This is a genomic window from Acinetobacter sp. ACIN00229 (assembly GCF_016106645.1).
GTDB lineage: Bacteria > Pseudomonadota > Gammaproteobacteria > Pseudomonadales > Moraxellaceae > Acinetobacter > Acinetobacter oleivorans.
The window spans coordinates 1-115,343 of sequence record NZ_JADWOM010000014.1 but is presented as its reverse complement, the minus strand read 5'-3'; the positions used below and the strand labels follow the sequence as shown (position 1 = coordinate 115,343).

The following is a 115,343-nucleotide window of genomic DNA, read 5'->3' as shown; positions in this document are numbered from 1 at the left end:
ATTTTATCCCTAGAAGACTTCTTTCACTTTAAAAGTATGATACGGTTTTAGAAACAAAAACATGATAATTGTATGTTTAAAAATATGATTTAAACATACATAGTAATTGTTAGCTTATTTTGTTTTAGATGAAAATGTGTAATATTTGTGATGTATTTCATGTTTTTAAAGAGGAATTAACTAATGCGAATCTATGGTTATATTAGAGTTGAATCTAGTGATGTTAATAATTCTAATATTAATTTTGATTTTTTTAGTAAATATGGATATGAAATTCCTTCTAATAGAATAATACTAGAAGAAGTAGCTGTTGATACACCTATTTTATATAGGGATAAAATTATTAATCTAATTAATTATGGTTTAGAAGAGGGAGATTTACTAATTGTAAAAGGAATAGATTCATTGGGAAGTAATTTTGAAGAGATTCTATATTTAGTAGGTATTATAGATAGGAAGAATATAAAATTTATTTGTTTAGATTATGCTAAAGTAGAGATTTCTGGTGATCTGAAAGCACTTTTTCATCATTTTTTAAAAATATGTTTAGATTATGAGATGAAATTAAAACAGCCTAGAAAGCATATGGCTAATAATTTAACTAAACGTGTAGGAAGACCTGAGTTATTAAATGCATCTCAAAAGGAAGAGGTCATAAATAAATTTAAAAAAGGTTATAGTGTTTATGCACTTGCTAAAGAATACTCTGTTACAAGAACAGTTATACAGCGTATTCTAGATAAGGAAAAATGGTCTAAATAATAATTTGTGAATATAGATTTGATTTTTTGCGTGGGATTGAACTAGGGAGCTATAAATATAAAAATATTTGTTTGAATTGTTTGAATTGTTTGAATTGTTTGAATTGTTTGAATTGTTTGAATTGTTTGAATTGTTTGAATTGGTTTTTTTTTTTTAAATGTTATGTTTTAAATTAATGCATTAATTGTGTTGTTTAATTTAATTCATATTGTCAGTGATAATTATTTGTGTAATTATTGCTTTGAGGATTTAATTTAAAATTCTCTATTTCAGGTTTCAGTGTTTTTACACTAAGTTTATTTTCTTTGAGAAGAGAAAATAAACTTTTTTTTTAATTCAAAAAATAAATAATATTTTATATTTTAGGGAGTTAGCTTTTGTGTTAGTATTAATTATTCTAAATAAATTTTAAATTTAATCGAAAAATTTATATTCTAAGTGGATTCTAGTAAAGTATGCGTGGATTTTTTAATATTTAAGATTAATAATAAATAAACATTTTTCATTATAATTAAGAATAAATCAATTTTTGATTAAAGTTGAGGTGTTTCTTATAAAAATCGTTTGACAAAATTTATATGTATTTTAAGTAATTAATTTTTTTAAATATTTGCAATGGTGTTTTAAAGTATTTTAGCAATGCAAGGTTTTTGATAAATATAGGTAATGACTGGATTTGGAGAGTGTAGCTATTAAATTTAATCAACTCAGTCTAAGTTGAATGTTTAAGATTAAGCCAAAATTCATGCAAGGAGATAAGGTAAATAAGATGTAGAGTGGTGAATTTATAATAATATAGGGCGCTAATTTTTATTAAATTCTGATGTAATATTTTATGGTGGTAGAAATTGTACATTGCTATTTAGAGTTTTTCATTACTGAATATTTATTTGAATGATATTAATACCCTAAAATTTTATAAAGAGAAAACTTATGAAAATTAAATCCATATTGTTAGTCTTATTAACCTTACCTTTAGCTAGTTTTTTCATGGCACAAAAATCTGCCTTGATTAAAACGAACGTTATATATGATGAAAAATCGCAGGCAAAAATTCGCTTATATGGACCTTATGGAAATAAACTCATAAAGCACTTTAATGACAGAACATGTCAAGAATGGCGAAGTACAGCAGGTGCAGCAATCCATCATCGTGTTAATAATGGTCTACCTCGAAAAATTAAAAATATTAGTGTCGGAATACCCGCAACAGAGCGCAGTCTAGCTGCTTTAAACGATACAGGGGTAATGTTCCGGGACTCATTTAAAGAATATGTAATTGAAGCTAATAAACCTCTAGTACTAGATGCTTCTAGCAGTATTGCGATGGATTCATATAGTAAGTCATGTCGAATAGCAGTCTCTTTTACAACAAAGGCAGGCAGAAATTATGAAGCTGCTTATGTGGAACAGGGGAATACTTGCACTATTCACGTTTATGAAATAACTAATCAAATAAATGAGAAAAATTTATCTTCTATTCAGGAGGTTAGTCAGGTAGAGAATTGCTCTATGCCTGGTGACAGATCTATTTAAACTATCAACTACATTTTAAATTGCTTATTGCATAATGTTAACAGGACTTCTGCCTTATTAGGCAGGAGTCTAAAATTATGCAACTTAATTTGTTAGGCATTACAGAAATTAGCCCAATCACTCATTAAGTCTTTACGTTTTTCAAGATAGGCTCCACGTAAATAAGCAGCTTCTACTTCATCTGGAAGCTTATGTGCTAATACATGTTCACAGACTTCACGAGGGTAATCTGTTTTATCTGCTGACCAATCACGGAAAGTTGAACGAAAACCATGTGTCGTGATCACTCGATTTTGTTTAGGGTCAATATAGCCAATACCATCTTCTTTTAATTTCTTGTCATGCATTCGTTTAATTAAAGTCGTTAATGACATATCTGATAACATGCCACCGCGTGGAGCAGGGAAAATAAAGTCATCTGGTTGAGGGTGAGTTTCTTGATAAAGTTGTTCAAGTAATCTAATTGCTGCTCCAGATAAAGGAACTCGATGTTCTTTATCTGCTTTCATTCGTTCTTTTGGAATAATCCATATTTTATTTTTAAAGTCGATTTCTTTCCATAAAGCACCAAATACTTCACCTGAACGACAAGCCGTCAATATGGCAAATTCTAATGCTTTGGGAGAAATTCCAATTCTTTGTCTTAAGTCATGAATGAACCCAGCCACTTGCATATATGGTAATGATGGATGAGGTCTAGATTCTTGCTTTAAATTTCCAAGAATGGGCTCAAGATTACCTTTCCATGCTGCTGGATTATCTCCAACAAAATATTCCATAGCCTTAGCATAATCGAAAATAGTTTCTATTCGACCACGAACACGTTTTGCTGTTTCATGTATTTCTATCCAGATAGGCTCAAGTGCTGTAACAATATCTGTTTTAGTAATAGAGCCAATCACGCGATCCCCTATAACAGGATAGATATAGGTTTCTAAAGTAGATGACCACTGCGAGATATGTTTCTCATTTTTAAGCTCAAGAGTTTTTTTATCAATTACAATTTTGGCGCATTCACGGAAAGTCTTTTCACGATGTTGTTGAAGAAGTAAAGCCTCGCGTTGTTCCTGTTTATGTCGGATAGGATCAATCCCGTTTCGGATTTGCAATCGTAACTCAGAAGCTTTTGCCCGTGCTTCAGCTAAAGAAACTTCAGGGTAGGGACCAAGACCAATATCACGGCGATGGGGTTTTAGTTTCCCATCTTTATCTAAGCGTCTGCCTACAACCGCACGTAAAATCCATACACGAGAATTACCTTCTACATTCAAACATAGGCCATCAACACCCCCTACAGAATGTCGCCCAGTCGCTTTAATTTTTGATACACTGAGTGCTGAAAGCTCTTTGGATTTTTTTGGCATATAACTTTTTACCCCACAACTTACCCCTCAAAGAATATTGAAAAGAGTTAGATTGTGCAAGACTAAATTGGATTTGTTTTATTTTAAGTTTTTGAATAGTATAGTTATTGTATATTTTGTTGGACAGTATAAGACAAGTGTTAGACGGACACCGCTTCCGCCAAATTCTTAAAAAGCCCTTGTTAATGACGAGGGCTTTTTTTTTACCTGTAATTTAAAACTGCTCAAGTGAAGAGAAAATACAGTATAGGTGTGATTCAATATGACTATTAAATTGTAGGAATCGTCCCACCATCAATCACATATTCAGTACCTGTAATTGCAGACGCACGGGATGATGCCAAAAAGGCGATAAGATTTGCTATTTCATCAGGTTTAGCTGGTCGTCCAATAGGAATTCCTCCGATTGAATCCATAACTATCTTTTTACCACCCTCGTAATCTGTGCCAGCTTGTAAAGCCAGTCGCTCTGCAAGAGCAATAGATGCCTCTGTTTCAATCCATCCTGGCGAGACTTGAACAACCCGAATACCTTTGGGGGATATTTCTTTTGACAGGCTTTTACTATAAGTCGCTAGCGCTGCTTTTGCAGCAGCATAAGCTGTCGTAGCTTCTGGTAACGGAAGTGAGCGTTGTATTGACGTAACGTGGATTACAACACCTTGGCCTTGCTGAATCATATCGGGAATTAATTGACGATCAATACGTATTGCAGGCATCAGATTTAGGTGAAGTTCTTTATACCACTCTTCATCGGTTAATGCTGCGAATCCACCTGCTGGTGCAGATGAACCACCAAGCATGTGTATAATTATGTCCACACCACCTAATGTCTCTTGTACTGCTTGGACGATAGCTTCACAACCTTCTCGAGTTGTGAGATCAGCAGAAACAAAATGTGCATTATTCGGTAAATAATCTGGTTGAGTTCTAGCAGTAGTTAGTACTGTTGCGCCGAGTTCATGGAATAATTGAACTGTGGCAGCGCCAGTACCTTTTGTACCCGCAGTGATTAAGGCACGTTTTCCTTTTAAAGTAATAAAATCTTCCATTAATAAATCCTCAATTTAACAACTTTGCCATTTTCAAGTGTGAACTGAAACTTAAGTTTCACAGGGCTATTTGGAAAGTTGCCACTCCCTTGTGTTAAAACCGTGCTGATATGGTCTGTATTGGAAACCTCAATAATTTCAAGTGAGTACTGGTATTTTTCTTTCATTGCCAGCAACCATGTACGAATTTCCACAATTCCTCTGTATAGACTGCCATCGTCTTCAACAATGGCAGAGTCAGAAAAAATTTGGTTTAAAGCATCTACGTCGTTCGCTTGATCAGCATCAAAGTATGCGCTAACAACTTCTGGTATATCTTTCATGAGTCGCTCTTTTTGAATGATCTAAATTGATGTTTTAAATTTTATAATTTGACGATTGTTCTAACAATCCGTATAAAATGGGATGTTTAGTTGAATAAATCAGGATAATGGAACGAGCAAATTTAAATGATCTAAAAGCAGTAATGGCAATCGCTAAGCGAGGAACTTTTCGTGGCGCTGCGATTGAACTTGGGATGTCTACAACAGCTTTAAGTCATGCAATTAGTAAATTAGAGGAAAATTTGGGTGTACGTCTGTTTAATCGGACAACACGTAGTGTCTCATTGACAGAGGCAGGCAGACTTTTTGTAGAACAAGTTGGGCCTGCTCTTCAGGATATTCATAGTGCCTTAGATATTGTACGTTCGCAGAGAGAAATACCCTCAGGTACATTAAGAATCAATGCGGCCGCATTTGCAGCGAGAGAAATTATTTCTCCTGTGATTATCGAATTTCTTCGACGTTACCCAGAAATGAATATTGATTTGGTGACTGAGGGTAAACTTGTTGACATTATTGCTGATGGTTTTGATTTAGGTATTCGAGTTGCCCATCTTGTTCCAAGTGACATGATTGCAGTGTCTCTTGGTAAACTTCAAAGATATGTTGTTGTTGGTTCACCTGAGTATTTGGAGCGTTACGGAAAGCCAAAAATACCAACAGATCTTTTTAGACATAAATGTATTCGAGTACGTCTTCCTGATGGTGCACTATTTAGCTGGAAGTTTGAAAAAAATGGAGAAATTATTCAAATTGATGTGCAAGGACCGATTACCCTTGATGAAGCAAGCTTATCAAGAGCTACAGTATTAGAGAACATTGGCTTAGGATACTTTATGGAACAGGATGTTCGTGCTGAAATTGAGTCAGGTCAACTTATTTCTGTTTTGGACGATTGGATGCCTTGTATGTCTGGTCTCTGTTTATATTATTCAGGAAGACGCAACCAATCTGCTGGTTTGAAAGCCTTCCTTGCCCTAGTTCGTGAAGTAGCGTTGTGCAATGAGTAATTCGTTATATATCAATTTTGAATAACGCTATTTAATTTTTATAAAAATATGTGCTTATATTTTTCCTTATTGTCATCTTAGTTTGATTTATAAGTAATAAAAATCGTTTGTTCTTCTCATTTAATAGTTCACTCTCCATTCTTAAAATAAAAACTTTAATCTTCATTTAAGTTCAACTCTTTAATTTATTACATAGCAATTGATTTCTTTAATAGGTCAGAAAAACTCAAACATGACTTTATTTTAGCTAAATCAAAAAATTAAAGTGAGTTATAAAAAATGAACCAATTCGTAACAAGTTCGAAGAATATTATTCGTGGTAAATTTCACCCCGAATTTTTGCAAGATGAAGTACTCGCCGATATTTTTATTCAAACTGCTCAAAATCTCTCAGATAAAACAGCTTTAATTGAAGCAAATAAAACGCTGACGTATGGGGAGTTATATCAGCAAGCCTTAATTATGGCTCAACATTTGACGATAAGAGGGGTAAAGCCAGGTCATATTGTTGGGTTATGGGTACCTCGTGGTATTGAGCTTTTAAAAGCCCAATTGGCGATTTGTTTGAGTGGCGCAGCTTGGCTTCCTTTTGATATGGATACGCCAGCCGACCGTATTGCGGTTTGTCTTGAAGATGCCGAAGCTGTGGGGATGATTACTACCGATGAATGGTATGAACACTTAGCTGAAGTGCCACAAACAAAATGGACAAATACTGAACTTCAAAAGCCACTCAGTGAAAATATTCCTTTAGCTAGAACGACCTCCGATCAACCTGCGTATATTATTTATACTTCAGGCTCAACGGGTAAGCCGAAAGGGATTGTGATTACTCAAAAAAATATTTGTCACTTTCTACGTAGTGAAAATAATATTTTAGATATTCAAGAGCAAGATAAAGTCTATCAAGGCTTTTCTGTCGCTTTTGATATGTCATTTGAAGAAATCTGGCTGTCTTATTTGGTTGGTGCAACTTTGTGGATTGCACCTAAGTCGCTTGTCAGTGACCCTGAACGTTTATGCCAAACATTAAAGCAGGAACAAATTACTGTTTTACATGCAGTTCCAACTTTACTGGCTTTGTTCCCTGAAGATGTACCTAACCTAAGAATTATTAACTTAGGTGGGGAGATGTGCCCAGACTCACTGGTGGACCGTTGGGCATTACCTCACCATCAAATGTTTAATACCTATGGCCCCACTGAGACTACGGTTACTGCAAGCCTTGAGTCGTTAGAACGTGGTAAACTCGTCACGATTGGTAAACCTTTACCAAACTATGGCATGTTGGTGATTAACGCTGAAAGAGAATTACTGCCTCAAGGTGAAACAGGTGAGCTGTGTATTTTCGGTCCAAGTGTAGCACCAGGCTATTTAGGCAGACCTGATTTAACGGCTGATAAGTTTATTGAAAACCCTTGGGCAATGAGTGCGGATGAAGAGTTACTTTACCGTACTGGTGATTTGGCAAAAATTGATGAATTTGGTCAAGTTCACTGCTTAGGCCGTGCCGATGATCAGGTGAAAATCCGAGGTTTCCGTGTTGAACTCGGTGAAATTGAAGCGGCACTTTGTGACATTGATGGTATTGGTACCGCAGCAGTAATTTTACGTCAAGAAGACGGAATTGATCAGCTTATTGCTTTTATTGCAGCTGAGCTTGATGCCAAACAGCGGATAGAAATTAAGCAACTTCGTCATACTCTAGCTCAACGTTTACCACCTTATATGGTGCCGAATCGTTTTGAGATTATTGAAGAAGTACCGCGTTTATTATCTGGAAAAATTGACCGTAAAGCGTTAAAAGTAAGACCGCTTACGAGTGTGATTGACCGCAGTGAATCTGATCAGCCGCAAAATCCAGCCGAAGAAATTTTATTTGAAATTTTGAACCGTCTGTTTCCTAACATGCCTATTAAATTAGATTCAGATTTTTTTGATGATTTAGGTGGGCATTCGCTTTTAGCAGCCGTTTTAATTTCAAACTTGCGTGAGCATCAAGAATATAGCCATCTTACAATTCAAAGCTTATATCAAGCGAGAAGAGTGGGGGCAATTGCTGCTTTAATGTTGGAACAGCCAGAACCAACATTATTTGATAGTCAGATTGGGCAAGACAACCCGCGTAATCAAACTTATAAATGGTTATGTGGTATTGCGCAGCTTGCGACCATTCCAGTTTTAATTTCGATTAATATTTTGCAGTGGTTGGCACCATTCTTTACCTATCACTATTTTACAGGTGGAACCCGAGACAGCATTCCATATGCAATCGCGTTGTCTCTATTGGTTTATATCAGCGTTATTATTAGTAGTTTTGTACTTTCAATTACGGTGAAACGATTATTAATGCTGGGCATTGGTGCAGGACGTTATCCACTTTGGGGAATGACGTATTTCCGTTGGTGGTTAGCAGACCGTATTAGCAATATTTCACCAGTTTATTTATTGTCAGGTTCAACTTTACTTAACCTCTATTTAAAAGCACTGGGTGCAAAAATTGGACATGATGTCACCATTAGTTCAGTTCATATTCGCATGCCATCTTTATTAACTGTTGAAGATGGTGTGAGTATTGGCTCTCAAGTGAATTTGGAAAATGCCAAAGTTGAACACGGTCATTTAGTGTTGGGTTCAATTCATCTTAAAGAAGATAGTTATGTGGGTTCATATGCTGTATTAGAAGAAAATACAGTGTTAGAAAAACAAGCTCATGTAAATGCCTTAACTTCAATTGAATATGACACGGTTGTACCGGCGGGAGAAATTTGGGATGGTACGCCAGCTAAGAAAATAGGGCATGTAGATGAACACGCTAAAATGCCAGAACGTCCTAAATTATCGTTCATTCGTAAAATTGCTGAATATGGATATTATGGTGTTAGTGCGTTAATCATTGCTTGTCTGTTCTTTATTCCAATTTTCCCAAGCTTCCTTTTGGTCGATTGGTTAGATGTAAACGTATTTAATATTAATCCGAATAACCACCTGCAAATCGCACTTTATTATTTTGCTTTAGCAATTCCAGCGAGTGCAATGATGATGATGATTACTGCTGTTATTTCTTCAGCAATACGCAAAATTGCATTGCCTCGTCTTGAGACTGGAACCTACGCTGTTCATGGCAGCACCTATTATCGTAAATGGTTTGCATCTCAAATTTTAGAAACAAGCTTACAAACATTGCACGGCCTGTTTGCTACGATTTATGCGCCTACATGGTTTCGTATGTTAGGAGCGAAAGTTGGTAAAAATACTGAAATTTCTACCGCAAATGGTGTTATTCCTGAAATGCTGACTTTGGGTGAAGAAAGCTTTATTGCCGATGCTGTAATGTTGGGTGATGAAGAGATCAAAGGCGGCTGGATGACATTAAAATCGACCAAAATCGGTAACCGTAGCTTTGTCGGAAACAGTGCTTATATTGCTGATGGAACTGTTTTACCAGATAACGTTTTAATTGGCGTACAGTCAAAAACACCAGATAACCTTGAAATGTATGATGGTCAAACTTGGTTTGGTTCGCCACCATTATTATTGCCTGCACGTGAAGCTGCCGAAAAATATCCTGACCACTTAACGTTTAAACCAAGCTTCAAGCGCCGTTTCATGCGTGGTTTTATTGAAGGCCTTCGTGTTGTATTACCAGCCGCACTTGCAATTGGGGTGGGTTATATGATTGTGCTTGAGATTATTGATGTTATTAATAAGTATAACATTATGACTGGTTTATTGGCTTTAACGCTTGCTGGTTTGCTCTATGGTGTTGGCTGTTTCATTATTGTTGCATTGATGAAGTGGACTTTAATTGGTCGTTATCAACCGCGTTCAGCGCCAATGTGGACCATGTTTGTATGGTTAAGTGAAGGGATTACCAGCTTATATGAATCAGTTGCGATTCCAAACTTCTTAAATTACTTAAGAGGAACGCCAATGTTGCCATTCTTCTTGCGTATTTTGGGTGTTCGAATTGGTAAAGATGTCTATATGGATACGGCTGATATTACTGAGTTTGACTGTGTAAGCATTGGTGACCGTGCTGAATTTAATAGCTTTTCAGGTCCACAAACTCACTTGTTTGAAGATCGTATTATGAAAATTGGACAAGTGAATATTGGAAATGATGTAGTCGTAAATTCACGTAGTATTATTTTATATAACGCCAATGTTAGCCACCATGCAGTGTTAGGACCATTAACTTTGGTGATGAAAGGTGAAAATATTCCTGCCAAATCTGCGTGGATTGGTTCACCAGCCGTGCCTTGGGTTCATAAGTAATTGAAACTGAGCTTAACTCACTAATTTAAAAAGCCTTTGTGAAAACAGGGGCTTTTTTTATGCATACGGCATAAATTACAGTCATAGTTAGCTTAAATATTGCTAACAAATCCTGAAAATTTCATATAAATCAAAAAAGTACATATTTTAATCAAAACTGTTTTATTTATATAATATGTTTTCTATTATCAGTACCTTACCAAGAGCACCTCTATATATCAAAATCGAACAAGTTATTTGTAGAATATTCACTTATTGATATATGATGATCCAATATTTAGAAACTGATTCAAAACATAATTCTGTTGTTCAGCGAGCAAGATCAAGGAAGAAATAAGGCTGAATTCAGGCTTCTAAACCCTTATATATCTGGAATTACTTCCAGCCAAATATTGCATTTCGACCCAATGGTTGGGAATGCCTCGCTCTTTTGTAGAGTAGGCGTTTCCTATTTTAGGATGTATCTATGAAAAAATTATTTAGTGTCCTGTTCAGTGCATCTGTACTCACACTGACTGCATGTAATAAACAACCTGCACAAACTGAAAATACAGCACCAGCTAAAGACAAAACTGAGTCAGTACGCACAATTAAACTTGTTTCAACAGGTTCAGACACTGACGTATGGAAATATGTTGCAACGCTTCCTGAAACTAAAGAAGCGGGTATTAAACTCGAAGTAACTAACCTGACTGACTACGTTGTGTTGAATACATCTGTAGCAAGTGGCGAACAAGACGTAAATGCGTTCCAGTCATTTAACTATTTAGCAGCTTACAACGCTTCAAATACAGCTAAAGTTGCGGCTGTTGCGACGACTTACTTGGAACCAATGGGTCTTTACGCAAATAAAGTTAAAACTGTTGATGAGTTCCCACAAGGCGCTACAATCGCGATTCCAAACGATACTGCTAACGAAGCGCGTGCATTAACATTATTACAGTCTGCTAAACTTATTAAACTTAAACCAGACTTTGACCCTGTAAAAGGGACAACGAATGACATCGCTGAAAACCCTAAAGGTTTAAAATTAAAACCAATTCAAATGACGACAGCAGTTCGTGTTAAAAACGACGTAGATGCAATTGTATTGGGTAATACATTAGCACTTGAAGGCGGCTTAAACGTACTGAAAGATTCTATCTTCCGTGAACCTATTGACCAGTCTACAAAGCTTTATGTGAACTTATTAGGTGTGGCTGAAGCGAATAAAAATGACCCGATCTATACGAAGTTAGGTGAACTTTACCACTTACCTAAAGTACAAAAGTTTGTGAGCGAAAAATTTGCTGGTACAAAAGTTGAAGTGAACAAACCTGTTTCTGAGTTTACTGACATCAAATAAGTAATTTTAATTTAAAATTATTTTAAAGCTAAGCCTCGGTAATCGGGGCTTAGCTTTTTTTCTTAAGATGCTGTATTTAAATTAACTTCTACGTGGAATTATAAATGATTTTATTTTTCTATTACTTCATAGTTTAAATATCCAATTATTCCACCACCACCATCTTTAGGGTGATTAATGCCATCCATAATAGGAATTTTGGGGAAATCAAATGGGGAAATATTTAGAATACATGCAACATTAACACCGAATTGTTCAGGGTTAGATCTTCTTTGATGAAATGTATAGATGCCACAAATAGAACAAAAATAGTGAATTGCCTGTTTTGTATTAAATTTATATTCTGTTAATTTTTCTTTCCCTTCATATACATTGATGCCAGATAGCGGTGCAGAAACAGCTACAGCTCCTCTCATTCTACAAAAAGAGCAGTTACATCTACGTATTGAATTAAATCCATCACTTAATTGAACTGTAAATTTAATAGAACCGCAGTGACATTGAGCTAATTTTATGTCAGACATGACCTTCTATTCCTTGTAATTAATTTTAAAGCCAAGATGCCTAGTCTTTTTTAACTTCGCATAACGACCATTATAATAAATAGGCTTTCACTACATTACAATTTTTCAGAGTTCTTATAAGCAGCTTATGCTAAATTATGTCGTATTACATTTTAAAATATAAAAACATGTTAAACGTTGAAATTAAAATTTTAAGTGTAAATCAGGTTGAAGATTTCAGAACTATCAGGCTTTCAGCTTTAAAAAAATCACCCAAGACGTTTGGATCTACCTATGCAGCAGAGGTTGAGAAGCCCTTAAAATTTTTTGAAGCTCGTTTATCAAATTCAACAATATTTGGTGCGTATTATAAAGATGAAATAATAGGTTTAGCTGTATTAACCCAAGAAAGTGGAATAAAAGATTCTCATAAAGCATTTCTAACCAGTGTATTTATTGAACCAGAATTTCATCAAAAAGGTGTTGCAAGGCGACTAATTAGTGAAGTTATAGAATTTAGCAAAAAGCATGTGGAACAAATTTTACTGACTGTTACTAATGATAATAAGCCAGCAATTCATCTTTATAAAAAATTGGGTTTTCAAATTTATGGAGTCGATGAAAAAGCATTGAAAGATAATGATGAATATATTGATGAAATTTTGATGAAGATTTTTTTAGTCTAGTATTTTACTATTTTGATAAAAATAATTTAACTTCATGGTTTATTAGTTTGATCTTCTCGAATTGCTTTAAAACTTAAATGGATGAGGACTATAATACTTAGAGCAAAAAAGAAAATTTTATAATTTAATACTCTTAAATCGTATTCACGTTCAGATAGTAGATCATTAATCAAATTTGAGGTGTAAGCCATACCCCGCAGATTCGTGATCTTAATGGGATAAAAATTTCCGTGTCCATTCTCTAATATGAAACCATATACGATAACTGTTTCATTAGCATGCTCCTTTATGAAGTGATATATCGAAGAGCCAGTAACACTTAATTCTTCTCGTTTGTAAAATATATATGGCACATTATCATAAGTTATAGCTGTATTTGGATATATCACGTCCCCTGAAAGTTTAATATGCGTTATTCCTTTTGAGCTATGTGTCGTGAAAATTCCTCTTATTCCAATTATTGGGCGATGAGGAGGGAGATCTCCTGAGATTGCCTTATAGTCAAGATAACCATCTAATGAAATAAAACCTGATAGAAAACAAATGAGCATTGCAAATTGAACATATTTTCGTTTTTTTGTATTACTTTCATCTTTTGTCCATAAGAAAAATAGCTTTTTTATTATATTCAACATAGGTTTTAGCAAGTTTCATTTCTATTTTTAAAGATCGGATTATGGCATGTGTCATAACTGTATAAAAGAACTAACATCAATCAAATGTTTATAGAAAAAATTCATCGAAAATTTAGCTTATATCTAAAATTCTTTCCCTTTATAAACCCTCATTTAACAATAACTCTCCTATTATTTATCCTTACTTTTTAATGATCTAAATTAAAGCAAATGTCATTTTGTGTGCTTGACTGCAATAGGGCGGAGCACTATCCTTTGCCTGCTGGCCACATTGCCAGTCGGTTTTAGCAGACCGTACTCAAGAGCATTGAAAAAACTCGTTTTTTTAATGTGAACTCGTTCGTCTCCCTTTTGTTGCGGTAGGACGGAAGGGGGACACCTTCGGGTGTGCTGGGTCTTGAGCCAGTCTGCTAACCCCCTTTCGTTCTGCCACCATAATTCCTATTCATGTCTGGCGGAACTCCCAATAAAAAGGAGTTGGCTTTGCACATTCTTAATTTCTTGGCAGCCTTTGCCAAAGTCTATATCGACACAACTTAAACTTTTAAAGCAGTTTGATGGCCATTGGGCTTTTCAGGCTTTAAATCGTCACGATCAAAAAACTTAATCAACAATAAAACTTGAGATGTGCCAAGCACAGTCTTTACGGCTTTGCTGTGCCTTTTTTTCTCCCAAAAAAGTATCTCGTTTACATACAACAAGAATTTTATAACGGTAAAACTATGCGACATTTAGTGATCTCACCACGTGCCATACAAGTCGTAAATAAATCAATTGATCTGTTTCACCACCACGGGTTTCATACGGTTGGAATCGATAGAATCGTGAAAGAATCTCAAATTCCCAAAGCGACTTTTTATCATTATTTTCATTCTAAAGAGCGGTTTATCGAAATCTGTTTGAACGTTCAAAAAGAGCGCTTAAAAGAAAAAGTAGTATCAATTGCTGACTACGACCAAGGTGCAGATGTGATGGATAAACTTAAAACACTTTATCTTTTACATACCGATTTAGAAGGGCTGTACTACTTATTATTTAAAGCCATTTTTGAAACGAAACTGACCTATCCCAAAGCCTATCAAATCGCAGTGAAGTATAGAACGTGGCTACTTAATGAAATCTATAGCCAACTTATAAAACTAAAAAACGATGCGACTTTTCAGGATGCCAAACTATTTTTATATATGATTGAAGGCGCGATTATTCAGCTTTTAAGCTCAGATAAAACAGGGGAGCGAGAGATGATATTGGAATGTTTTTTGAAGCAGTTTAAATTTGGCGAGCCTATGTAATCTCTATACATTTTTAAAGAGAATCAAGTCTGAAAAAGCCCTCAGATGAGGGCTTTATATATTGCTTTTCTAGCTTAGAGACTCTTTCAAAAAACCTTGTTGGCCAAATAGCTTTTCTCGAAATTCGGCTTCTAATTGCTCGGTTTGCATGTGTAAAGGATCAAAACTTTCTTCTCTGACATCAAGCATATCGACAAATGCTTTAGATAAAATTCCTAAGCGATTGATTCCGCCAAATCCTAAATAAATACCATCTTTCAACTGTTTTAAGGTGAATCTAATATCTTTTCTTTTCAAAATTTTTATCCAATATTCAAACATAATTGGCATGATAAGTTTTGCAACTCTAGCTAAAGCAGCTTTTCTGTTTTTGCTATAATTTCCTCCTATTGCATTTAATACATCAAATGCGACCGATTTATGTTCAAGTTCTTCGAGTGCATGCCACTCCCAAAGATTTCTGCTCTCTTGCGTGGTTTTTTCTTTAATTAACTGGTCTGTGAGTAATAGGCGAGCGAGTGTAGCTGTATAGTGTTCCATTACTACCGTCGCAGCTACTTGTTCGACTGTTGAAAGTTTACGTAATTTATCCAATCGTGCTTTGGTTTTGGCCTCAATCTCTATCACTTCAGGATAATTAGAATGGATGAGATGATTGTTTAGTGTTTTATGTTCACGGCTATGAAAGGCTTCTTGAGCAATAAAGGCTCTGATATCTTCTAAAAGTTTTTCATCTTTAATTTGATTTCGAACGTTTCTGATACTTTCAATAAAGAACATTTCACCCGGAGGAAACATGGCGGAAAGCACAACGAATAAAGACGTAACGACAGGATTTTCTTCGTAATAAAAAGAGTAACTTTTATTCGCATCGTAAGAAAGTTCAACATTACGACGAACAATTTTTTGATGTGTAGCGAGAGCTGTATTCATTTTTTTAACTCATCTTTAAAAAATAATTGATCAAATTTTGATTTCCATTAGAATTTATCAATGAATTTATACGGAAAAAAGACGGATTTTTATAAGGATAAAAAGCAATGGTAACTATAAGAAAACCAAAACAAAATAGATCTAAAAATACATTTGATTCTATAGTGAGTGCAGGATTTATATCTGTTATGAAGAATGGCTTAGACCACACAACTGTACTTAAAGTGTGTGAGATAGCAGGTGTAGGATCGGGGAGTTTTTATGAATATTTCAAAAATAAAGAAGCACTTTTTATTGAAATGCAGCAGCACTTTATTATGGAAATATCAAAAGTCATTTATGACGTAATTCCTGAAATTTTAGACTTAGAGATTCCTGAAGCAATCAGAAGAATTTTTTTAAAAATCGGTGAGTTTTTGGCGAAGGATAATAATAAATATTTTTATTGGCTCAGTGTTTCTTCTAAATATAGTACTGAAGCAAGTCATGTAAAAGCTGTAAAAGCGATTAATGTATTGGCGATTGAATATGCCATGAAGCATCCTGAAGTATTAAAAATCAAAAACTTAAAAATGATGGTTTATATTTTGATTCATTCAAGCATTGCTTTAACGATGAACTTTTTTGCTTCACAAAATATGGGTTTCACTTTTGAAGAGTTAGTTGACTGCTTAATTAATATTACGATGTCATACATAGAGGATGATAGAAATAAGGTGGTTTAATTTTCTGTTTGAAAATTTGTGTTTTTTAGCCCCCTAAATGCATTTCAAATTAAAGGCTTCCAACGATTCATATTGAAAAAATAGAATTGTATGGAAGCCTAAAAATTTAAAACTTAGAATGTATTTTGAATAATGACATCGTCGTAAGGAAGTTTATTTATTTCTAATCTTGAGTTGAAATGAAAAGTTAAGAAACAATAAAAGTAAGAAAAACTAAGTAGTTATTTCCATTCAACTGAAATCCTTATTAGCTGTCCAAGCAAAACCACCTTAATGAATTAAGTTGAAATCAAAAAAAATAATTTCAATTATAGAATCATTAAAATTAGTTTCTTAGAGCTTTTAAAGCTACTTCTACACTTTCGTATAGGTTTTGAATAGGCACATTATCTTTTGCTTGAATCGTAATGCCAAACAGTATCATGCCAAAGTAATCTGCTAATACATCCGAGTTTAAGCTTTCAGCTACATCGCCATCTTTTTGACCTTGCTCAAGTCTCGCTTTGATGAGAGCAACAGTCTTTCTCCGCTCATTACTTAAGATCTCTTGCACATTTTTACTTTCAGATGAACCTGATAATGCTGCGGATACGACTAAACAACCGGTTTTATCAGGCTTGCTATAAAATTGGTCAATCGTTCTGATTAACAAATTTTTAATGCCTTCTTGAGCTGTTAAAGACTCTTGAAGTGCCTCAATTCGATAATTACCAAAGCTTTTTACATAATAATCAACAGCTTCAATAAACAACTTTTCTTTATTTCCAAAAGAAGCATAGAGACTTGGCGGATTGATTTCCATCTCTTTTGTCAGGTCATTAATCGATGTTGCTTCATAACCATTTCGCCAAAATAGATTCATCGCTTTGTCTAATGCAGCATCTCGATCGAAATTACGAGGGCGACCACGACCTGCGGTTTTGTTCATTATACTCTCCATTTTATATCGATCACTACAAAAAACGTTGACTGTATTTTAGCATGATTATATAGTGATCACTACATAAATAATCTTATCCATATTTTAAGGGCTAAAAAATGAATCACAAATTATTTAATCCAGTGATTGTGGGCGATGTTAAACTCAATAATCGTATTGTTATGGCACCAATGACCAGATCAAGAGCAGCACAGCCTAACGATGTGCCGACCGAACTCAATGCACTTTATTATGGTCAACGTGCAAGTGCAGGTTTAATCATTACTGAAGGCACACAAGTTTCTGACGTAGGTAAAGGCTATTCTTTTACACCTGGTATTTATTCAGAAGAACAAATCAAAGGCTGGGCATTAGCGACTCAAGCTGTACATGAAAAAGGCGGAAAAATTGCTGCTCAGTTATGGCATGTAGGGCGTATGTCGCACTCTTCATTGCATATTAATCACGAGCAACCGATTGCACCATCTGCAATTCAGGCCAAAGCATCTGTATTTATTGCCAATGAAAAAGGTGAAGGGGCAATGGTACCTGCCGAGATGCCAAGAGCAATGGATTTAGATGATATTCAAAACGTTAAACAGGAATTTATTCAAGCTGCTCAAAATGCCGTGAAAGCCAACTTTGACCTAGTTGAAGTTCATGCTGCAAATGGTTATTTGTTTGACCAGTTCTTATCTACAGATGCGAACCAGCGTACTGATAACTATGGTGGTTCTGTCGAAAATCGTGCACGTTTCTTATTAGAAACAGTCGATGCATTGATTGAGGCAATTGGTGCTGGCCGAGTAGGTGTGCGTTTATCACCTTGGGGAACGATTAATGGCATGACAGACCAACAACCCGAAGAAATTACGCTTTATTTAGCTGAACAATTACAAAGAAGAAATATCGCTTATATCCATTTGGCTGAGTGGGACATGCTTCCACATGGTGATACTTATCCAGAGGGTTTCAGAGAAAAACTACGTTCTTTGTTCACTAATACATTAATTGTTTGTGGAAATTACTCACTCGAAAGAGCCGAATCTATTCTTGGTAAAGGATTAGTAGATGCGGTGGCATTTGGTCGTCCTTTTATTTCTAACCCAGATTTAGTAGAGCGTTTACAGTCAGGTCATTCTTTAGCACCAGCAAAATCTGAATATTTCTATGGTGGCGATGCAACGGGTTATACCGACTATCCGACTGCTCAATAAGCTCACTCTATAAATCAAGGCTAAGAAAATGAATAAATTTTTTAAAGTAATGACTTTGTCCGCAGCAATTGGTGTATTGGGATTAAGTCAAGCAAATGCAGAATATGACCCAAACTTAAAGTCGATAGATACGCCACCAGCCGTTTCACAGCAAATGTTTAATAAAGTGAAATCTGAGGGGCTAGGCCAATATGCTTATGCAAAAGGTTTATCTAGTAAGTTTATCGAGTCTGAAGGTGTAAAACTTCATTACGTTGAAGGTGGATCTAAAGGCACACCGATTGTATTTATTCATGGTTTTGGTTCGACATGGAAAATGTGGGAACCAGTCATGCTTTCTTATATGAAAGACCATAAAGTGATTGCAATTGATTTACCGGGTTTGGGGCAATCATCTCCCATACTTAACGATGATTATTCGGCAGAAAATACCTCAAAAATCTTGATTGGTGCGATTAAAAAAATTGCTGGTAAAGGGCCAATCTATTATGTCAGTCACGATTTAGGTAATTCGGCTTCTTATCCACTGGTTGCCAATAATCAGGGCTATATCAAAAAAGTAGTATTTATGGACTCGCCAATTCCAGATCGTGCGATGTTTGGATATCCGGGATACACACTTGATGGTCCAGGTCTGGGTTGGCACTTTGGTTATTTCAGCTTTGGTGATATTGCTGAAAAGCAAATTGCACATGATCCAGATTTATTTTTCTCGTACTTTATTAAAACTTATGCAGGTAAAAAAGACATTTTTACGCCTGACCTCCTTGCTGAGTTGATTGAGCCATATTCGACTCGAGATAAATTAAAAGCAGCTTTTGGTTATTACCATTCTCATGCTGATTCAGTTCGTCAAAATGAAGCATTACTTGCTAATGGTAAAAAGTTAACCATACCTTCTATGGCGCTTACCGGCCAAAAAGGCGTAAATGATGTTTTGGTTAAAGAGATGCGAGCAAGATTTGTAGCTGATCCAGCCCAATACACAGCCATTATCTTGCCAGATACAGGACACTGGATGGTGGAAGAAAACGCTGAAGGTGTCGAGAAAAGTTTATCCAAATTTCTATTTAAATAATCCGTAAAACTTTTACATTCGAATCGATCTTGAACTCGGATGTAACTCAGCTAAAACATCCTTATTCCTATTTGTTCGAGAGAAATGAAAGATGAAAAATAAACTGCCATTCTTGTCTTTATTTTTTGCTTGTCTTACTGCATCAACAGTCAGTTCTGCAAATAATGTGTATGGAGAGCATTTAGAAGGATTTAAATATCCTTATCCGCTCCAATATTTTAACTTCTCATCCCAACAGCAAAATTTAAAAATGGGATATATGGATGTTCAACCCCAAAAACCTAATGGGCAAACAGTGGTGGTTTTGCATGGCAAAAACTTTTGTGGTGCAACTTGGGAAGAAACCATTAGTTTTCTAACACAAAATGGCTATCGGGTGATTGCTCCCGATCAAATCGGTTTCTGTACTTCTAGCAAACCAGATCATTATCAATATAGCTTCCAACAGCTTGCGCAAAATACACATGCTTTATTGGATAGGTTAAAGATTAATAATCCTATTTTGTTAGCACATTCCACAGGGGGAATGTTGGCTACTCGCTATGCGTTGATGTATCCCAAACAAACAAAATTATTAGCAATGATTAATCCGATTGGACTAGAGGATTGGAAAGCAAAAGGAGTTCCATATCGTAGTGTTGATCAATGGTATCAGCGCGAATTGAATTTAAGTGCTGAGTCAATTAAGGCTTATGAGTCAAAAACGTATTATGGAGGGGAATGGAAGCCAGAATATGGTAAATGGGTTGATATGCTGGCTGGATTAAATGCAGGTAAAGGACATGAGAAAGTCGCTTGGAATTCAGCACTTATTTACGACATGATTTTTACCCAACCTGTCTATTATGAGTTTCCTAACATTAAAGTACCTACTGTGCTTTATATTGGGACTGATGATACCACTGCTATTGGAAGTGATATTGCCCCACCTGAAGTTAAACAAAAAATTGGTCAATACAGTGTTCTTGGTAAAGAAGCTGCCAAAAGGATTCCAAATGCTGAATTAATAGAATTTGCCAATATGGGGCATGCTCCACAAATGCAAAATCCCAAAAAATTTCATGAGGCTTTGATTAAAACCTTACAGAAATATAATTAATTTTCTCTTTAATATTATTTTATTACAGGCTTATTCATTAATTTAAGTTTAAGGAATAAGCTCTGAAATATCTATTCTTTATATTGCCATGCTTTTAAAAAGGTTTGGCAAACCTCTTCATTTAACTGCTGTAGCTCTTGAGGAGTCGGAATGTTTCCGCTAATCAGCGTAGCTGGATAAGCATATCCCATTACAGCACCGAGGAATGCTTTTGTTGCTTCCTCTGGCTGATCAATTTTAACAATGCCTGCATTGTGTGCTGTTGCAAGAATATCGGTTAACGATCTTTTAATATTTCCTTGAGTACGCTGTTGAATTTTTGGAAGAATTTCCTTCATTTCAACTAATGCAATAATCAGCAATCTTTGCAGACGAATGACGTCAATATTATAAAAATGATTTTGTACAGCCTGCCCAATTTCTAAGAGTAATTGATCTAGGCGCTTATTTTTTAATTCATGTTGTTCAACAAAAGGCACTTCCATTTCTGTTTTTAAATGATCAAAAACTTCAATAAGTAGAGCTGTCTTAGTTGGGAAATGGTTATATAAAGTTTGTCGATTTGTTCCGGCTTTAGCTGCGATAGCTTCTAAACGAACTTCTAATCCATGCTCAAGAAATAGTGCACGCGCTGCTGCAAGGATAGTAGGGCGAATTCGAGAAGGACGACCTGGAGATTTTTTTAACATATGAGGATTTCTTGCACATCTTATTTATTTACTTTACAGTAAAGTAAATAAATTGTCTATAAGTCTGGGGTCCCAGATATGTTTGTTTTTAATTTTTTACATCGTAATGCTTTGTGTTTATTGCCTTTGCTACTTTTTTTGAATGGCTGTGATTCTGATCAGCCTGTGACTAAAAATATTCAACAGGTGGGCATTATCACTATAAAACCAGAAACAATTGAATCTACCTATCAATTGGCTGGAAGAACAGTTGCCTCTGAGATTTCTCAAGTGCGGCCACAAGTGAATGGAGTGGTTGTTGAGCAATTGTTTAAAGAAGGCTCTCAGGTAAGTAAAGGCCAACCCCTTTATAAAATTGATTCTTCACTTTATCGGGATAGCGTTGATGAGGCCGTGGGCAATCTTGCTCTCGCTAAAGCAACAGTCAATTCGACTCGTTTGCAAGCCGAGCGTTATAAAGAATTAATTAAGGTAAATGGCGTGAGTCAGCAAGAGCTTGATAATGCTCAAAGTGCATACCAACAAGCAAAAGCCACCGTGACAGTAAATGAAGCCCTACTGAAAACGGCACGAACTAATTTACGTTATACGCAAGTTACTGCGCCTATTTCAGGACGGATAGGGCGCTCTTCGATTACACGTGGAGCTTTAGTCACGTCTGCTCAAACAGATCCTTTAGCAACGATTCAAAAACTGGACCCCATGTATGTCGATTTGACCCAGTCGAGTGACGAATACATGGCGCTGCGCAAACAGCTTACTGAAAATGGAATAAAACCGAATGAACTTTCAGTACGTTTACAGCTCGAAAATGGCACGAACTATGCGGAACAAGGAACGTTTAAGTTTAGTGATATTGCAGTAGATGAAGCCACAGGAAGTATCACGTTACGTGCTGCGTTTTCCAATCCAAATAATGCTTTATTACCGGGAATATATGTTCGTGCGGAACTTGGAACGGGCACACGTCCTAACAGCATCTTAATTCCTCAAGGTGCGCTGTTCCGAGATACCGAGGGAAATCCTCTTGTTTGGGTTGTTGGAAAAGATAATAAAGCCGAACAACGAAAAATTACTTTAGGGAGTGCGATTGATAATCGTTGGTTAGTGACCTCTGGCTTGAAAGCGGGAGATCAAGTCATTGTTGATGGTCTGCAAGGTTTAAGTGCCGGCATGACGATTGAACCTACCCCCATGAGCTGAGGATGCCCTATGTTGTCGAGTTTTTTTATTGCACGACCTATTTTTGCTTGGGTCCTCTCTATTTGTATTATGGCATTGGGGACGATTTCGATTTTAACGTTACCTATTGAGCAATATCCTGACATTGCACCACCGGGTGTAAATGTCACTGCAAATTATCCGGGCGCATCGGCCAAAACTGTTGAAGACAGTGTTACCCAGATTTTGGAGCAACAAATTAAGGGTATTGATGGTCTCCTTTATTTTTCATCGAGTAGTAGTTCAGCGGGTCAAGCACGCATAAGTCTTAGTTTCGATCAAAATACCAATCCAGATACTGCTCAGGTGCAGGTGCAAAATGCTGTGAATCAGGCGCTGAGTCGATTGCCTCAAGAAGTTCAGCAGCAAGGGATCACTGTGACAAAGTCACAGGGTGATAGTTTATTAGTCTTTGCGCTTTACGATGAAAATGGTACGAGATCTTCTGTCGATATATCTGACTATATGGTGAGTACACTGCAAGACCCATTAAGTCGGGTCGATGGAGTAGGTGAAATCACTGTATTTGGTGCTCAATATGCAATGCGTATCTGGCTTGATCCTCATAAATTAAACAGTTATGGATTAATGCCGTCAGATGTTAGAACCGCCATTGAAGCACAAAATACGCAAATTACTGCGGGAGAATTGGGCGCATTACCCACGCGTGATGGGCAGGCTCTAAATGCAACAGTAACAGCATTATCTCGGCTACAAACCGTGAGCCAATTTGAAAATATTATTTTGCGGACAGAAACAAATGGTGCGGTTGTATTACTTAAAGATGTTGCCCGAGTCGAGCGGGGTGCAGAGAGTTATCAGACGTCTACACGTCTGAATGGAAAGCCAGCTTCGGGTATGTCTATTCAGCTTGCATCTGGTGCCAATGCATTAGAAACCGCTGAGCGAGTTAAAGCTGAGGTCGCACGATTAACTGCCTCTATGCCAGCGGGTTTAAAAGTTGCATACCCACGCGACAGTACGCCATTTGTAGAAGCTTCGGTAAATGGAGTGATTAAAACTTTAGCTGAAGCAATTGTTCTCGTCATTATTGTCATGTTCTTATTTTTGCAGAGCTGGCGTGCGACTTTAATTCCGGCAATTGCAGTCCCAGTTGTATTGTTAGGAACATTTGGTGTGTTGAGCGTACTTGGCTATAGCATTAATACACTGACTTTGTTTGCGATGGTACTCGCAATTGGTTTACTGGTAGATGACGCGATTGTCGTTGTAGAAAATGTCGAGCGGGTTATGCATGAGCAAAATCTTGATGCTCGGCAAGCTACCTTAATTTCAATGCAAGAAATATCTGGTGCGCTCGTGGGTATTGCAATGGTACTCGCAGCAGTATTTTTACCTATGGCATTTTTTGGTGGCTCAGTCGGGATTATTTATCGGCAGTTCTCGGTAACGCTCGTATCGGCTATGGTACTTTCTGCAATTGTTGCTTTAACACTTTCACCTGCGCTATGCGCAACATTACTCAAACCTGCAAATGAAAAACATAAGCAGAGAAAATTTTTTACTTGGTTCAACCGTAAAGTAGAGCAAGGTCAATCAGGCTACCGTACAAAGCTGCTTGCTGTTTTAGGCAAGCCCAAAATATTTATGATCATATTCGTGGGTATTACAGCTTTGTTAGGTTGGCAATATACGCGTATGAATACGGGGTTTTTACCCCAAGAAGACCAAGGCTCGGTTATGGTTCAATTTAGTACGCCTGTAGGCACGACATTAGCTGAAACAGAAAGGGTTGGTAATCAGATCGCAGATTATTTCTTGACGAAAGAAAAGAATAATCTCAATGTGATTTTCATGGTGATGGGTAGAAATAACGCAGGCAGTGGGCAAAATGTGGGAATGGCATTTGCTGGACTCAAACATTGGGATGACCGAGAAGGTAGTGAAAATACAGCCGAAGCTGTGATTGCTCGCGCAAATGCACATTTTAAGTCACTGCGTAACGCACGTGTTCAGGTACTTTCACCCGCTGCTGTAAGAGGCCTTGGGCAATCAAGTGGTTTTGAACTTTGGTTGCAAGATGCTGAAAATAAAGGACGAGATGCTTTGATTGCTGCACAAAATAATGTGTTAAAAGCAGCAAATGCTGATTCTGGCCTAGCAGCAGTACGTTTGAATAGCTTAGAAGATAAAGCCCAGTTACAAGTCGATATCGATCAAAGAAAAGCCAGCGCTCTTGGTTTAGCCCAAGCTGATATCAGTAATACCTTATCTTCTGCTTGGGGCGGATCTTATATTAATGACTTTATTGATAGGGGACGTGTTAAGCGAGTTTATTTACAAGGCGAAGCGAACTATCGTTCTTTACCTCAAGATATTGGGCAGTGGTATGTTCGTGGCGCTACTGGTCAAATGACACCATTTTCTAGTTTCTCTTCTGTGAAATGGCAAATGGGGCCTCAAATGTTGCAACGCTTTAATGGTCTTTCAGCCGTCCAACTTCAAGGCTCTGCTGCAACAGGTGAAAGTTCTGGCGGGGCTATGGATAAAATGCAGCAGTTAGTTGACCAGCAACAAGGCTTTAATCTTCAGTGGAGTGGATTGTCTTATCAAGAGAAGTTAGCGGGTGGCCAAACGATCTGGTTATATTTGGCTTCAATCATCTTTATCTTTTTATGTTTGGCAGCACTTTATGAAAGCTGGTCTATTCCTGTCTCTGTCATGTTGGTTATTCCTTTAGGTCTTATTGGCGCTGTAGTTGCTGCAAGTCTGGCAGGTTTTGTTAACGATATTTACTTTCAGGTCGCCATGCTTACCACCATTGGACTTTCTGCCAAAAATGCTATTTTGATTGTTGAATTTGCAGCAGCCAAATTGGAGGCTGGTCAGGCATTAATGGACGCCATTATTGAAGGTGCGGGTCAGCGATTACGGCCAATTATTATGACATCTCTGGCTTTTGTTGCAGGTGTTCTACCATTGGCTGTATCTACAGGAGCAGGAGCTGTGAGCCGAAAAGAAATTGGTATAGCCGTAACGGGCGGTATGATTTCGGGAACTCTACTTTCTATTTTCTTTGTGCCTTTATTTTTTCTTTTAGTTCGTCGTTTAACCAATAAGTTAAATGCCCAAAAGGCAAAATGATTTTACAAAACAGAATGTCTTTAACAATTAGACCCTCATGCTATAAGAAGCATGAGGGCCTAACTCCACTAAAAACTTAGAATGTATTTTGAATAATGACATCATCGTAAGGAAGTTTGCCCACACGTGGGTAAGGCTGAGAGGCTGACTTACCAACTGCAATCATTAAACACACCACATGGTCTTCAGGTAAGTTAATCAGCTTAGCCATTGCGTCAAAGTCAAAACCATCCATAGGGCAACTGTCTAAACCATGCTCTTGAGCAAGTAACATTAAAGTTTGAGCAAAAATACCAGCACTACGCATAACTTCGTCACGTTGGGTTTGTGGACGGTCACGGTAATATTGATCAATCGCACCTACCATAATATTTTGCACTTCTGGAGTCGCGCCATCCCACACGCGTTTAGCGTCGGCTTCCCACGAGCTTACTTTTGCGCATAACACAATGAGTAAAGAAGCCTCGGTAACTTGTGGTTGATCCCATGCAATGGTGCGAATTTTTTGTCTTAACTCAGCATCTTCAATCACAACAGGGCGCCAGTGCTGCAAATTAAACGCACTTGGAGTATTTGCTAAAACTTCTTGTAATAACTGTTTTTTATTATCGTCAGAAAGTTGAAATGCAGGGTCAAAGCGTTTAACTGCACGGCGGTTACGGATGGCATCAATAACATTCATAAGATTTTCCTACTTGAGAATTGGGTAGCGGTACTCGTTAGTTTTTATAACGTTGGGCTACATCAGCCGAAGAAAAGTTTGGTAGTAATGTGATACGTGATTTTTCAAAATTATTCCATTGATTTTCGTCTTTCAGCACAGGAATTGTGATCGTTTCTTTACGGTCAAAACCAATCAGAGCCGCATCGACCAAATCATTCACTTCCATTAATGGTGGGACTTGGCTTAAGTCGATGCCTGAACGTTCCCAAATTTCGGTTTTAGTTGCAGATGGCAATACGGCTTGAACATGCACGCCATGATCTTTTAACTCTAAATATAAGCCTTGGCTAAAAAATTGGATGAAAGATTTACTTGCGCCATAAATGGTCGAACCAAGTTCAGGAGCTAATCCAAGCACTGAACCTAAATTAATAATGGCGCCTTTACCTTTGCGTAGAAGGGGTTGCGAAATTGCATGAGACAACCGAACAACTGCTGTCATGTTTAAAGTTATAAGTTTTTCAATGTCTTTAATATCTTGAGTCAAAAAGTTTCCGTTCAGTGCAATCCCAGCGTTATTGACCAAAATTTCAATATCAGCATCGTTTTTAAGTACATCTTCAATTTTAGTGATGTCTTCATCTTTTGATAGATCGGCTTGAATGAACTCGACCTGTACACCGTATTTTTCTTGAAGGTCTTTTGAGATTTTATCTAAGCGGTTGGTGTCTCGTGCAACCAAGATTAAGTTATGGCCACGTTGAGCAAATCGGTCTGCATAGACAGAACCAATTCCTGACGAAGCTCCTGTAATAAGTACTTTTGATTGAGCTGACATGTGATGTCTCCACGCTTTAATTTTTAGATGATGACTATAATCTAAAATATACAAGTTTTGATGTCAACCATAATCAATGTATAATTATGACCAGTCGGGTGAATAAAAGTGGGTGCGCCAAAATGAAAGTCAGTAAAATTCAGGTAAAAGAAAACCGAGATAAAATTGTTGAAAAGGCGACTCAACTGTTTCGTAGCAAAGGCTATGACGGAGTTGGCATTGCCGAATTAATGTCTAGCGCAGGCTTTACTCACGGCGGCTTTTATAAACATTTCACTTCGAAGACAGACCTTGTCTCAATTACCGTTAAACATGGACTTGAGCAGGTTTTAAAAAGAATAGAAGGTTTAAACTTAACTCAATTTATTCAGCTTTATGTGTCCCGCACTCATCGAGATAACCGAGATTTGGGCTGCACGCTAACAGCATTATCTTGTGATGCCGCAAGACAGCCAGACGAAGTAAAAGTCGAGTTTGAAGAGGGTATTGAGCAACTTATTCAGTTCATTATGAATGAACGAGCAAAACAGGTTTCTTTGGAAGCGCCAGAGTTGAGAAAGCAAGCTATTAATATTCTTGCTCAATCTGTAGGGGCAATTGCTTTGTCTCGCGCATGCCCAGACCAATCAAACCTTAGCGATGAAATATTGGAAAGCTGTAAAGAAAGCCTTTTAAAGTTAGCCGATTAAACTTTTTTATCTCTCAAACTGGTTTGGCTAAACTGAATTAACCTCGCAATATCCACTGTTCTCTCATAAATAAGTTTTGCTGCATGTTCGCAGGCTTGTTCTAATGTGATGGGACCATTTGTTAGCGAAAAAGCAGCCGTAACCCCATGTTCATAAAGCGCTTGGTAGCCTTCGCCTAATGTTCCTGCAATGACAATGACAGAAACATTGTATGTTTTGGCAATTTGACTCACCCCGAAAACTGTTTTACCACTTAAGGTTTGTTGGTCAAATTTACCTTCACCCGTAATGACCCAATCTGCATTAGAGATTTTTTGGGTAAGCTGATTGAGTTCGGCCACAACCTTAACTCCAGCCTTAAACTCAGCATTTAAGTAACTTTTGGCTGTAAAGCCTAAACCTCCCGCAGCACCAGAACCCGCTTCATTTCGTTTATCGAAACCTAAAAGCTTAAGTGAGACATCGGCAAAATGGGCAAGTGCTTGGTCGAGTAACTCTACTTGAGCAGGGGAAGCACCTTTTTGTGGACCAAAAATATGAGATGCGCCGTTTGGACCACAGAGTGGATTGGTCACATCGGCAGCCAGTAAAAACCGAGTTTGCTGAATACGTGGGTCGAAATGTGTTAAATCAATTTTTGATAGGTTTTTGAGCGCGAGTCCACCAAGGGGTAAAACGTTGTGGTTAGCATCGAGTAAAACTGCGCCCAAAGCACTGAGTAATCCTGTACCTCCATCATTGGTTGCACTACCACCCACGGTTAAAATAATGTCTTTTGCACCTGCGTCTAAAGCATCCAAAATGAGCTGACCTGTGCCAAATGTTGTGCTGTGGCAAGCATCACGCTCTGACGGTGGGACTAACTGTATACCGCTCGCTTGAGCCATTTCAATGATGGCGATTTTCTGATGTTCTAACCATCCCCATTTTGCTTGAACAGACTGACCTAATGGCCCCATTACGGTTTTTTCACGCCATTCACCTTCACAGACCTCTAACACAGCTTCTATGGTTCCTTCACCGCCGTCTGCCATTGGACATATCAGCGTTTCAGCATTTGGAAAAACCTCGTGCCATCCTTTGGCAATGGCTTGAGCGACGCCCAAAGCCGATAGGCTATCTTTAAAAGAGTCTGGCGCAATTACAACCTTCATAAGTTCTCTGAATCTGTTTTTTTCAATTAATTTATACTGCTTAAACCCATAAAAACCTACTTAAAATGACGTAAATTTCAGCTCATTACATCATTTCTATTTTTTAAAAATATAAAGTGAATTATGTTTTTATCTGTAAAAAATAGGTCGTTGTGTTTTTAAGATATTGTTTTTATTTAATTTAAATAATTTTTTGGTTTTGGCTGAATGATTGTAATTATAAAAAATATGGCACATATTATAACTAGCGTTGAGGCTGCCTCTAAATATCATGAGTAAGATAAAAGTGGATTTTTACTTATTAAGATAAACAGCAAATAGCGTAGATATAACCATAATTAAGTTGTGATTTATTGCACCTATAGAATGTGTAAAAAGTAATAAGAGGATGACAAAGTGGATAATTCAGAAGAACAAAAGCATATTCAGGAAAATAACGGCTTTGCACGAATTGAACCCTATACTCATCCTGCGGGCGGATGGGGAGCATTACTCAGTGTCGCTCGAAACTTAAAGCGGCAAGATATTTTAAAAAAAGGTTCGATTACCTTACTCAATATTAACCAGCCTACCGGGTTCGACTGTCCTGGTTGTGCATGGCCAGAAAAGAAAAATGCTCATGCCTTTAACTTCTGTGAAAATGGCGCAAAAGCAGTTGCATTTGAAGCAACCAGTAAAACAGTGACTCCCGAATATTTTGCTGGTCACACGGTGAGTTGGTTATCAGAACAAAGTGATTTCTTTCTAGAAGACTTAGGTCGCTTAACTGACCCAGTTCGCTACGATGCTGCAACAGATAAATATGTCGCAATTTCATGGGATGAAGCATTTCAGATTATTGCCAAGCATTTACATGCCTTAGATAACCCAGATCAAGCTGCGTTTTATACCTCTGGCCGTGCAAGTAATGAAGCGGCATTTTTATATCAATTGTTTGTGCGAAGCTTTGGTACAAATAACTTCCCAGACTGTTCGAACATGTGTCATGAAACCACAAGCGTTGGGTTACTTGATTCGATTGGTTTAGGAAAAGGCACAGTCACCCTAGAAGACTTTGATTTAGCCGATGCAATTTTTAGTTTTGGGCATAATCCCGGAACTAACCATCCACGTATGTTAGGTACTTTGCGTGAAGTGTCTAAACGTGGCGGTAACATTATTGCGATTAACCCGATTAAAGAGCGGGGCCTAGAACGTTTTCAAGACCCACAAGCACCACTTGAAATGATGACTAACGGCAGTACCCCAATTAGTCGTTATTATTTCCAACCTAAAATTGGTGGTGACTATGCACTGATGCTAGGAATTTTAAAGCACCTAAATGAGTGGGATAAAAAAGCACTTACTTCAGGCAAACCAAGCGTTTTTGACCGAAATTTTATTGAGGTGAATACAATCGGTTTCGACGAGATGATTGCCGAGGTCGAAAAAACTGAGTGGGAAGATATTTATAAACACTCGGGGCTATCACCAGAGCATTTAGAAAAATTAGCCAAGCTCTTTTTAGAGTCTGAGCGCTCAATTTTCTGTTGGGGAATGGGCATTACTCAACACCGCCACGGAACAGCCAATGTACATATGTTGGCGAATTTATTATTGGCTCGTGGGCAAATTGGTCGTCCGGGTGCGGGGCTTTGTCCAGTTCGTGGACACAGTAATGTGCAAGGCGACCGAACCATGGGCATTAATGAATTACCTAGCCCTAAATTACTCGACAACATTGACCGCGTGTTTGGAATTAAATCTCCAAGAAAAAATGGGCATGGTGTCGTTGAAACCATTAAAGCTATGGCTGAAGGTGAGGTTAAAGTCTTTATTGGTCTAGGCGGAAACTTTGCAGTTGCAACGCCAGATACGCCGTATACCCAAGAAGCACTTAGAAAGTGTAATTTAACCGTTCATGTTGCCACCAAATTAAACCGTAGCCATTTGGTGTGTGGTAAAGAGGCGCTGATTTTACCTTGTTTAGGCCGTACCGAAATTGATGAGCAGCTTCATGGCCCGCAGGCAATTTCAGTCGAAGATTCGATGAGTAATATTCATTTGTCGGCTGGGCGTAATACCCCAATTTCTGAAAATATTTTATCTGAACCAGACATCGTGGCAAGAATGGCTGAAGCGGTTCTACCAGACAGCAAGATTAAATGGAAATGGTACATTGAAAGTTATGACCGTATTCGTGACTCAATTGCTGAGGTCTTTGATGAGTTCCATGATTTTAATTTACGTGTCTATAACCCGGGTGGTTTCCATCTAGAGCATCCGGCCAATCAGCACATCTGGAACACAAAAAGTGGTAAAGCTCAGTTTATGATTACACCACTGAGTGAAGTCTATGGCGATAAAGAAAATCAATATGCTGCCGCTTATACTGAGAGTAAAGTTTATACCTTAATGACCACTCGCTCTCACGATCAATACAACACGACGCTATATGGCCTCGATGACCGTTACCGTGGAGTTTTTGGGCAACGCCGTGTTTTGTTTATGAACCAAGCAGACATTGATGAAGCTGGCTTTGAAGCAAATCAGTGGGTTGATATTGAAAGTGTTTTCTCAGATGGGGTTAAGCGGATTGTGCATAGTTTCCGTATTGTGCCGTACAACATTCCACGTGGCAGTTTAGCTGCGTATTATCCAGAGACCAATCCTTTGGTGGCGTTAAGCAGTCATGATAAATATGCCAAAATTCCAGCTTCAAAAAGTGTTCCTGTGATTTTGCATCCTGGTGATGCGCCTGCACACTTTAATTTGGCAACGGCAGTTGACCCTGAAGATGCAGATAAGAAAGTAAGTAACCTTTAAATTAACAGCGATATTAAAAATGTAATTCAAACAAATGGCGCTCTAATCAAGCGCCATTTCAAGATAAAGGAAATTATTTTGACACCACATTATTATGGGGTTGAAACATTACAAGTAAAGCGGTTTAAGAAAACCGAATCTGAAAGTGTTTTAGATAATATTGTTCAAGAGCATCCGATTGCTTTGGTATATAACGGCATTTCTCATGCAGTGATGATGGCAACACCTACTGATGTGAGTGTGTTCGCTAAAGGTTTTAGTCTGTCCGAAGGAATTTTAATGAGCTTAAAAGAGTTGTATGCCATTGAGGTTCATGAAAGTGAATTGGGAATTGAAGTGAATATGACCATTTCATCTAGAGCATTTGCTGCGTTAAAAGAAAGGCGACGTATGTTGGTGGGGCGTACAGGTTGTGGTTTATGTGGCATTGAAAGTTTAGAGCAGCTTCAGCTCGATATTTCTAAAATTACCATCGAACCTTCCAAAGAATGGCTTGAACAAATTCCAGTCGCGATTTCTCAATTAAAAGATCAACAAAAAATTACTGCCTTGACGGGTGGCGCTCATGCCGCTGCTTGGGTGGTTCAAGGCAAAATCATGGCTTTATTTGAAGATGTGGGACGTCATAATGCCTTAGATAAATTGTTGGGTTATTTAGCTCAAGAAAACTACGACACCAGTTTGGGTTTTGTTGTTATGACCAGTCGTGCAAGCTACGAATTAATCCGTAAATGTGCTCAGCGTAATATTGGTTTATTGGCTTCAATTTCTGCTCCAACCAGTATGGCCATTCGGCTCGCAAAAATATCTGGCCTAACTTTAGCAAGCTTTTGTCGTGGAGATGATTTTGTTTTATATACATAAAGATCATGCATTGAAATATTGATCAGATCAGTTCAAATGCTAAGAATGATCAAACATAATGGAAATATACATTTCTATTTTGCCTAATTTTAAGTTAAGCACGAACTTTATACTTTATGATCAAAGTTATGTAGTTCAGAGTCTGTCCAAATGTCTTGGTTACAATCACTAAAAGAATGGGCAAAACGTCTAAAAAAACAAATTATTATGCTTTGGTTTGCATCAAAGCATCCTCAAATGCCATGGTTCCCAAAAGTTATTGCTGTGGTGGCTGTGGCTTATGCCTTTAGTCCAATCGATTTAATTCCAGATTTTATTCCTATTTTAGGCCTTTTAGATGAGGCCATCATTTTACCGATACTCATTTGGTTAGCGCTTCGATTTACGCCTCAACAAGTTATTTTCGATGCAGAACAGCAAGCTAATGAATGGCTAGAAGAACATGAAAAAGGGCCACGAAATTATTTGGTTGCTGTACTTATTATTTTAATGTGGCTCACTCTAGCGGTGATGGCTTATTTTTATTTCGGCGGTGGTTTGTAGGTGAATTACGCTTAGAAACCTTATCGTAATTTAACGCCCTGAACATTGTGCTTTGCTACAACTCAAAGGATAATAACGTTTTTATAAGCTTTGAGTTGCAGATAATGAAAATCGTCGCAGATGAAAACTTGGCATTTACCGATTACTTTTTTTCAGAATTTGGCGATATTCAACACCATGCAGGACGCACCTTAACGCACGCAGATGTAAAAGATGCTGAAGCTTTATTGGTTCGCTCAGTCACCGCAGTAAACGAAAGTTTAATTCAAAACACCGCTTTAAAATATGTGGGTAGTGCCACAATCGGCACCGATCATTTAGATATTTCTGCTTTAGAAAAACAAGGAATTACATGGGCGAATGCAGCAGGTTGTAATGCGCAGGCAGTTGCTGAATATGTCATTACTGCTTTACTTCATTTAGATGCCAACCTTTTAGAACAACAAGAAAAATTTACCCTAGGCATTGTGGGGCTTGGAAACGTCGGTAAGCGTTTGGCATACATGGCCCAGTTGCTTGGCTGGAATGTGATTGGTTTTGACCCATTTGTGCAGTTAGATTCAATTAAAAATGTAAGTTTAGAAACCCTTTTGCAACAAGCGAATGCAATTTCAATTCATGTGCCTTTAACCAAAAATGGTGAACATGCGACGTATCATCTTTTTGATGAGCAAGCGTTTGCTGCACTTCAACCGAACACGATTTTAATTAATAGTGCGCGTGGTCCGGTCGTGAAAGAAGCTGCTTTAATCGAAGATATTCAGCGTACTCAGCGTAAAGTTGTGCTCGATGTATTTGAACATGAACCCGTCATATCTGAAGAACTTATAGACATGTTAGCGTTGGCGACACCGCATATTGCAGGTTATAGCCTTGAAGGGAAGGCACGCGGTACACAAATGATTTATGAAGCATTCTGCCAAAAGTTTGGGTTTGATATAAATAAACGTTTCGAGACTCAGTTGCCTGCATGTGACGACTATTTTTCAGGAAATGATTTAAAAGCGGTCTTAAAGCAAAAATTAGCTCAGATTTATGATATTGCTCAAGATGATGCCAACATCCGTGCCTGCATTAAAGAGGGCAAAGTAGAGCAAAAAGCATTTGATTTATTACGTAAGAATTATCCGCTGCGCCGTGAATGGGCAGCACATGGAGGGCCGCAGGCATGAGCTTGAGTTATCAACCAACTTGTTCAATTGATGCCTTAAAAGCACGTGCCAAGCTCTATAACCAGATTCGTCAATTTTTTGCTGAACGTGATGTCATGGAAGTCGAAACACCGATTGTTTCACAAGCAGGTGTCACCGATGTGCATTTAGCTTCTGTTCAGACTTTACGTCATATTAATGGCAAATTGCAGACTCAATATTTACAGACATCTCCAGAGTTTGCCATGAAGCGTTTACTAGCGAGTGGTAGCGGGCCGATTTACCAAATCTGTAAGGTTTTTCGAGACGATGAACACGGACGTAAACACAATAGTGAATTTACCATGCTCGAATGGTACCGCCCGGGTCTAGACTTAAAAGCATTAATGCATGAAACTGCCGATTTATTGCAGACTTGTTTGCAACATCGTTTTGGGGAAGTTCGTCCGTTTATTTTAAGTTATAAACATGCCTTTCAAGATCGTCTTGATATTAACCCATTGCAAGCAACGTTGAAGCAACTCAAAGATACTGCAAATCGTGTGGGATTAAATCTTGATTTAGGCGATGATCGTCTAGCTTACATGGATTTATTATTTTCTCATTTTGTTGAACCAAGTTTAGGATTTGATGCGCCAGTCTTTTTAACTGATTTTCCACCAGAAATGGCGTCTTTGGCAAAAGTGAAAGTGGATGAAGATGGGGAAGAGGTCGCAGCACGTTTTGAGGTTTATATTGAAGGTTTAGAGCTTGCCAATGCTTACGATGAATTGCTCGACGCAGAGGTGTTACGTTCACGTTTTGAAGCAGACAATGCAGAGCGTGCTAAGCAAGGTCTTCATGTTATGCCTTTAGATGAGCATCTTTTAGCAGCGTTGCCTCATATGCCAGAATGTTCAGGAATTGCTTTAGGTATAGACCGCTTACTCATGGTTGCAATGGATCAGGTCAAAATTGAAAAAGTCATTACATTCCCAGCTGAAATTGCTTAAAAACTGACAAATAAAAAAGCCACAATATTGTGGCTTTTTTATTGAGGGTTTATTTAGCTTACGCTTGTTGAATACCTGCAACAACCCAGTCTTGCTGAGAACCAGCAGGTTTAACAAAGTGCCAGATTTCAGTAAATGGTTGTGGCAAGCTGTTTAAATCTTCACTCACAGTACCAGTGAAGCGTACGCTTACAACATATTGACCATTTTCAGTCGCACTATCTACAACCATCGCATTAAGATTGCTAAATTCAGCAACGTCTTGATCTTGGTTTTCCATGATGTCGTTATACATAGAACTATAAAGTTCTGGTGTTAAGTAACGGCGAATTTCTTCAATGTTACTTGCAGTATTCATCGATTGGATGTGATTAAAACGTTGACGTGCAATACGTAAGAAAGCAGCAGGTTCACTACCATCTGGAAGTTGATTGCCATTGCTCGTTGTTGCACCGCCAAAAGGAGCTTGGGTTGCTGCACCGCCACCAACAGATTGACCAAAGATATTTGTATTATCTCCAGCATTACGTGGTGTCGCTTGTGGTGCAGCAGAACGACCAAATGGGTTTTGACCGTCGTTATTTGGTGCGTAAGGATTATTAGCTGCTAATTTTTTTTTTGCGCCCAATTTGCGGAAAACAAAAAAGGCTAAAGCTGCTGCAAGTAATACCCAAAGCCAGCTAGGAATTCCACCTTTTTTCTCTTCTTGTTGCGCTTGAGCAGCTTGTTCTGTTCCAGCTTGAGTTGCTTGATGTTCAGTTGATGTTGGTTTGTCATCAGCTAAAGCATTTGCTGCAACAGCACCTACGGCAGCACCAGCCACACCAGCTGCAACCATTGAACCAACACCCGGACCTGATCGTTGAGGTGCAGTAGCAGGTTGTTGAGCAGGAGTCACTTGACGAGGTTGTTGATAAGACTGGCTTGAAGTAGTAGAGCGTGCCATACCGTGGCTTTTACCACCACCTGCACGTTTAGCTTCAGCAAGAGGCGAAATTGCTAAAGCAGCCATTAAAATACCGGTAATCAAGCCACGCTGGTGTACTTCCATAGGAAATTCCTGTCTAAAATTAAATTGTAATAGTATTTATGAAGGTATTTACGCTAAATTTCAACCATAAAAGTATGTTTTTTTATGTCAATTCATCACTGAGTTGCATTGCCTCAGTTAATGCTTCATGCAGACGGGCAACCGCAATGACTTGTACGCCAGGAATTGCTTTTTGCGGCGCATTACCTCTTGGCAAAATGACATACTTAAAGCCATGTTTTGCAGCTTCTTTTAAACGCTCTTGGCCATTTGGTACAGGACGAATTTCACCAGAAAGGCCAACTTCTCCAAAAACGGCAAGTTGTTGAGGTAAAGCTTTAGTTCGTAAACTTGAAGCACATGCTAATAAAACTGCTAAGTCTGAACCTGTTTCAGTAATTTTTAAGCCACCGACAATGTTGACATAGACGTCTTGTCCGGTGGTTTGAACACCACCATGACGGTGCATTACAGCAAGCAGCATGTTTAAACGGTTTTGTTCAAGACCCAATGCTACGCGACGAGGTTGTCCTTGAGCATCATCAACTAAAGCTTGAACTTCAACCAAAAGAGGGCGAGTCCCTTCACGGCTAATCATCACAATTGAACCCGGAATCGCTTCATCATAACGGCTTAAGAAAATGGCAGAAGGGTTAGCAACTTCACGTAAGCCTTTATCTGTCATGCCAAATACGCCAAGCTCGTTCACCGCACCAAAACGGTTTTTAACAGCACGAATCATTCGATAACGTGAGTCTGATTGGCCTTCAAAGTAAAGTACACAATCCACCATGTGTTCTAAAACACGTGGACCTGCCAGTGCACCTTCTTTGGTCACGTGGCCAACAATGAAGAGTGCAGTGCCACTATTTTTTGCATAACGAGTTAATAAAGCAGCAGATTCACGAATTTGTGAAACACCACCTGGTGCCGATTGAAGTGTTTCTGTATATAGCGTTTGAATCGAATCTAAGATCGCCACGACAGGTTTTTCTTGTTCTAAGACTTCGCAAATACGTTCAACACAGGTTTCTGCCATGACTTTTAACTGGTCAGTAGGTAAGTCAAGACGTTGAGCACGAAGTGCAACCTGAGATAAAGATTCTTCACCGGTAATATAAAGTGCAGAGCTTTTTGCACTTGCCATATAGGTTGCTGTTTGCAAAAGAATAGTCGATTTACCAATACCCGGGTCGCCACCAATCAATACGACTGAACCCGTAACTAAGCCTCCGCCAAGTACGCGATCAAATTCGCTGATGCCTGTCGGTAAGCGTGTTTCATGGGAAAAAGTGACTTTATTTAGAGTTGTAATATTGGCAGCTTGACCAGCATAGCCCCCAACTTTTGGACGTGCGCGGTGAGCGGTGGTTGGCTCAAGTTTGACTTCAGTCAAAGAATTCCATTCACCACACTCTGAACATTGACCTGCCCATTTAAGATGATCGGCACCACATTGTTCGCAACGGTAAACAGTTTTGACTTTGCTCATATTCGACTTCAGTTAAAAACTTCTTAATTAATAGTAGAAACGGAGTATAACAAAACCAAAATAGAGAATCAGTTTTGAAGTGGAATACATTTTGCTTAATTTAAAACAACGAGAATATTAGGTCATTGTCATGTGTTAGTTAATTTAAAAGATTAAGGTCGAGCAGGGGTGTTTTTAATAAACAGATGAAGGACTGAAATGAAATTGAAGATTAGAAAATGGTCAATTGAGTCGTCTTTTTAATTTAAAAATCAGACAAGTTCAAGTCATGTTTTTAGACCGTAAAGTGCGTTGTATTGCTATGGGCTTGTGCGTATTATCAGATTTAATTGTATGTAGCTTGAAATCATCAGCAATACAGATAAAAATCGGTTAGCTGAAAAATTATCAAAAAATATACATTTAAAAGATACCTGCAAATGGTGCGATATCGTCTTTTTGATTTTAGCTAACGGACTAAAAAAAATTACTGGAGTGTATTGATAAGATGTCGAATCAAAATCTGAATGAGCCTCATGAACAAGGTGAGCTCCATCGTAGCCTTTCAAATCGGCATTTACAGCTGATCGCGATTGGTGGTGCAATTGGTACGGGATTGTTTATGGGATCAGGCAAAACGATTAGTCTTGCTGGCCCTTCAATCTTATTTATTTACCTGATTATTGGTGTGATGGTGTTTTTTGTCATGCGTGCGCTTGGCGAATTACTTCTTTCAAATCTTGCCTATAAATCATTTATTGATTTCACAACAGATTTAATTGGCCCATGGGCAGGTTATTTTGTAGGTTGGACCTATTGGCTGTGTTGGATCACCATTGGTATTGCCGATCTTTCTGCAATTATCTATTACTTACAATTCTTCAATAATGGTCTACCTTTCTCGCCAGTCGAAGGTGCCATGATCAGTGTTGCAGCCATCGTATTCATTATGGGTTTGAACTTGTTAACAGTTCGCCTGTTTGGTGAGTTGGAGTTTTGGTTTGCGCTTATCAAAATCCTAGCAATTATTATTTTAATTGCTGTGGGTCTATGGATGATCTTTACAGGCTTCACCTCGACTACTGGTGAAGTGGCATCCTTTACTCATTTGTGGGCAAATGGTGGCTTCTTCCCGACGGGTGTGCATGGCTTCTTGGCAGGATTCCAGATTGCGATTTTTGCTTTCGTTGGTGTAGAGCTTGTCGGAACAACGGCTGCGGAAACTAAAGATCCTGAACGTAATTTACCTAAAGCAATTAACTCAATTCCAATTCGTATCATTATTTTCTATGTGTTCGCATTAATTATTGTAATGTCAGTAACACCATGGAATAAAATTGATCCAGCGATCAGCCCGTTTGTAAACTTGTTTAGTCAAGCAGGCGTTGCGGCAGCAGCAATCTTAATGAACTTGGTTGTGTTGTCATCAGTGATGTCATCAATGAACAGTGGCGTGTTTTCAACAAGCCGTATGTTGTTTGGTCTATCTCGTGAAGATCAGGGACCAAAAGCTTTTGGTAAATTGAACAGACGTGCAGTACCTGCAAATGCATTGTATTTCTCTGCTGCGTGTTTATTGTTAGGTGCAGCATTACAGTATTTTGTACCAAATACCGTTGAGGCGTTTACGCTTGCAACAACACTTTCAACGATTCTGTTCATTTGCGTGTGGTTACTCATTATCTGGAGTTATATCCGTTACTACACTACACGTCCTGAGCTGCATGCAAAATCAACATTTAAATTGCCGGGTGGCCTATTTACATGTTGGATCACGATTATTTTCTTTATTGGTATGATTTACGTGTTGTCTTTAGAGCCAGATACGTTTAAAGCGCTTAAAGTCAGCCCAATCTGGTTTATTATCTTGATCATTGGTTATTTCTTCTTCTATAAACCGCGTCATAAAAAGTAATTAAATTTATTTAGTTATGATCAAACGCTGGCTGAAAAGCTGGCGTTTTTTATGCATATTGTTTTTCTCTTTAAGTTTACTCTTTAGCCGCCTGCATGATCACGGTATACTGCATCGAATTGTTTAAATCAGGTGCTCAGATGCGTCGTGTCATTTGCCTCATCAGTTTATTGAGCAGCAGTATTTTGCTAAGCGCTTGCGGTCAGTCAGGAGCATTACAGCTACCTTCTGATCCGAATTATGACAAACGCGCGAAATACTTGCTCTATCGTAATAAAGAACAGAAACAAGTTGTGCAACAGGATGAACAAGCTGATCAGCCAGTTGAATCATCAGCCCCAACCCAAACAACTTCACCTTAAGCTTTGAAATAAGGACACATTCATGAGTTTCACTCGCATTAATGGAGTATTGCATGCAGAGCAATGTTCTATGGAGCAGCTTGCACAGCAATTTGGCACACCTTTGTATGTTTATTCAAAAGCAGCTTTTGAAAAACATTACTTAGATATGGATCGTGCTTTTGATTTTATTGATCATCAAATCTGTTTTGCGGTGAAATCTAACTCAAATTTAGCTGTTCTTAATGTATTGGCAAAACTTGGTGCTGGTTTTGATATCGTATCAGGTGGTGAGCTTGCACGTGTTTTAAAAGCGGGTGGAGATGCATCTAAAGTTGTTTTTTCTGGCTTAGGTAAAACCGAAGCTGATATTGAAACATCGTTAAATGTAGGCATTGCTTGCTTTAATGTAGAGTCGTATGCCGAACTAGATCGTCTTCAAAAAGTTGCAGCTCGTCTAGGCAAAAAAGCGCCGATTTCTTTACGTGTAAACCCAGACGTAGATGCAAAAACACATCCTTATATTTCAACAGGCCTTAAAGAAAATAAATTTGGTATTCCAAGTGATACCGTTTATGAAACCTATCAATATGCTGCATCTTTACCAAACCTTGAGATTATTGGAATTGACTGCCACATTGGTTCACAATTAACCGAGACTAAACCATTCGTTGATGCTTTAGATCGTGTCATGGTAATGATTGAGGAACTAAAAAAACTTGGTATTACTCTTAAACACATCGATATCGGTGGTGGTTTGGGTGTTTGTTATAAAGATGAAACACCACCAAGTGTTGAAGAATATGCTAACTCAATGAAACCTGCTTTAGAAAAGCTGGGTCTTAAGGTTTATATGGAGCCGGGTCGTAGCATTAGTGCAAATGCAGGTGTGCTTTTAACCAAAGTTGATTTGCTCAAGCCAACGAGCCATCGTAACTTTGCCATTATTGATGCAGCAATGAATGATTTAATTCGCCCTGCATTATATGAAGCTTGGATGGATATCCAACCTGTGGTGCCAAGTTCTGATACTGAAGAAAAAACTTGGGATCTCGTGGGTGCAATCTGTGAGACAGGTGATTTTATTGGTAAAGATCGCTCATTAGCGTTAAAAGAAAATGACTTGTTAGCTGTTCTTGGCGCTGGCGCTTATGGTTTTGTAATGAGTTCAAATTACAATACACGTGGACGTGCCGCAGAAGTGATGGTGTCTGGCGACAAAGCCCATTTGATTCGTGAGCGTGAAACAGTTGAATCCCTTTGGGAAAAAGAAAGTTTATTGCCTGAGGAGTAAATGAAATGTTATTAGAATTTACTAAAATGCATGGCCTAGGCAATGACTTTATGGTGGTTGATCTGATCAGCCAACGTGCCTATTTGGATACAGAAACAATTCAACGCTTAGCCGACCGCCATTTCGGTATTGGTTTTGATCAACTTTTGATTGTTGAACCACCTGATTTACCGGAAGCAGATTTTAAATACCGTATTTTTAATGCTGATGGTTCTGAAGTTGAACAATGTGGTAACGGTGTGCGCTGTTTTGCTCGCTTTGTACATGAGCGTCATTTAACAACGAAAACTAGTATTACTGTTCAAACCAAAGCAGGGATTGTCAAACCTGAACTGGGTCAAAATGGTTGGGTTCGCGTGAATATGGGCTACCCGAAATTTTTGCCGAATGAAATTCCATTCATTGCTGAACAACCTGAAGCTTTATATACACTTGAGTTAGCTAATGACCAAAACATTAGTATTGATGTGGTCAATATGGGCAATCCTCATGCTGTCACTATTGTTCCAGATGTATTAACTGCAGATGTTGCTGGCATTGGCCCACAAGTTGAATCACATAAACGTTTCCCTGAACGTGTGAATGCTGGCTTTATGCAAATCATTGATGAAAAGCATGTGCGTTTACGTGTATTTGAACGTGGTGTAGGTGAAACTCTTGCATGTGGTACAGGAGCTTGTGCGGCTGCTGTAAGTGGTATGCGCCGTGGCTTACTGGGTAATTCAGTTGAAGTTGAACTTGCTGGTGGTAAGCTACAAATCGAATGGCAAGAAGGTGATGTGGTCTGGATGACGGGTCCAACAACTCATGTATATGATGGGCGTTTGGATTTACGTTATTTCCAAGGCTAATAGCATTACCTAAATAGAGGCCTCTTTTATTAACTAAAATGATAAAAGAGGCTTTCTTTTATATACAATAATTTTTTAATTTTATTACTTTATAAAAATATGAATAATCTAATTTTCTTACCTGGCGCATCAGGCAGTACAAAATTTTGGCATCCATTAATTGAAAAATTACCTCAACATTACCAGACAAAAATTATTGGTTACCCCGGTTTTGGGGATACACCAGAATCTCCTCAGGTCAAAAGTTTTGAAGACCTAAAAAATTATGTGGTCGATCAAATTAATGAAGAATCTGTAATTATTGCGCAATCTATGGGTGGCATTTTTGCTGTTGCGGCAGCGTTGCAAAAACCTCAACTGATAAAAGGGTTAGTCTTGATTGCAACTTCGGGTGGAATTAATCTTGAAAGATTTAATGTGCAAGACTGGCGAGAAGCATACCGTCAAGCATTTTTAAGATATCCAGATTGGTTTGTTACCACTAATGCCAACTATGAAGATTTTTTATCAGATATAAATATTGAAACTTTATTAATCTGGGGCGATAGCGATCCAGTGAGCCCCGTTCAAGTGGGTCAATATTTAAATCAAAAGTTTGAAAATTCGACGTTATATGTTGTGAAAGGTGGGGACCATCAATTAGCAGAAAAACATGCCGATGAAGTTTCAGTCCAAATAGAAAACTACTTAAAAAAATAATGTAAATCTTTAACTATTATTTAGCGTGCTATGCGTTAGCACGCTTTTTAAAATTTATCTTTTACTCAAAGCCAATTTTAAAGCAAACAACACAAAAATACTGCCTGTAATCCGGTCCATATATTTCACAAATTTGGGTTGCTTCAGATAACGTGATAGTGGTTGCATAGCCAAAATTAATAAAATTGACCATAAGGTTCCAATCACCACATGAATCATCACAAGCCCCATAATCCAAGTGACAGCCGACGCTTGTGGTGGAATAAATTGTGGAAGAAATGAAATATAAAAAATACCGACTTTGGGATTAAGTAAGTTACCCAAAAAACCTTTAATAAACCAATTCTGTGAAGCAGGGACATTGGAGTTGGTTTCTTGCATGTCTGCAAGTTGGCTACGCGGTTTTAAAATCATATTCAAACCTAGCCAAGCTAAATAAGCAGCCCCCATCCATTTCAGAATATTAAAGGCTAGATCAGAAGCCATGAGTAAAGCCCCTAGACCACAAGCAACCACAATTCCCCATGCAATACAGCCAAGGCTAATACCTACAGCTGCTTGAAATGCTTTCGACTTGCCTTCAAGAGTAGCGGTACGAATAATTAAAGTCGTATCCAGACCAGGTGTAAGCGTAAGTAAAGTAATGGCAATTAAGTAGGGAATGAGTATGGTAGTCATGACAGCAGGATTCCGACGAATACTTAAAATGAAGTGTAATATATAAGGTAGTGAGTTGTTATGCTGTACGATCTTAAATTTCCTGAACAACTACTTTTTGATACACTGAAAAAATAAAATGAGCAAATAAATGGAGAGCAATTTGGATTTTGCATTACAGCTGCTCTCAATGTGGTTAAAAGAAAGAAAAATTCAGAACCAGTCTGAGCACACGATTACAGCTTATGAAAGAGATGTTAAAAGCTTTCTTGAGTTCTGCGAGCTCAAACAAATTGATTTAAGAAATATTGAAGCTTCAGATTTACGTGAATATTTGGCCCAGCGTGTTGAGCAAGACCAGTTAAGTTCAAGCAGTATGCAGCGTCATCTCACGTCAATTCGCCAGTTTATGAAATGGGCTGAGCAAGGGAAATATTTAGAAATTAATCCTACTGATGATTTTAAGTTAAAACGTCAACCTAGACCCTTGCCGGGTATGATCGACATAGAAACGGTTAATCAAATTTTAGATCAGCCAATGCCTGAAAAACCAGTTGATCAGCAATTATGGTTAAGAGATAAAGCCATGCTCGAGTTACTTTACTCAAGCGGTTTGCGTCTGGCTGAACTGCAAGGCTTAACAATTAAAGATATAGATTTTAACCGTCAACTCGTACGTATTACGGGTAAAGGAAATAAAACCCGAATTGTACCATTTGGGAAAAAGGCGAAAGAAAGCTTATTGAATTGGCTGAAAATTTATAAAATCTGGAAAGGCCATTTTGATCAAAATGCTTTTGTTTTTATTTCTCAAAGAGGCGGTGTGTTAACCCCACGGCAAATTGAAAAGCGTGTAAAGCTTCAAGCGCAAAGAGCAGGTGTGAATGTAGATTTGCATCCTCATTTATTACGGCATTGTTTTGCTAGCCATATGTTATCAAGCAGTGGTGATTTGCGATCAGTACAAGAAATGTTAGGCCACAGTAATTTATCTACGACACAAATTTATACACATATTGATTTTGATCATTTGGCACAAGTCTATGATCGAGCTCATCCGAGAGCACAAAAGAATGAATAGATTTAAGAACGATCTTAATAAAAAAGTTGATTAAAATGGCTAGTCTTATACGAATGTAGACATCATTTGTATTTTTTTAGAAATTTGTTTAAGAGAAATAGGGGAAATAGTCAAATTGACCATTTTGATCTTGGGATATTTTGTCGGTACCCCTGAGTCAAAAACATCTCATCTCGATTATTTTAAGGCGATCTTATGTTTCTGACTAATAAGCTAAATAAGATAAAAAGATAATAAAAATCAATATATAAAATAGAGTGTAAAAAGAACGAAATAGCGCCTAATAAGGCATAATATTTTTTTTATGAACTGATGGTTTCATTTTTTTTGTGCTGTTCTGGAAAATTGTGACTTGACCGAAATGCCAAACACATTGCAAGATAGGGTACCTAAAAAATTTTAATTGAAGAGTTAATATACTTTTCTCAACATTTACTTTTGCTAGAACAGCCGAGGATTACATGAAGGCTCTTGTTGCTGTAAAACGCGTGGTTGATGCCAACGTCAAAGTTCGTGTTAAGCCGGACAATAGTGGGGTTGACCTAACTAACGTTAAAATGTCAATTAACCCATTTTGTGAAATCGCAGTGGAAGAAGCGGTTCGCTTAAAAGAAAAAGGAACAGTAACAGAAATCGTTGTTGTTTCTGTGGGTCCTAAAGAAGCTCAAGAACAAATCCGTTCTGCAATGGCTTTGGGTGCAGACCGCGGTATTTTAGTTGAAACCACTGATGAAATTGGCGCTTTAGAAGTTGCTAAAATTTTAAAAGGTGTTGTTGACGCTGAAAAACCAGAACTTATCCTTCTTGGTAAACAAGCAATTGATGATGACTCTAACCAAGTAGGACAAATGCTTGGCGCATTATTAGGTGCGGGCCAAGGTACATTCGCTTCTGAAGTGAAAGTTGATGGTGGCAAAGTACAAGTAACTCGTGAAGTTGACGGTGGTTTACAAACTGTTGAACTGGCACTTCCAGCAATCATTACAACTGACTTGCGTTTGAATGAGCCACGTTATGCAGCATTGCCTAACATCATGAAAGCTCGTAAGAAGCCACTTGATACTAAATCTCCTGCTGATTATGGCGTTGCAGCTGGTACTAAGCTTAAAACTGTTAAAGTTGAAGCTCCAGCAGAACGTAAAGCTGGCGTACAAGTGAAATCTGTAGATGAGCTTGTTGAAAAATTGAAAAATGAAGCGAAAGTGATCTAATACGGAAGGATAAAATCATGAGTATTTTAGTTATCGCTGATCACAACAACCAAGTACTTAACGGTGCTACTTTAAACGTTGTTGCTGCAGCACAAAAAATCGGTGGTGATATTACTGTATTAGTTGCTGGTTCTGGTGCTCAGGCAGTTGCTGATGCTGCTGCTAAAGTTGCTGGTGTAAGCAAGGTTTTACTTGCTGACAATGCTGCTTATGCAAACCAGTTAGCTGAAAACGTAGCTGCTTTAGTTGCTGATTTAGCTAAAGGTTACAAATACGTATTAGCTGCTTCTACAACAACTGGTAAGAACATTCTTCCACGTGTTGCTGCTCTTCTTGATGTAAGCATGATCACAGACATTATTTCTGTTGAATCTGCGAACACATTCAAGCGTCCGATTTATGCAGGTAATGCGATTGCGACTGTTCAATCTGACGAAGCAATCATTGTGGGTACAGTTCGTGGTACAGCATTTGATCCAGTAGCTGCTGAAGGTGGTTCTGCTGCGGTTGAAGCGGTAAGTGATGCGAAAGATGCAGGTATTTCTCATTTTGTATCTGAAGAAATCGTTAAGCTTGATCGTCCAGAATTAACTGCGGCTCGCATCGTAGTTTCTGGTGGTCGTGGTGTAGGTTCTGGTGAGAACTACCATAAAGTACTTGATCCATTAGCTGACAAGCTTGGTGCAGCACAAGGTGCTTCACGTGCGGCAGTTGATGCGGGCTTTGTACCTAACGACTTCCAAGTGGGTCAAACTGGTAAAATCGTTGCGCCTGACCTTTACGTTGCTGTAGGTATTTCTGGTGCGATCCAGCATTTAGCTGGTATGAAAGATTCTAAAGTTATTGTTGCAATCAACAAAGACGAAGAAGCGCCAATCAACAGTGTTGCTGACTACTGGTTAGTTGGTGATTTGAACACTGTAGTACCAGAGTTAGTAAGCAAGTTGTAATTTACAGCTTGTCACTTATTCGAAAAACGCCCTTGTGCTATAAATAGCCAAGGGCGTTTTTTTATTTAGATCATCATTATGAATATCAATTATTCCGCCTCCATAGAGGCCTACCAATTGCATCAATCACTTGTGAGATTGGCACGGGCAGATATGGCACGAGATTATTTATGTATTCGTTCGAAAGATCAGCATGGCCTTTCCAATATTAAAGTTAGTCAGTTGCACATGGGATTTATTTTATATGGGCAACAACAATTAAATCTTCAAACAAAACAAATCAATTTTAGTGCCGGCGATCTCTATATTATAAAACCCGATACGGTTATCGATGCAGTTAATCTGCCTGACCCTATAACGGGTGAATATCTCACTATTCTTGTGCCTATGTGTGACGAAGTCATTCAAGCTGCACAAATGATTTGGGCTAAGCCAGTTGTAGACAGAACTGAAGTAATATTAAAGTTTTCAATTGATGATTTCGCTACATCTTTAGCTGAGTGGCAAGCGGCTTTATTTAATCATGATGTGGTGAAAGCACGTTTATGTATTACCGCTATACTTGTACAGTTATGCCAACAGCATTGTTCTGATGTGCTAATTCTACCACCACCTAAATTGACAAAAATCATTCATGATTGGGTAATAGAGAATCCACAGCACCATTGGCAGTCTAGTGAGTTTGAAATGAGGCTAGGTTTGAGCAGTGCCACACTTCGCCGTAAGCTTAGCCATGAAGAAACAACCTTAAGAGAAACGATTACGCATGCACGGCTTACTTGTGCACTTGAGCTGTTGTATTCGAAAAAGTTACCTATGAAAACTATTGCAGCAAAATCTGGGTACCAGTCTGTTGCTATTTTTCGTGATCGCTTTGTAGAGCGTTATGGTATAGATCCTGCTGTGCTAGCTGCCGAATAAGTCAATTTGAGCGTTTCTTATCGCTTATTGAGCGATTTAAATAGATCAAAACCAATAGAGTTAAAGTATGAAAATACGAAGGACTCTATGATGAATTCATTAAAATCACTTATGATATTATTACTGCTGAGTGCCAGTACAGTTATACATGCAGAACAAACGCCAAGTGTACATCAAGTCGATGGTTACTTTTTACAACCAGTAGGAAACCTTAAGGTAACAGCATTGTTTGATGGCGAGTTGGGATTACCTCGTAGTGATTTATTGGGTATTTCTACTGAAAAAGCCAATCGATTGTTTGCAGAAAACTTTGTTCCTATAGATGAGCATAATCAGATTGTCACAGACTTCTCTGCCTATCTTGTTCAAACACCCACACAAAATATTTTAATTGATGCTGGCACAGCAAAATGTTTTGGTCCAACCTTGGGCCATGTACGTGAAAATTTAAAGAAAGCAGGCGTACAGCCTGAACAAATAGATACCATCTTGATTACACATGCCCATCCTGATCATTTATGCGGTATTACACTTGATGGCAAAATGGCTTATCCGAATGCGAAAGTTTATCTGGCTAAAGAAGATGTAGATTTCTGGACATCGCCAGCGAATGAAGCAAAAGCTACCAATTTTTTTAAGCCAATATTTAAAATGACGCGTGATGCATTACAGCCATATCAAAAGGCAGGGCAACTCGTCGCTTTTACCAAAACGTCTTTTAACGTACCGAATGTTCAACTCATCGTTACTCATGGTCATACTGAAGGTCATTCTTCATATTTAATAGATGGACAAAACGGTCAAAACTTTTTAGGTCTTGGTGATGTTGTACACTATGGTGCAGTACAATTTCCTTATCCTGAAGCAAGCTATAAACCTGATACTGACTCAAATCGTGCTATAGCAGTTCGTAAAAGTATTTTTGAACAAGCCTATAAAAGCCAATGCTGGGTGGGTGCTGCGCATGTTGCTTTTCCTGGCATTGGGCATATTAGTAAAGATTCAAAAGGATATCAGTGGATTCCTGCTCAATATCGGCCTACAAAATGACATTTCAAACTCATTATTTAAGGAAATGAAAAGAATAATGGGTTTACAACAAGGCAAGTATATTTAAGCTAAATATTATTTATTTTGGCTAATAAACTAAGTTTTGTTTTTAAGATTAGATGAAAAGTGCTCTAAAGAGAGCACTTTTGTGTTGTCTATATTTTGGTCGAACTGTTGAGTTTTAAGAAATACATTTAAAACTAGAATTCTCTAATTTTAACTTATTAATTCTAATGAAATTTTTATTGTAAAAAAATGCTATTTTCAGATTGCTAAACTCCCAGTTAACGAGCAGTTTGTGCTATACTATACAGCTATATTTTTTTCGATTTTAGTTCAGTTTTCAGAACTAAATTTTTTGCAAGATCAAGACATATTAGCAGATGGAAATTTCTATCTGTAAGAAGGAGTATGCATGAGCGTATCGGAAATCCGACCGATTGCCATTGAGGATGAACTCAAGCATTCATATTTAGATTACGCAATGAGTGTAATCGTATCTCGTGCATTGCCGGATGTGAGAGACGGTCTGAAACCTGTTCACCGTCGTGTGCTATTTGCCATGCACGAATTGGGCAATGACTATAACAAAGCCTACAAGAAATCTGCACGTGTTGTTGGGGACGTAATCGGTAAATATCACCCTCATGGTGACTCAGCTGTTTATGAAACTATTGTACGTATGGCTCAAGATTTTAGCTTACGTTATTTATTGGTAGATGGTCAGGGTAACTTCGGTTCGATCGATGGTGATAGCGCGGCTGCAATGCGTTATACCGAAGTCCGTATGACTAAGTTAGCGCACGAGCTTCTTGCAGATCTAGAAAAAGACACAGTTGACTGGGAAGATAACTACGACGGATCTGAGCGTATTCCTCAGGTGCTTCCAACACGTGTTCCTAACTTGTTAATTAATGGCGCTGCTGGTATTGCCGTAGGTATGGCAACTAACATGGCACCGCATAACATGACAGAAGTTGTGAATGCATGCTTAGCTTATGCTGACAATCCGAATATCTCGATTGAAGGATTGATGGAATATATTACTGGTCCTGATTTTCCTACAGGCGGTATTATTTACGGTAAATCAGGCATTGTTGATGCTTACCGTACAGGTAAAGGCCGACTACACATTCGTGGTAAGTACCATTTCGAAGAAGATGAAAAGACAGGCCGTACAACCATCGTCTTTACTGAAATTCCATATCAAGTTAACAAAGCAAGAGTTATTGAACGTATTGCCGAGTTAGTTAAAGAGAAAAAACTTGAAGGTATTTCAGAGCTTCGTGATGAGTCTGACAAAGACGGTATGCGTATTGCGATTGACTTGAAACGTGGTGAAAACGCAGAAGTCGTTGTAAATAACTTATTCTTAAATACACAGCTTGAAAACTCATTCAGCATCAACATGGTTTGTCTTGATAACGGACAACCAAAATTGATGAATCTGAAAGATATTATTGCGGCATTTATTCGTCACCGCCAAGAAGTAGTGACACGCCGTACCATGTTCGAATTGCGTAAAGCACGTGAACGTGGTCATATCTTAGAAGGCTTAACTGTTGCTTTAGCCAATATTGATGAAATTATTGAAACCATCAAAACTTCTGCTAACCCAGCTGAAGCGCGCGAGCGTTTACTAGCAGGTGAGTGGGCTGGTGGTGGCGTTATTTCTTTACTTGAAAAAGCTGGCGCTATTTCTGTTCGCCCAGATGAAATCGAAGGTGAAAACCCAGATCGTCCATTTGGTCTAACTGAATCAATTTACCGTTTATCACCAACGCAAGTGGGTGCAATTTTAGAATTGCGTTTACATCGTTTAACTGGTCTTGAGCAAGACAAATTACATGCAGAATATACTGAAATTTTAGGTCAAATTGCTGAACTTACGGCAATTCTTAATGATTTCAATTTATTGATGGCTGTAATTCGTGAAGAATTAGCGCAAGTACTACAACAGTATGGTGATGGTCGTCGTACAGAAATTATTGAATCACGTATTGATTTTAGCCGTGAAGATTTAATTCCTGAAGAACAAGTTGTATTAACGGTTTCACAAACAGGTTATGCAAAAACTCAACCACTTTCAGACTATCAGGCTCAGCGCCGTGGTGGACGTGGTAAGTCAGCAACCTCAATGAAAGATGATGACTTTATTCAACATCTGATTGTGGCTTCAAACCATGCGACTGTACTCTGCTTTACTAACGTAGGTAAAGTGTATCGTCTTCGCGTATTTGAAGTGCCTCAAGCATCACGTGGTGCTAAAGGCCGTCCGATTGTAAACTTGTTACCTTTAGATGCGAATGAAACAGTTACAGCTATCTTGCCGTTAACTGAGTTCCCAGAAAACCATTATGTATTTATGGCGACAGCATCTGGTACAGTTAAACGTGTTGATTTGGAGCAGTTTGCTAACATTCGTTCAAATGGCTTACGTGCAATTGAACTGAATGAAGAAGATACCTTGATTGGTGTTGCGATTACTGATGGTAATCAGCAAATCATGTTGTTCTCGAATGAAGGTAAGGCAATTCGTTTTGCAGAAACTGACGTGCGTTCAATGGGTCGTACTGCTAAAGGCGTCCGTGGTATGCGTGTTAGCTTTGCAAGTAGCACTTTAAGTGAAGAAGATGCAGAAGTTGAAAATGATGAATCTGATGACAACGAAGATTCAGCAGATTTAAATGTCGTAAGTCGCATTGTATCGCTTGTTGTTGTTCCTGAAACGGGTGAAGTGCTGTGTGCGAGTGCCAATGGTTATGGTAAACGTACTCCTGTAAATGACTTCCCAACCAAAAAACGTGGTGGTAAGGGTGTTATTGCGATTAAGACAAGTGAACGTAATGGTGAGCTTGTAGGTGCAGTATCTATTGATGAAAGCAAAGAACTGTTGCTTATTTCTGATGGTGGTACATTAGTTCGTACTCGTGCTGCTGAAGTTGCAATGACTGGTCGTAATGCACAAGGTGTTCGTCTGATTCGTTTAAGCGAAGAAGAAACTTTAGTAGGTGTTGTGTCTATTGAAGCTGTCGAAGATGAAGAAGAGTTTCTCGAAGGAGAAGTTGATACTTCAGAAGTAGATGGCGAAGATGCAGTTTCTACGAATGACGATGTGTCAGAAGAGTAAGTCTTAATTAAATAAAAAAGGAAGCGTAAGCTTCCTTTTTTATTTATGGTTTATTTGGAGTTATTAAAAATAAACACATCATAATTTCGATAATGTAGTGTTTTAACAGATGGATCTTTAGTTGCAAAATTATGAGGTTGACTTACGACAATCAAATCTTGCTTTTGCGTTAAAGCATCTTGAAGCTGTTGTTCACTCCATAAGTATTTTTTGCGTTGTGATTCAAACAATAAACCATCTTTAATTTCTAAAGATGCACTATCTGAATGCACTGTATCCCATTGATTTACAATATATACAGGCTGTTTTAGCTGTAAAAGGAAAGGCACATCATAGAAATAGTAATTGTAGAAAACTATTTTTGTTGATGGTGTCATATATTCAGAAAAACTTGTTTGTCCCACATTATTTTTAGTATCTAAAATACGAACGGAAAATGGGACTGAACTACACAGAACAATTAAACTGATAAAAATATAGTTCAAATAGTTTAATTTCTGCTTTTTATATAACCAGACTAAAGCCAGTGGAAGCATAACCAATAGCGCGCCAATGATATAAATAAATATCGCTTGGTTTTGGAAAAAAGGTTGATGTGCACGCATGAAATGCGGTGTGGCAGCAATACCTATTCCGACAAGCATAATAAATATAGGTAAACCCCAAACCTGTAATTTGGTTTTATATTCACTTTCAAGTACTTGGTTGATAACAAGAGCCAAGAAAACAGCGAGTGGAGGCACAGCTGGTAAAATATAGCCAGCTAGCTTAGAAGGCGGAATAGAGAAGAAAACCGTAACAGAAATAAACCACCATATAAGCAGGGCCAGTAAAGCGGACTTCTTGTAATTTTGAAATACGGTTTTAATAGATCCAAATCTACTCGACAGAATCCATGGTAAAAAGCTGAACATTAAAATAATCAGATAGAAACACCACGGTTGTTTATTATTAAACTCTTTTGAGCTAAATCGACTAAATTGTTGGTCGATAAAGAAATAATGCAAAAATTGAGGGTATTTAAGCTGGACTGCATAGAGCCATGGACTAACCAGTAATATAAATAGCAAAATCCCCAAAGGGTTAAGCAATGAAGGGATTTTTTTCCATTGTTTGGTGTAAAGCAACCACGGTAAGAGAATCATACCGGGAATTAACACACCAATCAGGCCTTTACTTAAGAACGCAGCCGCACCTGCAAAATATCCTAAAAATAAAATAGATTTACGCGCTGAAATTGTGAAATCAACAAAACATAAAACACTGACGGTAATCCATGAAGCAAGCAGTAGATCATGGTTAATATATTCACTACTACCAAAAAACAGTAAATTGGTGCCTAAAATAATGGCAGTAAGTTGTGCTACACGTTCTGAAATGTGCTTTCTAACGAATAAGAATAAGCTGACTAACATGAGTGTAGCTGCTAGCACTGGAACTAATCTCAACACCCAAATATGCATACCGAACAGTTCCATAAATATAGAACTTAACCAATGTAATAGAGGAGGTTTATGCATAAATGGCAAGCTATTGATACGGGGAATCAACCAATCTCCCGACTCAAACATAGATCGACTAATATCTCCGTAGCGTCCTTCATCTGGCACAGAGAGGGGTCTTATCCAAGACAGAACAAACAACCAAATCGGTAAAAATATTAATAAGAATTTGGAACTACGAAGCCATTGCTGCATACATAATCCTTAATGTTGAAATGCAAAAAAACGGTTAAGCAAGAAAGTCACAATTGAAGTCAGGACAATAGCTACACAAACCAATGTTGAAACAGGGGCGCTGAAGTAAAGATTAGAAAGCAAGAGAAAACTCTCATTGAATAAAAAACCTAATCCAGCAACTAACGTAAATTTGGGTAGTGTGTGTCGATGAGAAATATGCTGGGCTTTAAAAGTAAAAATACGATGCCCAAAATAGCTCACCCAATAGGCAAGTAGAAAGGCGACTAAATTTGCATACTGCAATGCAATGTTTCGTTTAAACAAGAGCATGACAATACTGTAGTGTGTAAGTGCCGCCGCGGCCCCAGTCGTGGTAAACCGCGCGAGCTGAAAAATATGTGCAAACATTAGAAACTAGAGAACGTATTTTCTGAGTGAGTGATTGGGTGTTCTTGCTTAATACGAGAATGTTCGGTTGAAACAATATATTTTGGTCGATTTTTAACTTCTGCATAAATTCGGCCAATGTATTCACCTAAAATTCCAATGAATAACAATTGAATGCCACCTAATAGCGTCATGCCTGCCGCAAGAGTTGCCCAACCCGGTACAGAAATTCCTTCAATCAGGGTTTTAATAATGATCCAGACACCGTAACTCATAGCGCCTAAAGCCAATAGGGCACCTAGATAAATACAAATGCGTAAAGGTAAATCTGAAAACCCAGTTAAACCAGACATTGCCAGATTGAATAATGACTTTACGTTAAAACTAGAACGACCATGTTGACGATCTTGCTCTGAGAAATTGATTCCGATACTTTTAAAACCGACCCATGCATAAAGGCCTTTCATATAACGATTTTTTTCTGGTAGTTGTTTAATTGCTTCAACAACTTTTGCGTCAAGAAGTCTGAAATCACCTGCATTTTCAGGAATATCAATAGGTGAGCTTAAATTTAAAATACGGTAGTAACCTTGGGTTAGAGTCCGTTTTAGCCATGATTCAGTAGTACGATTACGAATGCCATAAACCATGTCATAACCATTTTTCCAAAGGTTAATCATGGTCGGAATTGCTTCAAAAGGATGTTGAAAGTCAGCATCAATCAGTAGCGCAACTTCACCATTTACATGGTCTAAACCTGCGCTTAAAGCAGCTTCCTTACCAAAATTTCGTGATAATTCCAGCACAACTAAAGGATAATCTTCGATCATCGTTTGTAAGATCGGAATAGTATCGTCTTTGCTGCCATCATCGACCACAATAATTTCATAGCTAAGATTTTGTTGCTTTAGGCTGTTTGCTAAAGCTGGAATAAATGTCTTTAAATTCTCTGCTTCGTTATAAGCGGGAACAACGCAGGATAAAAAAGGTTTTGTGCTCATTGCATTGCCCCTAGTCTGGTAAGTTGGATGCCATTTTTTTGGCAATCAAGAGGGAACTGATCAGAAGAAAAATATTGGTATTCTTGGATACGTGCATGCTGGATTGGATCTTGCTCACTTGGTGTAGAAAGTGAGGGATGGCACATAATAAGTAAGTGGTCTTTTGCTTGAGCAAGCCAATATTGATTCAGTTCGGCATAATCAGTTTGTTTAAAGTCATAGATACCAGCGAAATATTCATTTTGGCTAAACTGGTAGCTTTGGCATGCCTTTGCTAAGGCATTTGAGCCAAGTGCAGAAAGCATATGAGTTTTAAAACGATAATGGGGTAGATAAATTGGATGTTGTAAATTACGTATCCAACCAGTGAAATTTTTCTCTTTTAAAAGCTGTAGCAAAATATCCCGTATAAACGGAAATTGATGAACATGTTGGTGTCCATCAATAAAATCGGGTTGCTTTCCCATGACTGAAACAAAAGCATCCCATTGTTCTTCAATACATTGGGTAATTAATTCACGGTTAAGATTTGATGACCATGCGCGAAACATAAGTGCAGGTAATGAGAAGACTGTATTACCTGAAGTAAACGCATGAGTAAAATTTAAGTGGAGACCAATATCAATTTGATTCGAGAAAGGTTTGAGTTTGGCAGCAGCTGTTTCCCAGAGTTCAGATTGAGTCATACATGAGGTCGCTTGAAGAGCCCCTTTTTCAATTAACTGAATAATTGCATGAGATATCTCTGCATTCATTGCAAAGTCATCTGCGCAATAACATACCTTTGCCATATCAAATTCCGTCATAGAGCAGGGTAGCAGAGTTACCCTTTTAGGCTGCTGAAAAACTAAACAGTTTTACTATGGAGAAATTTTCTTAATTTCAACTTAAAGTTTTTTTAAGGTTTTATGACAATTGTTACCAATTAATAATTTGAATTTATTAGTTTTTTTATATTTTTATGGTCAATGGTTTTTAAGGAATGACTTTTAACTATCAGATTTTATAGTAAATAAAAATATAATTTATGCTCCAAGTTTAGAAAACTCTTCACTTGGAGGTTTTTAAGCGTGAATATGCCCAGATTAAAAAAATAAGACCGATTGTCGCAAGAAAAATCAGTTTTGGTACAACTGTGGCTAAAGGAACACCCATCTGGTTAAGTTGCACAAACATTTGTACCCCATGTGTTGATGGTAAACACCACGCAAACCATTGTAACCATTCGGGCATTGCTTGATGTGGCCATGCCGCACCAGTTAATAAGAATAAGGGTACAGAGCTAAACACAATAATATGTCCGGCACGTTCTGGCATATCTAAAAGTGAGCCAATCAACATGCCTAATCCAATCACACAACTAATGAAAATAGGAACAGCAACGAGTAAACCTGTGAAGTTTCCACCGTGTGGATAGTCGTTGAACCACAACGTAAAACCAAAAAGATAAAAACTACTTAAACAACCAATGGTAAATATACTTGCGAAAATTCCAGCGAAGCGAACAGCTGTAATTTTTTGGTGTTGCTCACGGTAGCTTGCAATCAGCATCGCTAAACCTAACACAATGGTTTGATGGATAATTAAAGATGCAACAGCCGGAAAAATATAACTTCCATAGCCTGAAAGGGGGTTAAATAAAGGAACCTGATGAATAGAAAGCGCGGGTTGGAAATGAGTGCGCTCTCCAAATTTTTCGACATATTCTTTTAAGGTCGCTTCGATGGATGTAGCTAAGCCTAAACCAATTTCTTTAGTTTTTAAAAAGTTGGTTGTACTTAAATATAAGCCAATTCCGCCAGTTTCTCCACGACGTAAGCTTTGCGTTAGGTTACTTGGTAAAAGTAAAATACCATCTGCTTTTTGCTCGCGAACCATTTGTTCTGCTTGTAAGAAATTGCTTGTAACAGTAACAATATGAACATGCGGACTATTTGCACTTTGACCGATTAATTGAGACGTTAGGAGGCTTTGTTCTTCATCAACAATGACAATAGGAATTGATTCTGCCCGCTCAGCTTTATAGGCGGTAGGGTAAAAAAAACTATAAAGAATGACCGATAAAATCAGAGTCGTGAAAACTGAACTATTCCCTACAATATCTTTAAAAGTTTGCAAATATGCATTTAAAAACTCTTTCATTATGCTGCTCCCTGAATTAGTTTTTTAAGAAGCAGACAACTTAAGAAGAAATAAATAAGGCAATAACCCATAAGTATTAAAAAAGGAATCATTGAAATAAAAACTGGACTTCCAATGACCCATTGTTCAGTTTGCAGCTTGGCATAAGGGGTATAGGGAATAATGAGTGACCAAAATTTAGTAAAAATCGGTGCATTATTCAAAGGCAGGGTAACGCCTGCAAAACTTAACGATGACCCACCATAAACAGCGATAAAGCCAAAAGTTTTGCTTAAATTTTTGGTTGCTAAAATCACTGTGCTGCTAATCAAAGCATAGGCAAAATAAAGTAGGAATTGTGCGCATAGCAATAAACTAAGAGAACCCGCTACAAACCAGCCTCGGATTTCGACTAGCCAAAACATCCATAACCATGTCCAGAAACAAAAAATAAGGCTATAGAGCAAATTTTTAGCCAATAAACCTTGAATAAAACTTTCTCGGTTAACCCACTGGGTTAATGTGCCACGTTTCAGTTCTTGTCCAATCGCAAAGGCAACACAACAACAGAGTAATAGATGTAATACGGCTGGAACCATGAAGGGTTCTAAATAAAACTCATAGCTCATGCTTGGGTTATAAAGCGTTGAGATTTTGACATGAGCGGTAGGAACATCTAAATAGGGGATATTATTTGCGAGATAACTCTGGCCTGCGTAGTCTGCTAAAGCATTGAGGGTACTGATCAACATTGCTGAAGAAATTGTATTCCCGACACTAAAAAAAGACTGGTTAAATGCAATGCTGATTTGAGCATCTTGCGCTTTCACAAAGCGTTTTTCAGCGCCGTCTGGAATGAAAACATAGCCCCATATTTGGGTTTCATTGAGTAGTTGTTCCGCTTCTGTGGAGCTTGCCGTAACTGTTTTAATCTCTACCGTATGATTTAACGAAAGATACTTTTCAATATTACGGCTAAGTTCACTTTGGTCCTGATCAATAATCGCAATCGGTAAGTGTTCAGCTTTACCTGCGTAGAACATGCTGCTAAACATAAAAATGATAAAAGCGGGGATGAGTGTCACCATACACAAATCCCATTTGTTGCTTTTTAGATAGTTTAGTTCACGTAATATACTGGCAAACATGCTTTATTTTTCTTCTTTAATTTTAAATAGAACACTCATCCCAACTTTTAAATCTTGCACTGGACGCTCAGGCACAAGATGCAGTTTAAAGCTGCGAATATCATAGCCTCCAGTTTGGCGAGTCGTTTTTATGGTGGCAAATTCACCTTCAGCATCTATATTTTTAATTTTAAAATTCACATTCTGATTAAGTGCTGGAATGAATCCTTCAAGGGTTTTATTTTTATAAACAGAGGCATATTGATTTTCACCCACGTTTAAGCTTACCCATAAATCATCATCTTCTAAAATGCTGACAACAGGTACACCCATAGCGACTAACTCAGAAGGTTTGCCATAAGTTTTTGAAACTGTACCTGAAATAGGGGACAGTAAACGTGTTTCTTCCTCTAGTGCTTTTGCTTCACCTACAGCTGCTTTTGCAATTTCAACCTGTGCATCTGCTGTAGATTTTTGTTGGCTCGTACTGCCACGTTTTGCACGAGCATATTGTTGATAAGAAGCTTCACTTAATTCTTGAGCAGAAGTTTGTGCTGCGAGCATTTCATCTCGTCTTTGACGCGAAATGACACCTTGTCTATATAAATTTTCACCACGTTGGTAAGTGGTTTTTGCAAGGTTTGCTTGTGCTTTTGTGCTTTGCCAGTTGGCATAAAGTGTATCGATATTCTCTTGTTGAGAACCACGATCTACCGTAGATTGAAATGCTAAAGCAGATTGTAAGGTAGCCAAAGCTTGTTGCTTTTTAGCTTCTATTTCCGGGCTAACTAAACGAACAAGTGGCTGGCCTTTGGAAATTTTCTGGCCTTCTTGTACATAAATTTCTTCAATACGACTCGGAACTTTTGTGCTTACGTGAATAGTTTCGGCTTCAACTCGGCCTTGTAGTTCAATAGGCTTTGGCTGATAACTTTTCCACAAACCAAAAATAATTAAACCTAATAGGGCAATAATAATTACACCAATAATCAGTTTAATTTTTGAATTTTTAGGTGGTTTGGAGTCACTTTTATTTGTGCTTGATTCTTGCTGATCACTAACTTGATCATCTTTTTGAACTGGGTTGGTTTCTGCTGTATCCGCAACAGGAGCATCTTGTTCTGAATGAGCTGAGTCTTGATTCATTTTATACTCCCCTTAACGAATATAGTCGGTATGTGGTTGATTAACGTATGCTTTAAACTCATCAATTGAGCCGTGACTTTGTAGTAAAGTCGCGAGTGACATGACATATTTATAAGCATTTAAAGCCATTTCAGTTTTTAACGCGCTTAATGCATTTTGTGCATCAATTACTTGGGTTGCTGTACCCATTCCTTCACGGAAAGAAAGTTCTTGGATACGTAGGTTTTCTTGAGCGGCATTTACGTTTCTTTGTAAGAGCTGATGACTTTGTTGAGCAGAGTTAAGTTCGTTATATGACTTATTCAAAAGAGCTTCAATCTCTTGTTTAGTTCGCTCAGTCATGAGTTCAGAGGCATAGCGCTTCAATTCGGCAGCGTGAATATTCTTATTTTTATCTACACCTGAAAATAGGTTGTATTTTGCCATTACACCGACAATCCAGTTTTCATTTTTATCGAGAGCATATTCACCAAAAGCAAAAAGACTTGGTTTTTTTGCAGCTTCCTGAGCTTGAATATTTACATTAGCCAGTTGAGTATCCATCTGCATTTTTTGTACAAGGCTAGATTTTTGTGAATAACTGCTTAAAAGTGATTCTAGAGACTGGCTTGGGGTGTTATTTACAAATAGTGGCGTACTTAAATCTATATTGTTTTGTTGATGTAAAAGATTATTAAGACTAAAGCGACTGGCATTTAAGTTGGCTTGAGTATTTTGTAAAGTACGTTCTGCATTATTACGCGCGACTTCAAATTGCATGCGTTGCCCTTTACTAATAAATCCCTGTTGTTCGAGTTTTAGGGCATTGCTGTAATGTTTCTGCATCGCATTAAAGTTAAATAAGCTACTTGTGACCAGTTGCTGCTGTAATTGAACATTAAAGTAACTTTGTACCACTTCAAACCGCTGTATATCTTGTTGTTGCTGGCTTGAAAGCTCCGAACGCTGTGCTTGAATATTTGCTAGTTTTTTTGCACTGCTAGTTAAGCCGCCTGTATAGAGTGGCATAACGACCGAAATAGAAGGGCGTACTACCTGATCTTCAATGGTCAGATTCGCATAATCTGGAAATCGGTTTATACCGTCATGTATGGTTTGATTGGCGCCTTCTTGAACTTGTCCCAGCACATCCGATGGAATGACATTGTTCCACTGTGAAAGCTTGTCATTGAGTCCTTGACTTAAATCATTCTCAAGTTTTTGTTTAAAAGAGCCAAGAGGTACATCTGTTTCACTATGAAAAGCATATGCTCTCACATTTAAATCAACTCGAGGTAATCCGAGGCCCTTTACTGCTTCAGCTTCTAATTGAGATGCTTGCTGTAATGCTTGGTTGGCTTGAGTACTATATGAACTTTTCAAAGCTTGTTGTTCTGCTTCTGCATAACTTAAGCTTTGGGCATATAAATGATTAGTGAAAAAAAAGCCTAAAGCCAAAGCAAGATGTTTAGGTTTAAATGAAAAGGGAAAAATAGACTGTCTATATCGATGTGCTGGCATTTTAAATAACAATTTCTGGCATCCCTTATAGTTTAAATTTCTTGTTATTAAATTCAATTATCATATTGTTTATTATACATTTGTATAAAAACATTTTGATTTTAGCTCCTTTAATTATTGAATTTACTAAGCCAATATTTTTTCTAATATCTATCAAGGTATGTGAAATTATAATCACAAGTCAAGTTGATCTTTTTGCTTAAAAATCTTTTTAAACTTGGAAGGCAGTAATTAAAAGTAAGTAAATAACGGCACTAGTAATTGAAAAAATAAACTTAAATACAGTCCAGCATTGAAATATTTACTTGAGAAGCTGCTGCAAGCTTAAGCAATCTGTGGTTAAATGCCATTTTTATTGTGTTTGACTTTATACAAGGGAAAAATCATGCGCGCGTACAATTTCTGTGCTGGTCCTGCTGCATTACCTACTGCCGTTTTAGAAAAAGCTCAACAAGAATTGTTGGATTGGCAAGGTAAAGGTCTATCCATCATGGAAATGAGTCATCGTAGTGCTGACTATGTTGCTGTGGCTGAAAAAGCTGAAGCAGATTTACGCAAGCTAATGAATATTCCAGAAAACTATAAAGTACTGTTTTTACAAGGCGGTGCGTCATTACAATTTTCTGCGATTCCTTTAAACCTTTTAGGTAAGAACAGTAAAGCTGATTATATTGATACGGGCATCTGGTCTGAAAAAGCATTAAAAGAAGCAAAACGTTATGGCGACATTAATGTTGTAAATGCTGGTATTAAAGTAGATGGTAAGTTCGCAATTTCTGAACAAAGCGAATGGAATTTATCTGACGATGCAGCCTATGTACATTATGCGGATAATGAAACGATTGGTGGCTTACAGTTCGCAGGAATTCCTGATGTAAAAGCTCCACTCGTTTGTGACTATTCATCAAGTATTTTATCTGCTCCATTAGATGTGACCAAGTTTGGTTTAATCTATGCTGGCGCACAAAAAAATATTGGTCCTGCTGGTTTAACAATTGTCATTATTCGTGATGACTTACTTGATCAAGCTAAACCAGAAATTCCAAGCATTTTAAAATATGGTGATCAAGCGAAAAATGGTTCTATGGTAAATACGCCATCGACTTACGCTTGGTACTTGTCTGGTTTAGTATTTGAATGGTTACTAGAGCAGGGTGGGGTAGATGCTATCCATAAAGTTAACCTTGAAAAAGCTCAGTTGTTATATGGTTATATCGATTCAAGCGATTTCTACAATAACCCGATTGCAATTCCGAACCGTTCAATTATGAATGTACCTTTTACCTTGGCAGATGAAGCTTTAGACAAGCAATTCTTAAAAGAAGCTGAAGCAAACCATTTGTTGAATTTAGCTGGACACCGTTCTGTAGGTGGTATGCGTGCAAGTATTTATAATGCTGTACCATTAGAAGGCGTACAGGCTTTAATTAGCTTTATGGATGATTTTGCAAAACGTAATGGTTAAGCAAATCAAATAAATAAAGCCCTCAAATGAGGGCTTTATTTTTGAATAAATTTTATAAACTAAAAAGGCACTAAACCAAGTTGGTGCATGAATATGGCAGCTAAAAACATACCCAATACAAAAAAGCAAAACGCACCAGTATCGACCTTTACGCGCAGGCTACTAGATTGAATGAGGCTGGTAGTTTGTTCGGGTATAATCTTCATTCAATAACCTAATTATTAAAATATTAGTGAAATTCAATTAGTTTCACCCTTTTTAGCACAAATAGTCGCCTGAATCCAGATATTACCGCGAATATATTCGCCAATATTAAAGTTTTTATACAAATCGTTTTTGGTCGCAATGCGCACTAATATGGCAGGAAGATCATCTTCTAAAACCAAAGTGACATCATAAAGGGTATATTCTGCCCCCATAAATGTCATAGAAGTTTTGCCAACAATATTACCTTGGAACCATGCTTCATCTTCTTGACCAAGATTTTCGCCATATAAATATGCGACCATTTTAGAAAAATCAACAGTTACAGGTTCTTGATCTTCTGGGGTTTTTGGCTGCCATTCATTAATGAGTTCCTGCAAATTTTCAGGAGCAATACCATTATGTTCAGTCAAAATTGCATTTAATGCACGATGATGTTTAATTGAAGCTGGGTCATCAACAACAATTTTCTCACCTGCTGGAACTGGTTCTAATTCATAAGCCCATGCATTAAATTGAACTTGATAGTTTTGATTTTTGTCATATTGACAAGCGTTAACGCTAAATAAATTATCAAATGCATAAACAGTTGTATTTTTATTTAGTCTTAAACTTAACACGGCTTGCGTTGCAGAGTCACAAGTAATGATACGTTCAATTTTTGCATTATATTGATATGGACTTTCAAAACTCGGAAAAGCTGTTTTGAGTGCTCGAGGCTTTTGGTTTTCAACAGCAATAATCTGGTTGATTGTAACTTTTTGGTTTTGCGGGCCTTGAATCAACCAAAAAGATTGATCCATATCTTCTTCATGTTCACATAAGCCCATTGGCATTACAGGTGCATCAAGTGCTAGTCCTAACCATTTTGGTACATCTGTTTCAGGATGGGACGTCAATAGATTCCAATGTTCGCCATGACTACCAAAATTTTGGTCATTTACTTTAATTACTTCTGGACTGTTTTGATTTTTCATAAGCACGATGCTGTTGGGTTCACATTACTTGTTATATTAAATCGAGGGTGTTTACTATTTTTCAAGTCATCATGTGTAAATTCTCTTGTAAAAGCACATATTTAGTTATTTTAAGAGAAATGCGGCTTCTATTTATAAATTAAAAGTAAGCTTCCTCTATAAAAACTTTAATGTTGAAATTAAAAATAAGTTTAATGTTTATTTCTACTCACCTTCGAAAAGCATCTGTTAGACTTAGATTTTTAGTGGAAATAGAGAATAACGTGCTGCCATTTAAGCTATGGGTAGACGCAGACGCCTTACCAAAAATTTTACGTGAAGTAATTTTGCGTGCATCAGATCGTTATCAATTAGAAGTTATTTTTGTTGCCAATCAAAATGTTGGGATTACACCTTCTGTTCGTATTAAGTCAATACAAGTTTTAAGTGGTGCAGATCAGGCCGATAAAGAAATAGTTGATCGTATGACTGAAAATGACATTGTCATTACGCAAGATATTCCACTGGCAGCTCAAGTGATCGAGAAAGGGGGCGTTGCTATTCATCCACGTGGTGAAGTCTATACAACTGCAAATGTTAAAGCACGGTTACATCTGCGTGATTTCATGGATACGCTTCGTGGTGCGGGTGTGCAAACTGGTGGACCACCGCCTATTTCCGAGCGAGATAAGCGTGAATTTTCAAGTTCATTAGATCAAACAATTTTAAAGCAAAAACGTAAAACAGCTAAGTGAGCATCACATGCCATCGCAAACCAATTTGGCTTTAACTTATGCCTTGTTAGTGTTCATTTGGGCAACCACTCCATTGGCTATTGTTTGGAGTGTGTCTGATTTACATCTGATGTGGGCACTGTTGTTACGCTTTTTTATTGCATTGCCTTTGGCAGTAATCATATTACTGATTTTAAGAACACCTTTTCCGACTCATCGACAAGCAGTTCACAGCTATATTGCTGGATCTTTTAGCTTAATTGGCTCCCAAATTTTTACTTATGCTGCAACCCAATATTTGAGTTCAGGCATGATTGCACTTATGTTTGGCTTAGCACCTATTATGGCAGGGCTTATTGGTCGGTTTGCATTTGGCCAGCAACTTTATAAGCTGCAATGGCTGGGCATGGCAATTGCTGTCAGTGGGTTAGCCATTATTTGTCTGAGCGGTGCAAATCAGCATGTGCATCCGTTTGGTATTGTCCTTATGCTGATCAGTGTGTTTGTTTATTCTTTTTCAATTTTCTGGGTTAAGAAAGTTAATGCGCAGATCCAGCCGATGGCTCAGGCAACAGGTTCTATTTTAGTGTCTTCTATTTTTGCTAGTTGTTTTATTCCATTTATTTGGCAATATGCACCGACACATTTACCAGAAGCTAAATCTTTATTTGCCTTAATTTATACGGTACTGATGGCTTCATTAGTCGCCATGTTTTGTTATTTCAAACTTATACAAAATATTCAGCCAACAACTTTATCTTTAACGACAGTAATTACACCAATGTTAGCGATGATGATTGGAGCTGCTTTAAATCATGAACAACTTTCGATTATGGTTTTTGTAGGAGCTTTAATCATCTTGTCTGGACTCTTTTTATATTTCTATAAAGACATTCAGGCAAACCGGAACTTTGCTCAACATATGAAGTCTAAATAGGAGAAGATTTGGGTAATTTGTTGAGCTTATTCATTAAATTGTTCTAATTCGTAGCGAAATGCATGATCAAATTGATCTCCTAACTTAAGTAGTAGAAAATAGCGCAGCAATATAATATTAGGATTGTTAAGGGAAGATCAGAACTTACTGATTTTTAAACCTTAATACAGCATCTAACGATATGGCCAAATAGTAAATGTGAATGTAATTTGACATTGGCATCTGCTATTTCCCATCAATCACCTTGGATTTAGAAGGTATGTTTAAACCAATCTCACTGTATATAGGGTTGAGATATACTCGCGCAAGACGCAGTAATCATTTTATTTCTTTTATTGCATTGGTTTCGATGGTCGGTTTGACACTAGGTGTCGCAGTGCTGATTACGGTACTTTCTGTAATGAACGGTTTCGATCGCGAATTGAAAAACCGTGTTTTGGGAATGGTGCCGCAAGCGACAGTTTCATCTACACAAATCCTTACGGATTGGCCTGAACTGGTAAAGCGAGTTGAACATCATCCACATGTAACTGGGGTTGCACCTTTTACCCAATTGCAAGGTATGTTAACCGCGCAAGGGCAAGTCGCTGGTATTATGGTGACGGGTATTGACCCAAAATATGAAAAAAATGTGTCTATCATTCAAAATCATATTGTTGCCGGGAGTCTAGATTCACTTAAAAAGGGTGAGTTTGGTATTGTGCTTGGTAAAGATATGGCTGATTCATTAGGCTTACGCCTAAATGACAGTGTGACATTGGTTTTACCTGAAGCAACACCATCTCCAGCCGGTGTTGTACCTCGTTTCAAGCGTTTTAAAGTGGTGGGTATTTTTAGTGTAGGCGCTGAAGTCGACTCTATGGTGGGTTATATCGCCCTATATGATGCGTCAACCTTATTACGCCTACCTGATGGTGCTCAAGGTGTTCGTTTAAAACTAGATGATATTTTTGCCGCGCCACAAGTTGCCGATGACTTGGTAAAAAGTTTACCAAGCAATTTCTATGCAACGAACTGGACCTATACGCATGGCAATCTGTTTAATGCCATTCAAATGGAAAAAACACTAGTTGGTTTATTGCTTGTACTTATCATTGTGGTTGCAGCATTTAATATTGTTTCGTCGTTAGTCATGGTTGTGACTGATAAAAAATCAGATATTGCCATTTTACGTACATTAGGCGCGTCGCCATCAATGATTACTAAAATCTTTATGGTGCAAGGTACCGTGATTGGTGTGATTGGAACAGTTGCTGGTACAGTTTTAGGTGTAATTTTAGCTTTAACCATTAGCGATATCATTTCATGGTTTAACAATGTGTTGGGCTTAAATCTATTCGATGCTTACTTCGTGCATTACCTTCCTTCTTATTTAAGATGGCAAGATGTGACGATTATCGTGATTGTTTCTTTACTTTTAAGCTTCTTGGCGACTATCTATCCGGCGCTTCGTGCTGCCAAAGTTCAACCTGCCGAGGCACTGCGCTATGAGTAAAATTGTTTTAGAAGCGAAAGAAATATATAAACATTTTGATGACGGTAAATCTAAAGTTGAAGTCATTAAAGGTCTTTCTTTACAAGTTGAAGCAGGGCAGTTTGTTTCAATTGTAGGTGCGAGTGGTTCAGGTAAAAGTACTTTGCTTCATGCGTTAGGTGGTCTAGAGCAACCAACACAGGGACAAGTATTTTTAAATGGTCAGCGTTTTGATAATTTAGGTGAAGCCGAACGTGGTTTTCAACGTAACAAATACCTTGGTTTTGTTTATCAATTCCACCACTTATTACCTGAGTTTTCTGCGCTTGAAAATGTGGCAATGCCTTTAATGCTTCGAGCAGACAGTCAATACAAATCGGTAAAAGCGCAAGCTGAATATTTACTAGATCGAGTGGGATTATCTCACCGTATGGATCATAAACCTGGTGAACTTTCAGGTGGTGAGCGCCAACGTGTTGCTTTGGCGCGTGCTTTAGTCACTAAACCTGCTGTAGTTTTAGCGGATGAACCAACCGGAAACCTAGACCGTAAAACAGCTGTTGGTATTTTCGAATTACTGACTGATCTTAAGAAAGAGCTCAATATGGCTATGCTCATTGTGACTCATGATGAGCAGTTGGCTCAGGCAGCAGATTCAATCTTGCATATGGAAGATGGTCTGTGGGTAAGCGGTTCTTAAAAAATTGTCATTAAATCACATTGTTAAAGCCCACTCAGTTGGGCTTTAATTTTGCCCCTAAAAAGATAACGATATGATTTTAAATGTTAAAGCTTATTTTAGTGGGGTGGATTGTAGGTATTGCATTTATGGGAATAGATATTCCTCTCATAACGCAATATGGTTGGATTGGTAAAGTTTTGCTCTTTATCTGCTTAATTTTTTATATTTTTAAGCGGCATCTTGTTGTTAATCGTCCCATATTAAAAGGAGTTTATTATTTAATCTGTGGTCTAAGCCTTTTTATTATAGGCCATCAGTATGCTCAGTATGCCTTAAATGAAAGACTACAACTACGGGAGATGCAACCTGAGTCTTTAGAGATTGTTGTCTATATAGACCGAATAAGTGAAGAAAAAGATAATAAGACACAGCAACTCGCTCAAGTTCTAGGGCGGTCATCTCATGCGGTGAATTGGTTGCTATATTTAAAAAATGAAAATGAGAGTGCATTAATCGAGGAGCCAAAATTACAATTAGGTCATTACTATCGAATTTCGGGTAAAACCAGACCAGCTCATAGTTATGCCGTATCAGGTGCTTTTGATCAAGAACAATGGTTCATTCAACGAAACATAATGTCAGGTTTCAGTGTTCGGCATATTGAACCTTTAAGCTCTAATGAAATTTATCGGTTGGGGTATCAAAATCACTTAAAACAGCAACAAAATTTTTTTACTAGACAACATTTAAATATAGAAAAACTCCGTCTAAAATTTAGATTAATGCTAAAAAAATCTCCATTTCAGAATAAAGGATTGCTATTAGCGCTTTTAACAGGGGATGAAAGTCTTTTAAATGAAGACATTAAAAATCAATTTAAACAGTTAGGAATTTCTCATTTATTGGCCATTTCAGGGCCTCATGTTCTCATTTTTGCAATCTTGTTATCTTGGGGATTACATCAATTAGTACGACGTTATTATCCTCAGCTTTATTTGTGGCAACCTAAGCAAATATGGGCAATGATTCCGTTATGTTTTGGGGTTCTGATTTATACAGCTTTTGTCGGCTTTGAAATTCCAGCCTTAAGAACTTTACTCTCAGTATTTTTATTTACCTTTTTATTGTTGGTCAAACTGCCAGTTAAGCCATTTACACTCTTGGTTTATAGCGCAAGTCTACTTTTACTTTTTGATCCATTTAGTGTTTTATCGGCAGGTTTTTGGCTCTCTTATGGTTCTTGCTTTATTTTATTACGCATTTATCAAACCATAGTACAGGTTCCAAATCTTGCCTCATTGAGTTTGCTATCTAGAATAATTCTTTTAGCTAAAACCCTAATTGAATCTCAGGGCAAAATATTTCTTGCTCTATGTCCTCTAATGTTGATTTTCTTTCAGCAGATTTCATGGGTAGCACCTCTTACAAATATTATTGCTGTTCCTCTGTTAGGAGGAGTTATTGTTCCTTTAAATATTTTCGCTGCTTGTGTGTGGCTTATTTTTAATTCACTTGGAAATGCGCTCTTTCAGCTTAATGATATTTTGCTCAGTATGGTGCTGACATGTTTTAGTCTTTTAGAGAAATTATCTCTGCCGTTGCAAGGTTTTAGTCTGACATCACTGGCTTTGATAGGCTTAAGCTGTGCCATTATTATTTTATTTTTACCGCGTGGTGTTTTACCAAAATCTTGGAGTCTTATATGTTGTTTACCCTTAATCATTCCGAATAAAACCTCACAGCAAATTCAATTAAATATTATAGACGTAGGCCAAGGACAAGCGATTTTTCTACAACATCCAGAGCAGACATGGTTAATTGATACGGGTGGTTCTTATGATGAGAAGGCTTTCAGTATTGGTCAAAATGTAGTAATTCCATATTTACGTCAGAAAGGTATTAAGCAACTAGATCATGTGGTGTTATCTCATCTTGACCAAGATCATAGTGGTGCATTTCCTTTTATCGCTCAGGCTTTTCCTATCAAACAAGTCATATCAAATCAGCTATGGGCAGAGCAGGTGAAAGAACCATTTACCTATTGTCATCAAGGGCAAAAATGGCAATATCCTCAGTTAGATATTGAGATACTTTGGCCTAAAGAAAATGATTTAAATTTAGTTCCTACTAACCAAAATGAATATTCTTGTGTCGTTTATATTCATTTAAAACAAGTACGGGGTTATCAGAATTATTTAATTATGGGGGATGCGGGATGGGAAGCAGAATATCAATTGATAAAAGAATATCCTGATTTAAAAGTAGATGTTTTGGTCTTAGGTCATCATGGTAGTAAGCATAGTTCAGCCTATGACTTCTTAGCGACGTTAAACCCCAAGCTTGTTATTGCTTCTGCCGGCTTTAATAACCGATATGGTCATCCAAGCAAAGAGGTTTTAGCGAGAATACAAGAACTTAATATTCCATTTAAAAGCACAGTTGAGCAAGGAACATTAAGTTTTGTATCTGAGAATCATCAAATGATTTTATACACTCGACGTTTCGAGCGTACTTGGCTTCACAGAAATTTGTGAAGCTTCTGCTTTAAGCTTATCCACAATTTGAAGAGCTTCAGCTGGATCAATATTATAAATATTATCTAAAGCAGGGTTTGCTTTAAAACGTTTATAGCTCCAGTGGTAATGTTCTGGATAACGATGGATGAGTTGTTCAATAGCCTGATGAATGACATAAGTTCCATCATCGGCACTGCCTTCGTAGATTTTCTCATCCATAGGTTCAACGTGCATTGTAAAACCGTCATATTCGTTACGAATCGCGTAAAGGAATAAAGCTTTTGCTTTAGTTTTTTGAATAAGCTTGGTACTTAAATTACTTGAGGCAAGGGGAACACCAAAATAATTGATCATACTGCCGCCGACGTTAGGCGTATGGTCAGGTAAAATTACGGTAGTTTCACCTTGTTTTAAGGCTTTAAAAATTTGTCTTACACCAGTTTCGTCAGTAGGAACCAAGTGAGCTTGTTCACGACTACGTGCTTCTCGAACAAAACGGTCTGCATCTTCATTTTTTACTGGCTTGTATAAAATTGTCATTGAAGTGAATTGTGAGCACCAAGCATTCAGGACTTCCCATGTACCAAAATGTGGAACAATCAAAACCACACCTTTTTTTGCTGCAAGTGCTTCGTGAAAGTAATGTTCACCTTCAATATGATGAATTCTTTCGATATTCTTACTATTTGATGAGCCCCAAATACTTAAAAATTCAAAGTATGAGGTGACTTCATTACGAATAGCTTGCTGCGTAATTTCTATTCGCTGCTGTGGCGTTAAATGTGGGAGGGCGATTTGTAGGTTTAGTTCTATACTTTTTGATGTTTTAGTAATTTTTAAAGTATTAATTAACCCTGCCAACATACGAGCAAGAAAACGTCCAAATTGAATTGGCTGGCGGCTAAAAGTTTTGAGTAGGTAGTAGTTCATGCTTTTTGTATCTAATTTGGTCATCTATCGCGGTAAAAAGGAAGCAATAATTAAAAAAAGATAAAATTATTATAAATGAAATCATATTATTTAGACAGTTTTTATCAAATCAACGTATATAATGACATCATTTTAGATTAATTTGGATTGGAATTTTATGTCCGATTGGCCACCAAAACCACAAAATGAACCTATAATCCCTAAACAAAATGGACCAGAATGGCAAATTCTTGAGAAGGCTGTACTTGCTTCAGTAGAGGAACAGCGCCGTAGTCGCCGTTGGGGAATCTTCTTTAAAACATTAACTTTTATTTATTTATTATTCATTATTGTACTCATGGGTAAAGGCTGTTCAACCAGCAAAGAAGGCTCTGCGGTGAGCAGCAGTAGTGCTCATTTGGCAGTAGTGGATATTATTGGAACTATTGATGCTTCAAGTAATCAATCAGTAAATAGTGAAGATACCAATAAAGCGCTTAAACGTGCTTTTGAAGCTTCAAATAGTAAAGCTATTGCACTTAATATTAACTCACCTGGCGGTTCTCCAGTTCAGTCTGATGAAATCTGGCAGGAAATTCGTTATTTGAAAAAACAGCATCCAGATAAAAAGGTTTACGCTGTGATTGGTGATATGGGCGCATCAGGTGCGTATTATATTGCGTCTGCTGCGGATGAGATTATTGTCAATCCGTCAAGTCTGGTCGGCTCAATTGGTGTGATCATGCCTAACTATGGGATTACTGGTTTAGCTCAGAAACTTGGCATTGAAGATCGGACTTTAACGGCAGGAACGAATAAAGACATTTTAAGTATGACAAAACCGATTGATCCTGTGCAAAAGCAACATATTCAATCTGTTCTTGATAATGTTCACACTCACTTTATCACTGCAGTTAAAGAAGGGCGTGGAAAGCGTTTGAAATCGAACGATCCAGCTATTTTTTCTGGTTTATTCTGGACTGGCGAACAAGCAATTCAGTTAGGTGTTGCTGACCGTTCAGGTAACATTACGAGCTTGATGCGTGAACTAAACCTTGATAATAAAGTTGACTACACAATTGAGCGCAACCCATTACAATCCATTTTAGGTCGTATGGGGGCACAAATTGGGCAAGGGGTAAGTGAATCTATTGCTCAAGAAGTGCAGACTCGTCAAAGCGCAAAATTACAATAAAATCTGTTTTAGGATAGCGGTATGTCAATGAAACCAGTTATACACTTTGCTCATGCGAATGGCGTGCCATCAAAAGTGTATCAAAAACTGTTTGACCAGTTAAAAGGGGAATATGACATTATTTATGTTCCTCTGATTGGTCCTGATAAACGTTATCCTGTGACTAACCATTGGCCTGCTTTGGTTGATCAGGTAGTTGACAGTATTGTGCGACAGGCGAAAGGACGTAAAGTGATTGGACTTGGCCATTCTCTTGGTTCGGTTTTAACGTTGATGGCATCTTTTCAGCGTCCTGAACTCTTTTCTCAAGTCATTATGTTAGATCCGCCTCTTATTTTAGGACGATATTCATTTGCATTTCACATGGCAAAGCTATTTCGTCCTAAATTGGTTGATGCGATGACTCCTGCAGGTCTATCTGCACGCCGTCGTGAACATTGGGACTCGAGAGAGCAGGCTGCTGAGTTACTACGTCCTAAAGGATTTTATAAAGATTTTGATGAAGATTGTTTTCAGGCTTATATTGATTATGCTTTGAAAGAAGATTCAGTCCGTGGCGGAGTTACTTTAACGATTTCTCGTGAGGATGAAGTTGCAATTTTCCGTAAGAATCCTTCTTGGTGGTGGCTGCCTATGCCAAAACCTAAGATGCCTGTGCATTTAGTTGTAGGTAAAGGAAGTGATTTCTTAAAAAGAGGCTTTCCTCAAATGGCAAAGCGAAAAATGGGAATTCCGTTTACTATGGTTGAGGGTGGGCATATGTTTCCTCTAGAACATCCAATTGATACAGTGAATTCTATAAAGAAATTGATTCATCATCAGCCAAATTAATTTTTAGACTTATAAAAAAGGACATGCTGGCATGTCCTTTTTTATTTTTGCTTTTGAGTAAAAAGTTTTACCAATTTGCAAAACGAATAGGGTGTTCAAGAACTTGATCACGGAAATAAGCTTGGCCATTTTTCCATGTAAGTTGACCGTTACATAACCACTCTGCTACTTGTGGGTAGATAAAGTGTTCAAGTGTATGCACTCGATTTGCTAATGAAGCGGCAGTATCATGTTCTTTAACTGAAATAGCAGATTGGGCAATTGATTGACCAGAATCCAGTTCCGCAGTTACAAAGTGTACGGTACAACCATGTAAACGATCACCTGTATTTAAAACACGTTGATGAGTGTTCACACCTTTATAAGCTGGAAGAAGTGAGGGATGTATGTTCAGCATTTTCCCTTGCCATTTGTTGACAAAGGTGGGAGTTAAAATACGCATGAAACCGGCTAAAATAACCACATCCACTTGCCAAGCCAAGAGCTGTTGATGCATTGCTTCATCAAACACTTCACGAGTTGGAAAGTCTTTATGAGAAATAACGGCCGTAGCAATATTGGCTTTTTGAGCACGCTCTAGGGCATAAGCATCTGCTTTATTAGACAGTACACCTACAATTTGCCCTGATAGATTTGCATCTATCAAGGCTTGTAAATTACTGCCGTTCCCAGAGACTAGAACAGCAATTTTTATCATGCAAAGATCACACGAATTTTTTCGTCTGCACCTTCCACTGATTCAGCATTTTCTTGGATGTGTCCAATTTTCCAAGCTTTTTCACCTTGAGCATTAAGCACTTCAATTGCTTTTTCTGCATCATTTGCATCAACAGCAATGACCATACCTACGCCACAGTTAAACGTACGGTACATTTCAAAGCGCTCTACATTGCCTTCGCGTTGTAGAAGTTGGAATAACTCAGACCATTCCCAAGAAGCTTCATCAATGACTGCTTGAGCACCATTTGGTAATACACGTGGTAAGTTACCAGGTAAACCGCCGCCAGTGATGTGTGCCATAGCATGCACATCAACTTGTTTGCAAAGTTCAAGAACTGGTTTTACATAGATACGTGTTGGTTCCATTGCAACATCTGCAAGAGGACGACCATCAATCACTTGAGTTAAATCAACGTTTTTAACGTCTAAAATTTTACGTAGTAATGAGTAACCATTCGAGTGAGCACCACTTGATGCAACACCGATAAGTACGTCACCAGACTTTACTTTAGAGCCATCAATAATTTTGCTTTGCTCAACAACACCAACAGCAAAACCAGCAAGATCGTAATCTTCGCCTTCATACATGCCTGGCATTTCTGCAGTTTCACCACCTACAAGTGCGCAACCTGCAAGCTCACAACCTTTACCAATACCAGTAACAACATTTGCAGCAACGTCAACATTTAAGTGACCAGTCGCGTAATAATCAAGGAAGAATAATGGTTCTGCACCACAAACTAAAAGGTCATTTACACACATAGCCACAAGATCTTGGCCGATTGTGTCATGACGATTAAGATTAAGTGCCAAACGTAATTTAGTTCCTACACCATCGGTTCCAGAAACTAAAACAGGCTCTTCATAACCTTTAGGAATTTTACATAGTGCACCAAAGCCACCAAGACCGCCCATTACTTCAGGACGACTTGTACGTTTAGCGACTGACTTGATACGATCGACCAGTGCGTCGCCCGCTTCAATGTCGACACCCGCATCTTTATAGCTTAAACCGGTATTTGGGGTAGAAGTTGAGTTGCTCATAAATGAAGTCTCCGCATTGGCGGCAGATTATAACCTGAATATACGAAACTCTTATGTTATTTATGCTCGAAAATGCTATCTTTAATAAAAATATTTTTTCATTTATAACGATTAAATCAAAAAAGGCTAGATTTTATGCAAGATCGTATACTGCGCCGTATTCTTTTACTCGCAGGTATTGTATTGCTGGTATGGGTATTGTACTTACTCAAGCCTGTAGTCATTCCTTTTATCGGTGCTTTTTTCCTGGCTTATTTATTCAGTCCACTCGTTGATGTTCTGGTAAAAATCAAACTGCCTCGCTGGTTAGCAATTAGCGTGGTGTTTATTGGAATCGGTGTAACACTGACTATTGCACTATGGTATTTGGTACCTCTGATCTGGAAACAATTGGTTTACGCCCGAGATAGCATTCCAGCAGGTATTCACTGGATTAATGCAGAACTATTACCGTGGGTTTCTTCGACATTTAATGTTCAGCAAATGGAAATTGATACTGATCAAATGTCCAAAGCTGTCATGGATTATGTTCAGACAAATTACAGTGCCGATAGTATTCAAGCTGTCTTATTAAAGCTTGCACAATCAGGTCTAAATTTTATTCAAATTGGTGGAACAGTTGTTCTAATTCCAATTATTGCTTTTTATTTTTTATTAGACTGGGACCGTATGCTACAAAACTTACGCCGTCTCATTCCACGCCCATATGAAGCAACTACTTTACAGATTGTTGGTGAATGCCATAGCGTTTTAGGAGCGTTTGTTAAAGGTCAGTTTCTCGTCATGCTCTTACTAGGCGTAGTATATGCAGTTGGTTTGCAGCTCATTGGTTTGGAAGTTGGTCTTATTATTGGTATGGTAGCTGGTCTTGCCAGTATTATTCCTTATTTAGGATTTGCCGTAGGTATTATTGCAGCTGTTATTGCCAGCTTGTTCCAGTTCGGTTTGGATTGGATGCATTTATTACTGGTTGGCGTAGTATTTATGATTGGCCAAGCGGTAGAGGGTTATATTCTTCAGCCATTCCTACTGGGTGATAAAATTGGTTTATCTCCTGTGGCAGTTGTTTTTGCCGTATTGGCAGGTGCACAGCTTGCAGGTTTCTTAGGAATGTTAATTGCATTGCCTGTTGCTGCTGTTATTGTAGTGTTGTTGAAGCATTTAAGAGAGAATTATGAAAGAAGCTCACTTTATGCTCCACCTTCTACATTAGTGATCCAACATGGCGATATTGAGCAAATTCATGTAGAAACCGAAAGCACTAAGCTTGATCTTGAAGTTAAAACACAGCAAGATACAGATGAACTGAAATCCCCTAACCAGAAATAATTTCAAGGTTAATTCAATATATGCGTCAACTCCAACTGGATATAGAACCTCAACTTGATGCCCGAATCAGTGATTTTTCGGGACCGAGTTGGGGGAATGTAGTCGATGCTGTGCGTCAACTACATGCTGGTCTGGTGAGTAGGTTTTATATCTACGGTGGAGCAGGGACAGGAAAGAGTCACTTACTTTCCGCAATTTGTGACTCTTATTTAGAAATAGGCAAATCTGCAATTAAAGTTTCTTTGCTTGAACTCCTTGATGCTCCTATCGAAGCAATTACTTCTTTAGAGCATTATGATCTTGTCGCTTTGGATGATATTGAATCAATTAGTGGTGTGCCTCATTGGCAAAAAGCTGTCTTCCATTTAATGAATAATCACGAAGGACAGCTAGTATTCTCTTCACGTGTAGCGCCTATCGAATTAAAGTTAGAATTGCCAGACTTACAGTCACGACTTACGCAAGCTGTTAGTGTTAAAGTGCCGAGTGGAAGCTTATATGCGGACCGTTATTCTTTGGTTATGTCTGTAATGTCTAGACGTGGTATCCATTTTGATCAGCAAATTGTTGACTACTTATTATTACATGGCCCTCATCAAGCTTCTCTTTTACTACAGACAGTTGCTCAGTTAGAAAAACTTCTCAAAGGCGAAAAAACAAAACTTTCGAATGCAACTTTAAGACAAATTTATGCTTTGATTGATGAATATCAACAATAGATATTCTTTAATTTTGTCTTATTGCCTCACCTGCGCACATGAAAAACTATTAAAAATAGTGTCTCGGACACAAGATTTCTAATTTCAGAGCACTTGCCTATATATCTTTCTTAAAGCTTTTTCTAATTTTTAAACATTCACTTTTTTGTATTTAAAAAAGTTTTTTAAATGTATGAAGCTTTTTGTAAGCTGGTTCAAAAATGACTCTACAGACCGACCAAAATGTCTTGAGAAATTCTACTTGCTGTGACAAAGTACGCACAAAGGATGCGATTGCAAAAGCGGAAATTTTGCAATATTGACAAAGAAAAATGAAAAAAGATGTAAGGAGATGGGTATGCTCAAACGGAGCATTGCTTTTGCTTTATTGGCTGCTGCTGGACACGCTTATTCTGCCGATATTCAAGTAACAACTACAACTGATGAAGACGTCGATAACACGGTCTGTTCATTACGAGAAGCAATACAATTTCTAAAATATCGTGCATCTTCCAATGCTGCTGATGTTGAAAAATATGCAAACGGTTACAATGGTTGCGGAAATAAAGATGCTTCTTCAAATATTATTTTGCAGCGTGATAAAGAATATACTTTGAATAAAAGTATAGTAATTACTGTTCCTGTAGCTATTAGTACTGCAAAAAATGATTCTACTCTGGTTGAGGAAGGAGCCCCCAACTCTCATAATGCAACTATTAAAATGGTTGGTACGGATCAACTATTCCGTATAGATGATGGTAGTGTTGAAAAAGCTTCTTTTACAGTTTCATTTGTTGATGTCAATTTAAAAGGTGCTGGTTCAAAGAGTACAGTACCGCAGGGTAACGGCGGTTTAATTTATAATCATGAACAATTAGTTATTCAAAATTCACGTTTGTTGGATGGCTATGCAACAAATGGCGGAGCAATTTATAACGCGGGGATTTTATCAAATACTACAAAAACAGCAGGCTCAGTAACGATTACTAATAGCCTGATACAGAATAATAAAGCGAGTCAGGGGGGCATTTTATATAGTGATATGCCACTTTACTATATCAGTCGCTCTGTAGTGCGTGATAATGAAGTAACTGCAGCAAATGGCACATTGTTTCATGCTGAAACTAAATTTGCAGATGAAAGTACGGGAGGATATTTAACCTCTCGTATTATTGGTTTAAGTAATAGTACGATTTTTCATAATAAAGGTAGTTTCATTGCCAATGTCCGTGATGGCATGGTGATCAATAATATTACTCTAATTAAAAATGTGGGGGGCTTATATTTTGATGCTCCACAAGGAAAAGCTTCTGTCTCTAATAGTATTTTAGTAGGCAATACGACGAACTGTAAGGTATCTGCAACAGATAAAACCATTGTGCAGAGCAATTTAGTAACAACAGAATGTAATCGTAATGCTTCGGCAGAGTTACCAAATATTATATATTCAGCTAATGAAAAATTAATTGCAGGGAATGCAGATGAAGGAATTTGCGATGTACCACCTGCAGATGGATTGCTTTGCCCTTATTCAACACCAAGTGATAGTTTCTTAGGTTTCTTTAAACCTCGAATTCTCGATAAATATACTAGCCTTTCACAATCATTGTTAATTAACAAAGGTCGTTTATATAGTGATGGTACTTCTGTCGGCTTAGCAAGTTGTGAAAAACAGGACCAACGTGGAAAAAATCGTAGTGGTTATGATGAGCTATGCGATTTAGGTTCAATTGAATTAACAATTAACCGAGATGATATTAGTACGCATGGTCAAGATATTAAATATGGAGAAATTGCCAAATTTAATATTGCTGATGTGATAGGTGATGGTGAGTTAGTTTCTTCACAAGCATGTGAAAAAATGTTTGGAAAAAGAACAGATGGTCAAGCTTGGCAGTCTGGATGTATGAAGATTGTTCAAACCAGTACACCATCTAAAGGGACTTTAACTATTGATGCTCAGGGAAATTTAACTTATGTTCCAAATGGGAACTGGCATGGAGCAGATGTATTTAATCTATTAGTCGTTACTACTACCACACGTTTTAATGATGCTGCAGATGTTTATCTAACTGTTCCAGTTCAAATCGTACAAGATCCACCATCAGGTATTGAAGATAAATCTGTAAGTGCGGGTGGAGGCGGAAGTGTAGGTGGTGGTTTAGTTTTTGGTCTATTTGGCTTAATTGCTTTAAGACGTTTAAAGTCATAATCAAGGATGATAAAGGCTATGAAAAATTATAAAAAGGCTTTATTAGCATTAGCTGTGATTTCTGCGATGCCATTATTTGCAGATACAACGACTGGAAGAATTGATGTTACAACTTTTGACGATGAAGATGGCGACAATACTAATGCTTGTTCATTGCGTGAAGCGATAAAAACAGCTGAGTTGCGTAAATCGTATGGTGGATGTACTGTTATTGATACGCGTGAAACTACACAAAAATCGATTCAGCTTAAAGCAGGAGTTTACACTCTAAATAAGGAATTAGTTCCAAATGCTAATATTGCTATTTTTGGTGCTGATCCCGTAGATTGGCAGAAAAAAAGCGTATTAACTAATGATTATCCTGCACAACTTGACTTACAAACACGTATTAATGCTCAAGGTAAATCACGCATTTTCAATACGACTACCTATAAACAGCCCTTGACCTTAAATAATGTAATTCTTGAAAATGGCGTTACAACTGGCCAGGGTGGCGCGATTTATGCCGGTGCTGATATTGCTTTTCAAAATAGCCAGATTTTATCATCTCAAGCAACAAACGGTGGAGCAATTTATTTAGCTTCACCTAATATTACTTTGTCAGCAAGTCATTCATTACTTAAAGGTAATAACGCAACACAAGGCAGTGTTTTATCAATGGGATGTTTTAGTGATACTGTCTATGCACCACGTACGATTACCCTTACATCAAATAGTATTGTGAATAATGGTAATACTGCTTCAACAAGTACATTTGAGTTCTGTGGTAAACCTAGTGCGACATTATCGGTTAATACCATTGCAAAAAATATAGCGAATAGTACGAACGGCAGTATTATTAAGTTTACTGGTGATACCAATAATCCAGCCAATACATCAAGTATTTTAAGTTCAAGCAGTAGTTTAGTACTTTTAAATAATACAATTGTTGAAAACAATGCGAATAGTACTTTCCTCTACGACAAACTGGGCGCAAAAAAGCTAAGTTTTAACGTATTGGCTTATAATACTGGAAGTTATGCTTGTAAATATCTTTTAGGTGCGGCAGCAGAGCAAAAGAGTGTTGGTCTGACTCTGGATTTCAATGCACTTGACTGGACATCAGCAACAGCAAAGTGTGATGTTCCAAAGGAATCTCTACCAGATGGTCAGACTAATATTAATATTAGTACACAAGCATTCAGCAATTTATTAAGTCCTTTACAAGCGGCAACTGCTTATACTGGGTTCTTACCTATTTACTATCCAAAAAATATTTCTTCTAGCACAGATTTAATTGACGTTGATCAAGATAGTAAAGGAAGTTGTGCCACAATTGATCAACGTGGTTTAAACCGTTTGACAGATAGTACCTCATATTATCAGCCAGAAAGTCGTAATAGTTGTGATATTGGTTCTGTGGAGTTAATGAAGCTCACTGCAGGTGATTTAGAGGATGTTAGTAATATTTCATTAACAACTTTAATTGATACTTATCAACAAAATTATGATTTATTTGATAATTATATTAAGGACCCTAAGACGCCTTCTAACTTTATTACTTACTATAAAGTACGTTTAGCTGAATTTAAGAACCTAATTGATACAACTAAAGCAAATCTTAAGTATCGCGCAATCTATCTTGATTTAAAGAACTATGATTTACCTTTACCGACTGAAGACGCTAATCATGTGCTGAAGTTCTTCAACACCACAGATTATCGTATTGTAACTGAGCCATTAGGTATTGGATCTCTTGATGATAAATATGATGCTCAACAAGTTAAAGATCTATCTGATCAGGACAAGGTATTCTGTGAGTGGAATAGTGCTTTACAGCAAATTGTTTTTTATCGCAAAGACGATACGGTGACTCAAGCTGGTACCTATGCTTATTGTAAATATACAATTACAACAGCTGATAATAAATTAAGCTCAAGCGGTCTGATAAAAGCTCGTTTTAATAATATTGAACCGATTTCTGGCGATGGAACAATTACCTTTAAATATCTTGCAAATGAAACTATTCCTTTGAATTTACTTAAATATGCTAACGATGACGGTGATGGGCCTGTAAACAAGCTTTTAAAGCCTAAATCACAATTTTGGGTAAATGAAAAGGGTGTAGAGTTACCAATTTATTTACCAAGTAAAACATCGAAAGATGGTATTTTTAAAGTAGTTAAAGCTGATAAAGAAGGACCATGTCCAAAAGATGACAAGGATAAAATTTGTTATGGCGGAAATATCTATATTCAGGCAAATAACGTCTTTAATGTTTTCAACGATTCATTAAGCTATAACGTTTATGATGCAGATGGTAAAATCTCATCTAAGGCTGGGACAATTAATCTAATAAGTACTGCAACTACCACAGATGATTCTCGAAGTGGTGGGGGCGGTGGTGGTAGCTTAGGAATTTTGTCTTTAGCATCTTTACTTGGTTTAGCGGTCTATAGACGCTACCGTAAATAAACTGTATAAAAAAGCCTCCAATTGGAGGTTTTTTCATAGAAAATTATTTAAGACATTAAAGTCACTGTGTATGAATTTTACAGAATTATATTTAATGTTCTAAATACTTGTTCATATACTCTTCACGAATAGCTGTTCTTTCTTCGCCATTCGCTTTAAGCATACGCTGGCGTAAGTCATTACGCTCTTGTGTACTCATTTTTTGCCATGCTTCACGCATTTTTTCTTTTTCAGCATCAGGGAGTTGAGTAAACCAGTCCATACGTTGCTGTAGGTTCGTACTTTGATTCGCTGGTAACTCTTTTAAGCTCTGGTAGCGTTTAATAACTGCACGTTGTTCCTCTTCAGAAAGAGCATTCCATGTGTCATCAACTTGTGTATTGGCATCCTTAGAAAAAATCCAAAATCGTTCAAAACCTGCAAAACTCGTTTGCAGGAAACTTAATGAACAAAGGATAAGTGCTAATTTTTTAGCTGCCATGTTGTACTTTATCCTCACCCAAGACCATTAGCATTTCTAAATCTTCCACCATTTGTGGAGATAATTTAGGATTTACAATCACTTGATTTTGCGGCTTATCAACAATATCTGCTGAATTAGGTAAAATTACAAAACCTGTGATCGCAGCTGCAAGTGCAAAACCAGACATTTTCCAGACACTATAAAAAGAGGCTGGTTTTTGTTGAATATGGTCAAGCACATGATTCATGACCACTGTTTTATTTTTATGGTGATGTGCCAAACTATCAAGTTTAGACGTCACCTTTTTAGTGAAATCATCATGATTCATCAGAACCTCCCAAGGGATTTAAATGGGCTAAGTACTCTCTAAGTCCCTGAATTGCTCGGTGATAATGGGTTTTTACACTACCTTCAGTACAGTTCATGATCTGAGCTGTTGTGTGTGTGTCAAAACCTTCCCACGCACGTAACATAAATGCCTGTTGTTGACGAACAGGTAGCTTTGAAATTGCTTCTCGAATTTCTTCGATAGTCACTGCTTGATCAAGAAAATCCGCAGGATTAATGGCTTTTTCATCAACTACATCAATAACTTCATCGTCGTCATTATCCAGACTAACTTTTTTGAAGAATGAAAATGGGTTTGCTCTACGAGATTCTTTGCGGCGCCAGTCCTGAAGTTTGTTGTTTAAAATAGTATAAAACAGGGGATACCATTCTTCAGTACTTTTATCGGCATAGGATTTGTGTAAAGCAATAAATGCTTCTTGAACCAAATCCATTGCAATACCTTGTTGACCTTGGGTAGCACTCTCCATCATCACCAAAGCACGCCCAGTAACATCTTGCATGAAAACTTTCAGGCGTTGTTCAGCCGTGCTCGCATGAGCACTAGATGTTTCCGATCGAGACTTTTTCGGTGCTAAATCCATGGAGATGGAAAATCCTGTCATTGGACATACCCACCTTATCTTCAATATATCTCTTATATAACGTTGAAAAGAGGTGGGAGGTTGACAACAATCGGTTATTTTTTACTAGTGTAATTGATTTTTTTCACAAATATGTGAGATGTAAAATAAATTAACGTTTTATTGGCGTTGACGAACCATCTCAAAAAAACAAATTGATCCTGCAATTGCTACATTTAATGATTCTTGTCCACCAGGCTGAGGAATAGTTACAGATTCTGCGTGATCTAAGGCGTAATCACTTGCCCCTTGGCCTTCATTTCCTAAAATCCAGACACACGGTTTTGAAAGATCTTTTGAGTAAAGGCTGGTTGAGCGATGAGAACTTGTAACAAAAACTGGTATTTGAAATTTTGGAAGAATATCTGTGAGTTGAAAGTTTTCAAAACAATGTAAGCTAAAATGAGCTCCCATGCCTGCTCTTAAAACTCGTGGTGACCAAAGTGATGCAGATCCTTGTGTGCAAATAATTTGTTTAATATTTGCCGCTGCTGCTGAACGTAACAATGTGCCTACGTTACCTGGATCTTGTATATTTTCCAGAATTAAAGTATCTACTTTATAGTCAATTGTTGATGCAGTTTTAGGTAAATCAATAATAGCTAAGCAAGGTAAGCTTGTACCTAATGTGCTCAAATCTCTATATAAAACTTCACTAATAACAAAGATATGACCTTGATGCAGTTCAATTATTTTTTTTAAATCAGTATGTTCTAATGCTTGTTCGGTCGTAAATAAAGAAAAAATCTTCTTTTGCTGTTGTAACCACGTCAAGCAGAGATGGGTACCTTCAAGGACTGTTTGTTGGTGCTTTTTTCGGGCGCTATTAAGTTCGATTAATCCACGCAAATGTTTAATTTTTGCATTGTCTTTTGATTCTAAAAAAATAACCGCCATGAGAAAATATCCAACAAAAGGGCATCATGATACTATGATGCCCTAAATAATTAAAATTATTAATGATAGCTTGTTACACGCTCAACTTCATTTTTAGAACCAATAATTACAGGAACACGTTGGTGAAGTTCTGTCGGTTCAATATCTAAGATGCGAACACGGCCTGTAGTTGATGTGCCACCAGCTTGTTCAATCAGCATACTCATTGGGTTTGCTTCATACATTAAACGCAAGCGACCTGCTTTTTTCGGGTCTTTTAAGTCGTACGGATAAAGGAAAATACCGCCACGGCATAAAATACGGTGAATATCACCCACCATACATGCTACCCAGCGCATGTTGAAATCTTTTTCACGTACAGATGTTTTACCTGCAAGTAATTCATCAATATATTGTTTTACAGGTTCTTCCCAATGACGTTGGTTAGATGCGTTAATTGCAAACTCTTGAGTATCTGCTGAAACTTGAACATTGTCAGTAGTAAGCAAGAATGTTTGAGTTTCTGGGTCTAAAGTAAAGAATACTACGCCATTTCCTACAGTTAAGGCCATCATGGTTGATGGACCATAAAGTACGTAACCAGCAGCAACTTGCTGTGTACCTGCTTGCATGAAATCTTCTGCTTGGGTTACCGCATTTTTCGCAGGCAGAATAGAGAAAATTGTGCCTACACACATATTGATGTCGATGTTACTTGAGCCGTCTAATGGATCAAATAAAACCAGATATTTACCATTTTCTTGTGCAGGTGTGAACTCATCAAGCTCTTCAGAAGCGAGGCCACCCACTTGTGGATGAACTTTTAAAGCATCAATTAAATAGTCATTAGAAATCACATCAAGTTTTTTCTGTGTTTCACCTTGAACATTTTCATTACCAGCACTACCCAAAATACCAGCGAGTGCACCTTTTTGTAAGGCTTGATCGATCGTTTTACAGGTGGTGGCGATAGTGTCGATGACTTGAGCCAACTCAGGTGTTAGATTCCCTTTTTGTTGTTGTAAAAATTGGGACAATGTGAGGTTGGACATAAAAAAAGCTCCTGTGCTTCAAGCATCAAAATGAGTCAGATAAATACGTGGCATATTCTAGATGAGAATGTCACAAAATAAAAATTATCTTACTTTATTTGTGTTGGATTTATGCTTACAACCCCCATTTTAAATGGTATGTTGATGATATGACAACGGACTGTATATTTTTAGGAGAATCGAAATGACAACAAAGAAGTTTGATGCGACCCCAACAGCAGGTGAACCAATCAATCTAGATGAAATTTCGAAAGAAAATGTTCAGGAAGCTTGGAAAGACTACGAGGCTAAACCTGAATATAAAGATTTTAATAAGCATGATTTGATTGAATCTATGCAACATTCTGAAGAAGAAAAGAAATCTTCTTAAGTTTTGTTGTTATAAAAAAACGCTCATAAAATATGAGCGTTTTTTTGCATATGCCTTATTTTAATAAAGGAGGCACTGCTTCGTAATTAATTTCAACGCGGCGATTTTCTTTCCACGCAGATTCATCATGTCCTACATTCACAGGAGCTTCTTTACCGTAACTTACAGCTTCAAGTTGCTGTGGATTTACACCATTGGTAATTAAGTAGCTTTGAACAGCTTTAGCACGACGCTCGCCTAAAGCCATATTGTACTCACGTGTACCACGTTCATCTGTATGGCCAGTTAATGCAACTTTTGAATTTGCATTTGCCATAAGGAATTGAGCGTGAGCTTGAAGCGTTTGATAGTCTTCAGTAGATAAATCACTACTGTCATAATCAAAATGAACAACGCGTTTAGCCAAAGCAGCTTTATTTGCTTCAGTTACACCTTTCGATGAAGCACCAGCCAAATTTTGAGCATTTAATGCCGCATCTTCACTTAAACCAGAAGTGTTAACTGTACTTGGATTTGTGCCAGTTGCAGTAGTTGTTGCTGGTTTGCGGCTAGCACAACCCGTCATTACAAGTGCTACGCTAAGAAAGGGTAAAGCTAAATATTTGATTGATTTCATGATCTTCTCCATCAATGGAATTAAAGGTTATTTGGGTGCCCAAGCTGGTTCACGTACTTCACCTTGTTCACTTGGTAAATTCATACGGAAACGTCCATCAGTAGACATGATAGATAACAAGCCACGGTTGCCTTCACGAGTTGCGTAGACCACCATTTGCCCATTCGGTGAGAAACTTGGTGATTCGTCTAAACTGGTTGGAGTAAGAATATTGGTGATGCCAGTATTAATGTCTTGAATTGCAACTTTATAACTGCTGCCACTTGGACGATGTACAAGAGCAATCTTTTTGCCATCTGCACTCAAAGTTCCGCGTGCATTAAATGAACCTTTAAACGTTAGACGTTTTACTGAACCATCAGCAAAGGTATAACGATAGATTTGGGCTGAACCACCACGGTCAGAAGTGAAAATAAACGATTTTCCATCTGGTGTATAACGTGCTTCTGTATCAATTGCCGAGTCGTTTGTCATACGTTTAACTTGGCGAGTTGATAAATCCATTTGATAGATTTCTGGATTGCCATTCATAGATGCTGTAAATAGCATTGATTGACCATCAGGTGAAAAACTCGGTGCGCCATTTAGGCCTTTAAAGCTGGTGAGTACTTCACGTGTTCCAGTAGATAAATCTTGTAAATAAATTGCTGGACGTTTGGTTTCAAAAGAAACATAAGCAATTTTCTTGGCATCTGGTGTCCATGCCGGAGAAAGAATTGGGTCACGAGATGACAAAACAGTTTTTGGCTGTTCACCATCGGTATCTGCAATTTGTAGAGTATAACGCTCTGCAGGGGTGGCAGGGTTTCTGAGTACATATGCAATACGGCCGCTAAAATCACCTGGAATACCAGTAAGTGCCTGATAAATAGCATCACTCACCATATGGCCAGCTTGACGTATGCGTGAAGCGGGTACATTTAAAAGTTCATTTAAAATATATTGTTGCTTTTGTACATCATAAAGTTGGTAATGAACTTCAAAACCTGTAGCTGTTTGTTTAATTTGTCCAGTAACTACATATGGAATTCCGGCGGCTTGCCAGTCAGAAGCTTGGATCTGATTAATTGCAGCATTCGCAGGCAAATTTTTAGATGAGCTTGTAAAGCGTCCAGAACGGTTTAAGTCAGTTTCAACAATAGGAGAAAGCCCATTGTCATTGTTAAACGGGACAATAGCAATTTTTGGTGCCTGATCTGGTGCTTTGGCAATTTCCAGATATAACTGGGCAAAAGCAGTTGTAGAAGCAATAGGGCTTAAGGCGGTGATCAATGCTAAAGATAGCAGGTGTTTGCGGCTCGTATTCATAAGTTTAAAGTCATAGCAGGTATTTTTGTGACTGTTGATTTTGTAGCATAGTTACATGCCTTAAACTATTTAAAGCATGTAACTCTTTCAAAATTATTGCGCTCTAAATGTAGAGTTAACACTTCTTGCTTCACGTCTTGCATCAGGGTCTAATGGCATAGGATATGGCGCAGATGCTTGAATTGCGGCCTTAATACTTGCATCTAAAGCATCATCGCCACTTGAACGTGTGATCACAATAGAATTAACGCTACCTGAGTCTGAAAGGGTAAAACGGACACCAACTGTTTTACCGCTACTACCAGTCGGAACATCCCAAGAGCGTCGAATTTTTTGCTCAAAATCACGTCTAGCTGAAGAAGCAATTTTTTTAGCTTCGGCTTTCTTCTGAGCTGCTTCTTCTTGTGCTTTTTGAGCAGATGCAGCTTTTGCTTCGGCCTCTGCTTCAGCTTTACGTTTAGCATCATCAGCAGCTTTTTGCTGTTTAGCTTTAGCGTCTGCTTCAGCTTTACGTTTAGCGTCGTCAGCTTTTTGCTGCTTAGCTTTTGCATCTGCTTCAGCTTTACGTTTAGCATCATCAGCAGCTTTTTGCTGCTTAGCTTTAGTGTCTGCTTCAGCTTTACGTTTAGCATCGTCATTGGCTTTTTGCTGCTTAGCTTTAGCATCTGCTTCAGCTTTACGTTTAGCGTCGTCATTAGCTTTTTGCTGCTTAGCTTTTGCATCAGCCTCAGCTTTACGCTTAGCATCGTCATTGGCTTTTTGCTGTTTAGCTTTAGCGTCTGCTTCAGCTTTACGTTTAGCATCGTCATTGGCTTTTTGCTGCTTAGCTTTTGCATCAGCCTCAGCTTTACGCTTAGCATCGTCATTAGCTTTTTGCTGTTTAGCTTTAGCGTCTGCTTCAGCTTTTTGCTTAGCTTCTTGCTGTGCTCGAAGTTTAGCGTTTTCGGCTTTTTGAGCCTCACGTTTTAGCTTTGCATCGGTCTCTGCTTTTTGTTTAGCTTCTTCAGCAACTTTTTGTCTTGCCTTAGCATCTGCTTCAGCTTTTGCACTTTGTTCAGCCTTACGTTTTTGTTCGGCTTCGGATTTTGTTTTAGCCTCAGCTTGGCGTTTAGCTTCAGCTTGCTGCTTTTGTATTTCCTCTATACGTTGCTGTTCTGCTGCTGCTTGTTTAGCTTTTGCAGCTTCTTCAGCTTTACGCTTTTGTTCAGCTAATTTTGCTTGCTGTGCCTGTTCGACCTTTTGTTTTTGAGCAGCAAGTTGTTGAGCGGTTGGAGGAGGGGGCGTAGCCGGAAGATTTTCAGGAAGCGTTTCATCCACAATAGGGGTTAACACCTCTTTTGCTTCATTGGTAGCTGTAGTTTCTTGTTCAACTTCTTTGGCTAACGGAGGAGGTAAATCTTCTGGCTTAACTAAAATAGTTGTTAGCTTTTTTGGCTGTTCAGGTGGTTTACTCAAGCCTAAAAAAAGCAAGCCAACAATGGCAATTGCATGAACTCCTAGTGTGAAGCTCAATGCAATCGCATTTTGTTTAAAGTGTGGCTTTTGATTTTTATTCATAGCTTATTTTAAAGGCTCTGTCAGAAGGCCAACTTGAGTTAAACCTGCTTCTTGTAAACTTGCCATCAATGATACGACTTCTCCGTAAGGACGAGACTTATCACCATTGACTAAAACTGTGAGTTGTTTATTTTCTTGTTCAGCTTGTTTTTGAGCACCGCTTAAAACTTCTTCAAGTTTTTCACGAGACAATGGTTCACTATCTTTGTAATCTTCATACTGAAGATAAATATTGCCATCTTTACCAATAGTTACCATGGCTGGCATATCTTTTGATTCGATTGGATGGTTATTTGCTTGAGGTAAATCGACTTTAATACCACTAGTAATCATGGGAGCAGTCACCATGAAAATAACCAAAAGTACGAGCATAACGTCAATATAGGGTACGACGTTCATATCACTTTTTAGTGGTTTTTTGATGCGCTCAAAGCGCCCTGAACGCTGAATTGCCATTATGCATCTTCCTGTGATGAACCCACAGACTGACGTTGCAATAAGGCAATCATCTCTTCAGCAAATAAAGCACGATCAGAGTAAACACTTTCACTTTTAGAAGTGAAGTGGTTAAAAGCCAATACAGCAGGAATTGCAGCAAATAAACCAATTGCGGTTGCAATAAGTGCTTCGGCAATACCAGGTGCAACCGTTGCCAAAGTGACTTGATCAACAGCAGCTAAACCGATAAATGCATTCATAATCCCCCAAACGGTACCGAATAGACCGATGTAAGGAGCTACAGAGCCAATACTTGCTAAAGTACCTAAGCCGTATTCTAGGTGGCTCTGATCACGACTCAAACCTACACGTAAAATACGTTCAGTTCCTTCAATCGTTTGTGAAACAGGGGCCTGACGTTTTTTAAGTTTAAAAAACTCACTCAACCCTTGATAAAAAATATCTTCAAGACCTGAGCGTTTTGAGTTGAGCTGAGCATTGTTGTAAAGCGTATTGAGTTCAGCACCCGACCAGAACATTTTCTGGAAATGTTCATCTTCTTGATGGGCTTTCTTATAACTCATATGTAACTTGGCAATCAGATACCAACTAAAGATTGATGCTAACAATAAAATTAGCATGACCAACTGAACGACTGGACTTGCCTGTAAAATAAGGTCAGAAATATGCAGGGTTGATTCAATGTTTATTGCCATAGTTACATATGCCGGTTGTTTTTTTAGTCTTGTTCCAATTCTTTACGAATAAGATCACGTATTTCTTCTGGAAGACGACGAGCTACAAGTTCTTTACTTAAACATGCCAACTCAACCTCGCCAGAAGCAAGCAAGATTTCACCACGATAAATATTTTGTTGCAACACAAATGACGCAGCTTTACATGAAACTACACGTGCTGTAACAGTAATTAAATCATCCATTAAAATAGGACGCATATATTTTACGTCAATTTTGTGTACGACAAAGTTGTAGTCTTTTTGATGCCAGTAATGATCAACGCCAGAAGCACGGAGCCATTCAGTACGGGTACGTTCCATATAGCGAATGTGGTTGGCATGGTAAACAATACCGCCTGCGTCCGTATCTTCAATATAAACACGAATGTTGAATTCAAAATGATTCGCCATGAGAGGATTCCGTTTTAGTTCACTATAGAGCTTTATATTTAAAATATGGCTTTGAATAAAACATTGGTTCCATTCAAAAGCCATACATCTGCTTTTAAATACGGGGCAGTTTAGCAGATTGCATACTAAGTCCTATGGCACAACCTTTCAATTGCGATTGCGGAATTTCTAATCTAAAAACGCTACATCTTATGGCTAGCAAGCTTTTTAAGTTAAGAGGGCTTCCATGAAGTTTGGACTTGTTTTGATATATTCGGATAATCTAATACGAATCTTACATGTAGCTCGGTTCCAGTTTTTAAGGCTTTATCATCTACAATAAAATAGGGATTATGATTCGGTGCAGCCTGACTTAAGTCTTGATTTTCTGGTGTCGCCCCTAAGAAAACAAAAAATGAGGGCATTAGTTTGCCATAATAGGCAAAATCTTCACTAGCGCTTGCATTGTGATCAAGCACATGTAGTTTTGAATCTCCTGCAACTTTGGCTAATGTTGGCTGAATAAGTTGAGTAAGGATTTTATCATTCATGGTTACTGGTGCATAAGGTGCAATTTCAACTTTAGCAGTTACATCATTGGCTTGAGCATTATGCTCTATCATGACTGGTAAACTTTTTAAGATGTTATTTCTTATTTCTTCGTTATTAGAGCGAATGGTACCAATCATATTGACCTGTTCGGGAATCACATTTCCTGCTGTACCACCTTGAATATTGCCAATACTGACCACGCCCATACCTTGGGTTAAATCTGTTCTTCGGCTAATAAGACTTTGCAAATTATTAATCATTTGTGCCGATGCATAAATTGGATCTCTGCCTAACCACGGCGTCGAACCATGAACCTGCTTGCCGTTGACCTGAATACGTAAGTGGTCTGCACTATTTAAAATGGCACCATCTTTATAATAAAGATGACCACTTTTCATACCTGCAATGACATGCATTCCAAAAATAGCTTCTGGTTTATAGTCTTTAAAAGCACCATCAGCGATCATTTTTCGTGAACCGATTTGATCACCTTGAGTGAAGTTATCTATATCTGCACCACCTTCTTCAGCAGGTTGGAAAACAAAAATAACTGTGCCCGATATTTTATCTTTATTAGCAGCTAAAATTTTTGCTGCGCCTAATAACATTGCAGTGTGTGCATCATGTCCACATGCATGCATGACATAAGTTTCCTTGCCTTGATAAATTGCTTTTTGTTTGCTGGCAAAGGAAACACCGCTCTTTTCTTCCATAGGTAAAGCATCCATATCCGCTCTAAGCGCAATAATCGGGCCGGGTTTATTACCTTTTAAGATGCCAATTACACCTGTTTTCGCATAGCCTGTTTTGACTTGAATACCATAAGACTTTAATTCTTTTTGAACAAGGGCAGAGGTTTTAAATTCCATATTGCCAAGTTCAGGGTGTTGGTGAATGTTTTGTCTTAGCTGAATGACTTGATTTTCATTTTGTTGAGCAGCATCGGTTCCCCAATCTGCTAGGCTCAGTTGACTCATTAAGGTGAGTGGCAAAAGTAAAGCGGCTTTCTTATACATATCCTTATCCTAAAAATATTATTGTTCATAAGATTTAATATCTAGATTTCTTATAATTCAGTTTTTGAAAATATTAAAAAATCAATAAGGTATAAAGAAAGACTTAAAAGGTATCGAGTGGTTAATCTATTGATAAGAAAATAATTATTTTAGTTGGAAGAATAGAGGAATTAAAAAAGGAAGAGAAAATTCTCTTCCTTTGATTAGTTTTTAGGCTCAGGTGGTGTCATTCCAAACTGTAAATAAGATTGGTTGGTTGCAATGCGACCTCGCGCAGTCCGCATCACATAACCTTGTTGAATTAAATACGGTTCAATCACATCTTCAAGAGTGCCACTGTCTTCAGCCATAGCGGCTGCAAGTGCTTCAACTCCGGCAGGGCCGCCATCAAAACGTTCTAACAGCATGCTCAAATAACGGCGGTCTAGGGTGTCTAAGCCAGCTTTATCAACATTGAGCATATCAAGCGCACGTTGTGCCATTTCATGAGTCACTTCACCTGTACCTTTCACTTGAGCATAGTCACGAACTCGACGTAATAATCGATTGGCAATACGTGGTGTTCCACGGGCACGGCGTGCAACTTCTTCTGCACCCTCAACAGTAATAGGTACATTCATCAGGTTTGCAGAGCGTGACACAATATGAGTGAGGTCTTCTACAGAGTAAAACTCAAGACGTTGGACAATACCGAAACGATCGCGTAGAGGAGAGGTGAGCAAGCCCGCACGTGTTGTAGCCGCGACAAGTGTAAACGGGGGTAAATCGAGTTTAATTGAACGAGCAGCAGGGCCTTCACCAATCATGATATCTAATTGGTAGTCTTCCATTGCTGGATAAAGAATTTCTTCAATCACTGGTGAAAGGCGGTGAATTTCATCAATGAACAAAACGTCGCCTTCTTCGAGGTTGGTCAACATTGCTGCTAAGTCGCCGGCACGTTCCAAAACTGGTCCCGAAGTAGATTTAAGATTTCCACCCATTTCACGCGCAATAATGTTGGCAAGGGTGGTTTTACCTAAGCCCGGTGGACCAAAAATCAGCGTGTGGTCAAGTGCTTCACCACGACCGCGAGCTGCGCCAATGAAAATTTCCATTTGCTCGCGTACTACAGGTTGTCCGATGTAGTCGGCAAGAGAAGTTGGTCGAATAGCCCGATCAAAATGATCTTCAGGCTTTTCTGCTCCACTGATTAGACGGTCTTGCATAAGTGTTTTACTTCATCATTGATTTAAGAGCAGCACGAATAATATCGGCTGATTCTGTGTAATCGGCTTTAACCGCAGCAACAGCTTTTTGTGCTTCAAGTGGCTTATAACCTAAAGATTGCAAAGCAGCTTCTGCTTCTGCAACAGGAGAGTTTGCAGCAAATTGAATTTGAGGCAGGGTAGCTGACGTAGAAGTACCTTGGGCTAATGTTTTGAAACGGTCACGAAGCTCAATCATTAAACGTTCAGCTGTTTTTTTACCAACACCTGGAACTTTGACCAGCGTATTAATATCATCATGTTCAATGGTGTGAACCAATAGCTCAACGCTTAGTGTCGATAGAATACCCAATGCCATTTTCGGACCAACACCATTTACTTTTAATAAGGTGCGGAAAATTGTTTTCTCTTGAGCATCGCTAAAACCGTAGAGTTGTTGAGCATCTTCACGAACAACTAAATGCGTCCATAACGTAACTTTTTGGCCTTTTTGTAATTGGCAAAATGTTGAAAGTGGCGTATCAATTTCATAACCCACACCATTTACATTCAGTAAGACAGTAGGGGCTTCTAGGGCAAACACTTCGCCAATTAAACATCCGATCATTGAATCTTTCACTTATTTGTTAATGGTTGAATAGTAGATGCCATTTGTTCTAAACGCAAAATGGCTTTTAAAATTTCCTTTCGATTTCGTGTGGATTTTATCCATGCAGGTAGACGCGAAAAGTAACTGCTATTACCCGTCTGTTTCGTTCGTTCTCTTAGATTGGCTTCAACAAACATTTTTAATTCTTTTAAATGTGTAGGATTATAAACGTATATATATCCATGCCTACTTGAAGTTTTCAAATAAAGTTCAAGTCCATAGTTTGTATAACCAAATTTTTGGTCTAAAACAAAAGCTACATTATATTTTTCAAATTTTGAAAAATTTTGGCATAGATGACATTTGGCTTGAATATACGGAGGATAAGCTCCTGAATTATTCAGCTTTTGATTTGCTTTGAGCCATGACCCACCACAACTGTGGCAACGCTGATAAGCTGTGGCGTAAAAATGACCATTGTGGCGACTCGGTGTTGAACTATCTTCAGCTTTAATTTGATAACAACAATTTAGACAAGTAAAAGAAAAAGATCCGTGATAAGGCGCATTTACTGGTGACAAAGAACTGTCATATTTCAAGATACTCAGATGAGAACATTTAGGACATTTTACCCACTGATCTGAATACATAAAAAATGATGGATAGAGCCCTCTATCTACATGTCGACTTATCATTAAAACAAACCTATTTTATTACCTTGCAACTCTTGCGCCAAGCTATAAGCCTGATGATCTGAGAACTTACTGATAATATCGAGTACTTGCATAATATTGCTGTAATGATTATTGCTAAAGTTAGCACCATACAGATTAAGGATAGACATTAAACGTTGTTCTTTAAAGCTTAAAGATTTATGTGGTGTGGTCAGCGGTACAAAAGCATCTAAAATCGTTTGCAAACTTTGATGCGCAATAATTTCTAAGCCAGACTTTTGTGGATGCTCAAAAATTTTATCACGCGCTAGATTTTTGGCTGTTTCGATACCAATTGCAATATCGGGTGAGCAATATTGTAAAAGGTTACCTTTAAGCTGACCTGTAATGATTTCATAATGATGTTTAGCAAAAGCTGTGGTGACTTCATCCACAAGCCGTTTCATAACACGACCACGTAATGCCGAAATCTTTTGTTGCCATGTACTATTTGGATGTGACAATTCTTCAGGCTGACCATAGTCGGCAATAAGGTTTAAGAAAATTGGCTCAACTTCTTGGTAACTCAGCATATTTAAGATAATGCCATCTTCTAAGTCAATTAAGGCATAGCAAATGTCATCCGCAGCTTCTAATAAATAGGTGAGCGGGTGACGGCAATAATGGTATTCACCTAATTGAATAAGTCCGAGTTGTTCTGCAATCTGTTTTAAAATTTCTTTTTCAGATTGATAACAACCAAACTTTGCTCGTTGATGAGAAGGACGATCACCTTGTGACGCAATCGTTTTTGAAAGCCATGGATACTTTAAATAAGCCCCTAAAGTTGCATAGGTTAAGCGCATTCCTCCATCATTTGGATGATAGTCAATGCGACTTAATAAACGTAATCCTTGAGCATTGCCTTCAAACTGGCGAACATCGGCTTCTTCTTCTGGGCTTAGTTTCTTCAAAAAATCATCATGTGAGGCATCATCGAACCACTCACGAATCGCGTATTCACCCGCATGTCCGAAAGGTGGGTTGCCAATGTCGTGGGCAAGACAGGCTGCTTGAATAATTGCGCCGACATCGGCAGGGGAAATCCAGACGGGTAATTCATTTTTTATTTTTTCTGCGGCAAGCATACCCATTGAGCGGCCAATACAGGAAACTTCAAGAGAGTGAGTTAAACGGGTATGAATGCCATCATGCTGTGCGAGTGGGTGAACTTGCGTCTTACGGTTTAGCTGACGAAAACTTTGAGAAAATATAATACGGTCATAATCTTTATGGAATGGGCTACGAGCCAGTTCTGTACTGCTTTTTTTACTACCTAAACGAACTGCAGAAAGCAGCTCTAACCAACGCATTTGTTCCATTTATCATTATTCAAAACTGTAAAACCTGATCATGCCAAAAAAAAGTTAAAAGCACTAGCTTGGTGCGACATAGTTTGTCTTAGTTCAGGTTTTATTATGTTATTGAATAAACATGAAACAATTTATTTTTAGCTAGAATGCCTAAAAAAATGATTTTGAACAAAAAACTACTCACTTCTTGCAGAATTAGGTTACAGAATACTGATTCTACATCTAGCTGATTTTAGCAAGAAGCAGTAGAATATGCGCTCTCTCTAAAGTCACATTGCGGTAAGGTTCACAAGACCTGCCCGTGGAGCCAAAATCAACATGTTTATCGTGGCCGGTGCAGCAGCACATTCTTCTTTTAAGAAAGCTCAACTATTAACACGTTTATCGTCAATTAGTTCTGTTCAATCTTTTGACAGCCAATGGGTCTATTTGTTTGATCAAGCGCTCAACGAGCAGCAACATCAATCTGCTTTGCAATTATTGAATGACGGTGAGTCTTTTGAACTTCGTCAATCTGCAAGTGATGAGATTCAGATTTTAGTTACACCACGTGTGGGTACTATTTCACCTTGGTCTTCTAAAGCAACTGATATTTTCAAAAACTGTAATACACCAGTACACCGTTTAGAACGTGGTCTTTTATTCACGTTAAAAGGCGTTACTGAAATTACGAATGAAGTTAAACAAGTACTTCATGACCGTATGACAGAAACAGTTTTTGCTCAAATTGATGATGCAAAAGCATTATTTTCAGAAACAGCTCCAAAACCATTAAATTCAATTGATATCTTGGGTCAAGGCAAAGAAGCTTTGGTTAAAGCTAACAATGAGTTTGGTTTTGCGTTATCTGAACAAGAAATTGATTACTTAACTGAAGCATTCGGTAAGCTTGGTCGTAATCCGAATGACATCGAGTTGATGATGTTTGCACAAGCAAACTCTGAGCACTGTCGTCATAAAATCTTTGGATCTGAATGGACAATTGATGGTGAAAAACAACCATTATCATTGTTCCAGATGATTAAAAACACTTATAAAGAATCTCCAACTGATGTGTTATCTGCTTATAAAGATAATGCTTCAGTAATTGTGGGTTATGACACGATGCGTTTTTATCCAAAAGCGGATGAAAATGGTCACTTTGTTTATAAATATAAGAGCCAAGCTGCTCATATTTTAATGAAGGTTGAAACTCATAACCACCCAACAGCAATTTCTCCATTTGCTGGTGCTGCAACAGGTTCAGGCGGTGAAATCCGTGATGAAGGTGCAACTGGTCGTGGTGGTAAACCAAAAGCTGGTTTAACAGGTTTCACAGTTTCGAACTTAAATATTCCTGGTTTTGAACAACCTTGGGAAGAAAACTACGGTAAACCTTCACGTATGGCTTCGCCATTACAAATCATGATTGAAGGTCCATTAGGCGGCGCGGCATTTAACAATGAATTCGGTCGTCCTGCATTAAATGGTTATTTCCGTACTTTCGAACAGAATGTAAATGGTGAAGTGAAAGGCTTCCATAAGCCAATCATGATTGCTGGTGGTTACGGTAATATCCGTCCTGACCATGTAGAAAAAGATGCGATTCAACCAGGTGATTTACTCATTGTATTGGGTGGTCCTGCAATGTTAATCGGTCTTGGTGGTGGTGCAGCATCTTCTGTAGATAGCGGTACAATGGGTGAAAGCCTTGATTTCGCTTCAGTACAACGTGAAAACCCAGAAATGGAGCGCCGTTGTCAAGAAGTAATCGATACTTGCTGGCGTTTAGAAGACTTCAACCCAATCGTTTCTGTACACGACGTTGGCGCGGGTGGTCTATCAAATGCTATGCCTGAACTTGTGAACGATCATGAGTTAGGTGCAGTTCTTAACCTTCGTAAGATTCCTTCATTAGAGCCGGGCATGAGCCCAATGGAAATCTGGTCAAATGAAGCACAAGAGCGTTATGTTCTTGCTATTCGTCCAGAATCTTTAGAGCAGTTCGAAGCAATCTGTGCACGTGAACGTTGTCCGTTTGCTGTGTTAGGTGAAGCAACTGAAGCACGTCACTTAACAGTTGAAGACCCATTGTTCCAAAATGATGCTGTTGATATGCCAATGCAGGTAATGCTTGGTGGTACGCCACGCATGCAGCGTTCTTATGAAACTATTGAACGTAGTGGCGATGATTTTGACGCTTCAAAAGTTGATTTGAAAGATGCGATTTTCCGCGTATTGAAAAACCCTACAGTTGCGTCTAAATCATTCTTGATCACCATTGGTGACCGTTCAATTACAGGTATGGTTGCACGTGATCAAATGGTTGGTCGTTGGCAGGTTCCTGTTGCAGATGCAGCAGTAACGACAACAAGTTTGCAAGGTTTCACTGGTGAAGCAATGGCAATGGGCGAACGTCCACCAGTTGCATTGTTAAATCCAGCAGCATCTGCTCGTTTGGCAGTTGCTGAAGCAATTACCAATATTGCATGTGCAAACATTGAACAAATTAGCGATATCAAACTTTCTGCAAACTGGATGGCTGCTGCGGGTCAAAAAGGTGAAGACCAAGCATTGTTTGAAGGCGTGAAAGCAATTGGTATGGAAATGTGTCCTGCTTTAGGAATTGCGATTCCAGTAGGTAAAGACTCACTTTCAATGCGTACGACTTGGAATGATAACGGTGAAGATAAAGCCGTAACTTCTCCAATGACGGGTGTAATTACTGCATTCGCTCCAGTAACTGATGTTCGTAAGACCTTAACACCTGAACTTAAAAATTTAGAAGATTCAGTACTTGTACGTATTGATTTATCTAAAGGTCAGTTCCGTTTAGGTGGTTCGATTCTTGCTCAAGTATATAAAGCAATCGGTTCAATCACTCCAGACGTTGATAGTTTTGATGATTTCAAAGCGTTCTTCGCTTTAATCCAAGACTGGAACAATCGTGGTTTGATTCAAGCTTACCATGACATCGGCGATGGTGGTTTATTAGCTTCTGTAGCTGAAATGATGTTTGCTGCACGTTTAGGTGTTGCGTTAGAAAAACAGACTACTGCGGGCTTATTTGCAGAAGAAATTGGTGCAGTACTTCAAATCAAAGCAACTGATTGGGAAGCTTTGCAAGCAGAAATCGCAGCTTCTAGCTTAAAAGATGCAATTGCTGTAGTTGGTCGTGTAAATAACTCAGATCAATTATCTGTAAATGGTTTAACTTTAGATCGTGCTGAATTACAACAAGCTTGGTCTGAGGTATCTCATCAGATCCAACGTTTACGTGATAACGTAGAAACCGCTGATCAGGAATTTTCATTAATTACTGACAATGCGCACCAAGGTTTAATTGCTAAACCAACATTCGACTTGAATGAACCTATTGAAGCGCCGTTCATTAATACACGTCGTCCTAATATGGCAATCTTGCGTGAGCAAGGTGTAAATGGTCATATTGAAATGGCAGCAGCTTTTGACAAAGTTGGCTTTAATACGATTGACGTACACATGAGCGATTTACTTGCTGGTCGTGTAAGCCTAAGTGATTTCGAAGGTTTAGTGACTTGTGGTGGTTTCTCTTACGGCGACGTAATGGGAGCAGGTGGTGGTTGGGCAAAATCAGTATTGTTCAATGCTAAATTACGTGATCAGTTTGAACAGTTCTTCCATCGTGAAGAAACATTCAGCTTAGGTATCTGTAATGGTTGCCAAATGTTGTCACAATTGGCACCGCTTATTCCGGGTGCTGAACACTGGCCACGTTTCCACCGTAATATGTCAGAAGTTTTTGAAGCTCGTAGCGTAAACGTTCGTGTTGAAAAATCTGTTTCTGTATTACTTGATGGTATGGAAGGTTCAATCTTACCGATTGCTGTTGCACATGGTGAAGGTCGCGCTGTTGCAAGTGAAGCTAACATTGCAAGCTTGAACGCAGCTAACCAAGTTGCATTGCGTTATGTTGATAGTCACGGTAACCCGACTCAACATTACCCATTGAATCCGAATGGCTCACCTGAAGCGATAACTGGTGTTACTTCTAAAGATGGTCGTGCAACGATTATGATGCCGCACCCTGAGCGTACTTTCCGTGCAATTCAGCACTCTTGGAGTCCAGAAGAGTGGACTGAAGATGGTGCATGGTTACGTATGTTCCGTAATGCTCGTAAGTTTATTGGTTAATAGAAAAATTGAAATAAGCCACCGTAAGGTGGCTTATTTGTATGTAGTACAATGTAAATAGAATAAATAGTAGAGAAGAAAAATGAAATCAAAAATCCATTTCCGTGAATTTGCTTTACTCATGGCATTGCTCATGTCGATTGTTTCTTTTTCGATAGATGCAGTTTTGCCTGCGCTAGGCGAGATTGGACGTATTTTTGAATTAAAAAATAATAATCAGTCGCAATGGGTCATCATTGGTATCTTTTCTGGCATGACCATTGGGCAGCTCATTGCGGGGCCTCTATCCGATGCGATTGGGCGTAAACGCATTTTATTCACAGGAATTATTATTTATTTTCTGGGAAGTTTATTGTGCTTTACAACACAAAGTTTTGAGTGGTTTTTAGTTGGGCGTTTTATTCAAGGTATTGGTGTTTCAGGACCTTATGTTGCTACGATTTCAATTGTTAGAGATAAATACAGCGGAGCTCAAATGGCTCGCATCATGTCTTTAATCATGATGGTATTTATGGTGGCTCCAGCAGTTGCACCGAGTTTAGGGCAGCTCATTATTCATTTCTTTGGTTGGCGTGAGATCTTTGTTTTATATATGGTTTATGCCACAGTGATTGGAGCATGGGTTGCTTTACGATTAGAAGAAACCTTAGTGCCTGAAAATCGTTTACCTATGCGGTTGCAAGCATTTCAAGAGGGCTTTAAAGAAGTTGTAAGTAATAAAACCACTATGAGCTATTTGCTATGTGCAGGCTTTTGTTTTGGTGGATTCATTGGTTATTTGGGAACTTCTCAACAAATTTTTATGCAGCAGTTTGGAAAAACAGGACAAGAATTTAGTGCTTATTTTGCCGTGCTTGCTGGTGTGATGGGAATTGCATCATTTACAAACTCTAAAATTGTTATGAAGTTTGGTATGCGTCCAATCTGTATTTATGGCTTTTTAGGCTTGTGCTTAATTTCTTTGATTTTCTTGGGAATTCAGCTTTTAGGCGTGGTTGTATCATTTTGGATGTTTATGCTTTATGCCTGTATTTTATTTTTATTATTTGGAACTCTATTTGGTAATTTAAACGCGATTGCGATGGAACCAATGGGGCATGTCGCTGGAATGGCATCGGCTATTATTGGTGCAGCTTCCTCTGTCTTGTCACTTATTCTTGCCTCTATTATTGGGCAATTATATAACGGTACATTAATTCCAATGACTTGTGGTTTTGTCATTTTGTGTGGTTTGGCTTTCGCTATGACAATATATGAGAATAGATATTTAAAGAAATCGGATGCTTAAAATTATAGGGATGAAGATAAATCATTGAATTTTCAAATTTCTTCAAACTAATAGTTGTGTATAGATTGTTGAAGCTCTTGAAGCATTTTAAAAAAACGTATAAAAGTATAGGTAGCTTACTATTTAACCACTTATGCTTTATTTGAGGTTGGTTCAATTTTTGCTTTCTCTGTAACAACGATAAAAAATCGGAGATCAAAATGATGAAAAATGAAAACCATATAAAAACGTTTTATAAAAAAGATAAGGGCTGGCAATTGTTTGGTTTAGCGCTTGCCATTCAAATCCTCTTTATTGGAGTAAATTATTTAGTAATGATGAGCTGACTTTGATTCTGAGGCTTTTTTAACGGTATGATTTAAAGCATGTTCACAAGTTTTGAGTCATTTTGCCCATGTTAAAGCTGATTTATTACGTACCTGAGTCACATCTTGAGTCGACTAAACAAGCCATTTTCTCTGCTGGTGCAGGTGGTATCGGTAATTATGAACACTGTGCATGGCAAGTGAAAGGAATAGGGCAGTTTAAGCCAGTTAAAGGAGCCGATCCTTATATCGGAGAGCTGGGTGAACTTGAACAAGTTGATGAGTGGCGTGTGGAAACTATTGTAATTGAAGAAAACGCTAAGACCGTAGCGAAAGCATTGAAGGCAAGCCATCCTTATGAAGAGCCTGCCTTTGAGTTTATTCAAATCATCGAAATTGATTTTAATTAAACTGAGAGAAATCTGGTTTACGTTTTTGCATAAATGCTTGTACTGCTTCTAGCATTTCAGGTGAGTGAACGCGTTGCATAAAGATTTCAGCTTCATGATCAATACATTCAATAATTTGCTCTAAATTATGCTTCATAAGCGCTTTTGTCTGCTTTAATGATGCAAGAGGCAAAGCTGCTAAATGCTGAGCTGTTGCCTGAGCAGATGTGTAAGAATCTTCAACTACTTCATTAACTAAGCCAGCTTGTACTGCGGTTTCAGCATTGAATTTTTTTGCAGTAAGTAGAAGCTCAGCTGCTTTGTGATAACCAGCTTGTTGAATGAGTAATTGACTTGCCCCACCTTCTGGAGAAAGGCCAAGACTTACAAATGGAATTTGGAATAAGGCAGTGTTGTCAGCAAAAACTAAATCTGCGTGTAATAAAATCGTAACGCCAATTCCAATTGCCACACCTTTTACTGCAATAAGAAGTGGTTTTGATAATTTGGCAGCCGCTTTAAGTAGAACAAATGGTGGAACTTCTCCAGCTGGCCCCATGTTTGGATTTTGTACAAAACCCATAAAATCTTTCATGTCATTGCCAGCGGTAAAATCTTGCTCGACACCACGTAGAATAACTACTCGAACATCTTTATTAAGATCGGCTTCATTCAGTGCTTTGGCAATCCATAGATAAAGTTCGCCATAGAGTGCATTTTTTGCATCTGGGCGATTTATGGCTAAGGTGAGTACGCCACCTTCTAAATTTGCGTTTAAATGTTGATGAGGTTGTTGAATACAGCTAAGTGTCATCGTACTATCCTTGCTTTAAACCACGTTGTTAATTTTTAGGTTCTCATTATGGCGCATATTTTTTGTAATGAGCGTTACTGATGAGTTCATAAAAAGTGAAAATCTAATTATGTATAAATTTGACTATCTCGTTTTTATAGGGCGTTTTCAACCATTTCATTTGGCTCATATGCAGACAATTGAAATTGCCTTACAACAAAGCCATTATGTGGTTTTGGCGCTAGGCTCTGCTCAAATGGAACGTAATATTAAAAATCCGTTCTTAGCAATAGAGCGTGAGCAAATGATCTTGTCAAATTTTTCTCTAGAAGAACAAAAACGCATCCGTTTTGTACATGTGGTAGATGTTTATAATGACGAAAAGTGGGTAAAACAAGTCAAATCTTTAGTGAATGGCGTAATTGAACCGAACTCAAAAGTTGGTCTAATTGGGCATTTTAAAGACGAGTCTTCCTATTATTTGAGACTGTTTCCAGAGTGGATCATGGTTGAGCTGGATAGCTTAAAAGACTCTATTTCAGCAACGCCAATGCGTGAAGCTTATTATCGTGGTGAAATCCAAACTGAATTCTTTCCTGTAGGAACGATTAAATTTTTAGATGAATTTAAAGAGACGGAAGTTTATGCTGAACTCCAGCGCAAATATCTTATAGATGATAAAACCAATCTAAATTAATTCAGCTTGTGGTTCGTGTGCTTGATAAAGATCCTGCAACTACATTTGTAGTCATTGATGAAGTTGAAACTGATAACTAGGGTGTTGCAGGTGAAAGTGTTTCTGCGATACGAAAAAGACAAAGTTTGAGTACTTAAAATGCAAAATAATCCGATTACTGAGATTCAAAAACAACTAGAGCAATATTTTGATGGTTTGTATTTTTGTGATGTGCAACTTCTAAATAATGTTTTTCATCCTGATGCTATATATATCAATGTAACCGAGCAACCTGTACTACGACTTAGCATGGCTGAATATTTTCCGATTGTTGCGAGCCGGATTTCTCCAGCTTCAATGCGACAAACACGACAGGATAAAATCAGTTCAATCAATTTGATTAATGAACGGTTGGCGCTAGTCCATGTTGAATGCGTTATCCACCCTAAATATTTTTATGATGCACTTACATTTGTGTTTGAAGATGATCAATGGAGAATTATATCGAAAGTATTCCATTATCAAATTTTAGCGGATTGAATGATTAAGCATCTGCCCAAAAGATAATTCGGTTGGAAAAAGGATCGGTGATGCTGAGTTCAAGTGTTTCCCAATCTGTTTTTTCAACCTGAGGTTTAGAAAATTTGTAATCTTTTTTGCTTAGTTCACTGTGCAGCTCATAAATATGTTCCCAATAAATACGGATTGCACTATGTGGACTTGCATCACCAAAATGCTCGGATAAATGAATAACGCAATCATCTTTGGAAATTTGTAAATATAACGGAAAGTTATCTTCAAATTGATGTTGCCAATCAAGCTGAAAACCTAAGAACTCAAGATAAAATGATTGAGCTAAATCAACATCAAAAATTCTTAAAATTGGAGTGATTGAACCAGATTGCATCATTTTTCCTTTTAGTGTGTACCAAATTGTTGAGTCCAATAACTCTTTTGCTTCACAGACTGATCAGAAGCACACGCGATTGCGTAAGTTGTGAATTTCGGATTCATTAGATTACTACAATGCAAGGGACTTGTTAGCCATTTAGACATAACTTGCCCTAAAGTTTTTTGGCCACTAGCGACATTTTCACCATTGGCTTTACCAAGGGTATTGTAAATTTTTAAACGTGATTTTAAGTCCAGACCCGTTGAGCCAACATGCCCGAGAAAGTTGTGTGCAGCCATATCTTCACTATGAGAAAGTGCGCCTTTATATAAATTATTACTCCAGCTTAAAGGTTTGGTTGCTGTGAAATACTGCTGACCACATTGACGTGATTGCTGTCGGATCTGATTAATTGTGTTCAGTACAGCTTGTTGGTAGGCTGGGTTTTGTAAATCTTGGCAGCTTATTTCATTGGAATTGTTTTGAATTTGAGCAATTGATGTGGTGCTATCAGTGGGTATTGCTAATGTATTTGCACTACATGCACCGATAAAAAGAGTAGTAGGCAGCAAAGAGTAGGTTTTGAGTAGACTCATATCATTGCCTTCAAATAATTATTCTAATATTTTTATGATACGCCAAAGTCAAAGTATTGGGTAATGCTTTGCAAACAAAAAGCGAGTGTGAAACTCGCTTTTTGTTTGTTAATTTTATTAAGCTGTTTGAAGGGCTTTTAAGTCTTCTAGAACTTGTTCTGCATGTCCAGCAGCTTTAACTTTACGGTAGCTTTTAACTAAAGTTTTGTTATGGAAAATGAAAGTAGAGCGTTCAATACCCATTACTTTTTTGCCATACATATTTTTTTCTTTAATCACATCGAAGTGCTTACACAGTACTTCTTCTTTATCACTAATCAGATCAATAGTCAGTGCCTGCTTTTCTGTAAAATTTTGGTGGGCTTTTACTGAGTCGCGCGAAACACCAAAAATACTGGCACCTAAAGCATCAAACTGATCTTTTAAACAAGAAAAACCAACAGCTTGTGTTGTACATCCTGGAGTTGAATCTTTAGGGTAGAAGTAAATGATTAACCATTCATTTTCGACCTCAGTCAAGTTCACTTCACCTTGTGTTGTTGGGAATACCTGATTTGGTAATTGGATATTGTCAGTCATTTCTCATCCTTCAAAAAAGCTAAATTTGATCTAATTCAAGTGGTAAAAAAGCATATTCCTCATGATAAACAATATCGAGCTTTCTTACAGGAATTGGTTTGTTAAAAATTGGGCCATCAATCACAGTCGTATGAAATTCACCACCTTCACCACATGGATCAATACCGCGGTTTTCAAGTTGTTTTATATATTCTAAGGTTAAAGTTTTTCCTAAATCTTCAATTGTCATTCCTAGTTTTAAGTTCACTGTTACAAGCACACTACGGAAACCAAGATTAATAAATTCTTCAACAACTTCACGATGTGGACGAAGCCAAAGAGGCATTCCTAATTTGAGTCCCACGTGTTGAGTTATTCGATCATGCCAACACCCATGTTCAGGCATATCCAGATCGCCTGTAACAAGTACCTCGGCACCTTGTTGTTTTGACTGAATGAGTAATTCAATAAATTTAGCTTCATAGTCATTCCAGCTTGATGAAGCCATAAATACGGGTAAGCCGATTGCTTTAGCTTGTGCTTGAATAATATCAAGTGGCATAGCATGTGAACGAGAGCGCTGACCTTGTTCTTCCAGCATGACAATGAGCCCACTCACCGTGCCAGTTTTCATTGCATGGTTTATTTCAGGTGAATTGTTCAAGTTGGATAAGTTTATTTTAACAGAGCTACAAAAAAGCCTGCATAAATGCAGGCTTAATTTGGAATAACAAAAGCTTATTTTTTAGGAGCTTGTTGTTGAGCAGCTTTCATTGCATCTTCAGTTAATTTTTCAAGTTTAGTTGTTAACTGAGGACCGAAACATGCTTTAAGATCACGGTTTTGTTGTTGTACAAATCCTAGAGAACTTGGGCTTTTCTTCGCATTGATTGCACTTTGGATTTCCCATTTTTGTGCTTCAGTCACTTTACCTTGTGCTTCAACTTGGCAGCTACAGAATTTGCTAACTTCAGATGAACTTAGTTTGCCGCCTTTAGCTGTTTGATCTTTACAAACGTTAACTAATGCACCTTTAACGTTAGTACTTTTATATGCTGCTTGAACTGGGTTTTCGGCAGCATGTGCTGTACCAGCCATAAGAGCAACTGTTGAAAACAAAGATGAAAGAATAAGATTTGATTTTAACAACTTCATAAATTTTACCTACTTATTACGGTATATAGCGTGTTGGGTCGGCAACACCGGCCTCGATAAAGCCTTCTTTACGCAAACGGCAACTGTCACATTTGCCACACGCACGTCCTTGAGCATCTGCTTGGTAGCAAGATACCGTTTGACTATAGTCTACGCCATGTTCAATCCCTAAACGTATAATATTCGCTTTGGATAAATGTAACAGTGGTGTTTCAAACTTAAGTGGTTTTCCTTCTACGCCAGCTTTAGTTGCTAAGCGTGCCATATTCGCAAAAGCATCAATAAATTCAGGACGACAATCAGGATATCCTGAATAATCAACAGCATTGATACCAATAACAATCGCTTCAGCATTAAATACTTCAGCTGCGGCTAGAGCATAAGAGAGGAAAATAGTGTTACGCGCTGGTACATAAGTTACAGGAATACCTTCTTGTAACTGTTCTGGTACGGCAATGTTGTGGTCTGTAAGTGCAGATCCACCTAAATTAGCCAAATCGATATTAATTACACGATGTTCAACGCCTGCACGTTGAGCTAATGCTTTTGCTGCATCTAGTTCAGTCGTTGAGCGTTGGCCATACATAAAACTAATAGCAATACATTCATAGCGTGCTTGTGCCCAAGCTAGGCAAGTGGTTGAGTCTAAGCCGCCTGAAAGCAAAACAATGGCACGAGGGCGCATATTTTTCTCCATATTCGGAATGATTTATTTTGTTGAGTAATTAACGGCCTGATTCATCGTTCCAAAGCAGTTTATGTAACTGAAGTTGGAAGCGAACGAGGAGTTTATCATCAAGTATCCACTGTGCCAGATCACGTGCTAGACGTGGCAGGCCAACAGCACCTTTTTCAACTGCAAAGGCAGGGGAGAACCAAACGGTACTGACTTTTTTATGCAGTTGATATTTTTCAACTTGCTGCTTTGACCATTCATAATCTTCGCGATTACAAATGACGAATTTAATTTGATCGTGCGCAGTCAAATGATCAAGATTGCTGATGAGATTACGATGTTCCTCACCAGAAGTTGGAGTTTTTAAATCAAGAACTTTAGAAACACGCGAATCTACTTTTGAGACATCGAGCGCGCCACTGGTTTCTAAAGAAACATCAAAGCCAGCTTCACATAGACGTTGTAATAAAATTAAACAGTTTGGCTGTGCAAGTGGTTCACCACCAGTTACACAAATATAAGGAGTTTGATATTGGGTAGCTGTTTCAATGATATGTTCAAGTGAAAAACGTTCACCGCCTTCAAAAGAATAAGTGGTATCACAATAACTACAACGTAATGGACAGCCCGTTAGACGGATAAATACAGTCGGTAGGCCAGAGGCGTTTGCTTCACCCTGCAACGAGTAAAAAATCTCGGTAATGCGTAAACCGGACGCAGGGTCTGAGACAGGAATTGCAGAGGAACGTAAGGAAGCCATTCTAGAAATACCACACTATATAAAAAATAAAATCTCTACGATCAGTTTTGACCGTAGAGATGTTTGATCAAACTGAAATTAGTCAGCGCGTAACAAATCGTTCAAACTTGTTTTTGCACGTGTTTGCGCATCAACTTTTTTCACAATAATTGCAGCATATAAGCTGTATTTACCATCAGCTGACGGCAGGCTACCTGCTACAACAACTGAACCTGCTGGAACACGACCATAATGGACTTCGCCAGTTGCACGATCATAAATTTTAGTTGATTGACCAATGAAAACGCCCATTGAAATAACTGAGCCTTCTTCAACGATAACGCCTTCAACGATTTCTGAACGCGCACCAATAAAGCAGTTGTCTTCAATAATGGTTGGGTTAGCTTGTAATGGTTCTAAAACACCACCGATACCTACACCACCAGACAAGTGAACATTTTTACCGATTTGAGCACATGAACCTACAGTTGCCCATGTATCAACCATTGTGCCTTCATCTACATAAGCACCAATGTTTACATAAGAAGGCATTAACACTACGTTTTTAGCTTGGAAGCTACCACGACGTGCTACAGCAGGAGGAACAACACGAACACCTGCTGCTTTAAATTGTTCTTCAGTCCAACCAGAGAATTTAGTTTCAACTTTGTCGTAGAAACGAAGATCACATGACTCGATTGGTTTATTGTCATTTAATTTAAATGATAATAAAACAGCTTTTTTTAACCATTGGTGAACAACCCATTCACCATTGATCTTTTCAGCAACTCGAAGTGTACCGTTATCTAAACCAGCAATTGCTTCTTCAACAGCTTGGCGGATTTCGCTTGAGCAATCTGCTGCAGTAAAGTTTGCGCGGTCTTCAAATGCTTGCTCAATGATCGTAGAAAGCTGAGACATGATCTTCCTTCCATAAAAAATTTTAAAGATTTTACACTAATTTGTGACAAGAATCTTTGAAAAAACGTGTTACGTTTAATCGAGGATATAAATGAGGTAAATGAAAATAGGCTTATTAGATAATCAAGTGTTTTTTACACAAAAATGATTTGAAAATAAAAATTTAACTCAATTTGTATCAAAAAATAACAGAAATCTACCACTTTTTGTATAAAAAAGACTCTAAGCTCTCTTTATTATGATTTCAGTCACAAGATGAATAAATTAAAAACAGAGCCTTTTTGAGGAGAAAACTATGAAAGCATTACGTGTTTTAGTAACAACAACAGCTTTATTCGCTGCTGGTGCTGTAATGGCAGATGAAGCAGTTGTTCATGACAGCTACGCATTTGACAAAAACCAATTAATTCCTGTGGGGGCGCGTGCTGAGGTAGGTACAACTGGTTACGGTGGTGCTTTATTGTGGCAAGCAAACCCATATGTAGGTTTAGCACTTGGTTATAACGGTGGTGACATTTCTTGGTCTGATGACGTAAAAGTTAATGGCTCAACCTATGACATCGATATGGATAACAACAATGTTTATTTAAATGCTGAAATTCGTCCATGGGGTGCAAGTACTAACCGTTGGGCTCAAGGCCTATATGTAGCGGCTGGTGCAGCATATCTTGATAATGACTATGATTTGACTCGTAACGTTGATGCGACCCGTTCATTCCGTGTCAATAACCAAGACTTTATTGCGGGTGCCGATGGTGTAAAAATTAACGGTCAAATGTCTTATAAAAATGATATCGCTCCATACCTAGGTTTTGGTTTTGCGCCTAAAATCAATAAAAACTGGGGTGTATTCGGTGAAGTAGGTGCTTATTACACTGGTAACCCAACAGTTAAACTTGTTTCAACAGGTTCAGCGGTTACAACTGGTGATCAATCACTTGAAGAAGCAGTAAATGCGGAAGCTCGTAAAATCGCGAATGATGATAAATACCAATGGTTACCAGTTGGTAAAGTTGGTGTGAACTTCTACTGGTAAGATCTAAAAGAAAAAAACGAGCTACGGCTCGTTTTTTTTGCGTCTCATAAAATAAAAGAGCTAAAAAGCTCTTTTATTTATTGTTGAATCTTTATTCATCTGGGTAAGCAATTTTCTTAAGGGCTTTGATATCGGCATCAGGTGAGCATAAAGAAATAAACTCGTAACCATAACCGCGTAGTAAATGGCCTTTACGAACTGCAATCCATGTTGTATTGACACCAAAAATATCAGTTTTAGTCTGTTTTAAACGATGATCACGTTCTGTGTCATAGGCCACGTCATTGACAATTCCGACTCCCATGCCCAATTCGACATAAGTCTTAATAACGTCTGCATCAAGAGCAGACATTACGATATCTGCATCAAGGTGAGCTTCTTCAAAAGCTTTGTCAATTTTAGAGCGACCTGTAAAACCACCATGATAAGTAATGAGTGGGTAGTCCGCTAAAAGTTCAAGCGTAATCTTGTCTGCCTTTACTAAAGGATGATTTTGCGGTGTGATAATGCTGTGTTGCCATTGATAGTAAGGAATACTAGCCAGATTTTCTTCAGTTGTTAAAGACTCTGTGGCAATTCCAATATCTGCTTCGCCTTGTAAGAGCATTTCTGAAATTTCAACAGGGCTGGCTTGTTGTAAAATCAAATGAACTTTAGGAAATAATTTTTTAAATTGGTTTACGATCGGAGGTAGCACATAACGTGCTTGAGTATGGGTTGTTGCGATCGTTAATGTGCCTTCATCAACTTTATTAAAGTCTTCTGCAAGGCGTTTAATATTTTCAGCATCAACCAACATGCGTTCAACGATGCCAAGAAGAGATTGTCCTGGTTCTGTTAAACCTAAAAGACGTTTACCTTTTCGTATAAAAAGCTGTACACCTAGCTCATCTTCTAGATCTTTAATATGTTTACTTACACCCGATTGAGACGTGTAGAGTGCAGCCGATGCTTCGGTTAAGTTAAAGTTTTGGCGTACAGTTTCTCGGATAATTCTTAATTGTTGAAAGTTCATTCACACTTTTCCTCAAAAGAGGTGAGGAATTGCTTTAGTTCCGCAAGATATTTCCTCACCAAATATATTTCTTAAGCAACTTGATCTGCAAATAAGTGCAATTGAGATGCACTCACCCAAACAGTTTGATTTGGTTTAAATGCATGTAATTTTGCAGCTTCACTGCTCAGAGCAATTTCAATTAAACGTCCATTACGGTCTTGTAATTCCGCCACAACTTTTCCGGCAATCCAGATTTCACGTACAAAAGTCGCTTCAATCGTATTCGCTTGCGGTTGCGAGTGAATATGTAACTCATCTGGACGGGCAAAAGCAATCACTTTTCCTTGAGGTGCCTCAACTGCCGTTGGTAATTCAATACGGTCATTGCCAATACGAATAATACCGCCGGTATGTTCACCTTCAAAACGATTTGCTTGACCCAAGAAATCAAATACAAATGGTGTTGCAGGTTTTTCATAAACTTCACGAGGTGAGCCGATCTGCTCGACATTCCCCTTATTCATTACAATAATTTGGTCTGCAACCTCAAGTGCTTCTTCCTGATCGTGGGTTACAAAGATTGACGTAATATGCAATTCATCATGCAAGTTGCGTAACCAGCGGCGTAACTCCTTACGGACTTTAGCATCTAGCGCACCAAATGGTTCATCAAGCAATAACACTCGTGGCTCTACTGCCAAAGCACGGGCTAAAGCAATACGCTGACGTTGTCCACCAGAAAGCTGAGCAGGGTAGCGGTCTGCTAAAAATCCAAGTTGAACTAGATCAAGTAAACGAGTAACACGTTTTTTAATTTCAGCTTCTGAAGGGCGTGTTGCACGAGGACGAACACGTAAACCAAATGCAATATTGTCAAATACTGTCATGTGACGGAATAAAGCATAGTGCTGAAATACAAAACCAACCTGACGCTCACGCACGTGTACATTGGTCGCATCTTCACCTTCAAGTAGCACTTGACCACCATCAGCTGATTCTAATCCTGCAATAATCCGAAGTAGGGTTGTTTTACCACAACCAGATGGGCCGAGTAGGGCAACCAGTTCACCTTCTGGAAAATCTAGAGAAATATTTTTAAGCGCATGGAATGCACCAAAGTGTTTTTCAATATTTTTAACTTGAATACTCATGATTTCATTCCTTACGAATCAGTTGAATGTGGTTCTGGTTTGTCTTGATGTAGTTCTAACCACGTTTTCAATACCAGCGTTAATAGGGCTAAAAAAGCAAGCAATGAGGACACGGCAAATGCTGCGCTAAAGGTGTACTCGTTATATAAAATTTCGACATGAAGTGGCAGGGTATTGGTTTCACCACGAATATGGCCAGAAACTACCGATACTGCACCAAACTCACCCATTGCACGGGCATTACACAGAATCACGCCGTAAATCAAACCCCATTTAATGTTAGGTAATGTCACTTTCCAAAAGGTTTGCCAGCCTGAAGCACCCAATACAATCGCTGCTTCTTCTTCCTCTGTTCCTTGAGCCTCCATGAGTGGAATTAACTCACGCGCTACAAAAGGGACTGTAATAAAGATGGTTGCTAAAACAATTCCAGGTACTGCATACAAGATCTTAATGTCATGGTCCATTAACCAGCCGCCAAACCAACCTTGAGCACCAAAAATAAGTACAATCATTAAACCTGCAATAACAGGTGAAACCGAAAAAGGCATATCAATGATGGTTGTTAAAACGGCCTTACCTCTAAATTGGAACTTAGAGACAGCCCATGCTGCGGCAACACCAAATATCACGTTAATCGGCACTGCAATTGCTGCGGTTAATAAAGTTAATTTCACTGCTGATAACGTATCTGGATCAATCAAAGCCTGAACATAGACTTCAAGTCCTTGTTTAAATGCTTCTACAAAAACTAGAATGAGTGGCAACATGAGGCAACTGAGGAAAAAAATCAGCGCAATTGTAATTAAGGTATAACGTACCCAAGTTGGTTCGCGTGTTGCATCTCGTGATTGCAATTTAAGCGCAAGTGCATTGCTGTCAGTATGTAGGTTCATGTGATATTTCTCCCTGTACGACGGTTTGCCCATGCTTGAAGTAAATTAATGGCAAATAAGATGATGAAAGAGAGAACTAACATGACCGCAGCAATTGTTGTTGCACCTGCATAATCATATTCTTCAAGGCGTGAAATGATCATGAGCGGAGCAATTTCTGTTTTAAACGGCTGGTTACCTGCAATAAAAATAACTGAACCATATTCACCGACACCGCGAGCAAATGCTAAAGCAAAGCCTGTGAATAGAGCTGGTAGTAATATCGGTAAAATAATCTTAGTAATTGTCTGCCAGCGATTTGCGCCGAGTGCTGAAGCCGCTTCTTCAAGTTCAGTTTCGATATCACTGAGTACAGGTTGAACTGTTCTTACAATGAATGGAATACCGATGAATATTAATGCCAACGTAATACCGATTGGCGTATATGCAACTTGAATACCGAGTGGTTCTAAATACTGACCGATCCAACCAGTGGGTGCATAGAGTGAGGTAAGCGCAATACCTGCAACTGCAGTTGGAAGAGCAAAAGGTAAATCGACTAATGCATCAACCAAGCGTTTCCCAGGAAAGTTATAACGTACAAGGCACCAAGCCAAAAGTAAGCCAAACACAACATTAATAAAGGCTGCGATTAAAGCTGAACTAAAGCTGAGCTGAAGCGATTTTAAAATACGCTCAGAGGTTAAAATTTCCCATAATCCGTCCCATCCAATTCCAAATGATTTGATAAAGACTGCGGCTAATGGAATAAGCACAATAAAAGAAACGTAGGCGAGGGTGAAGCCCAAAGATAGACCAAACCCAGGCAGCACTCGGGATCGCTGCGACATGATATTTCCTCAAAGAGAAAAGCCTGCTGAAACCAGTAAGCGAATAAATAAAGATAAACGGTGCGATATAAAGCTGGGTATTAAGCAAATTTCAAAGAGAAATGAGTTTTTACCGGGTCGATAGATGAGTGACTACACATCGAATCTTCTGGAATCAAATAATTCAGCAAATCTGGAAACGGGCCAAAACCTGAAGCAACATTAATATGGCCGACTTCACCAAGATTAACAGGGTTTAATTTCCATGATTTCGCAAGTTGTAATGCATCAAAAAAACCAAGCCATGGATCATTTTCACTAATGAGGAGCGTTGTAGGCACATCAATTTTTAATTGATGAAAATAATCTTTGTAGTCAGTCAAACTATGTCGAGCAAACCCTGCTTCCCCAAAGCGTGCTGGATTTGCCGGAGCGACTAAAATAAGTTTCTTAACTCGGTTTTTTAACTCTGGATGCTCAGCTAAAGCAGCGACACTTGTTAAGCAACCAAAGCTATGAGCAACAATTTGTACAGGAGCTGGTGCTGCTTGAACCGTTTTAACGAATTGCTCAACCCATTCACTTAGTACAGGTCTATCCCAGTTTTTTTGCTCAACACGAGAACTAGACACGAGTTTACGCTGCAACCAAGATTGCCAATGCTGATGTTCACTTCCACCTACACCTGGAACAATTACAGTATGAATCATGTCAGTTCTCCTTGTCTTTAGTACAAAGAATTACTTCTCTGTACTATTGATTTTCACGATTTGATCGAAGACACCACCATTGTCGAAGTGTTTCTTTTGTACCTTCGTCCAACCACCAAACTCTTTATCGATAGTTACAAGCTTCAATGGCTTAAATACGTTGCTGTATTTCTTAAGAACGGCTGCATTGCGTGGACGGTAGAAGTTGCGTGCTGCAATTTCTTGACCAGCTGGTGAATACAAGTAGTTGAGGTAACCCTTAGCAATCGTTAAGTTGCCTTTTTTCGCAGCATTTTTCTCAACAACAGCAACTGGAGGTTCAGCTAAAATCGAAAGAGACGGGGTAATAATTTCAAATTTGCCCGGCTGTTCACGAGTAGCTAAATATGCTTCGTTTTCCCAAGCCAGTAACACATCACCAATGCCACGTTCAGCAAAAGTTGTGGTTGCACCGCGCGCACCTGAATCTAGAACCTTAGTGTGTTTATAAATTTGGCGAACATACTCTTGTGCTTTAGCATCGTTACCACCTGGTTGATGTTTTGCCCAAGCCCAAGCTGCAAGATAATTCCAACGAGCACCACCTGAAGTTTTCGGGTTTGGTGTAATAATTTCTACACCTGGTTTGATTAAATCACCCCAGTCTTTAATTTGTTTTGGATTACCTTTACGCACTAAAAACACAATTGTTGAAGTGTATGGGGTAGAGTTCTGCGGTAACTTTTTCTGCCAGTCAGCTGGAAGTAATTTTGCTTTTTCCGCAATTTCATCGATATCCGCCGCAAGTGCTAATGTCACTACATCTGCATTTAAGCCATCAATCACTGCACGCGCCTGCTTACCAGAACCGCCGTGTGATTGTTTGAACTCAATATCTTGACCAGTACGTTGTTTCCAGTAAGTACCGAACTGTTTATTGAAATCTGTATATAACTCACGAGTAGGATCGTAAGAGACGTTTAAAAATTCTTGCGCTGCAAATGATGAAACAGACAGAAGTGCAGCGATAACCCCGACTTTTAATTGTGAAAAACGCATGAGA

107 protein-coding genes and 3 pseudogenes are annotated in these 115,343 nt (G+C 38.1%); 51 read left to right on the top strand and 59 right to left on the bottom strand.

What is annotated here, in order from left to right; translation table 11 throughout:
- The first annotated feature begins 183 nt into the window (after positions 1–183).
- Positions 184–762 carry a recombinase family protein gene (locus tag I7H67_RS14010; RefSeq protein ID WP_198308134.1) on the top strand — a complete coding sequence of 193 codons (579 nt, stop codon included), beginning with the start codon at positions 184–186 and terminating at the stop codon, positions 760–762.
- A gap of 933 nt (positions 763–1,695) precedes the next feature.
- The gene (locus I7H67_RS14005) at positions 1,696–2,298 is read left to right on the top strand and encodes a hypothetical protein (protein ID WP_227602586.1); all 603 of its coding nucleotides are present in this window, start codon (positions 1,696–1,698) and stop codon (positions 2,296–2,298) included.
- Positions 2,299–2,390: 92 nt separating this feature from the next.
- Here the strand turns inward: I7H67_RS14005 and I7H67_RS14000 are convergent, their stop codons facing one another.
- The 3 genes from I7H67_RS14000 to I7H67_RS13990 form a co-directional block, all read right to left on the bottom strand.
- The gene (locus I7H67_RS14000; RefSeq protein ID WP_198308133.1) at positions 2,391–3,662 is read right to left on the bottom strand and encodes a tyrosine-type recombinase/integrase; all 1,272 of its coding nucleotides are present in this window, start codon (positions 3,660–3,662) and stop codon (positions 2,391–2,393) included.
- A 269-nt stretch (positions 3,663–3,931) separates the two neighbouring features.
- A complete protein-coding gene (locus I7H67_RS13995; RefSeq protein WP_151822967.1) occupies positions 3,932–4,714 on the bottom strand; it encodes an SDR family oxidoreductase in 783 nt (260 codons plus the stop codon).
- Complete coding sequence (locus tag I7H67_RS13990; RefSeq protein WP_151822966.1) at positions 4,714–5,037, bottom strand: nuclear transport factor 2 family protein; 324 nt, start codon at positions 5,035–5,037, stop codon at positions 4,714–4,716. Before I7H67_RS13990 ends, I7H67_RS13995 begins: the two co-directional genes overlap by 1 nt.
- Before the next feature lie 107 nt (positions 5,038–5,144).
- Here I7H67_RS13990 and I7H67_RS13985 point away from each other — a divergent pair, with 107 nt between their 5' ends.
- The 3 genes from I7H67_RS13985 (at position 5,145) to I7H67_RS13975 (ending at position 11,670) form a co-directional block, all read left to right on the top strand.
- Positions 5,145–6,047 carry a LysR family transcriptional regulator gene (locus tag I7H67_RS13985; RefSeq protein WP_198308132.1) on the top strand — a complete coding sequence of 301 codons (903 nt, stop codon included), beginning with the start codon at positions 5,145–5,147 and terminating at the stop codon, positions 6,045–6,047.
- A 279-nt stretch (positions 6,048–6,326) separates the two neighbouring features.
- The gene (gene posA / locus I7H67_RS13980) at positions 6,327–10,325 is read left to right on the top strand and encodes a delta-poly-L-ornithine synthetase PosA (RefSeq protein ID WP_198308131.1); all 3,999 of its coding nucleotides are present in this window, start codon (positions 6,327–6,329) and stop codon (positions 10,323–10,325) included.
- Positions 10,326–10,791: 466 nt separating this feature from the next.
- Positions 10,792–11,670: a MetQ/NlpA family ABC transporter substrate-binding protein gene (locus tag I7H67_RS13975; protein WP_017391793.1), complete on the top strand. Its 879-nt coding sequence runs from the start codon at positions 10,792–10,794 to the stop codon at positions 11,668–11,670.
- Positions 11,671–11,780: 110 nt separating this feature from the next.
- Here the strand turns inward: I7H67_RS13975 and I7H67_RS13970 are convergent, their stop codons facing one another.
- A complete protein-coding gene (locus I7H67_RS13970; protein ID WP_192455070.1) occupies positions 11,781–12,194 on the bottom strand; it encodes a GFA family protein in 414 nt (137 codons plus the stop codon).
- 167 nt (positions 12,195–12,361) lie between these two features.
- Here I7H67_RS13970 and I7H67_RS13965 point away from each other — a divergent pair, with 167 nt between their 5' ends.
- Complete coding sequence (locus I7H67_RS13965) at positions 12,362–12,859, top strand: GNAT family N-acetyltransferase (RefSeq protein WP_192455069.1); 498 nt, start codon at positions 12,362–12,364, stop codon at positions 12,857–12,859.
- A 32-nt stretch (positions 12,860–12,891) separates the two neighbouring features.
- Here I7H67_RS13965 and I7H67_RS13960 read toward each other — a convergent pair whose 3' ends face one another.
- Complete coding sequence (locus I7H67_RS13960; protein WP_192455068.1) at positions 12,892–13,506, bottom strand: hypothetical protein; 615 nt, start codon at positions 13,504–13,506, stop codon at positions 12,892–12,894.
- A gap of 710 nt (positions 13,507–14,216) precedes the next feature.
- On the opposite strand from I7H67_RS13960, the gene I7H67_RS13955 reads away from it, so the two are divergent.
- Complete coding sequence (locus tag I7H67_RS13955; RefSeq protein ID WP_198308129.1) at positions 14,217–14,786, top strand: TetR/AcrR family transcriptional regulator; 570 nt, start codon at positions 14,217–14,219, stop codon at positions 14,784–14,786.
- Positions 14,787–14,855: 69 nt separating this feature from the next.
- Here the strand turns inward: I7H67_RS13955 and I7H67_RS13950 are convergent, their stop codons facing one another.
- On the bottom strand, positions 14,856–15,719 hold the full coding sequence (locus I7H67_RS13950) for a metal-dependent hydrolase (protein WP_198308128.1): 864 nt from the start codon (positions 15,717–15,719) through the stop codon (positions 14,856–14,858).
- 107 nt (positions 15,720–15,826) lie between these two features.
- Between I7H67_RS13950 and I7H67_RS13945 the strand changes: the two genes are divergently transcribed.
- Positions 15,827–16,444 (top strand): TetR/AcrR family transcriptional regulator, encoded by a 618-nt coding sequence (locus I7H67_RS13945; protein WP_198308127.1) that lies wholly within the window; start codon positions 15,827–15,829, stop codon positions 16,442–16,444.
- A 325-nt stretch (positions 16,445–16,769) separates the two neighbouring features.
- On the opposite strand, the gene I7H67_RS13940 is transcribed toward I7H67_RS13945, so the two are convergent.
- Complete coding sequence (locus I7H67_RS13940) at positions 16,770–17,372, bottom strand: TetR/AcrR family transcriptional regulator (protein WP_198308126.1); 603 nt, start codon at positions 17,370–17,372, stop codon at positions 16,770–16,772.
- Positions 17,373–17,482: 110 nt separating this feature from the next.
- On the opposite strand from I7H67_RS13940, the gene I7H67_RS13935 reads away from it, so the two are divergent.
- The 3 genes from I7H67_RS13935 (at position 17,483) to I7H67_RS13925 (ending at position 20,757) form a co-directional block, all read left to right on the top strand.
- Positions 17,483–18,580 (top strand): alkene reductase, encoded by a 1,098-nt coding sequence (locus I7H67_RS13935; RefSeq protein WP_198308125.1) that lies wholly within the window; start codon positions 17,483–17,485, stop codon positions 18,578–18,580.
- A 28-nt stretch (positions 18,581–18,608) separates the two neighbouring features.
- Positions 18,609–19,658, top strand: coding sequence for an alpha/beta fold hydrolase (locus tag I7H67_RS13930; protein ID WP_198308124.1), 1,050 nt, complete (start codon positions 18,609–18,611; stop codon positions 19,656–19,658).
- A gap of 91 nt (positions 19,659–19,749) precedes the next feature.
- Entirely contained in the window at positions 19,750–20,757 is a 1,008-nt protein-coding gene (locus I7H67_RS13925; protein ID WP_013197029.1) for an alpha/beta fold hydrolase, read from the top strand.
- Positions 20,758–20,828: 71 nt separating this feature from the next.
- On the opposite strand, the gene I7H67_RS13920 is transcribed toward I7H67_RS13925, so the two are convergent.
- Positions 20,829–21,446 carry a TetR/AcrR family transcriptional regulator gene (locus I7H67_RS13920; protein ID WP_198308123.1) on the bottom strand — a complete coding sequence of 206 codons (618 nt, stop codon included), beginning with the start codon at positions 21,444–21,446 and terminating at the stop codon, positions 20,829–20,831.
- A gap of 78 nt (positions 21,447–21,524) precedes the next feature.
- Here I7H67_RS13920 and adeD point away from each other — a divergent pair, with 78 nt between their 5' ends.
- The gene (gene adeD / locus I7H67_RS13915; RefSeq protein ID WP_198308122.1) at positions 21,525–22,649 is read left to right on the top strand and encodes a multidrug efflux RND transporter periplasmic adaptor subunit AdeD; all 1,125 of its coding nucleotides are present in this window, start codon (positions 21,525–21,527) and stop codon (positions 22,647–22,649) included.
- Between the two features lie 9 nt (positions 22,650–22,658).
- The gene (gene adeE, locus I7H67_RS13910; protein ID WP_198308121.1) at positions 22,659–25,772 is read left to right on the top strand and encodes a multidrug efflux RND transporter permease subunit AdeE; all 3,114 of its coding nucleotides are present in this window, start codon (positions 22,659–22,661) and stop codon (positions 25,770–25,772) included.
- Between the two features lie 76 nt (positions 25,773–25,848).
- On the opposite strand, the gene I7H67_RS13905 is transcribed toward adeE, so the two are convergent.
- Positions 25,849–26,454, bottom strand: a complete 606-nt coding sequence (locus I7H67_RS13905; RefSeq protein WP_198308120.1) for a nitroreductase family protein — start codon at positions 26,452–26,454, stop codon at positions 25,849–25,851.
- A 37-nt stretch (positions 26,455–26,491) separates the two neighbouring features.
- Entirely contained in the window at positions 26,492–27,274 is a 783-nt protein-coding gene (locus I7H67_RS13900) for an SDR family NAD(P)-dependent oxidoreductase (RefSeq protein ID WP_198308119.1), read from the bottom strand.
- 122 nt (positions 27,275–27,396) lie between these two features.
- Between I7H67_RS13900 and I7H67_RS13895 the strand changes: the two genes are divergently transcribed.
- The gene (locus I7H67_RS13895; RefSeq protein ID WP_198308118.1) at positions 27,397–27,963 is read left to right on the top strand and encodes a TetR/AcrR family transcriptional regulator; all 567 of its coding nucleotides are present in this window, start codon (positions 27,397–27,399) and stop codon (positions 27,961–27,963) included.
- On the opposite strand, the gene I7H67_RS13890 is transcribed toward I7H67_RS13895, so the two are convergent.
- A complete protein-coding gene (locus I7H67_RS13890) occupies positions 27,960–29,117 on the bottom strand; it encodes a glycerate kinase (RefSeq protein WP_198308117.1) in 1,158 nt (385 codons plus the stop codon). The two genes, I7H67_RS13895 and I7H67_RS13890, sit on opposite strands and share 4 nt — an antisense overlap.
- A 396-nt stretch (positions 29,118–29,513) precedes the next feature.
- On the opposite strand from I7H67_RS13890, the gene I7H67_RS13885 reads away from it, so the two are divergent.
- From I7H67_RS13885 to epmA, 5 genes are all read left to right on the top strand, one after another.
- Positions 29,514–31,922, top strand: a complete 2,409-nt coding sequence (locus I7H67_RS13885) for an FdhF/YdeP family oxidoreductase (protein WP_198308116.1) — start codon at positions 29,514–29,516, stop codon at positions 31,920–31,922.
- 78 nt (positions 31,923–32,000) lie between these two features.
- Positions 32,001–32,786 (top strand): formate dehydrogenase accessory sulfurtransferase FdhD, encoded by a 786-nt coding sequence (fdhD, locus tag I7H67_RS13880; protein ID WP_198308115.1) that lies wholly within the window; start codon positions 32,001–32,003, stop codon positions 32,784–32,786.
- Positions 32,787–32,936: 150 nt separating this feature from the next.
- A complete protein-coding gene (locus tag I7H67_RS13875) occupies positions 32,937–33,329 on the top strand; it encodes a YkvA family protein (RefSeq protein ID WP_151827521.1) in 393 nt (130 codons plus the stop codon).
- A 104-nt stretch (positions 33,330–33,433) separates the two neighbouring features.
- Positions 33,434–34,501 (top strand): 4-phosphoerythronate dehydrogenase, encoded by a 1,068-nt coding sequence (locus I7H67_RS13870; protein WP_198308114.1) that lies wholly within the window; start codon positions 33,434–33,436, stop codon positions 34,499–34,501.
- Positions 34,498–35,472, top strand: a complete 975-nt coding sequence (gene epmA, locus I7H67_RS13865) for an EF-P lysine aminoacylase EpmA (protein WP_005307666.1) — start codon at positions 34,498–34,500, stop codon at positions 35,470–35,472. The genes I7H67_RS13870 and epmA overlap by 4 nt, the downstream gene beginning before the upstream one ends.
- A 58-nt stretch (positions 35,473–35,530) precedes the next feature.
- Here epmA and I7H67_RS13860 read toward each other — a convergent pair whose 3' ends face one another.
- Entirely contained in the window at positions 35,531–36,523 is a 993-nt protein-coding gene (locus tag I7H67_RS13860; protein WP_013197042.1) for a Tim44 domain-containing protein, read from the bottom strand.
- 82 nt (positions 36,524–36,605) lie between these two features.
- A complete protein-coding gene (radA, locus tag I7H67_RS13855) occupies positions 36,606–37,994 on the bottom strand; it encodes a DNA repair protein RadA (protein WP_013197043.1) in 1,389 nt (462 codons plus the stop codon).
- A 487-nt stretch (positions 37,995–38,481) separates the two neighbouring features.
- On the opposite strand from radA, the gene I7H67_RS13850 reads away from it, so the two are divergent.
- The 5 genes from I7H67_RS13850 (at position 38,482) to I7H67_RS13830 (ending at position 43,073) form a co-directional block, all read left to right on the top strand.
- Positions 38,482–39,888, top strand: coding sequence for an amino acid permease (locus tag I7H67_RS13850; protein ID WP_005307657.1), 1,407 nt, complete (start codon positions 38,482–38,484; stop codon positions 39,886–39,888).
- Between the two features lie 140 nt (positions 39,889–40,028).
- Positions 40,029–40,250: an LPS translocon maturation chaperone LptM gene (gene lptM / locus I7H67_RS13845; protein ID WP_004790575.1), complete on the top strand. Its 222-nt coding sequence runs from the start codon at positions 40,029–40,031 to the stop codon at positions 40,248–40,250.
- 22 nt (positions 40,251–40,272) lie between these two features.
- Positions 40,273–41,523 carry a diaminopimelate decarboxylase gene (gene lysA, locus I7H67_RS13840; protein WP_198308113.1) on the top strand — a complete coding sequence of 417 codons (1,251 nt, stop codon included), beginning with the start codon at positions 40,273–40,275 and terminating at the stop codon, positions 41,521–41,523.
- Positions 41,524–41,528: 5 nt separating this feature from the next.
- Complete coding sequence (dapF, locus tag I7H67_RS13835) at positions 41,529–42,374, top strand: diaminopimelate epimerase (protein WP_005307649.1); 846 nt, start codon at positions 41,529–41,531, stop codon at positions 42,372–42,374.
- A gap of 99 nt (positions 42,375–42,473) precedes the next feature.
- On the top strand, positions 42,474–43,073 hold the full coding sequence (locus tag I7H67_RS13830) for an alpha/beta fold hydrolase (protein WP_198308112.1): 600 nt from the start codon (positions 42,474–42,476) through the stop codon (positions 43,071–43,073).
- A gap of 54 nt (positions 43,074–43,127) precedes the next feature.
- Here the strand turns inward: I7H67_RS13830 and I7H67_RS13825 are convergent, their stop codons facing one another.
- Positions 43,128–43,751, bottom strand: a complete 624-nt coding sequence (locus I7H67_RS13825) for a LysE family translocator (RefSeq protein ID WP_198308111.1) — start codon at positions 43,749–43,751, stop codon at positions 43,128–43,130.
- Positions 43,752–43,920: 169 nt separating this feature from the next.
- Here I7H67_RS13825 and xerA point away from each other — a divergent pair, with 169 nt between their 5' ends.
- The 6 genes from xerA to gyrA all read left to right on the top strand — a co-directional run bounded on the left by xerA (position 43,921) and on the right by gyrA (position 52,073).
- On the top strand, positions 43,921–44,811 hold the full coding sequence (xerA, locus tag I7H67_RS13820; protein WP_198308136.1) for a site-specific tyrosine recombinase/integron integrase: 891 nt from the start codon (positions 43,921–43,923) through the stop codon (positions 44,809–44,811).
- Positions 44,812–45,272: 461 nt separating this feature from the next.
- The gene (locus I7H67_RS13815; RefSeq protein ID WP_005307637.1) at positions 45,273–46,022 is read left to right on the top strand and encodes an electron transfer flavoprotein subunit beta/FixA family protein; all 750 of its coding nucleotides are present in this window, start codon (positions 45,273–45,275) and stop codon (positions 46,020–46,022) included.
- Between the two features lie 17 nt (positions 46,023–46,039).
- Positions 46,040–46,972 (top strand): electron transfer flavoprotein subunit alpha/FixB family protein, encoded by a 933-nt coding sequence (locus tag I7H67_RS13810; protein WP_013197050.1) that lies wholly within the window; start codon positions 46,040–46,042, stop codon positions 46,970–46,972.
- A gap of 78 nt (positions 46,973–47,050) precedes the next feature.
- Positions 47,051–47,893, top strand: coding sequence for a helix-turn-helix domain-containing protein (locus I7H67_RS13805; protein WP_198308110.1), 843 nt, complete (start codon positions 47,051–47,053; stop codon positions 47,891–47,893).
- 90 nt (positions 47,894–47,983) lie between these two features.
- On the top strand, positions 47,984–48,943 hold the full coding sequence (locus I7H67_RS13800; RefSeq protein ID WP_198308135.1) for an MBL fold metallo-hydrolase: 960 nt from the start codon (positions 47,984–47,986) through the stop codon (positions 48,941–48,943).
- 415 nt (positions 48,944–49,358) lie between these two features.
- On the top strand, positions 49,359–52,073 hold the full coding sequence (gene gyrA, locus I7H67_RS13795) for a DNA gyrase subunit A (RefSeq protein WP_004790593.1): 2,715 nt from the start codon (positions 49,359–49,361) through the stop codon (positions 52,071–52,073).
- A 50-nt stretch (positions 52,074–52,123) separates the two neighbouring features.
- On the opposite strand, the gene I7H67_RS13790 is transcribed toward gyrA, so the two are convergent.
- The 8 genes from I7H67_RS13790 to I7H67_RS13755 all read right to left on the bottom strand — a co-directional run bounded on the left by I7H67_RS13790 (position 52,124) and on the right by I7H67_RS13755 (position 61,034).
- Positions 52,124–53,770: an ArnT family glycosyltransferase gene (locus I7H67_RS13790; RefSeq protein ID WP_198308109.1), complete on the bottom strand. Its 1,647-nt coding sequence runs from the start codon at positions 53,768–53,770 to the stop codon at positions 52,124–52,126.
- A gap of 9 nt (positions 53,771–53,779) precedes the next feature.
- Complete coding sequence (locus I7H67_RS13785) at positions 53,780–54,160, bottom strand: GtrA family protein (protein WP_005307623.1); 381 nt, start codon at positions 54,158–54,160, stop codon at positions 53,780–53,782.
- A complete protein-coding gene (locus I7H67_RS13780; protein WP_005307620.1) occupies positions 54,160–55,140 on the bottom strand; it encodes a glycosyltransferase family 2 protein in 981 nt (326 codons plus the stop codon). Before I7H67_RS13780 ends, I7H67_RS13785 begins: the two co-directional genes overlap by 1 nt.
- Positions 55,137–55,931, bottom strand: a complete 795-nt coding sequence (locus I7H67_RS13775) for a ChbG/HpnK family deacetylase (protein WP_198308108.1) — start codon at positions 55,929–55,931, stop codon at positions 55,137–55,139. Before I7H67_RS13775 ends, I7H67_RS13780 begins: the two co-directional genes overlap by 4 nt.
- A gap of 259 nt (positions 55,932–56,190) precedes the next feature.
- Entirely contained in the window at positions 56,191–57,282 is a 1,092-nt protein-coding gene (locus I7H67_RS13770; protein WP_198308107.1) for an ABC transporter permease, read from the bottom strand.
- A complete protein-coding gene (locus I7H67_RS13765; protein ID WP_198308106.1) occupies positions 57,282–58,409 on the bottom strand; it encodes an ABC transporter permease in 1,128 nt (375 codons plus the stop codon). The genes I7H67_RS13770 and I7H67_RS13765 overlap by 1 nt, the downstream gene beginning before the upstream one ends.
- Before the next feature lie 3 nt (positions 58,410–58,412).
- The gene (locus I7H67_RS13760; protein WP_192833968.1) at positions 58,413–59,534 is read right to left on the bottom strand and encodes an HlyD family secretion protein; all 1,122 of its coding nucleotides are present in this window, start codon (positions 59,532–59,534) and stop codon (positions 58,413–58,415) included.
- Positions 59,535–59,546: 12 nt separating this feature from the next.
- Positions 59,547–61,034, bottom strand: coding sequence for a TolC family protein (locus tag I7H67_RS13755; protein ID WP_198308105.1), 1,488 nt, complete (start codon positions 61,032–61,034; stop codon positions 59,547–59,549).
- Positions 61,035–61,419: 385 nt separating this feature from the next.
- Here I7H67_RS13755 and serC point away from each other — a divergent pair, with 385 nt between their 5' ends.
- On the top strand, positions 61,420–62,499 hold the full coding sequence (gene serC, locus I7H67_RS13750) for a 3-phosphoserine/phosphohydroxythreonine transaminase (RefSeq protein WP_005307603.1): 1,080 nt from the start codon (positions 61,420–61,422) through the stop codon (positions 62,497–62,499).
- A gap of 59 nt (positions 62,500–62,558) precedes the next feature.
- Here serC and I7H67_RS13745 read toward each other — a convergent pair whose 3' ends face one another.
- Complete coding sequence (locus I7H67_RS13745) at positions 62,559–62,705, bottom strand: hypothetical protein (RefSeq protein WP_004790612.1); 147 nt, start codon at positions 62,703–62,705, stop codon at positions 62,559–62,561.
- 33 nt (positions 62,706–62,738) lie between these two features.
- Positions 62,739–63,680: a hypothetical protein gene (locus I7H67_RS13740; protein WP_004790613.1), complete on the bottom strand. Its 942-nt coding sequence runs from the start codon at positions 63,678–63,680 to the stop codon at positions 62,739–62,741.
- Positions 63,681–63,925: 245 nt separating this feature from the next.
- On the opposite strand from I7H67_RS13740, the gene I7H67_RS13735 reads away from it, so the two are divergent.
- Positions 63,926–64,414, top strand: a complete 489-nt coding sequence (locus I7H67_RS13735) for a YaiI/YqxD family protein (protein WP_014207405.1) — start codon at positions 63,926–63,928, stop codon at positions 64,412–64,414.
- A 7-nt stretch (positions 64,415–64,421) separates the two neighbouring features.
- A complete protein-coding gene (locus I7H67_RS13730; RefSeq protein WP_005307596.1) occupies positions 64,422–65,330 on the top strand; it encodes a DMT family transporter in 909 nt (302 codons plus the stop codon).
- A gap of 29 nt (positions 65,331–65,359) precedes the next feature.
- Here I7H67_RS13730 and I7H67_RS19720 read toward each other — a convergent pair.
- Positions 65,360–65,440 (bottom strand): annotated as a pseudogene (locus tag I7H67_RS19720) (PilZ domain-containing protein); the annotation flags it as partial.
- Between the two features lie 149 nt (positions 65,441–65,589).
- On the opposite strand from I7H67_RS19720, the gene I7H67_RS13725 reads away from it, so the two are divergent.
- From I7H67_RS13725 to I7H67_RS13715, 3 genes are all read left to right on the top strand, one after another.
- Positions 65,590–66,825, top strand: coding sequence for a lipoprotein-releasing ABC transporter permease subunit (locus I7H67_RS13725; RefSeq protein ID WP_004790618.1), 1,236 nt, complete (start codon positions 65,590–65,592; stop codon positions 66,823–66,825).
- Positions 66,818–67,504, top strand: a complete 687-nt coding sequence (gene lolD / locus I7H67_RS13720; RefSeq protein ID WP_005307591.1) for a lipoprotein-releasing ABC transporter ATP-binding protein LolD — start codon at positions 66,818–66,820, stop codon at positions 67,502–67,504. The genes I7H67_RS13725 and lolD overlap by 8 nt, the downstream gene beginning before the upstream one ends.
- Positions 67,505–67,587: 83 nt before the next feature.
- Positions 67,588–70,020, top strand: a complete 2,433-nt coding sequence (locus tag I7H67_RS13715) for a DNA internalization-related competence protein ComEC/Rec2 (RefSeq protein WP_198308104.1) — start codon at positions 67,588–67,590, stop codon at positions 70,018–70,020.
- Here I7H67_RS13715 and I7H67_RS13710 read toward each other — a convergent pair.
- Positions 69,973–70,956 (bottom strand): lysophospholipid acyltransferase family protein, encoded by a 984-nt coding sequence (locus I7H67_RS13710; RefSeq protein ID WP_198308103.1) that lies wholly within the window; start codon positions 70,954–70,956, stop codon positions 69,973–69,975. The two genes, I7H67_RS13715 and I7H67_RS13710, sit on opposite strands and share 48 nt — an antisense overlap.
- A gap of 133 nt (positions 70,957–71,089) precedes the next feature.
- Here I7H67_RS13710 and sppA point away from each other — a divergent pair, with 133 nt between their 5' ends.
- Together sppA and I7H67_RS13700 are read left to right on the top strand one after the other, a co-directional pair.
- A complete protein-coding gene (sppA, locus tag I7H67_RS13705; RefSeq protein ID WP_004790623.1) occupies positions 71,090–72,106 on the top strand; it encodes a signal peptide peptidase SppA in 1,017 nt (338 codons plus the stop codon).
- Between the two features lie 21 nt (positions 72,107–72,127).
- On the top strand, positions 72,128–72,937 hold the full coding sequence (locus I7H67_RS13700) for an alpha/beta fold hydrolase (RefSeq protein ID WP_198308102.1): 810 nt from the start codon (positions 72,128–72,130) through the stop codon (positions 72,935–72,937).
- A 67-nt stretch (positions 72,938–73,004) separates the two neighbouring features.
- On the opposite strand, the gene purN is transcribed toward I7H67_RS13700, so the two are convergent.
- On the bottom strand, positions 73,005–73,634 hold the full coding sequence (gene purN, locus I7H67_RS13695; protein ID WP_042898538.1) for a phosphoribosylglycinamide formyltransferase: 630 nt from the start codon (positions 73,632–73,634) through the stop codon (positions 73,005–73,007).
- Positions 73,631–74,701 carry a phosphoribosylformylglycinamidine cyclo-ligase gene (gene purM / locus I7H67_RS13690; RefSeq protein ID WP_005307576.1) on the bottom strand — a complete coding sequence of 357 codons (1,071 nt, stop codon included), beginning with the start codon at positions 74,699–74,701 and terminating at the stop codon, positions 73,631–73,633. Before purM ends, purN begins: the two co-directional genes overlap by 4 nt.
- Positions 74,702–74,836: 135 nt before the next feature.
- Here purM and cxpE point away from each other — a divergent pair, with 135 nt between their 5' ends.
- The 4 genes from cxpE (at position 74,837) to I7H67_RS13670 (ending at position 81,394) form a co-directional block, all read left to right on the top strand.
- Positions 74,837–76,030: a chloramphenicol efflux transporter CxpE gene (cxpE, locus tag I7H67_RS13685; protein ID WP_004790632.1), complete on the top strand. Its 1,194-nt coding sequence runs from the start codon at positions 74,837–74,839 to the stop codon at positions 76,028–76,030.
- Positions 76,031–76,050: 20 nt separating this feature from the next.
- Positions 76,051–76,749 carry a DnaA regulatory inactivator Hda gene (hda, locus tag I7H67_RS13680; protein WP_198308101.1) on the top strand — a complete coding sequence of 233 codons (699 nt, stop codon included), beginning with the start codon at positions 76,051–76,053 and terminating at the stop codon, positions 76,747–76,749.
- Positions 76,750–77,080: 331 nt separating this feature from the next.
- The gene (gene rbtA, locus I7H67_RS13675; RefSeq protein WP_198308100.1) at positions 77,081–78,940 is read left to right on the top strand and encodes a rhombotarget A; all 1,860 of its coding nucleotides are present in this window, start codon (positions 77,081–77,083) and stop codon (positions 78,938–78,940) included.
- A gap of 18 nt (positions 78,941–78,958) precedes the next feature.
- The gene (locus I7H67_RS13670) at positions 78,959–81,394 is read left to right on the top strand and encodes a CSLREA domain-containing protein (protein WP_198308099.1); all 2,436 of its coding nucleotides are present in this window, start codon (positions 78,959–78,961) and stop codon (positions 81,392–81,394) included.
- 91 nt (positions 81,395–81,485) lie between these two features.
- Here I7H67_RS13670 and I7H67_RS13665 read toward each other — a convergent pair whose 3' ends face one another.
- The 5 genes from I7H67_RS13665 to I7H67_RS13645 all read right to left on the bottom strand — a co-directional run bounded on the left by I7H67_RS13665 (position 81,486) and on the right by I7H67_RS13645 (position 84,756).
- Complete coding sequence (locus I7H67_RS13665) at positions 81,486–81,875, bottom strand: DUF3106 domain-containing protein (RefSeq protein ID WP_004790640.1); 390 nt, start codon at positions 81,873–81,875, stop codon at positions 81,486–81,488.
- Entirely contained in the window at positions 81,865–82,185 is a 321-nt protein-coding gene (locus I7H67_RS13660) for a hypothetical protein (RefSeq protein ID WP_004643705.1), read from the bottom strand. The genes I7H67_RS13665 and I7H67_RS13660 overlap by 11 nt, the downstream gene beginning before the upstream one ends.
- Entirely contained in the window at positions 82,175–82,789 is a 615-nt protein-coding gene (locus I7H67_RS13655; RefSeq protein WP_004790645.1) for an RNA polymerase sigma factor, read from the bottom strand. The genes I7H67_RS13660 and I7H67_RS13655 overlap by 11 nt, the downstream gene beginning before the upstream one ends.
- Positions 82,790–82,948: 159 nt before the next feature.
- On the bottom strand, positions 82,949–83,725 hold the full coding sequence (locus tag I7H67_RS13650) for a TrmH family RNA methyltransferase (RefSeq protein WP_005307562.1): 777 nt from the start codon (positions 83,723–83,725) through the stop codon (positions 82,949–82,951).
- 59 nt (positions 83,726–83,784) lie between these two features.
- Positions 83,785–84,756 carry a class 1 fructose-bisphosphatase gene (locus I7H67_RS13645; protein ID WP_013197070.1) on the bottom strand — a complete coding sequence of 324 codons (972 nt, stop codon included), beginning with the start codon at positions 84,754–84,756 and terminating at the stop codon, positions 83,785–83,787.
- A 184-nt stretch (positions 84,757–84,940) separates the two neighbouring features.
- Here I7H67_RS13645 and I7H67_RS13640 point away from each other — a divergent pair, with 184 nt between their 5' ends.
- Entirely contained in the window at positions 84,941–85,126 is a 186-nt protein-coding gene (locus I7H67_RS13640) for an NF038105 family protein (protein ID WP_004790651.1), read from the top strand.
- Between the two features lie 55 nt (positions 85,127–85,181).
- Here I7H67_RS13640 and pal read toward each other — a convergent pair whose 3' ends face one another.
- From pal to I7H67_RS13585, 11 genes are all read right to left on the bottom strand, one after another.
- Entirely contained in the window at positions 85,182–85,742 is a 561-nt protein-coding gene (gene pal, locus I7H67_RS13635; protein WP_198308098.1) for a peptidoglycan-associated lipoprotein Pal, read from the bottom strand.
- Between the two features lie 27 nt (positions 85,743–85,769).
- Positions 85,770–87,050, bottom strand: coding sequence for a Tol-Pal system beta propeller repeat protein TolB (gene tolB, locus I7H67_RS13630; protein WP_016137340.1), 1,281 nt, complete (start codon positions 87,048–87,050; stop codon positions 85,770–85,772).
- 93 nt (positions 87,051–87,143) lie between these two features.
- Positions 87,144–88,607 carry a cell envelope integrity protein TolA gene (gene tolA / locus I7H67_RS13625; protein ID WP_198308097.1) on the bottom strand — a complete coding sequence of 488 codons (1,464 nt, stop codon included), beginning with the start codon at positions 88,605–88,607 and terminating at the stop codon, positions 87,144–87,146.
- Between the two features lie 3 nt (positions 88,608–88,610).
- Complete coding sequence (tolR, locus tag I7H67_RS13620) at positions 88,611–89,063, bottom strand: protein TolR (RefSeq protein WP_004790658.1); 453 nt, start codon at positions 89,061–89,063, stop codon at positions 88,611–88,613.
- Positions 89,063–89,761, bottom strand: a complete 699-nt coding sequence (gene tolQ, locus I7H67_RS13615) for a protein TolQ (RefSeq protein WP_198308096.1) — start codon at positions 89,759–89,761, stop codon at positions 89,063–89,065. The genes tolR and tolQ overlap by 1 nt, the downstream gene beginning before the upstream one ends.
- A 23-nt stretch (positions 89,762–89,784) precedes the next feature.
- On the bottom strand, positions 89,785–90,192 hold the full coding sequence (gene ybgC, locus I7H67_RS13610) for a tol-pal system-associated acyl-CoA thioesterase (protein ID WP_004699892.1): 408 nt from the start codon (positions 90,190–90,192) through the stop codon (positions 89,785–89,787).
- A gap of 212 nt (positions 90,193–90,404) precedes the next feature.
- Positions 90,405–91,739 carry a M20 family metallopeptidase gene (locus tag I7H67_RS13605; RefSeq protein WP_198308095.1) on the bottom strand — a complete coding sequence of 445 codons (1,335 nt, stop codon included), beginning with the start codon at positions 91,737–91,739 and terminating at the stop codon, positions 90,405–90,407.
- Between the two features lie 203 nt (positions 91,740–91,942).
- The gene (gene ruvB, locus I7H67_RS13600; RefSeq protein ID WP_004790665.1) at positions 91,943–92,947 is read right to left on the bottom strand and encodes a Holliday junction branch migration DNA helicase RuvB; all 1,005 of its coding nucleotides are present in this window, start codon (positions 92,945–92,947) and stop codon (positions 91,943–91,945) included.
- A 7-nt stretch (positions 92,948–92,954) separates the two neighbouring features.
- Complete coding sequence (ruvA, locus tag I7H67_RS13595; RefSeq protein WP_016137345.1) at positions 92,955–93,554, bottom strand: Holliday junction branch migration protein RuvA; 600 nt, start codon at positions 93,552–93,554, stop codon at positions 92,955–92,957.
- Positions 93,555–93,562: 8 nt separating this feature from the next.
- Positions 93,563–94,231, bottom strand: a complete 669-nt coding sequence (locus I7H67_RS13590; protein WP_198308094.1) for a hypothetical protein — start codon at positions 94,229–94,231, stop codon at positions 93,563–93,565.
- Positions 94,231–95,571, bottom strand: a complete 1,341-nt coding sequence (locus I7H67_RS13585) for a deoxyguanosinetriphosphate triphosphohydrolase (protein WP_004790671.1) — start codon at positions 95,569–95,571, stop codon at positions 94,231–94,233. Before I7H67_RS13585 ends, I7H67_RS13590 begins: the two co-directional genes overlap by 1 nt.
- Positions 95,572–95,880: 309 nt before the next feature.
- On the opposite strand from I7H67_RS13585, the gene purL reads away from it, so the two are divergent.
- The 4 genes from purL to I7H67_RS13570 all read left to right on the top strand — a co-directional run bounded on the left by purL (position 95,881) and on the right by I7H67_RS13570 (position 101,717).
- The gene (gene purL / locus I7H67_RS13580; RefSeq protein ID WP_198308093.1) at positions 95,881–99,714 is read left to right on the top strand and encodes a phosphoribosylformylglycinamidine synthase; all 3,834 of its coding nucleotides are present in this window, start codon (positions 95,881–95,883) and stop codon (positions 99,712–99,714) included.
- A gap of 82 nt (positions 99,715–99,796) precedes the next feature.
- Entirely contained in the window at positions 99,797–101,002 is a 1,206-nt protein-coding gene (locus tag I7H67_RS13575; protein ID WP_198308092.1) for a multidrug effflux MFS transporter, read from the top strand.
- 200 nt (positions 101,003–101,202) lie between these two features.
- Entirely contained in the window at positions 101,203–101,328 is a 126-nt protein-coding gene (locus I7H67_RS19780) for a KGW motif small protein (protein ID WP_016137349.1), read from the top strand.
- A gap of 68 nt (positions 101,329–101,396) precedes the next feature.
- Positions 101,397–101,717, top strand: a complete 321-nt coding sequence (locus I7H67_RS13570; RefSeq protein WP_004790680.1) for a hypothetical protein — start codon at positions 101,397–101,399, stop codon at positions 101,715–101,717.
- On the opposite strand, the gene I7H67_RS13565 is transcribed toward I7H67_RS13570, so the two are convergent.
- Positions 101,710–102,510, bottom strand: coding sequence for an enoyl-CoA hydratase-related protein (locus tag I7H67_RS13565; RefSeq protein WP_198308091.1), 801 nt, complete (start codon positions 102,508–102,510; stop codon positions 101,710–101,712). The genes I7H67_RS13570 and I7H67_RS13565 overlap by 8 nt on opposite strands.
- 109 nt (positions 102,511–102,619) lie before the next feature.
- On the opposite strand from I7H67_RS13565, the gene I7H67_RS13560 reads away from it, so the two are divergent.
- The 3 genes and pseudogenes from I7H67_RS13560 (at position 102,620) to I7H67_RS13550 (ending at position 103,705) form a co-directional block, all read left to right on the top strand.
- Positions 102,620–103,186, top strand: a complete 567-nt coding sequence (locus I7H67_RS13560) for a nicotinate-nicotinamide nucleotide adenylyltransferase (RefSeq protein WP_111854610.1) — start codon at positions 102,620–102,622, stop codon at positions 103,184–103,186.
- A gap of 5 nt (positions 103,187–103,191) precedes the next feature.
- A pseudogene (locus I7H67_RS19850) lies at positions 103,192–103,266 on the top strand (tautomerase family protein); the annotation flags it as partial.
- Between the two features lie 58 nt (positions 103,267–103,324).
- Positions 103,325–103,705, top strand: a complete 381-nt coding sequence (locus I7H67_RS13550) for a nuclear transport factor 2 family protein (protein ID WP_198308090.1) — start codon at positions 103,325–103,327, stop codon at positions 103,703–103,705.
- Positions 103,706–103,709: 4 nt separating this feature from the next.
- Here the strand turns inward: I7H67_RS13550 and I7H67_RS13545 are convergent, their stop codons facing one another.
- The 8 genes and pseudogenes from I7H67_RS13545 to dapD all read right to left on the bottom strand — a co-directional run bounded on the left by I7H67_RS13545 (position 103,710) and on the right by dapD (position 108,702).
- On the bottom strand, positions 103,710–104,072 hold the full coding sequence (locus I7H67_RS13545) for a glyoxalase superfamily protein (protein WP_004790695.1): 363 nt from the start codon (positions 104,070–104,072) through the stop codon (positions 103,710–103,712).
- Positions 104,073–104,083: 11 nt separating this feature from the next.
- Positions 104,084–104,653 carry a CAP domain-containing protein gene (locus I7H67_RS13540; protein WP_198308089.1) on the bottom strand — a complete coding sequence of 190 codons (570 nt, stop codon included), beginning with the start codon at positions 104,651–104,653 and terminating at the stop codon, positions 104,084–104,086.
- 117 nt (positions 104,654–104,770) lie between these two features.
- Entirely contained in the window at positions 104,771–105,232 is a 462-nt protein-coding gene (locus tag I7H67_RS13535; protein WP_004790699.1) for a peroxiredoxin, read from the bottom strand.
- 19 nt (positions 105,233–105,251) lie between these two features.
- Positions 105,252–105,857 (bottom strand): annotated as a pseudogene (locus I7H67_RS13530) (diphthine--ammonia ligase); the annotation flags it as partial.
- A gap of 92 nt (positions 105,858–105,949) precedes the next feature.
- On the bottom strand, positions 105,950–106,366 hold the full coding sequence (locus tag I7H67_RS13525) for a hypothetical protein (protein WP_017387866.1): 417 nt from the start codon (positions 106,364–106,366) through the stop codon (positions 105,950–105,952).
- Between the two features lie 16 nt (positions 106,367–106,382).
- Positions 106,383–107,051 (bottom strand): 7-cyano-7-deazaguanine synthase QueC, encoded by a 669-nt coding sequence (gene queC, locus I7H67_RS13520; protein ID WP_004790702.1) that lies wholly within the window; start codon positions 107,049–107,051, stop codon positions 106,383–106,385.
- 40 nt (positions 107,052–107,091) lie between these two features.
- A complete protein-coding gene (gene queE / locus I7H67_RS13515; protein ID WP_005307514.1) occupies positions 107,092–107,802 on the bottom strand; it encodes a 7-carboxy-7-deazaguanine synthase QueE in 711 nt (236 codons plus the stop codon).
- A 78-nt stretch (positions 107,803–107,880) separates the two neighbouring features.
- A complete protein-coding gene (gene dapD / locus I7H67_RS13510; protein ID WP_005307511.1) occupies positions 107,881–108,702 on the bottom strand; it encodes a 2,3,4,5-tetrahydropyridine-2,6-dicarboxylate N-succinyltransferase in 822 nt (273 codons plus the stop codon).
- A gap of 295 nt (positions 108,703–108,997) precedes the next feature.
- On the opposite strand from dapD, the gene carO reads away from it, so the two are divergent.
- Positions 108,998–109,738, top strand: a complete 741-nt coding sequence (carO, locus tag I7H67_RS13505) for an ornithine uptake porin CarO type 3 (RefSeq protein WP_013197089.1) — start codon at positions 108,998–109,000, stop codon at positions 109,736–109,738.
- Positions 109,739–109,829: 91 nt separating this feature from the next.
- On the opposite strand, the gene I7H67_RS13500 is transcribed toward carO, so the two are convergent.
- The 6 genes from I7H67_RS13500 to I7H67_RS13475 form a co-directional block, all read right to left on the bottom strand.
- Positions 109,830–110,753, bottom strand: coding sequence for a CysB family HTH-type transcriptional regulator (locus I7H67_RS13500; protein WP_004790709.1), 924 nt, complete (start codon positions 110,751–110,753; stop codon positions 109,830–109,832).
- A 71-nt stretch (positions 110,754–110,824) separates the two neighbouring features.
- The gene (locus tag I7H67_RS13495) at positions 110,825–111,886 is read right to left on the bottom strand and encodes a sulfate/molybdate ABC transporter ATP-binding protein (protein WP_198308088.1); all 1,062 of its coding nucleotides are present in this window, start codon (positions 111,884–111,886) and stop codon (positions 110,825–110,827) included.
- An 11-nt stretch (positions 111,887–111,897) separates the two neighbouring features.
- Positions 111,898–112,782 (bottom strand): sulfate ABC transporter permease subunit CysW, encoded by an 885-nt coding sequence (gene cysW, locus I7H67_RS13490; RefSeq protein ID WP_005307502.1) that lies wholly within the window; start codon positions 112,780–112,782, stop codon positions 111,898–111,900.
- Positions 112,779–113,612, bottom strand: coding sequence for a sulfate ABC transporter permease subunit CysT (gene cysT / locus I7H67_RS13485; protein WP_005307499.1), 834 nt, complete (start codon positions 113,610–113,612; stop codon positions 112,779–112,781). Before cysT ends, cysW begins: the two co-directional genes overlap by 4 nt.
- Before the next feature lie 80 nt (positions 113,613–113,692).
- A complete protein-coding gene (locus tag I7H67_RS13480) occupies positions 113,693–114,301 on the bottom strand; it encodes an RBBP9/YdeN family alpha/beta hydrolase (protein ID WP_005307497.1) in 609 nt (202 codons plus the stop codon).
- 30 nt (positions 114,302–114,331) lie between these two features.
- On the bottom strand, positions 114,332–115,339 hold the full coding sequence (locus I7H67_RS13475) for a sulfate ABC transporter substrate-binding protein (RefSeq protein WP_005307495.1): 1,008 nt from the start codon (positions 115,337–115,339) through the stop codon (positions 114,332–114,334).
- Positions 115,340–115,343: the final 4 nt, after the last annotated feature.

Bases quoted from the DNA above. Each gene is read 5' to 3' on its own strand.
- I7H67_RS14010 (WP_198308134.1), top strand. From the start codon at position 184: ATGCGAATCTATGGTTATATTAGAGTTGAATCTAGTGATGTTAATAAT.
- I7H67_RS14005 (WP_227602586.1), top strand. From the start codon at position 1,696: ATGAAAATTAAATCCATATTGTTAGTCTTATTAACCTTACCTTTAGCT.
- I7H67_RS14000 (WP_198308133.1), bottom strand. From the start codon at position 3,662: ATGCCAAAAAAATCCAAAGAGCTTTCAGCACTCAGTGTATCAAAAATT.
- I7H67_RS13995 (WP_151822967.1), bottom strand. From the start codon at position 4,714: ATGGAAGATTTTATTACTTTAAAAGGAAAACGTGCCTTAATCACTGCG.
- I7H67_RS13990 (WP_151822966.1), bottom strand. From the start codon at position 5,037: ATGAAAGATATACCAGAAGTTGTTAGCGCATACTTTGATGCTGATCAA.
- I7H67_RS13985 (WP_198308132.1), top strand. From the start codon at position 5,145: ATGGAACGAGCAAATTTAAATGATCTAAAAGCAGTAATGGCAATCGCT.
- posA (WP_198308131.1), top strand. From the start codon at position 6,327: ATGAACCAATTCGTAACAAGTTCGAAGAATATTATTCGTGGTAAATTT.
- I7H67_RS13975 (WP_017391793.1), top strand. From the start codon at position 10,792: ATGAAAAAATTATTTAGTGTCCTGTTCAGTGCATCTGTACTCACACTG.
- I7H67_RS13970 (WP_192455070.1), bottom strand. From the start codon at position 12,194: ATGTCTGACATAAAATTAGCTCAATGTCACTGCGGTTCTATTAAATTT.
- I7H67_RS13965 (WP_192455069.1), top strand. From the start codon at position 12,362: ATGTTAAACGTTGAAATTAAAATTTTAAGTGTAAATCAGGTTGAAGAT.
- I7H67_RS13955 (WP_198308129.1), top strand. From the start codon at position 14,217: ATGCGACATTTAGTGATCTCACCACGTGCCATACAAGTCGTAAATAAA.
- I7H67_RS13950 (WP_198308128.1), bottom strand. From the start codon at position 15,719: ATGAATACAGCTCTCGCTACACATCAAAAAATTGTTCGTCGTAATGTT.
- I7H67_RS13945 (WP_198308127.1), top strand. From the start codon at position 15,827: ATGGTAACTATAAGAAAACCAAAACAAAATAGATCTAAAAATACATTT.
- I7H67_RS13940 (WP_198308126.1), bottom strand. From the start codon at position 17,372: ATGAACAAAACCGCAGGTCGTGGTCGCCCTCGTAATTTCGATCGAGAT.
- I7H67_RS13935 (WP_198308125.1), top strand. From the start codon at position 17,483: ATGAATCACAAATTATTTAATCCAGTGATTGTGGGCGATGTTAAACTC.
- I7H67_RS13930 (WP_198308124.1), top strand. From the start codon at position 18,609: ATGAATAAATTTTTTAAAGTAATGACTTTGTCCGCAGCAATTGGTGTA.
- I7H67_RS13925 (WP_013197029.1), top strand. From the start codon at position 19,750: ATGAAAAATAAACTGCCATTCTTGTCTTTATTTTTTGCTTGTCTTACT.
- I7H67_RS13920 (WP_198308123.1), bottom strand. From the start codon at position 21,446: ATGTTAAAAAAATCTCCAGGTCGTCCTTCTCGAATTCGCCCTACTATC.
- adeD (WP_198308122.1), top strand. From the start codon at position 21,525: ATGTTTGTTTTTAATTTTTTACATCGTAATGCTTTGTGTTTATTGCCT.
- adeE (WP_198308121.1), top strand. From the start codon at position 22,659: ATGTTGTCGAGTTTTTTTATTGCACGACCTATTTTTGCTTGGGTCCTC.
- I7H67_RS13905 (WP_198308120.1), bottom strand. From the start codon at position 26,454: ATGAATGTTATTGATGCCATCCGTAACCGCCGTGCAGTTAAACGCTTT.
- I7H67_RS13900 (WP_198308119.1), bottom strand. From the start codon at position 27,274: ATGTCAGCTCAATCAAAAGTACTTATTACAGGAGCTTCGTCAGGAATT.
- I7H67_RS13895 (WP_198308118.1), top strand. From the start codon at position 27,397: ATGAAAGTCAGTAAAATTCAGGTAAAAGAAAACCGAGATAAAATTGTT.
- I7H67_RS13890 (WP_198308117.1), bottom strand. From the start codon at position 29,117: ATGAAGGTTGTAATTGCGCCAGACTCTTTTAAAGATAGCCTATCGGCT.
- I7H67_RS13875 (WP_151827521.1), top strand. From the start codon at position 32,937: ATGTCTTGGTTACAATCACTAAAAGAATGGGCAAAACGTCTAAAAAAA.
- I7H67_RS13870 (WP_198308114.1), top strand. From the start codon at position 33,434: ATGAAAATCGTCGCAGATGAAAACTTGGCATTTACCGATTACTTTTTT.
- epmA (WP_005307666.1), top strand. From the start codon at position 34,498: ATGAGCTTGAGTTATCAACCAACTTGTTCAATTGATGCCTTAAAAGCA.
- I7H67_RS13860 (WP_013197042.1), bottom strand. From the start codon at position 36,523: ATGGAAGTACACCAGCGTGGCTTGATTACCGGTATTTTAATGGCTGCT.
- radA (WP_013197043.1), bottom strand. From the start codon at position 37,994: ATGAGCAAAGTCAAAACTGTTTACCGTTGCGAACAATGTGGTGCCGAT.
- I7H67_RS13850 (WP_005307657.1), top strand. From the start codon at position 38,482: ATGTCGAATCAAAATCTGAATGAGCCTCATGAACAAGGTGAGCTCCAT.
- lptM (WP_004790575.1), top strand. From the start codon at position 40,029: ATGCGTCGTGTCATTTGCCTCATCAGTTTATTGAGCAGCAGTATTTTG.
- lysA (WP_198308113.1), top strand. From the start codon at position 40,273: ATGAGTTTCACTCGCATTAATGGAGTATTGCATGCAGAGCAATGTTCT.
- dapF (WP_005307649.1), top strand. From the start codon at position 41,529: ATGTTATTAGAATTTACTAAAATGCATGGCCTAGGCAATGACTTTATG.
- I7H67_RS13830 (WP_198308112.1), top strand. From the start codon at position 42,474: ATGAATAATCTAATTTTCTTACCTGGCGCATCAGGCAGTACAAAATTT.
- I7H67_RS13825 (WP_198308111.1), bottom strand. From the start codon at position 43,751: ATGACTACCATACTCATTCCCTACTTAATTGCCATTACTTTACTTACG.
- xerA (WP_198308136.1), top strand. From the start codon at position 43,921: ATGTGGTTAAAAGAAAGAAAAATTCAGAACCAGTCTGAGCACACGATT.
- I7H67_RS13815 (WP_005307637.1), top strand. From the start codon at position 45,273: ATGAAGGCTCTTGTTGCTGTAAAACGCGTGGTTGATGCCAACGTCAAA.
- I7H67_RS13810 (WP_013197050.1), top strand. From the start codon at position 46,040: ATGAGTATTTTAGTTATCGCTGATCACAACAACCAAGTACTTAACGGT.
- I7H67_RS13805 (WP_198308110.1), top strand. From the start codon at position 47,051: ATGAATATCAATTATTCCGCCTCCATAGAGGCCTACCAATTGCATCAA.
- I7H67_RS13800 (WP_198308135.1), top strand. From the start codon at position 47,984: ATGAATTCATTAAAATCACTTATGATATTATTACTGCTGAGTGCCAGT.
- gyrA (WP_004790593.1), top strand. From the start codon at position 49,359: ATGAGCGTATCGGAAATCCGACCGATTGCCATTGAGGATGAACTCAAG.
- I7H67_RS13790 (WP_198308109.1), bottom strand. From the start codon at position 53,770: ATGCAGCAATGGCTTCGTAGTTCCAAATTCTTATTAATATTTTTACCG.
- I7H67_RS13785 (WP_005307623.1), bottom strand. From the start codon at position 54,160: ATGTTTGCACATATTTTTCAGCTCGCGCGGTTTACCACGACTGGGGCC.
- I7H67_RS13780 (WP_005307620.1), bottom strand. From the start codon at position 55,140: ATGAGCACAAAACCTTTTTTATCCTGCGTTGTTCCCGCTTATAACGAA.
- I7H67_RS13775 (WP_198308108.1), bottom strand. From the start codon at position 55,931: ATGGCAAAGGTATGTTATTGCGCAGATGACTTTGCAATGAATGCAGAG.
- I7H67_RS13770 (WP_198308107.1), bottom strand. From the start codon at position 57,282: ATGAAAGAGTTTTTAAATGCATATTTGCAAACTTTTAAAGATATTGTA.
- I7H67_RS13765 (WP_198308106.1), bottom strand. From the start codon at position 58,409: ATGTTTGCCAGTATATTACGTGAACTAAACTATCTAAAAAGCAACAAA.
- I7H67_RS13760 (WP_192833968.1), bottom strand. From the start codon at position 59,534: ATGAATCAAGACTCAGCTCATTCAGAACAAGATGCTCCTGTTGCGGAT.
- I7H67_RS13755 (WP_198308105.1), bottom strand. From the start codon at position 61,034: ATGCCAGCACATCGATATAGACAGTCTATTTTTCCCTTTTCATTTAAA.
- serC (WP_005307603.1), top strand. From the start codon at position 61,420: ATGCGCGCGTACAATTTCTGTGCTGGTCCTGCTGCATTACCTACTGCC.
- I7H67_RS13745 (WP_004790612.1), bottom strand. From the start codon at position 62,705: ATGAAGATTATACCCGAACAAACTACCAGCCTCATTCAATCTAGTAGC.
- I7H67_RS13740 (WP_004790613.1), bottom strand. From the start codon at position 63,680: ATGAAAAATCAAAACAGTCCAGAAGTAATTAAAGTAAATGACCAAAAT.
- I7H67_RS13730 (WP_005307596.1), top strand. From the start codon at position 64,422: ATGCCATCGCAAACCAATTTGGCTTTAACTTATGCCTTGTTAGTGTTC.
- I7H67_RS13725 (WP_004790618.1), top strand. From the start codon at position 65,590: ATGTTTAAACCAATCTCACTGTATATAGGGTTGAGATATACTCGCGCA.
- lolD (WP_005307591.1), top strand. From the start codon at position 66,818: ATGAGTAAAATTGTTTTAGAAGCGAAAGAAATATATAAACATTTTGAT.
- I7H67_RS13715 (WP_198308104.1), top strand. From the start codon at position 67,588: ATGTTAAAGCTTATTTTAGTGGGGTGGATTGTAGGTATTGCATTTATG.
- I7H67_RS13710 (WP_198308103.1), bottom strand. From the start codon at position 70,956: ATGACCAAATTAGATACAAAAAGCATGAACTACTACCTACTCAAAACT.
- sppA (WP_004790623.1), top strand. From the start codon at position 71,090: ATGTCCGATTGGCCACCAAAACCACAAAATGAACCTATAATCCCTAAA.
- I7H67_RS13700 (WP_198308102.1), top strand. From the start codon at position 72,128: ATGTCAATGAAACCAGTTATACACTTTGCTCATGCGAATGGCGTGCCA.
- purN (WP_042898538.1), bottom strand. From the start codon at position 73,634: ATGATAAAAATTGCTGTTCTAGTCTCTGGGAACGGCAGTAATTTACAA.
- purM (WP_005307576.1), bottom strand. From the start codon at position 74,701: ATGAGCAACTCAACTTCTACCCCAAATACCGGTTTAAGCTATAAAGAT.
- cxpE (WP_004790632.1), top strand. From the start codon at position 74,837: ATGCAAGATCGTATACTGCGCCGTATTCTTTTACTCGCAGGTATTGTA.
- hda (WP_198308101.1), top strand. From the start codon at position 76,051: ATGCGTCAACTCCAACTGGATATAGAACCTCAACTTGATGCCCGAATC.
- rbtA (WP_198308100.1), top strand. From the start codon at position 77,081: ATGGGTATGCTCAAACGGAGCATTGCTTTTGCTTTATTGGCTGCTGCT.
- I7H67_RS13670 (WP_198308099.1), top strand. From the start codon at position 78,959: ATGAAAAATTATAAAAAGGCTTTATTAGCATTAGCTGTGATTTCTGCG.
- I7H67_RS13665 (WP_004790640.1), bottom strand. From the start codon at position 81,875: ATGGCAGCTAAAAAATTAGCACTTATCCTTTGTTCATTAAGTTTCCTG.
- I7H67_RS13660 (WP_004643705.1), bottom strand. From the start codon at position 82,185: ATGAATCATGATGATTTCACTAAAAAGGTGACGTCTAAACTTGATAGT.
- I7H67_RS13655 (WP_004790645.1), bottom strand. From the start codon at position 82,789: ATGGATTTAGCACCGAAAAAGTCTCGATCGGAAACATCTAGTGCTCAT.
- I7H67_RS13650 (WP_005307562.1), bottom strand. From the start codon at position 83,725: ATGGCGGTTATTTTTTTAGAATCAAAAGACAATGCAAAAATTAAACAT.
- I7H67_RS13645 (WP_013197070.1), bottom strand. From the start codon at position 84,756: ATGTCCAACCTCACATTGTCCCAATTTTTACAACAACAAAAAGGGAAT.
- I7H67_RS13640 (WP_004790651.1), top strand. From the start codon at position 84,941: ATGACAACAAAGAAGTTTGATGCGACCCCAACAGCAGGTGAACCAATC.
- pal (WP_198308098.1), bottom strand. From the start codon at position 85,742: ATGAAATCAATCAAATATTTAGCTTTACCCTTTCTTAGCGTAGCACTT.
- tolB (WP_016137340.1), bottom strand. From the start codon at position 87,050: ATGAATACGAGCCGCAAACACCTGCTATCTTTAGCATTGATCACCGCC.
- tolA (WP_198308097.1), bottom strand. From the start codon at position 88,607: ATGAATAAAAATCAAAAGCCACACTTTAAACAAAATGCGATTGCATTG.
- tolR (WP_004790658.1), bottom strand. From the start codon at position 89,063: ATGGCAATTCAGCGTTCAGGGCGCTTTGAGCGCATCAAAAAACCACTA.
- tolQ (WP_198308096.1), bottom strand. From the start codon at position 89,761: ATGGCAATAAACATTGAATCAACCCTGCATATTTCTGACCTTATTTTA.
- ybgC (WP_004699892.1), bottom strand. From the start codon at position 90,192: ATGGCGAATCATTTTGAATTCAACATTCGTGTTTATATTGAAGATACG.
- I7H67_RS13605 (WP_198308095.1), bottom strand. From the start codon at position 91,739: ATGTATAAGAAAGCCGCTTTACTTTTGCCACTCACCTTAATGAGTCAA.
- ruvB (WP_004790665.1), bottom strand. From the start codon at position 92,947: ATGCAAGACCGTCTAATCAGTGGAGCAGAAAAGCCTGAAGATCATTTT.
- ruvA (WP_016137345.1), bottom strand. From the start codon at position 93,554: ATGATCGGATGTTTAATTGGCGAAGTGTTTGCCCTAGAAGCCCCTACT.
- I7H67_RS13590 (WP_198308094.1), bottom strand. From the start codon at position 94,231: ATGATAAGTCGACATGTAGATAGAGGGCTCTATCCATCATTTTTTATG.
- I7H67_RS13585 (WP_004790671.1), bottom strand. From the start codon at position 95,571: ATGGAACAAATGCGTTGGTTAGAGCTGCTTTCTGCAGTTCGTTTAGGT.
- purL (WP_198308093.1), top strand. From the start codon at position 95,881: ATGTTTATCGTGGCCGGTGCAGCAGCACATTCTTCTTTTAAGAAAGCT.
- I7H67_RS13575 (WP_198308092.1), top strand. From the start codon at position 99,797: ATGAAATCAAAAATCCATTTCCGTGAATTTGCTTTACTCATGGCATTG.
- I7H67_RS19780 (WP_016137349.1), top strand. From the start codon at position 101,203: ATGATGAAAAATGAAAACCATATAAAAACGTTTTATAAAAAAGATAAG.
- I7H67_RS13570 (WP_004790680.1), top strand. From the start codon at position 101,397: ATGTTAAAGCTGATTTATTACGTACCTGAGTCACATCTTGAGTCGACT.
- I7H67_RS13565 (WP_198308091.1), bottom strand. From the start codon at position 102,510: ATGACACTTAGCTGTATTCAACAACCTCATCAACATTTAAACGCAAAT.
- I7H67_RS13560 (WP_111854610.1), top strand. From the start codon at position 102,620: ATGTATAAATTTGACTATCTCGTTTTTATAGGGCGTTTTCAACCATTT.
- I7H67_RS13550 (WP_198308090.1), top strand. From the start codon at position 103,325: ATGCAAAATAATCCGATTACTGAGATTCAAAAACAACTAGAGCAATAT.
- I7H67_RS13545 (WP_004790695.1), bottom strand. From the start codon at position 104,072: ATGCAATCTGGTTCAATCACTCCAATTTTAAGAATTTTTGATGTTGAT.
- I7H67_RS13540 (WP_198308089.1), bottom strand. From the start codon at position 104,653: ATGAGTCTACTCAAAACCTACTCTTTGCTGCCTACTACTCTTTTTATC.
- I7H67_RS13535 (WP_004790699.1), bottom strand. From the start codon at position 105,232: ATGACTGACAATATCCAATTACCAAATCAGGTATTCCCAACAACACAA.
- I7H67_RS13525 (WP_017387866.1), bottom strand. From the start codon at position 106,366: ATGAAGTTGTTAAAATCAAATCTTATTCTTTCATCTTTGTTTTCAACA.
- queC (WP_004790702.1), bottom strand. From the start codon at position 107,051: ATGCGCCCTCGTGCCATTGTTTTGCTTTCAGGCGGCTTAGACTCAACC.
- queE (WP_005307514.1), bottom strand. From the start codon at position 107,802: ATGGCTTCCTTACGTTCCTCTGCAATTCCTGTCTCAGACCCTGCGTCC.
- dapD (WP_005307511.1), bottom strand. From the start codon at position 108,702: ATGTCTCAGCTTTCTACGATCATTGAGCAAGCATTTGAAGACCGCGCA.
- carO (WP_013197089.1), top strand. From the start codon at position 108,998: ATGAAAGCATTACGTGTTTTAGTAACAACAACAGCTTTATTCGCTGCT.
- I7H67_RS13500 (WP_004790709.1), bottom strand. From the start codon at position 110,753: ATGAACTTTCAACAATTAAGAATTATCCGAGAAACTGTACGCCAAAAC.
- I7H67_RS13495 (WP_198308088.1), bottom strand. From the start codon at position 111,886: ATGAGTATTCAAGTTAAAAATATTGAAAAACACTTTGGTGCATTCCAT.
- cysW (WP_005307502.1), bottom strand. From the start codon at position 112,782: ATGAACCTACATACTGACAGCAATGCACTTGCGCTTAAATTGCAATCA.
- cysT (WP_005307499.1), bottom strand. From the start codon at position 113,612: ATGTCGCAGCGATCCCGAGTGCTGCCTGGGTTTGGTCTATCTTTGGGC.
- I7H67_RS13480 (WP_005307497.1), bottom strand. From the start codon at position 114,301: ATGATTCATACTGTAATTGTTCCAGGTGTAGGTGGAAGTGAACATCAG.
- I7H67_RS13475 (WP_005307495.1), bottom strand. From the start codon at position 115,339: ATGCGTTTTTCACAATTAAAAGTCGGGGTTATCGCTGCACTTCTGTCT.